This window comes from Chryseobacterium sp. JAH, from assembly GCF_001507335.1.
Taxonomy (GTDB): Bacteria; Bacteroidota; Bacteroidia; order Flavobacteriales; family Weeksellaceae; genus Chryseobacterium.
The window spans coordinates 57672-173014 of the sequence record NZ_LMAH01000007.1; the positions used below are offsets into that span (position 1 = coordinate 57672).

Below are 115343 nucleotides of genomic sequence, written 5' to 3' on the forward strand. Positions count from 1 at the left end.
ATAAATTCTACGATTCAGAAATCCAAAGATTAGCAATTTTTTATAAAAAACATAATCATTTGAACTCAAAACAAATAGAAAAATTTACATCAACCTTGAAAAAGCTGAAAACAAGTAAAAAAGAAGCAGACTTTTTTTGGGTTAAGGATGCTTATTAAATACTACGGCAACTTCGCCACCAAACTTTCCGGTAATATTTTTAAAATAAAATAAATCAGTTTCCACTTAAAATTGGGAACGATTGTAAAAGAATTTCCTGCATCAACAATGTGTTTTGCGACGTAATCAGGTTCCATCAGAAGATTTTTATTCAGTTCTAAATCCACATTGATCTTTGTATTGATGTATCCAATGACCAAAACGTTCACTGTAATATTCCGTTGAGCCAATTCCTGTCTTAAACCTGCCAGGTAGGTCGTAAACGCAGCTTTTGTACTTCCGTAAACAAAATTACTTTTCCTTCCACGAACACCTGAAAGTGAAGACAGTCCGATGATTCTTTCTAAATTTTTATTGGATTGATCCATCGCTACAATATTCAAAATAGAAACACCACCCATGTAATTGACCTGCATCATTTGATGAGTGCCTTTAAAATCTTTTAAGGCATAAACGTTTTCCACAAGAAATCCTGCGGAGTAAACGACGATATGAGGCTTTATGGAAAGTTCATCATAAAATTTCTGATGGGAATCAAAATCTGCAGCATCAAAGTATGAAACAGATACTTTCTCTGACAAACCATTTTTAGCTACAAAATCGTTCAGAGAATCCATACTTCTGGAAGCTGCAAAGATTACAAAACCTTTTGCAACATATTGTAAAATACATTGTTTGGCAACATCGGAATTGGCACCAAGGATCAAAACGGTTTTGGCTGTATTTTGATTCATTGGACAAAGATATTTTTTAAAGATCAGTTTGGCAAATGATTGTGTAGTTTAACCTAAAGTTGACAAATGCTTTGCACGAATGACCAAAAATTTGATTTTCAGAATTTTGGATTCTTCACAGGCTAAAAAAAGGAATCGGCGCGGTGACCTTTGGTCACCGCGCCGATTCGTAATATTATTTAAAACTGAAATTATTTCTTTTCAGTATCGATAACTTCTTTCTTCTCAGCAGTTGCTGTAGCTTTATCACCGAATCTTGCTGCTGTAAACTCTCTTGAAATTGCTGCTTTTTCAAACTTCAATTTTCCAGACAATGTTTCAATCACAATACCGTCTTCCTGAATCTGAGAAATTCTTCCGTGAAGACCAGAAGTAAGCACTACTCTGCTTCCCACTTTCAATTCTTCCTGAAATTTTTTCTCCTGCTTCTGTTTTTTCATCTGAGGTCTGATCATCAGGAAATAAAACCCAACGAACATTACCCCCATCATGATAAGCATCATCGGAGAAGATCCTCCCGCTGGTGCTGCTTGCAAAAATATTGTCAACATATTATTTAGGTTGAATGTTAGCATTGAATGTTAGTTTAATAGGAGCTTTTTCAACATTTGCAAAAACGTCTGCATATTTCTGAACAGCACCATCAAAACTAGATGAGTCAAAGCTCAAAGTAATTTTTCCTTTTTTACCAGGTAAAATTGGTTCTTTTGTAAATTCAGGAGCAGTACATCCACATCCTGGCTTCACTTCAGAAATAACCAAAGGATTTTTACCGGTATTGGTCACTTCATACACGTGATTTACTTTATCCCCTTTTTTGATATTTCCAAAATCGAAATTGCTTTCAGACAAAGCTACTGTTGTTAAAGGTTGATTTGAAGCAACTGGTGCAGCAGCTTCTCCTGTTACAGGAGCTGGAGTCACAGCAGATAAAGAATCTGCAGGAGCTGAAGTACTCAAAGAATCTGGTGCAATTGTTTCTGAATTCTGAAGCTCTTTGTTTTCTTCTTTTTTACAAGAAACTAAACCAAAGCCTATGATAGACAAAGCGATAATTGATAACGACTTTTTCATTTTCTATTTATTTATATTCTGTTTAAATCTTTACAATATTTATCTAAAATCCCGTTGATGAATATATTTGATCGGTCAGTAGCAAATACTTTTGCAATCTCAATATATTCATTAATAATAACTCTTGATGGTGTAAAAGGAAAATTATCTAGCTCCGAAATAGCCGTTGTCAGAATTACCTTATCCATTAATGCTATCCTTTCCAAATCCCAGTTTTCTAAACGCTCAGACAGTTTTTTCTCATTACCTTCCCAATTGTTAAGCGTATCTCTCAACAGTTTACTTGCGAAGCTTTTATCTTCTTCATCTTTAATCATTTTGATTAAAGTTCTGCTGTCTTCGTTCTCTTTGATAAAACCAATTGTCTTTTGAACCATTGAATTCGCAATGTGAATATCATCTGTCCAAGTCAGCTCTCTGTCACCCACATATTCATGAAAATCTTCATTCTCTGCAACATATCTCAAAAATAATTTTCCGATAAATTTTTGATCATCATCAAAAGAATATCCATCTTCTTTCATAAAATCCTGATAACGCTTCCCGGAAGTCATTCTTTGAAATGTCCTTACCAAGAAATCATCATGAAGATCCCACTTCAAGTCAGTATGCTGCCCAGAAAAGAAAAGTCTTTCAGGGTTTTCTTCCAATTTTATTAAAACTTGATTATTAATAAATTTTTGGTTCGGGTTGATTTCAGAATCAGTTTTCAAGTATTTATTCTTACCAATTTCCATTTGGTTTTCTGCTAAATTTTTCAGAGAAACCAAAAAATTGAGTTCTAGGATGTAGAGATTATAGATTTTCTCTATCCCATAAAACATGTTTTTTTCTAAAACATCAAACTTTATTGGATTTTGGTAGTAAGAATACACACTTTCTACTACTTTTTCACGGATTTGTCTTCTTCCTAACATTCAAAGAGCTTTTTATGGGTGCAAAGATACAAAATTTAAAATTTATGAAATTCGTAGTCTTACTCTTTTTCGTAAATTTGCAAAAGTTTATGAAAGCTTTAAAAACTCTGAACCCTTACTTTTGGAAACACAAAATATTATTGTTTTGGGGGTTACTCTTCATCATTGCCAGCAACTTCTTCAACATTTACAAAGTGCAATTTGTAGGAAAATCTGTCGATGAACTTACAAAAAACGGGAGTTTGGGCTTTAACAGACAGGTCTTAATTTATGTAGCAATTATTGTAGGCTGCTCACTTCTGACCGGATTTTTCACTTTTATGATGAGACAGACCATCATTGTCGCTTCACGAAGAATCGAATACGAGCTGAAAAATAAGATTTACAGACATTATCAGGAACTATCTTTAACCGATTATAAAACAACAACAACCGGAGATTTAATGAATCGACTGAGTGAAGACGTTGTTGCGGTAAGAATGTATCTAGGCCCAGGCGTCATGTATGTAGTGAACCTGCTTATTTTATTGACAATCACGTGCATTTACATGTTAAAAACTGATGTATCAATGACAGTGTGGACGTTATTTCCACTGCCTATTCTGTCCTACATCATTTTTAAAGTAAGCTCGATTATCAATAAAAAATCTAAGATTATGCAGAAGAGCCAATCTGCAATATCTACTTTTGTACAGGACAGCTTTTCAGGAATTCGTGTTGTGAAATTTTTCGCCAAAGAAAATTACATTAAGAAAAATTACAGCTCAAAAGTTACCGATTATCAGGATAAAGCTTTAGACTTGGCAAAAACTGAGGCTTATTTTTTTACCATTATTTTATTTGTCATTGGATTATTAAATGTCGCGATTATTTTGATTGGCGGACAAAAATATATTGCCGGCGAATTAACAGTGGGTAAAATTGCAGACTTTTTTATGTATATCAATATTCTTATTTGGCCTTTCTCAATGGTAGGATGGGTTACTTCCGTCAATCAGAGAGCAGAAGCATCAATGCAGAGAATTAACGAATTTTTAGATAAAAAATCAGAAGTTGTCAATACAAATAATGAAAAATATACAATCAAAGGTGATATAGAATTCAGAAATGTATCTTACGTTTACCCAAATACAGGAATTAAAGCTTTAGACAACTTAAGTTTTAAAATAAATGCAGGACAGTCATTAGCTATAATGGGTAAAACCGGAAGCGGGAAATCTACAATTGCTTTGCTTTTGTGCAGACTGATTGATCCTACCGAAGGACAAATATTAATTGATGGCAAAAATCTGAAAGACCACAATCTTAATAACTATAGAGATTTCATCGGTTATATTCCGCAGGAAAGTTATTTATTTTCAGATTCAATCGAACATAATATTGGTTTTTCCATTGACAATCCTACTCATGAAAAAGTCGTTGAATACTCTAAAATTGCAGATGTTCACAAAAATATTATAGAATTTAAAGAAGGTTACAAAACCATGGTTGGAGAGCGCGGGGTCATGCTTTCGGGAGGTCAGAAACAGAGAATTTGTATTGCCAGAGCCTTAATAAAAGATCCAAATATCATTATTTTTGATGATTCACTGTCTGCTCTAGATACCGAAACCGAACAGAATATTCTGGAAAATATTGATACTAAAATTCACAACGCAACTTCTATAATCATCACGCACAGAGAGTCTAGCGCCCAACGGGCAGATAAAATCATTAATCTTACAGAAATTACCAATTCTGTAACTGCATAGCCGTTTCTTTTTGAATTGTTAAATAAATCATAAAAAAAATTTTGTGATTAAAAGAAATATTTTATATTTGTTCTTAACAAGATTAAAAAATATCTAATAATGAGTGAATACAAGGAACGCCATGAGAATGAAATTTTCACGAAGGTGTTAAAAGCAGGAAGAAGAACATATTTCTTTGATGTGCGCGAGACGAAAGCAGGAGATTATTATCTTACAATTACCGAAAGCAAAAAGAATTTCGGAGAGAATGGAGAGGCTACATTTGAAAAGCATAAAATTTACCTTTATAAAGAAGATTTTAAAAGTTTCCAGGAGATGTTTAATGATTCAACAGACTTTATCATTAATGAAAAAGGTGAAGATGTGATATCTGAAAAACATGATAAAGATTTCAAAAGCAGAACATATACAATTGAATCTGACGACGAAGTTTAATACCCCCAACAAACCAAATATATAAAAATACAAGCATCTTTCTTAGATGCTTTTTTTTACATAAAAAAAACACATTTTCTTTCGAAAATGTGTTTTGCGTGGGGTGAATGAGGGGTCTCGAACCCCCGACCTCCGGAACCACAATCCGGCGCTCTAACCAACTGAGCTACAATCACCGTTTTTGGTGGTGCAAATATAGGAAAGATTTTTTAACTACAAAACAATTCCATCAAAATTTTTCATCGCAATAAGCTTCTCTGTCGTAAATCCCTCAGCATAAGTAACTCCCGATAACCTTCCTAAATCCTGCGCACGGTAAGTCAAGCTTTCATAAAAGTCTTTTGAAGTGATTGGAGTTTCCGGCTCTGTAGATTTAGGATCATAGAACTGTGTTTTAAAAGCCATACATGCTTCCAGTTTTTTATCAAGGTGTTCTGATATATCAATGACAAATTCCGCTTTAATATCTTTCCACTGAATATAGTGGAAAATCTGCTTTGGCCTCCAGACTTCCTGACTTTCTCCGTCCACAATTGTTTCTATCTTTCTTAAACCAGCTAAAAAGCACGCATCCGACACTAGTTTTGCCGCTTTTGCATGATCAGGATGTCTATCATCAATTGCATTGGCTAAAACGATTTCCGGACGGTATTTGCGGACCATTTTCACGATTTTCAATTGATATTCTTCAGAGTTCGTAAGAAAACCATCTTTCATACCTAAGTTTTCTCTTGCAACAACTCCTAAGATTTTCGCAGATTCTGCAGCTTCCTGCTTTCTGGTCTCATCAGTTCCACGAGTTCCTAATTCTCCTTTCGTCAGATCAATAATAACACAGCTTTTTCCCTCCGAAATTAATTTAGCAATTGTTCCTCCACAACCTAACTCCACATCGTCTGGATGGGCACCAAAGGCTAGAATATCTGTCTTCATCTGTTCTTTTTATTTTTAATATGTAAACTAGAACGCAAATAATTTTTCATATTTTAGAATTTTAAGTTACAAGCGTTTCATTTTCAAATATAAGACTTAAAATAAAAACTTCCCAATCGCAATGAATGGGAAGTTATAATAATTATAATTTAAAAATTATTTGTTGATTTCTGTATTTAACTTTACAGCATCCTGATAAGTTGGATCTAACTGTAATGATTTTGCCACATAATCTTTTGCTTTTGCAGCATCAGAATCTTTAGATAAGTAAGCAACTGCAAAGTAGGCATAAGCCAATGTTTGCTTGTTAGCCTCAACCTCTGCCGGTTTCACCGTAGCAATATATTTTTCGTAAGCAATCTTTGCCGCATCATTATTGGTAGCCTGCTGATAAGCATATCCTAAACTGTAATATGCAGGAGCCCAATCAGGTAGAATTGCACTCATTTTCTGCCAAGTTAGAATTGCGCCATTCCAGTTTTTAACATCCTGGTAAGCAGTAGCCAATTTGTAAAGCGCATCAGAATCCTGAGCATTTGCTGCAACTTGTTTTTTCAAAGCCTCGATTTGAGGATTTGTCGGACCTGCATCTACAGAAGACTGAGAAGCTCCTCCTCCTAAAATCTTAGCCAATTCCATATCCCACTTCATTGTTTCGTCTTTAGCTGCTTTTGCAATCGCTATTTTTTGCTGAGATTCAGCTGTCAATGCCGCTTTCTTAGCCGCATCCTTTTCAGTTTTAGCTAAACCGGCAGCGATCAACCCCTGCAAACCTTGATCTGCTGGTTGTACTCTTGATTTCTCAGCCTGAGAAACGAAAGTTTCAATATTTTGTTTTGCTTCAGGGTATTGTCCATCTGCATAGTTTACATAAGCTCTCAACTTAAATTTAATTGGATCACTAATTTTATCAAAAATCTTATCTAAAATTACTTTCGAGTTCGCATAATCTTCATTAGTGAAATACAATTTAGCAATCTCTAGCTGAGTATACGGATCTTCATCAGCATATTTTGTATAGTTGATCAAATCCTGAGTTGCTTTTGCATTTTCTTGGTATTTGATGTTGTAAGCAGCTAAAGCCTTATAAGCAGGAGCATAGGTTGCATCTGTAGCAATTGCTTTCTCAATACTAGTTTTAGCTTGTTGCCATTGTTGTGCTGCCATCCAAAGTGTTCCGATTCTTGTATAAACAGAAGCTTTATTTTTCGCTAAAGGCAACGCTTTATCATACGCTGACATTGCGTCTCCAGGAATTCTCTTCAATCTGTAAGCATCACCTAAAGTATAGTAATAGTTTGCAGGAACCTCTTTCTTAGCAGCTCTTTCAATTGCTTTATTTAAGAATTGAATAGCTAAATCCGGAGAGTTGTTTTTTTCAAATAAAGTCAATGCTTCAGCAGCTCTAAAAAGAACTTCAGCATCTTTTTCTCTTGAATCTGTAACTACTTTTTGAATCTCAGCGATAGCGCTTTTATCACCTTTACCCAGTTTAACCGTAGCCAAACCAAGTTTATTTAAATAACTTTTGCCGTCTGCAGCAAGACCTTTGTTAAAACTTTCAGTAGCCTGAGCAAAATCTGGCTCAGCCTGTCTCAAATACGTATTTCCTAAATAGAAATAATTTTCCGCTTTTGGTTCTTTAGCAATCATCTGAGTGAAATTATTTTTCGCCTGAGCAAATTTATCACTATCGATGCTGTTGATACCATCCTGTAATGTTTGTGCAATCGTAAAATTGCTAAAAAATACAACTGCTGCTCCAAAAGCAATCTTCTTTACATTCATAATCATTATATCTTTCATTATATATTTTCTAAATTGAACTATAAATTACACACAATTTTCAGACCAAAATAAATGAATTAAATTGGCAATCAGATTAATTTAATATTATTTAACGCATCTGAACTTCCCGTCTGTAAATATTGTAGGGCTGTAATCCTTCTTTTTGAACGATTATCTGGCCTAACTGTGTACACGAGTATCTTATAAATCCACTTGCAATGTTAAAATTTCCTTCATTAGATAAGAAATATAAAACTCTTGTAAAGGGATACTTCATTTCGCGAAGACCTTCAAAATCTGGAGAGTATAGCTCCCCTTTTGATTCTACTGGTAATATTTTGATAAGATCTCTGAGCTTTTCAGCATTTTTATCATATGGTCTGCTGATCGTATTAAGACCCACCACACCTATTTTATCAGGATATTTATTAAGTTCCTCAATGACATTTGTACTTCCGGGAATAATAGAATATTTCAAATCTTTAGGAAGTTTTTTCAGTGTCTGTGCGACAAAGTTCAGATTACTTGAGTTGGCACCATCATATATAAACCTCTTCTCCTCCGACTGCATTCCTTGTACAATTTCCTCCATTGTAATGCTCATTTTCGGTGAATTTTTAGGAACTACAAAAACGACAGCATCCGCTGCAAATTTCGCAGGTAAAAACTTTAAATCTGCCTGTTTTTCGTATGCCCTAATCTCCTCAACAGAAAGTTCCTTAGACATCACAACAATTCTTGCTTTATCATTCAGAAGATCCAAGAAACCTAAATCCTCTTTTTTTGTAACTACTTTAATTTTAGTTTCCGGATAATTAATCATATATCCATCTGCTAATGCTTCTGTAACACTTTTAAAAGATTCATCGGTTAAAATCGTCATTTCGCCTTTATGATAAGATGGAGATGTATCTTCCTTCTTGGAACAACTTAGTGTAAAAGCAAATAACAAAAATACTAGTAGTTTCAGATTATTCATGATCACCGGTATTTCTAATTTTAGAAACAGCTCTCCAAATCCTGAAGAAACCATAAAGCATCACAACAGCTCCAAGTGGATATGCCACAGCGGGCTCCAAAAGAGTAAAGAAGAATTTGTAAACAATAATTACAATTCCGAGAACTATATAAAACAATCCTGTGACTAAGGATAACCAATTGAACATCATATAACAAAAGTATTAAAAAAAATAAAAAGAGAAGCAATTGCTTCTCTTTTTTAATAGTATTTAAGATAAATATTATCCTTCAAAATTCATCGTTAATGGTAACCTGAATCTGTAACGAACAGATTGACCATTAATTTTTGCAGGAGTCCACTTATTTTTAATTGACTTAATTGTTCTAACAGCTTCAGAATTAAAATCTGCATTTTTACCATTTGCTTTTACGTCTGTAATTGATCCGTCTCTTTCTACAACAAAAGTTACTTCAGCTTTTACAGTACCTTCATCACCATTCATCGCTGAACCGTCGAAGTTACCAGAAACTTTGTTTCTAAACGCGTTGATTCCTCCTGGGAATTCTGCCGTTTGCTCTACCTCACTATATACCTGAGTATCACTTACCTGAGGTTTAACTTCAGCTGTAGAAGCTTTATTACCTGTAGATGGTGGTGGTGGCGGTGGAGTATATGCAGGAGCTTTCACCCCTTCCTGATTTTGAAGACCTGTAGTTGTTTCTAGCTGCTTAGAAATTGGTGGTGGTGGAGTCTCAATTTTAGGAGCTTTCACCGGTTCCGGAACTACGTTTTGGATTACTTCAATCTTTTCTTCCTCTTTTGGAGGTGGTGGTGGAGGTGGTTCTTCTTCTTTAGGCTCTTCTATAATTTTATCTTCCTGTAAAATTTCTACTAAATCTGCTTGCACCTGAACTTCATCAGCAGCATTCATATTTTTAATAGTAAGGTAAATAAAAGGAGATAAAGCAGCGACTAAGAATAATGATGTCCCGATAATAAAAGACTTTGTCAGCAACCTAGGATACTGAGTTCTGATATCATATGCACCATAACTTTTATTTCTATTTTCAAATACAATCTCATCTAGTGAAAGATTTTGACTGTAAGCATTTTCATCTGCCATTGTAATCTAAATTTAATGGTTAAATTACTTTGTTGCAGGAGCAGCACCAGCTGAATTCCCCACCTTTCTATCATAAATAGCCTTTTCCCAAGGTTTCAAGTCAGTAACACCGTACTGCTCACTTTTGGTAATAGCCATTTCATCAAGAATGTCTACAAAGTTCTTATACACTGCATCGTCAGTCGGTTTGATAATCACTGTAAATTTAGTTCTATCAGCTGCACTGTTTTTTGCTTGCTCAATGATCTTTCTTATCCCTTCTCTATCAAAACTAGTTTCATTAAGATTTTGGTCAGTTAAAGATGTATTATCTTGCTGATGCCAAAAGATCTTATTGTCTTTACCTAATAATAAAGAAATTGAGTTCGAAAGCTTAATTTCTGTTGGAGGTGGTTTTGGAGTATCTTTTTTCGGTTTTGCCGGGAGACCCAAATCCATAACATTCGGTTTAGAGAATGTGGTTGTGAACATAAAGAAGGTAATCAATAGAAAACCCAAGTCCACCATCGGAGTCATATCGACTCTGGTATTCTGTTTCTTGGAACGTACCTTGCCGCCCTTGGCGCCTTTTTCCTGTACTTGTACTTCTGCCATTTCTAAATGATATTATTCATTAGGTTTACCTTCTTGTGACGTTATCAACCAAAATTTAAGAAAATCAATATCTCTTAAACCCTCAAATAAACTTTTAACTTTAGGATACCCAGTTGTAACATCACCCTTGATTGCTAATTTGTAATCAGGATTAACGCTTAAACTTTGCTCTACCCAGTCAACTAATTGTTTATTAGTACTATCCATAGGAATCCCAGTAGGACTCTTAAAATTCTTCTGCGCATCTTCTGGCAAATCCAAATAGCTTTTCAGCTGGTTCATAGGAACCCCAATTGCCTGAACTCTTTGAAATGCAACTTTTTGTTTGTTATCAAAAGTAACCCCGTACTTTTGTCCCATTTTATCTAAAAGCTGTACTCTTTCTGAACCGTTATCTACCGGCTGGAAATAAAATTTTCCATCTGGTGTAGCGTTGATAGTCATTAAACTAGCATCAGGAAGTAATTTTTCTGAGATCGAAGATGGCGGCTTAATCTGCTCCACGTCAGGTTTCTTAAACTGAGTGGTCAATATAAAGAACGTAAGTAGTAGGAATGCAACGTCACACATTGCCGTCATATCCGTAACTACCCCATGTCTTTTTGGTTTGACTCTCGCCATTATTTTATTTATTTTTAATTAAACTTCTTTTTACAATGCAAATATCTTGCTACAAAATTCTTAGTTGAATTCTGCGAAAGATTGCTGGATGCTCATAGCGATCTCGTCGATCTTGTAAGTCAATCCGTCAATTTTAGATGTAAAGAAGTTGTAAAGCATAATCGCAATTGCAGAAGTACCAATACCTAAAGCCGTGTTGATCAATGCTTCAGAGATACCTGTAGAAAGTGCAGCAGCATCAGGAGTACCACCTCCAGAACCTAATGCGAAGAACGCCTTGATCATCCCGATTACCGTTCCAAGTAGTGCGATCAAAGTTGCAACTGTACCTAGAGTAGAAAGAATCATCATGTTTTTCTCAAGCATTGGCATTTCAAGAGTAGTAGCTTCTTCGATAGCTTTGTTCAAAGCAACCATTTTCTGCTCCTTGTTTAGTGTAGTGTCATTAGAAAGAGCCTTGTAAGTAGTAAGACCTTCTTTTACTACGTTACCTACAGAACCTTCTTGTCTGTCACACTCTTCTAAAGCTTCATCTACTCTGTTTTGGTTTAGTAAGCTTCTTACTTTTACTACGAAATTATCTAAGTTACCTTTTCCAGCTGCTTTGCTAAGAATAAAGTATCTTTCGAAAGAGAAAACGATTACAGTGATCATGAAAGTAATCAAGATCGGTACAATAACCCCTCCTTTGTAGATAATTCCTAAAAACGACTCTGGGTGAATGTCTTTTCCTTCAACACTTGAAAAAGCAACAGAACCACTTCCTAGTTTGTCTGCATCTTTAAAGTTTCCTGGGCTACCAAGAACAAATAAATAAATACAAATTCCTATAACTAATAGAATAGGAATAATTACAGCTGGATTAAGACCCCCTGCTTTTTTAGCAACTACTTGCTCATCATTTTTTGAAACATTCATTTCCATATTTAACTAAATTATATTGTTTAAAAATTTTAAAGTTGTAAAATAAAGGCAAAATTACTTAAAATGCAATAGTCTTAAATAAACATTTCGCCTTTTTTTAATCAAAAAAAAATGCACCGATTTCGATATTGCAATTATATGTAATTTTTTTAATGATTTTTATCACTTTTTATAATTACATTAAAAAATCAAAAATTTTACGCGTAAAAATTCTTGAAATTACCAATGTTAATTTTCCTTTAAATTACTATGTTAACAATACGATGTGGCACTACAATAATCTTTTTGGGTATTTTTCCTTCCAAAATTTCCATCATTTTGTCATTTTGAAGCACTAAATCTTCCACTTCCTTTGCAGAAAGTTGTGCAGAGAGTGAAATTTTGAACTTCATCTTACCATTTACGCTTACAGGATAATTAATTTCATCTTCAATTAGGTACTCTTCGTTAAGTTCTGGGAACTTTTCAAATTCAATCGACTTGCTGTGACCAAGCAAATACCATACCTCTTCACAAATATGTGGGGCGTAAGGGGAAATTATAACGGCTAAAGGTTCTAAAATATTGCGTTTATTGCATTTTAATTTCTGTAACTCATTGACAGCAATCATAAATGAAGAAACTGATGTATTGAAAGAAAAATTTTCAATATCATAAACCACCTTCTTTATTAAGGTATGAAGTACTTTATATTCATCTTTTGTAGGTTCTTCTTCAGAAACTTCAAAAGTATCTCCGTTGAAATACAAATTCCAGAATTTTTTCAGGAAACCGTAAACTCCACTTAAACCTTGTGTATTCCAAGGCTTGGATTGCTCTAACGGACCTAAGAACATTTCATACAATCTTAAACCGTCTGCTCCGTATTCTTCACAGATATCGTCAGGATTTACCACATTATATTTTGATTTGGACATTTTTTCTACTTCACGACCTGTGATGTATTTTCCGTCTTCCAAAATAAATTCCGCATCAGCATAATCCGGTCTCCAAGATTTAAATACTTCTGTGTCTAATTCGTCAGTTGTTCCTTTCAATAAAGAAACATCAACATGAATTGCTTGAGTTTTATATTCTTTTGCTAAATTTTTAGAAACATATTGATTGGTTCCTTCAATTCTATATACAAAAGCACTCATCCCCAAAATCATCCCCTGATTAATCAACTTTTGGAAAGGCTCATCTTGATTAATATATCCTCTGTCTTTTAAGAACATATTCCAGAAACGCGAATACAATAAGTGTCCGGTTGCATGTTCGCTACCTCCTATATATAAATCGACTTGTCCCCAATAATCCGAGAGTTCTTTTTTAGCAAAAACCTCATCGTTATTCGGATCCATATATCTAAGGAAATACCAAGAGCTTCCCGCCCAACCCGGCATTGTAGATAATTCTAATGGAAATACAGTTTTGTCATCAATTAAATCTGTAGCCACCACTTTCTGATTGGCTTCATCCCATGCAAAAGTTTTAGAATTCCCCAATGGTGGATCACCATCTTCTGTCGGTAAATATTTTTCAACTTCAGGAAGTTCCAGAGGCAAAGCAGAATTTGGCAATGTGTAAGGCATTCCTTCCTTATAATATATAGGAACCGGCTCGCCCCAATAACGCTGTCTTGAAAAAATCGCATCACGCTGTCTGTAGTTTGTTGTTCCGTGACCAATTCCCTTGTTTTCTATTTCAGCAATTATTTTTGATTTTGCATCATTATAAGGTAAGCTGTTTAAAAAATCTGAATTTACACAGACAGAATCTTTAGAATCAAAAGATTGTTCCTGAACGTCTTCTTCAGTTTCTACAACTTTTATAATTTCTAAATTAAATTTCTTTGCAAATCTATGATCACGCTCATCATGTGCAGGAACAGCCATTACAGCTCCAGTTCCGTAGCCCATTAATACATAATCTGAAATATAGATCGGCATCTTTTTTCCACTAAACGGATTCACCGCATAACTTCCCGTGAAAGCGCCACTCACGTTTTTCACGTCAGCCATTCTATCACGTTCGGTTTTCTTAGAAGTTTCTTCTATATATGTATCTACTTCAACTTTTTGTTCTGCAGTTGTAACATTTTCCACTAAAGGATTTTCCGGAGCCAATACCATAAAGGTTGCTCCAAAAATTGTATCAGGTCTTGTTGTGAAGACCTCAACGATTTCGTCATGACCTTCAACATTAAACTTAACCTGAGCTCCCTGAGATTTTCCGATCCAGTATTCCTGAGAATCTTTTAAGGGTTGTGGCCAGTCAAGAGTTTTTAATCCTTGTAGCAATCTTTCAGAGTAAGCAGAAATCCTCATACTCCATTGCATCATTTTCTTTTGAAAAACCGGAAAACCTCCTCTTTCAGATTTTCCGTCTTTTACCTCATCATTAGCTAAAACAGTTCCTAATGCAGGGCACCAGTTTACGGTGGTTTCAGCTCTGTAAGACAAACGGTAATTTAATAAGATATCTTCTTTATCAATTTCAGATGCAGTTTTCCATTCATCTGCTGTGAAATTTAATTCATCGTTTTGGTTGGCATTTAATCCTTCTGTTCCTTTTTCTTCAAAATGTTTAATCAAAGTTTCAATTGATTCTGCCGTGTCTCTATCTTTATTATACCATGAATGGAACAATTCAATAAAAATCCACTGCGTCCATTTATAATAAGAGGGGTCGGAAGTTCTTACTTCTCTGCTCCAATCGAATGAAAAACCTATTTTTCTTAACTGCTCCTCGTATCTCGTAATGTTTTGCTCAGTGGTGATTGCAGGATGCTGCCCAGTCTGAATTGCATACTGCTCAGCAGGAAGTCCGAAACTATCGTAACCGACAGGATGTAGCACATTAAAACCCTGATGTCTTTTATATCTTGCATAAATGTCTGACGCAATATACCCCAGCGGATGCCCCACGTGAAGTCCTGCTCCCGATGGATACGGAAACATATCGAGCACGTAAAATTTTGGTTTATCTGTTGAATCGGAAGTCTTGTAGGTTTGGTTGTCTTCCCAATATTTCTGCCACTTTTTTTCTATCTGCTGATGGTCGTAAAACATTCTTTTAATTATATATTATATGATTTCACAAATTTAGTGTTTTTTATAAAAAAAATCTGGACTAAAATGACAGTGTGTAAGTAAATTTAACTTAAAAAAGAATTGTGAGATTTAATTCAGATTATTTTGCAATTATTACCTTGGAAGAATATATTTTTCCGTCGTGGTTTATATTTAATATATAATTTCCGTCTGCAAGTTTTCCTACAAAAATACTTATCTTTCCATTTGAAAATAATTGAGATTCCGAATGAACTTTCCTGCCGGATACATCGAATAGACTAACCTCAGCATTTTTACTAAAACCCGGAATTTCTATATTGATGTAATCTTTAGCAGGATTTGGATATATCCTCACATCCTTAATAGATGTCGCTTCTCCTGTCCCTAAAGCGGTACAAACCGCAGAAGCCACACTCGTAGTTTTCACCAAATCAACCTTAGTACCTGGAGTAACAAAACTTTGAAGCTCAGCAGAAGCGATCAGTCCGGAATCTGCGCCAAGCCAGTCCTGCATCAAAGAAGCGAAAATCTGCCTGTAATCGTATCTTCTCTGACTCTGATTGTAGTAATAACTTGTGGCATTGGTGAAGAGCGGATGATCTCCCATAATACCTCCGGCAATATTACTTCCAACAATGAAAAACGGAGCCAAATCTCCATGATCCGTTCCTAAACTGGCGTTTTCTCTTACCTGTCTTCCAAATTCACTGAAAGAAACCGTCAATATTTTATTACCTATTCCCAGAGCTTCTATGTCCGTTTGAAAAGCCGCTATCGAATTCGAAATATCACCCAATAGATTGGCGTGATTCCCTAGTTGGGTACTTCCCGACTGAATTTGATTCACATGCGTATCAAAACCTCCTAAATTTACTTGGAAAATTTTAGTTTTACTCCCTCCCTTTATTAATCTCGCTACCACTTTCAGCTGTTTCCCCAAACTTGAATTCGGGTAGGTGACTGTGGAATTATTTCCGGCATTAAAAACCTGCATCACACGGTTGTAATAGCTATCCATACTTGTGGCAACACCTTTGATATAATTTAAAAGATCATTATACTGAGAACTTGTCGGCACAATCAGCGAATTAAAAAGTGTAGTTTGAAAACCTGTAAGATTATATTCTATATTTTTTTCTAACGTATGTTCATAAAAAAGACAAGGATTCAGGTTTCCCAGCTGAATTGCAAGAGGATCGGGACTTTGGGTGGTAGGATTTCCCGCAAGCCCGGGATAAAGTCCACCCAAATACCTTCCAAAAATACCATCCAGAAGATCCTGATTATTCGAACCGTCTTTCCCCGCAAACATGAGATTTTCAGATCTGAAATGTGAGTAATTAGGATTAGGATACCCTACCCCATTCATTAAGGTTAATTTCCCTGAGTCATAAAGTGATTTAAAGCCAGTCATAGAAGGGTGTAGCCCCACTTGCTTGGTAGAAGCAACCGTACTGTCTAAATTTATATACGCCCCTGTCCCTGTATTGGCTATTTTGATATTGGGACGAAGATTTGCATATGTATCATACTGACTAACGGGAATTACCGTATTCAATCCATCATTAGCTCCGGCCATCCGTAAAATCACCAAAACCCTTTCATTCACTGCATCACAACTTACATTGAAATCTAAAAACTGATTTAAAAATCTGGTAGGCATCCCATTGAGCAAAAAAGGCGTTCCTACTCCCGCCAAAGAAGCCATCTGTAAAAACTTTCTTCTGTCCATGATTACATTATTTGAAATTCTGGTGATTTTATAAGTGCTTTTACCAATCGATCAATTGGAATTTTTACGTTAGTGGCCGTGCCTGTATTAACGTAATTATTCCATTCGTTAAGCCAGTTTGTGAGACTTAATCCGTTTAAAAATATTGTCTTAAAATAATTCAGTCTGTCTGTCGGAGGGATATCTACAAATAAAAGTTCACAAAAATTAGAGACTAAAACATCCGCATTTCCCGGATTTTGAAAATAACCACTGTCTTTCACAAAAGTCGGAAGATTCAATTTAAATAAAAAACCGTTTTGCGTGTTTCCATTAATCAAAATATCAATAGAATTATTGTATCTGATTCTGAGAGACGATGTAGTGATCCAGTTTTTATCATAGTTCGGACTGCTTGAATATGCAGCGTAACCGTTCACAGTCTGCGGTCTAAAAACCGGCATCCCAGTATTCTGAGAATAATTTGCAAATATAGACAAGTAACCGTGCAATGCTTTCGGATTTACCGAATAAGCGGGCATTGAAAGATTCAAGAGCGTAAACATATTAAAATAAAGCTCCAAAGGACTTTTCACCAGTGCGCCTATGGTTTGATCGGCATAGATGCTGTCTTCTTCGTCATAAAAGTGTTTACTGGAGAGCAATGTTTGTATAACCGGCAAAATTTGATAATTATTATTCTTCAACTGAGCTGCCAGAGGAACAATAATATTATCTTCGATATCCGCAGTAATCGTCCGTCCTACGAAATATCTATACATTCTTCTGCAATAGGCTTTTGCCGTCTCTGTCTGATTAAAAATCATATTGATAAAATTCTGAAATTCTATCTGAATGTTATCAACAGTTGTCCCTCCATTAATTGTAGCATTGAATGCAGGGCTGAAAGTTTTATTGGTTAAATCATGTGTACTGACATTGATGAAGCCCTGAGGAATTTTTGTCACAGGATCTACGTTATTAATTCTTGCCGTTTTATTTAGCTGAACCGCCGATGTTAGCGTAAAGCCCGTAAGTACTTTAGCCGCCTGCTGTACATCAGCTTCTGTATAATTTGTATAATTTCCTGTTCCGATTTGTGGGCCTTTCAGAATGGTAAACAATTCTAAAAACTCCCGGGCGTAATTCTGGTTCGGACTGTTTTTCTGATTTACATTGTTATTCAGGTAAGTCAGCATTCTTGGATTGAGTGTTATCCGCACTGCTAAATCTTTTAAACTTCCATTAGCATGAAACCTTAAAAGCTCTTTGTAATCAAAATTGGTAAAAAAACTCGCATCATTATCAGTTACAAACAGCAAATGTAGCCAATAGACAATTTTATATTGTGCAGACGGACTTTTCAATGCCTGATACATCCACCAATAATTATCATACATTACTGAATTACTGGTACTTAAAGTATCTGTAATCGTCGGAGCGACAAACGTCGGAACAATGGTTTCCCCATTATCATTGAGAGGACTTGCCGGAACGGGGTTATCAAAAACAAACAATTCCGCAAGAGCCTGAGCGGGAGTTTTTAAAGCATATTCATTAATTCTTGCCTTCGTAATATTATACGTCGTTCTACGCAGGAGATGATAGGCATTCAACGAGCCTAAAACTGTTGTTTTTGGTGTTAAACTAGACATGTGAATTGTATTAATGTTTAGTAAAAATAATAAATAATTAACAACGAATAATACATTATTTTACCACATTATTATTTTATTTGAAAAACATCAAAATACCTAATAACACTTCAGCTTATTGAAAACAGCTATTTAGATGAGTAAAAATAAAATATCATACAAAATATTACTTTAAAAAACAGAATTTACAGTTCTTTGAGGCTTATCCTTCGCACAAAAAAACTCCAGCAAAACTGGAGTTATATTAATAAACAATAAAGATTTTTGTAAACTATTGAGCGACTCTTTTAAAAGTATACGTTGTAGCTTTGTACAAATCCGGGTCTGTATCATCTTCAATTTTAAGATTCATGGTTTCAGCATTTAGATCAACAATCTTTCCTTTCTCTGTAACCACAGTTCCCTGGTATTTTATTTCGAAATTCTTTTCGGTTTTGTTATAAGTATAGTTGAAGTTACGTACAGAAATCGTTGAGCAAGTCAAAGGCGAACCTGCTTCGTCTTTATTTGTTCTTTTTCCAGAATTATTTTCATTAAACACCCATGTTGATTCTTGCTGACAAGAAGTGTATACAATTTCATCAGAAACACCTACACCGTTAAGATCCACTTCAGTTCTTACTTCGGCAACCGGCTTCCATGTTCCTACAATAGGAAACTCTTGTACAGTCTCTTCGTCATCGTTACATGCGGTAGTAGCTACCATTAATGATAAACCTGCAAATAATAATGCTAATTTCTTCATATATCAAATTTTTCAAGGTATAAAATTATGATTTTTTATTAAAATTCCACTATTTTTTTTGAATTTTGGAATCATAATTTGTATTTTATTGAAAATCGTACTTTTAAAGACCATTTTCAAACCCTTATATTTGTAAAAAATACTGAATGCCTGAAGTTTCTATCATCACTCCCTGCTACAATTCTTCAAAATTTCTGGAAGAAACGATTGCATCTGTACAGAGTCAGAATTTTAAGGATTGGGAATGGCTGATTACAGATGATAGATCCTCAGACAATTCGGTAGAGATCATCCGGAAACTAAACGATCCAAGAATAAAACTAACGATTGCAGAAAAAAATGGAGGTGCCGGCCATGCACGAAATATCTCTCTTAAAAACGCAACAGGAAGATTCATTACTTTTCTTGATGCTGATGACTTCTGGGAATCTAATTTTCTGGAAGAAATGATCAATTTTATGAAGCAAGAAAATGCAGAAATCGCCTACTCAAACTATGCAAGATGTGACGAAAATTTAATTCCGAAAATTGAAGATTTCCAGGCAGATAAAGATGTTAATTTTAATAACTTACTGAAGACTTGCCGCCTTTCTCTCCTTTCGTCGATGTACGATTCTAAAAGGGTGGGAATAGAATATTTTCCTGAAGACAGCAAACGCGAAGATCATGTCATGTGGTTGAATTTGCTGAAGAAAATACCTATTGGGAAACCGCTTCCAAAGACTATGGCAAAATATAGAATGCATGCAACAAGCGTTTCTCGAAAAAAACAGACTATCGTGAAAGACCAATATTTAGTCTACAAAGATTTCATGAATTTTTCAACATTAAAATCTTTGTATTACACTGCCAATTGGGCATTCAACGGTTTTTTAAAATACTCAAAAATATTTAATTAATGGAATATTCAAAAGAATTCAAAGCTGCGCTGAGTAATTTTTCATCAATTGAAAAAGACCGTCTGATTTTCCGTTTGTTGAAAAAAGATAAACTTTTATCTAAAAAACTTTATTTTGAACTCATTGACACTGAAACAACCGATCAGAAGAGAGCCCAAATGGAAGAACAGATTGAAGAAAAAACTCTTTTGACTGAAAAGTATATAGGAAATCCTAAATATTTTTTGGTTCTCATCAGAAAGATGAGCGCTGAAATTACTGAGCATGTAAAAATTACAACTGATAAATTTGGAGACATTTATCTGCAGCTTTTTTTGGTCGATAAAATTTTAGAAAGCAACGATAAGCTTAATCATCAAAGGTTTGATAATATTTATAAGCTCTACATTTACCTTATTAATAAACTCCTGAAAGCTATTATTTCAATCAAAAAACTGGATGAAGATTACTGGATGGAACTCAAAGACGTACTAGAAAGTATAGAATCAAAAATTCATGAGAACAGATATTTTGAAAAACTTTGCATTAATAACAGTTTTGATTTTAATTGGCTGACTGTGGAAAAAATTCCTGATCATTTAGACTTAATAGTAAAAGACATTAAAAGTCAGGGATTCCTAAAGTGATACAATTTTCTTGAGAATTAATTCTGATGAATTCGGCTGCTCAGCAACAAATTTTCCGGCATTTGCCGACATCATTTCCAGCTCTTCATTATTATTTAAAAGATAAAGAACAAATTCTGCAGCTTCATTTTCACGCTCAAAGGATTTTCCGCCTTCAGCAGCAATTAAATTATCCGCTTCCGGATTTTTATTGTAATGATTTCCAAAAACTACAGGAACTTCAAATGTTGCCGCTTCCAGAATATTATGCAGGCCAGAATCATGAAAACCACCCCCTACAACTGCAATATCTGCATTAGAATACAGTTTTGAAAGCAAACCAATACTATCGATAATTAGAGTTTGAGAGTCGGAAATTTTGAGAGTCGGGGAGTTTTTCAAACTGCTATAGAGAACTGCGTTGGCAAAAATTTCCTTTAAATACTCTACCCTTTTTAAATCATGGGGAGCGATGATTAATTTTACATTTTGATTTTTTTCGGAAATCATTTTTGCCAATTTCTCTTCAGCCTGCCACGAACTTCCGAAGACAACTGTTTTTTTACCCCCGATAAATTCTTTGATGAAATCAACATGATTGTCACGGGTTTTCAAGTGCTTTACACGGTCAAATCTTGTATCACCAGTCACCGAAGAATTCTGAAGACCTATACTTTTAGCCAAAAGATATGAATGTTTTGTTTGGTGAAAAAACCAATCAACATTTTTGCTCAGCTGCTTTACAAACCATTTCCCATATGAAGTAAAAAATGATTGATTTTCATAGAATAAAGCGGAAATCACAAATGTTTTGACCTGATTATTTTTCAGTTCCTGAAGCAGATTGTACCAGTAGTCATACTTCACCGTAAAAAATAGTTCAATGTTTAGGTGAGAAATAAATTCTTTTACTTTTTTCTTCGTATCGAAAGGTAGGTAACAGATGACATCAGCAATATTTTTCTTTTTTATCACATTTTCATAACCGGAAGGCGAAAAAAAAGTCACCAAGACTTTATGAGCCGGAAACTGACCTTTAAGCTTTTCTAAAACCGGAAGACCCTGCTCGTACTCGCCTAAACTTGCAGCATGCATCCAAATAACTTTATCTGAAGTTGAGATGGAAGATTTCACACGGCCATAAGACTCTTTCCGTCCTTCAACTCCTTTTTTAGTTTTATCATTAAATAACGAAAAAACTTTCATTCCGAAAATGAGAAGTTGGATGAAAAAATTATATATAAATGACATTTGAAAATTATTTAAACTGAGCGCTGACAATAAAGACAGCAATTAGGCTTCCAATGATGGACAACAAGATGGTTGAAAAAGGAACTCTCGCTTTTGCTTCATCATCAAGAGCATATCTGAAGGTAAAGTCTTGACTGTTCAGGAAAATGAGGACAACCAAAACGAACAACCATCTTATAAAGAAATTCATGATAAAAAACTGAACGTCACGATTAGCATCTGTAATCTCAACAGGATAATTGGCAGATTCCGGAGAACGTATTAAAAAGAGGATACCTATATAAAAAACTACACTTAAAATTGGCGTAAAGAAGTACCATTTTTTATTTCCAAAATTGTCGGCTTTGCCTTCAACATCAAAATGAGTGGGAATAACTTGCGGTAAAGATTTATAATTTTTCAGGGTAAACCACCAAAGAAAAATAACCAATCCGAGATTGAGAAAATCAAATAAGATAAATAATGCATCACCCATTGAATAGCTATTTGAATTTATAAAACATTTTTAATCACCCTCAATTTATGCGTGTGCTTATTCATTTCTTTATTAAAAATCCCTGTAGAATCTAGTGTGTCAATCCTCACCTTTCCGGAAGCGTGAATGATCTTTTGATTTTCGAGCATAATTCCCACATGGATAATTTTTCCTTCAGAATTTTCAAAAAAAGCAAGATCTCCCGGCTGACTTTCTTCCACGAAACTTAAAACCTCTCCAACTTCTGCCTGCTGATAAGTATCCCTTGGAAGCTTTACATTATGAATTTTGTAGACCAACTGTACAAAGCCAGAACAGTCTACTGCAAAAAAACTTTTCCCACCCCACAGGTAAGGTACATTTCGAAATTCTTTCGCCGTAAGGGCAATACTCTCACGCAAATCATGACTTCTTCGGGAAGCAACTGCAGGATATTCTACTTCAGAACCCATAGACAGTAGAGTCCGGCCATCATTGGTCATCACCGAAGAAAAGTCTTCCGTAATCAATGTTACTTTTCTGTTTGCTAAATGTTCTTCTGTGACGTGCTTGATCTGTTTGGTATCCATCCAGCCTTCATATCCATCGTAGTGCATTTTTATTTTGGTCCAGTTTTTATTTACTTCCAAAATATCTGCACTTTCTCCAAACAATATTTCTGTAACAATTTCTGCTTTGTCAGAATTTTCTGCACGCACCGGCGCTACCGTCACAACACAAATTCCTTTATCCATTTATTTATATTAAAAGATTGGATGATTTAAAAATTAAAAAACTAGAGATACGAATCTTGTAATTATTTAATATTTAAATCTTTTAATTATTTCTTTCTAAGAAGATTTACTCCGTCACGCAAAGGTAAAATAAGATTTTCAAAATCTTCATCTTTCGCGGCCAAATCATTAAGCTCTTTGATAACCTTTGTTGATTTCTGTTTCGGATTATCTTCTAAAACTTTTCCATACCAAAGCACGTTATCAAAAATGACCACAGAACCTGATTTTGTTTTTGGCTTAATAAGTCTAAAATATTCTGCATAATTTTCTTTATCCGCATCAATAAAAACGAGATCAAAAACCTCATCAGTTTCCTTTAAAAATTCTTTTGCATCCTGAATTTGAAAATTAATCTGATTTGAAAATTCACTTTCTGCAAAATATTTTTTTGGGAGATATGCTAAATCTTCATTTACATCCAAAGTCGTCAACTTCCCCTCTTTTGACAAACCTTCTGCCATACAAAGCGTTGCATAACCGGTGAAAGTTCCAATTTCTAAAATATTTTTCGGACGTAAAATCTTTGAAATAATAGTTAGAAGCCTTCCCTGCTGGTAACCGGAAATCATGTGAGGCTGTGTTGTTTTTTGAAACGTTTCTCTCCTCAACTTCCGGAGAATTTCAGGTTCAGGGGAAGCGTGATTTTCAAGATACCTGTCCATCTCAGCATTTTTTTCTTCAAAAAAGCTCATATTATAATTTTTTAGCGATTCAAATTTACTTAATTATAAACAATTTCAAGGAAGTGTAAAAATCAAATTATTTGAAAATACCGTAAAAATACGGATGTCTTGTAATGGTTTTTAGTGATAGCTTTGTCCCAATTGACATGATGATGAGAAAAAAAACATTCGAAACAGAGGTAAAAACCAAGTTGATGAAAAAAACTGATCCCTCAGGTAACAAAAGAGAACGCAGTTCCCTTTTTCAATTTATCTTCTTAAAACTCAAAAAAGAAGATGTAGTTTAAAAAAAAGAGTCCCGATAATATGTTATCGGGACTCTTTTTTTTCGTTCTATGGATTACTTCTTAGGAGCAATATCCATCAGTTTCATAAATTCATCAAGCTTAGGCATAATGATGATTTCTGTCCTTCTGTTTTCTGCTCTTCCCGAAACACTCATGTTTGTTGCTTTAGGATTGTACTCTGAACGACCACCTGCTGTAATTCTTGCAGGGTCAACACCAAACTGGCTTTGCAATACTTTTGCAATTGAAGTTCCTCTTAGTGCAGAAAGATCCCAGTTATCTCTAGGTAAATTTGCTGAACTTAACGGAGAATTATCGGTATTACCCTCGATCAATACAGAATATTTGTCGTAATCATTGATTACCTTAGCTACTTTCCCAAGAACTTCCTGAGCTGCAGGAAGCACATTGTAATCACCTACTTTATATAACATTTTATCAGAAAGCGAAATCATAACAACTCCCTTCAGGACTTTCACCTGAACATCATCGTCAGTTACGTTATCCAACGATCTTTTCAACTTGTTTGACAAAGCTAAATTTAAGCTGTCATTTTTCGCATTAGATGAAATAAGCTGCTTGATATACATGTTTGAAGAATTGATCTCTCCTACCAATTTATCAATGTTTGCAGAACTTTTTCCTGTATTGGAAAGACATGCATCCAAAGATGATTTCAGCGCATCGTGCTGACTTTTCAACAGGTTATTTTCTGCGGTCAAAGTAGAATTCTGACCTTTCAGATCCTGAATTTCTCTCTGTCTTTCGCCGATATTTTCAATACATTGTTTGTAGTTACCACTCAATGCGTCATACTGCTTTTTACTTACACAAGATGTTGCACCCAACGCCATTGCAGAAACTGCTAAAATTTTTAAAATCTTCATAAATAATCTTTTTTTAGACGATTCAAATTTAGGAAAATTCATTTTAATTATATGGTTTATCTTTGTACAAAAGAAATTCTGAGCCTCATGCTGGATCAATCAACCTTCGAAAAACAACTCGAAAATCTCATTCCATTTCCAAACAAAAGACGCTATCTTTTAGCAGTTAGCGGAGGTGCAGACTCCATGGCTTTAGCATTTATTTTCAACGCTTTAGGTTTGAATTTTCAAATTGCACATGTGAATTATATGCTTCGTGGAGAAGATTCTGATGCTGACCAAAAAGTGGTTGAGAATTTTTGTTTTGCGAACGAGATTAAATTTCATTTATATGAAGTTTCCGAACAAGATAACAAGCCGAAAAATTCTATTCAGCTTTGGGCAAGAGAACTTCGTTATAATTTTTTTAAACAAATTCAGGAAAAAGAAGATTTAGATTTTTTAGTAACTGCACATCATCTGAATGATCAGCTTGAAACGTTCGTTATTAATCTATCTAAAGCTTCCGGAATCAAAGGCCTTACTGGCATTCCTGCAAATTCCCATAAAATTCTTCGTCCGCTTTTACCATTTTCTAAAGAGGAAATTTATGATTTTGCGGAAAAATATCAAGTTAAATATCGGGAAGATCTTTCAAACAAAAAAAGTGATTATTTACGAAATAAAATCAGAAACGAATTAGTTCCGAAACTTTTGGAAACGAATGATCATTTTCTTGAGAACTTTAAAAAATCTTTGTCTTACTTAAATCAAACCAAAGATTTTGTACAACAACAGATCGGGGAAATAGAAAAAAGAAATACTATTTCAAATCATGAAAATAAAATTTTAGATAAAGAAAAGCTCAATCTCGAGAGCGACTATGTAAAATTTGAAATTTTAAAAAAATATGGTTTTGAAAAGCCAGAAGAAGTAAAAAAAATCTTCACATCTGAAACCGGAAGCTCATTTTTCTCAAAAGACTTTCAAGCGATCACCAATCGAAACGAATTGATTTTAACCCAATTAGGTCACAAAAAAGAAATTCTAGAAGACATCGTTTTAACCAATGATTTTGATTTAAATCAAAGTCTTGTTGAGATTAATATTTTAGACACAATTTCTACTATCGAAGAAATCAATACAACTTTCCGATGGGATTTTGACGCAGGAAAACTTGCGCTTCCACTAAAGCTCCGAAGAAAAGAGGAAGGAGACGTTTTTTATCCCATGGGGTTTTCGGGAAAAAAGAAAGTTTCGAAATTTTTTAAAGACGAAAAATTGTCTATTTTAGCCAAGCAAAAAATCTGGCTTCTGACAGACGGAAACAATGCTGTTTTGGGCATTATTCCTTTCAGACAAGACAAAAGATACGCAAAAGATGAGAGAACACAAAGTATTCTCACAATTTTTAATGAAAAGTAAAATGAAATTCAAAAACTGGTTTTTACTCATTCTCCTGTTCTTATTCACAGGAATTAATGCACAAATCAAAAATCCTGTAAAATTTAAATTCACGGTCAACGAGCTTGGCAATAATCAATACGAAGCCGTTCTGAACGCGACTTTGGAAAGTGGCTGGCACATCTATTCACGAGACATTCCTGAAGATACAGGAATTCCTACTGAATATGTTGTATCAGGAAAAAACATAGAACTGATTGGTAAATTTCAGGAAGTCGGAAAGAAACACGAAGAGTTTTCCGAAGCTTTCGGTGGAACGATTATTTATTATTCCAATTCCGCAGGTTTTAAGCAGAAATTTAAATTAAAAGACGGAACCAAACCAGGAGAAGTTGTTGCTGAAATTACCTATCAGACTTGTGATGACAGAGTTTGTCTTGCGCCAAATACTTTAGAATTCACCCAAAAAGTTGCACCAAAAGGAGCTACAGAAGAAGTTGTTGCACCAACTGATGAAGTTAAAGATTCAGTAAAAACTACAGAGACTGTTGTAGCAAATCCCGCTAAAGGAGAAATTACCGTAACCGAGACTTCAAAACTTGATCCTAAACAGTTAAAAATAGCTTCAATAGATTTTAAAAAGCCTTTGACGGACTGCGGAACCGCATCTGTACAGGCATCTGAAAACTACTGGACCTATTTATTATTAGGTTTCATCGGCGGATTGATTGCCTTGCTCACCCCATGCGTTTTCCCAATGATTCCTTTGACGGTTTCATTCTTTACCAAAGGAAGCAAAAACAAAGCAAAAGGAAAAAGAGATGCCCTAATGTATGGTTTTTTCATCTTAATGATCTTTGTATTATTAAGTCTACCTTTCCATTTGATTGACGGAATTGCAGGAAATATTTTCAATGAAATATCTACAAGTGTCTGGCTGAATATCGTATTCTTTATTGTATTTATCTTTTTTGCGGGAAGCTTTTTTGGATATTACGACATTTCGCTACCAAGTTCCATAGCCAACAAATCTTCAAAAGCAGAAGAAGCTGGAGGAATTATTGGAATTTTCTTTATGGCACTGACTTTAGTAATAGTTTCCTTCTCTTGTACAGGTCCTATTTTGGGAAGCTTATTGGGAGGATCATTATCCGGTTCGTCTCACATTCCTACACTTTTAACCCTAGCTTTAACAGGTTTTGGTTTGGCTTGGGCAATTATATTTGGACTTTTAGCATTATTCCCACAGGCCTTACAAAGTCTTCCTAAATCTGGAGGTTGGATGAACACTGTGAAAGTAGTTCTAGGGTTTATCGAACTGGCATTGGCTTTAAAATTCCTATCAAAAGCAGACTTAGTATCGAAAACATTTTTAATCAAAAGAGAACTTTTCATTGTGATCTGGATCGTTATCGGGATTGGTTTAGCTTTATATTTATTTGGATTAATAAGATTTCCTCACGATGATAAAAAACCAAAAATTTCTATCACGAGAAAGATACTGGGAGCTTTAGGAATTGGTTTTGTGATTTACCTGATTCAGGGACTAATTCCTGCAGAAAGACCAAAAATGCAGTTATTAAGCGGAATTTTACCTCCGTTGAATGTAAGTTATTTCCATGATGAAAAAGACGGAATTTTAGGGATGAAACCCGAACATGATTTCTTTAACGCAATTGAATTAGCTAAAAAAGAAAACAAACCAATTTTGATTGACTTCACAGGATATGGGTGTGAGAACTGTAGAAAAATGGAGGAATTCGTCTGGAGCGAACCCGATATTTTGCCGATTCTTCAAAACGATATTGTACTTGCTTCTCTTTATGTAGATGACAAAGAAGAACTTCCAGAAGACCAAAAAACTAAAATTGATTTGGGTGAAGGACAGGTAAAAAGAGTAAAAACAATCGGTGACCGATGGAGCTTGTTCCAGCAGGTGAATTTTAATAATAATTCTCAACCGCACTATGTTTTAATAACTCCGGATGGAAAAGTCATTAATACACCTGTTTCAGGATATATGCCGAAAGAAGATTTTAAAAAATTCTTAGAGTGCGGAGTTGATTATTTCAAGAACAATAAGTAAACAATTTTTAAAATTAAACATAACTCATGTCGAAAGGCATGAGTTTTTTATTGATATTTATGCCTCTTTTTTTATATTTATTAAATTTAATTATATTTGATAATCAATAATATACATTACAATCCTATGAAATATAAATTTATTTTATTACTTCTCTTTGTTCATTATGGAATTTGCTCATACTCCCAATCTTCCATTCCAAATATTGAGTGGCAAAAATCATTTGGTGGGTCAAATACTGAAATACCTAAATCTATTATAGAAACACCCGACGGAGGATATATTACTGTGGGGCATTCAAAATCTTCTGATGGAGATGCTACGATAAATCAGGGAAATAATGATTTCTGGATCGTAAAAATGAACGCTTCAGGAACTCTTCAATGGCAAAAATCTCTTGGCGGATCTGGCGATGATCAGGCAAACTCGATCTGCAACACCGCAGATGGAGGATATGTGATTGCAGGATCATCCACCTCAACCGATGGTCATATTACCTTAAACAAAGGACACGCAGATTACTGGATTGTAAAACTGAATGCACTGGGGAATATAGAATGGCAAAAAACCTATGGCGGCACATTTCAGGATGTTGCATCTTCTGTAAAACAAACTGCTGACGGAGGATATGTAGTAGCAGGACATTCAGCTTCAAACAACGGTGATATTAGCGGAAACCACGGTTCATACTCAAACGATTATTGGGTGTTGAAATTAGATTCTTCAGGAAACCTTCAATGGCAAAAAGCTCTCGGCGGCACCAGCGAAGAAAGAGCGTATGAGGTTCAGCAAACCACTGATGGAGGGTATATCGTAGCTGGAGAAACTAATTCTGCAAACAACGGAAACATCTCCAGCACCGCCTTGGGAGTAAGAGATTTCTGGATTGTAAAATTAGGAAACACAGGTAATATTATCTGGGAAAAACGATTTGGAGGTTCGATAGAAGATCTCGCTTATTCAATAGCCCAAACTTCAGACAATGGTTATATTGTGGCAGGTAGTACCAACTCTACCGACGGAAATATAACATTCAATAACGGACAAGGAGATTTTTGGATTCTTAAGCTGGATGCATTAGGCAATCTACAGTGGCAAAAAACCCTTGGAACCTTGACGTACGACCAAGCTTATTCGGTAAAACAAACACCAGACGGAAACTATATCGCTGCAGGATATGTCTCTTCAAACACCGGAATTCTTGAGTCTGAACCTGTTGCTTCAACACAGTTTTGGATCGTAAAATTAGATACTTCCGGCAATTTACTTTGGCAAAAATCATACGGAGGAAATGGTGCTTAAACGGCAAACAGTATTATTTCAACTACAGATGGCGGATTGGTTGCAGCAGGATATTCACTATCAAATCCAGACAGTGGAGATGTTACCGGAAACCACGGGCAATCTGATTTTTGGATTTTAAAGCTTCGAGGCTCTAAAGAATTAGGAACCACAGAGATCAATACTCCAGAAAAAATAAAAATATATCCCAATCCTGCAAAAGATTTTGTTCATATCAATCATCTTCCAAAAGAGAGTACCGTGACTATTTTTGACGTTGTCGGAAGAAAGATTTTCAGTAGAAAGTATTCTCAGTCAAATATTTCAATTGATACCTCAACATTTGCAAACGGAATATATGTTCTTCAGATTGACAGTACAGAAGACGTTTATTCTGAAAAATTGATCATCAACAAATAAATAAAAAACAATAAAATATCACAAAAGTTTGCGATAATAAAAATGTTACAAGGTATTTCTTATATTAAACCTTACTAAAATAAAAAAATTATAACAAAATCCACAAAACAGGCATAAACTTTGCATCGAATCAAATTAAGTGAATTAGAAACACAGTAATTCTTATAATTTGTTCAACATTAAAAAAACACTATTATGGCTGAAATAATTGTACAAGAAAAAAAGGGAGTAAGACCAAAGAAAAATCCTATCAGAGTTGACATGACTCCAATGGTGGATTTGGGATTTTTATTAATTACCTTCTTTATGTTTACCACCAACTTCACCAAACCTAATGTGATGGATTTGGGATTGCCGGCAAAAGATCCAGTGACTGAGCCAAAAAATGTGATTGGAGATAAAAATCAAATCACTTTCATCATTGGAGAAAACAACCGCATTTTTTACCATCAAAGCAATTCCAACGACCTTACAGAAGCCGGTTTAAAAGAAACTGATTATAGTGGAGTAAATGTTTCAAAGATCATTTCTACCGCTTACGAGAATGCTCCAAAAAAAGAAATTTTCACCATTATTGTAAAACCGACGGATGATTCAAATTATAAAAACTTTGTCGACATGATGGATAACATTTCAATCTCCAAAAAAGAACGATACGGAATAAGCGACATCAAACCCTGGGAAAAGAAAGTTTACGACAACATAACAAAATAAACTGAAGAGCATTTTTATAATGCTCTTTTTTTATTTAATTTTGAGTGTAATATTGCTGATTGATGAAAAAAAATTTAATCTTAGCCATCGCAGGAATGCTAGCGTTCTCTTGTGCTAAAAAAAACAACCCAAAAACAGAGAGCATAAGTACTGTAGATTCTATCAACGCTGAGCGAACAAAAATCAATGACAGCATAAAAGCTTTAAACAGCAAAAACCGCTTCAAAGATTTCAGCGGAAGCCACAAGTTTGTTTATCAGAACGACAGTTCACCAAAATATTCAGGCTCGGTGAACTTCACAAAAATTGAAGGTGAAAGAGATAATTACAATGTGTCGGGAAACATAAAGTCGGGTGAAAATTCTGTTAATTTAAAGGGATTTGTACAGGTTGTTACGGCTAAACACATGAATTTCACAGGAGAAATCACTCAAAGTATTTCTGATAATGATAACGGAAAATCATACACCAGAAAAGGCACCAAAACTTTTATGTCTAAAGACGGGGGAAAAACTTACAGACTCCAGGATATGATCAATGGCTCGGGTTTTGTTGATTATATTGACATTCATTTTTAAATCTAAACTATGCTCAATTTCGAAAAAAAAGGAAACGGAAAAGAAACTTTGGTACTGCTTCATGGTTTCATGGAAAACCTCAGTATTTGGAGTGATATGGAAACTCATCTTTCGAAAGACTTCACATTGTTAAAAATCGATCTTCCAGGTCATGGAAAATCTGATATTTTAGAGGAAGTCCATACTATGGAGCTGATGGCTGAAGAAGTAAAGAAGGTGGTTGATTACGAAAAGTTAGATAAAATTCATCTTCTCGGTCACTCTATGGGCGGCTATACCTCTTTAGCATTCGCTGAAAAATTTCCAGAAAATCTGAAAAGTTTAACCTTATTTTTTTCAACCTATTTCGCAGATGACGAGGAGAAAAAAGAGCAACGTATAAAGAGTTACAGAATCATCAAAGATGCATTTCCGCATTATGCGAGAGCAGGAATTCCTAATTTATTTAATCAAAACGAAAGAGATGTTTTGGAAGGAAAAATAGAAACAGCTTTAGAAACAGCGCTTTCCACCAATAATCTTGGCGCTTTAGCTTGCGTTAAAGGTATGGTTTCACGAACAGACAAAAAGCATATCCTTGAAAACCTGGAAGCTAAAATTTTAGTTATTGCCGGAAAACATGACAATGCAGTAAAAACTGACAGAACCATTAATAATCTTCCTGACAGAACCAATATCAAATCTTACATCGTCGATTGCGGGCATAATGGCCATTGGGAAAAACCGAGCATCTGTGCAGAAATTATCAATACAGAATTGCTTCATCATCTTCCGAAAAAATTTCTTCTGTAAACAAATAATTTATGCGAATTTGGATATTTTTTGTGCTCTTCTGTTCACTAATCGGCTGCAAAAAAGAGCAGATCGTCTCTAATGAAATTAAAAAAAATGCAGACATCATTTCTGAAAAACCAACACAAGATTCCTTACTTACAAAACCAACACGGCCCGAAGTTTTTGAATTTGTAACAGAACTTTGCGATAGTAAAGGTCAATTTGATGCTACGAAATATTCTCGTACAGAGATTGAGGGAACGTACAAACTATGGTTTCAAATGGGAGGAGTTCAATTGGACACGCCCTCGGTTTTTGATTTGGAAGATTTGGAAAAGGTACGAAATAACAAAACCCTGATTTTAAATAAGCTTGATAAAGATTTTGTTGCAAATAAAAAAATTATTGAAAATTTGAAAATTGTGAATGTTCCGTATTGGCAAAACATAAAAAATTTGCAATACAAATCTTTACAACAGGAGTATGAAAAGAAAAAACTTCAAATTGCAGCTTATTCAGATCCTTCAATTTTAATCAATAATAAATTTACAGGGAACTGCAGAAATTTTGAAAAAAGCTTGAATGCTAATGATGACGAAATGATTGCTGAATGGCGAAAACTTCGTGAAGAAATGAGTAAAAGGAATGGCAACCCACAAAGGATTATCAATGAGTTTGAGGATCACCTCAATTCATCCAGCCGGAAAGATTATGCTATTATAGATTTAATCACCTTTGGCTGGGGAAATTGCGTCAATGAATATATTGAAAGACTCAATATGATGAAAAAATGAATAAAGAATTTGATGCTTTGTTTATAAAAATAGATTCTGAGTGTAGCGAACCATAATATTTCTGTAAATTTCAATTAATTTAGTACAGCTTAAAATTCTCAATGGGATTATTCTCTTTCAAAAAAAAGAAACCAATTATCGGCCTCACTTTATCAGGCGGCGGAATGCGTGGGATCGCCCATATTGCCGTCCTCAAAGCCTTGGAAGAATACGACCTGAAACCACAAATTATTTCAGGAACAAGTGCTGGCTCCATCATTGCTGCCTTCTACTCTATCGGAACTTCTCCTGACGAGATGATGGAAATCGTGAAGAAAACAACTTTTTTCTCCCGCTCCTATTTAAAACTATCCAAGAACGGAATTTTCAGTTCTAAATTTATTCTGAAATTATTAATGGACTATTTTCCGGAAGATGATTTCAAAGTTTTGAAAATACCCGTTTATGTCGCCGCAACTGAAATGACACATGGGATTGTTGATTTCTTCTCAGAAGGAGAATTATTCGGTCCCCTTTTGGCATCATCGAGCGTTCCTTTTGTACTACCTCCAGTAAGAATGGGCGAAAAAGTGTATGTAGATGGCGGAGTTTTAGATAATCTTCCGATCGAACCAATTATTGACAAATGTGATTTCCTGATTGGCTCACATGTTAATTCTATTAGCTATGACAGTCTTGCAAACATGAGTTTAATGAAAGAGTTTGACCGTATTTTACACCTGGCTATAGCTAAATCGGTGTATTCTAAAGCCAAATCCTGCGATATATTTTTAGACCCTCCGAAAATGACCAAATTCAGTTTATTTAATAAAAAATTTCTGGACGATATGTTTTCCGAGGTATATGACTATACATGTAAAGAACTTGAAGAAAAAGGATATAGTAAGATCTAAGTTCTAACTTATTAATGATGAGTTCATACTACCTACAAATTCTCATCAATTAACCTCTTTTTAAAAGTCTCAATCGTATCAGGCAAAGACTCCATAGATTTTCCACCGGCAGCATTGATATGGCCGCCACCGCTGAAATATTTTCTTGAGAATTGATTAACGTCTACATCATCTTTACTTCTGAAAGAAATTTTAATAAAATCTTCGTAAAGATCTTCCATGAAGAAAGCAGACATTTTCACACCTACAATACTTAGTCCGTAATTCACAAACCCTTCTGTGTCACCTTTCTGGAAGCCGTATTCCTGCAGTTCTTTTCTGGTTAGTGATAAAACAGCAACTCTACCGTCATTCACGACTTCAATTCTACCTAAAACAAGCGCCAGTAGATGTAAACGAGACACCGTATTGGTATCCCATGTATTTGAAGTAATCACAGAAGGATCAGCTCCTTTTTCGATTAAATTCGCAACAATTCTATGAGTATCTGCACTAGTAGATCGGAAACGGAAGCCACCGGTATCTGTCATAATTCCGGTATAGAGACATTCTGCAATTTCTTTATTGACTAAATTTTCATCATCCATTGCCTCGATAAAATGATAAATCATCTGACAGGTTGCAGGGATAATGGTATCCGAATACACAAAATCGAAATCTTCAGGCTGCTGGTGGTGATCTATTAAGATTTTCTTTGCCTTTGCTCTCATTAGCCAATCTCCCAAAAGTCCGATTCTTGCAGGAGAATTAAAATCTAAACAAAAAATCACATCTGCATCATTAATCAGATCGAAAGCTAATTTTCTTTTGTATTCTCCGATGATGTTTTTCTTTGCATCAGGCATCCATTTCAGAAACTTCGGAAAATCGTTAGGAGTTACCACTTCCGCTTCAATTCCTTTTGCGCTTAAATAATGTTTTAGGCCTAAACTTGAACCAATAGCATCACCATCAGGATTGTAATGGGTAAGAATTACGATTTTATTCGTGGGAATAAGCAGTTGATTGATTTCTAAAAGTTCGGCAGGTGTAAACATCTTCTTTAATTTGAGTTTCCAAAGATAAAGTTTTTAGGCGGATGAATCTTTAAAAAGTATCAATACCTCTCTTAAGATTGCATCTAAGCAACATTATATTTCATTAAAATAATTTAAGATTATATTTGCACTTAATAAAAATATACATATATTTGCAACCTGAAAATTAATAGATAATTACGACTAAAATATATAGTAATGAGTAAAAGAACGTTCCAGCCATCAGAAAGAAAGAAAAGAAACAAACACGGTTTCAGAGAGAGAATGTCTACGCCAAACGGAAGAAGAGTTTTGGCAGCGAGAAGAGCTAAAGGCAGAAAAAGCCTTACAGTTAGTTCTGCAAGAGCTAAGAGATAATTCTTAACTTACAATATACAAATCATGCTTGAAAATAAGTTTTTTTTCAAGCATTTTTTGTTGTTAAATTTTCCTAAATTTTAGGTTTATAAAGCTTCTTTTTTCTATTTTTAAAATCTGAAAAAATAGTTTAGAAAAAGCCTCTAAAAATCGAATTTATGCCACATACAAATATATCCGGAGACAACATCATCAATCTACAGCACGCAAAAATAACTCAAAAAAATTTCACCGTGCTTACTGATGTAAATTTAAACATCAAGAAAGGTAGATTCTGCTATCTTATCGGGAAAACAGGTTCAGGAAAAAGCTCACTTTTGAAAACATTATACGGACACATCCCTTTAGTGGCAGGGCATGGTGAAGTGGTAGGTTTTGATTTGGCAAAACTAAAAGCATCAGAAGTTCCGAATTTGAGAAGAAAACTAGGAATCGTTTTTCAGGATTTCCAGTTGCTTTCAGACAGAACCGTTGAAAAGAACCTAAAATTCGTTTTGGAAGCTACCGGATGGAAAGACAAAGCTAAAATGGATGAGCGCATCAATGAAGTACTTTCAAGCGTGAATATGAAAGGCAAGAAACACAAGATGCCGCATGAGCTTTCAGGAGGCGAACAACAGCGTATTGCGATCGCAAGAGCGTTATTGAATCATCCTGATTTAATCTTAGCTGACGAACCGACAGGAAATTTAGATCCTGAAACTTCTAATGAAATCATGACTTTACTAAAACAGGTTGCCGCTGAAAACGGAGCTGCCGTAGTAATGGCAACACACGATTACCACATGATTCAGAACTTCCCGGGAGAAGCCATCAGATGTGAAGACGGTAAAGTTTCTGTGCTTGACACTGCAGAATTATTCGAATAAACTATCCTTTAAAAACATGAAATTCTTTAGTGAATTCAAGATATTGGTCCGAGTATTTTCTCGGACTTTTTTCTATAACAAAATCACACTCTTCCAGAACATTCTGTTGTAAAGAAAATTCCAAAACCAATCTTTTTATTTTCGAATTTTGAATTCCGTAAATATTGATTTTCCGATTAAGAAACAATTGATTTTGTTGCGCAATTCCAATAAAAACACTTTCCACATCATAAGGTATAATCACGGAGAAAATACCATTTTCTGAAAGTAATTTAGCTGATTTTGAAATCAGCTCCCCAAAATTCAACTCAATAGTTTGCCTTGCGATTATATCTTTAGAAGACGGATTTTCCTCAAAATAAGGAGGATTTGACACAATTAAATCAAATTTTTCAGCAGTTTCAAAAGCTTTAAAATCCTGAAGAATATTTTTTAATCTTACATTGAATGGAGAATTTTCAAAATTCAGCCTAGTAAGATGTACAGCTTCTTCATTGATTTCCACGCCTAAAAAATAAGCTCCAGAATTCCTCTGAGCAAGCATCAACGAAATCAAGCCAGTTCCCGTTCCTACTTCTAAAACATTATTTGCTTGACTAACGTTTGCCAAAACACCCAATAGAACGCCATCAGTTCCCACACGGAAAACAGCGCTGGATTGATGAATTTCAAACTGTTTAAACTTAAAAGGTTTCACTAAAGATTCGTAGGTAATGTTATGATAAATGTAGAGCCTTTCCCTAATTCAGATTTTACGGTAATCTGACCTTTGTAGTCTTCAACCATCTTTCTGACCATTGATAAACCTAAGCCCATACCACTGTTTTTAGAGGTGAAATTAGGTTCAAAAATTCTTTCAAACATATTTTCGGCAATCCCTACCCCATTATCCTGAACTGAAATAATCACTTTTCTTTGGTGTTGCTCAAGATCGACATTCACCAAAAGATTTCTCTCGTCACTTTGCGCCTGCTGTGCATTCGTTACAAGATTGGTAATGATTCTGGAAAGATAAATCCTATCCATATTAATCATAATATTACTCTTATTAGAATGTACAAAAATCAGATCATCGTTGAAAACTCTTAGAATATCTTCAATTTCAGTATTCAGATTGATGATTTCATTATTTTTTTCGGGTAGTTTTGCAAACTCAGAGAAGGCTGAGGCCACGGTTGCAATCAAATCGATCTGATCAACCATTGTTTTACTCAATTGCTTTACTTTTTCGTTAACGTTAGGATCCTGCGGGTCAAATTTTCTTTCAAAATTCTGAATAGTTAGCTTCATCGGTGTAAGAGGGTTTTTCACCTCATGAGCAACCTGCTTTGCCATTTCGCGCCATGCTTCTTCAGACGCTTTAAAACGAAGCCTTTCTTTTTGATCCTGTATTTGAAGAATCATCCTGTTATAGGCTCTTGCCAAAGCATTCAGTTCATCATTTTTATAATATTTTATAGGCCGCATATCATTTTCAAAAAGCGTAATCCTGGTTATCATATCAGAAAATTTGGTGATATTTTTAGCAAGATTATTTGAAGTCACCCAACTCAACCAAATACTGAAAACAATCAGTAAAATATCGACAATCAAAATGTACAATACATACTTATGAAGCACATCAAGATAAGCTGACTCATCGTGATATAAAGGAATATAAATAATCCCAACCGGTTCCAACATATTGTTTTTTAACAACAAATAAGAAGAGGTAAAGACCGAATCTTTCGACTCATCAACTTCCCGAAAATCATATCTTGCTTCTGTAGAAAGTAATTTATTGACAATTTTTATGGGAATCTTTTTCTTATCAACCAATTTCCCATCTCTGTTGGATAGCAGATAATTTCCTTTAAGATCGTAAATAATTATATCATGTTGATTGACATCGGCAATTTCGAAAATCTTATTTTTTAAAACAACAGGAAGATCTTCTGTATGCACTGTCGATTGGCTGACTGCATAATCTAAAAACCTCATTACTGCGTTGGTTTTCTCCTGCATATCAATCCTACTCTGCTGCAGAGAATTGTTTCTCAAAACAAAGTAAGGGACTAATGACGAAGCGGCAATACTCAAAAGACATACGAGTAGGAAACCAAAAAAAACCCGGTTTCTTAAACTATATCCTTTATATTTATTAAACGACATTCTGATTGTTAATTAATTTAGCAATGTATTTACCAACAATATCAAATTCAAGGTTAACTTTATCCCCGTTTTTAACATTTTTCATATTGGTAAATTCCCACGTGTATGGGATGATAGCAACAGAAAATTGAAAATCACCACTTTTGGCAACGGTAAGACTTATTCCATTTACAGTGATTGAACCTTGCGGAACTGTTACAAAACCTCCTTCTGAACTATACTGTACAGTAACAAAATAGCTGCCATCTTTGTTCTCGATGCCAATTATTTCACCGGTCTGGTCTACATGCCCCTGAACAATGTGTCCGTCTAGCCTTCCATTCATCATCATGCAACGCTCAAGATTCACCACACTTCCTACTTCCCACTTTCCTAAATTGGTTTTTTCTAAAGTTTCATTGATCGCAGTAACAACGTATTGACTCTCGGTAATTTCAACCACCGTAAGGCAACAGCCATTATGAGCAAGACTCTGATCTATCTTTAATTCATGAGTAAACGGGCAACTTAAAGTAAAATTAATGTTGCTGCCGATTTCTTCAATTTTTTCAATAACTCCTACTGCTTCAATAATTCCTGTGAACATATTATTTTTTGCTAAATTTGTAAAATTATAATCTTCAAAGATAATCAAAATGAGCCCAAAAAACCATAAAGTACGAGTAGGAATTTCAATTGGTGACTTCAACGGCATCGGCCCTGAAATCATCATGAAATCTCTGAAAGACAAAACCATCACAGACTTTTTCACCCCAATTATTTTCGGCTCGGGAAAATTATTCACTTACCAGAAGAATATTTTTAAGCTCAATTTAAATTTCAATTATATCACAGAAACTTCACAGGCTCAAAACGGAAAGCTGAATATGCTTAATTTGGTGAAAGATAATTCTAATGTAGAATTGGGCAAACCATCAGAAGAATCTACCAAAATGGCAATCGACTCTCTGGAAGCGGCAACCGAAGCTTTAATGAAAGGAGAAATTGATGTTTTGGTTACCGCGCCAATCAATAAGGATGAAATGATGAAGATGGGGTTTAAACATGCTGGGCACACAGGTTACTTTGAAGAAAAATTCAACAAAAAAGGATTGATGTTTTTGGTAACAGACGGTTTAAAAGTGGCCGTTTCTACGCATCACATTCCAATTTCTCAGGTTGCAGAAAACATTTCAAAAGAAAAAATCAAGAAACAGATCAAGGCTTTAAACCAAACTCTGATTGAAGATTTTTCTATATCTAAACCGAAAATTGCGGTTTTAGGTTTAAATCCACACTCCGGAGATGGCGGAGTTATCGGAAATGAAGAGATTGAAATCATCTCACCCGCTATTAAAGAACTTTCAGATCAGGGAATTTTAGCTTTTGGTCCTTTCCCGGCTGACAGTTTCTTCCAGCCAAGCAAATACCAAAGTTTCGATGCCGTTTTAGCGATGTACCACGATCAAGGATTAGCTCCGTTCAAAACTTTAGCTTACGAGGAAGGTGTCAATTATACTGCAGGACTTCCATTTATCAGAACTTCACCGGATCATGGCGTTGCTTATGATATTGCAGGGAAAAACATTGCTGATGAACAGAGCTTTATGGAAGCAATTTTTATGGCGATTAAGATTTTTAAAAACAGAAGTGATTATAAAGAAATGATGGCCAATAGACTTCAACCAAGAAGAATGCCTTCAGACAATGGAATAGACGAAGATCTTCCTGTAGAAAGTGAAATGTAAAACGCTGATTCAATTAAAATTAATTTTGTTACATATTTTATTTGTAATATTAAAATAAATGCATATTTTTGCACACTCATTTTATGGACAAGTTAAGAAACTACGATATAAGCTTTTCCGGACTGAAAATCGGTAAGCACGAGTTCAGGTTTGAGATAGATAAAGAGTTCTTTCAATTATTCGACACTGAACAGGAATTTACAAATCCTAAAATTGCAGTAGAAGTATTTTTAAATAAACACACTACATTTTTAGAATTTGAAGTAAAAGTAGATGGCACAGTAGAGTTGGTTTGTGATATCACAAACGAAGATTTTGACCACGCTATTGAAAACCAAATCGATATTTTAGTAAAATTCGGAGAAGAATATGATGATAGTGAGGAAGATGTGATTACAATTCCGACAAGCGATCATGCCTTCAATGTAGCGCATTTAATTTATGAAAATGTGGCGCTATCAATACCTATGAAGAAAATATCACCGAATATCAGTGATGAAGATTTGGCAATTCTTGAAAAATTCAGTCCGAAAGAAATTGAGGAGAAAGAAGAAGAAGTTGACCCGAGATGGGAAGCTTTGAAGAAATTAAAAGATAAAAATTAAAAATAATAATAATATGATGAGATGATGAAAGATCTCATCGCTCATCAAATTAAAAAAGTTATTACAAAATGGCACATCCAAAGAGAAGACAGTCGTCTACAAGAAGAGATAAGAGAAGAACTCATTACAAAGCAGTAGTTCCTCAATTGGCAAAAGATGCAACTACAGGAGAAATGCATTTATACCACAGAGCACACTGGCATGAAGGGAAATTATACTACAGAGGAAAGGTAGTATTGGAAAAAACAGTAGAAACTACTACAGAAGAAAACTAAGAGCTTTTTACCTTAAAAACCTCTATTTAATACAAAAACCACTCAATTTTAATAAAAATGAGTGGTTTTTTGTTGATTTTTGTCTTTTTTTGGTATCTTTGATGACAAATCAAATATCAATTTTATGGACATTAAAGACATACAAAATCTTATCAAGTTTGTATCTAAAGCTGAGGTTTCAGAAGTAAAATACAAGACTAAAGATTTCGAAATTACTATTAAAACACCACTTGGCGGGAATGAAGTAAGCTATGTTGCTCAGCCAGCAATGTATCAGCAGGCTCCTCAGCAAGCAGCTCCAGGTCATGCTTCTGCTGCTGTTTCTGCATCTCCAGAAAAAACTGAAGCGGCGTCTGACGATAGTAAATATGTAACGATTAAATCTCCAATGATCGGAACTTTCTATAGAAAACCTTCTCCTGATAAAGATGTTTTCATCAACGTAGGTGATGAAGTATCAAACGGAAAAGTAGTTTGTGTAATCGAAGCAATGAAGTTATTCAACCAGATCGAATCTGAAGTAAGCGGTAAAATCGTTAAAATTTTAGTGGACGATGCTACTCCAGTAGAATACGATCAGCCATTATTCTTAGTAGATCCATCTTAAGGAATTTTATATTAAAGATTATAAATTTTAGATGAAAACTTTTCATTTAAAATAATTTAAAATTCAAAATTTATAATTTAAAATTTCGGAAAGATGTTCAAAAAAATATTAATTGCCAATCGTGGCGAAATTGCAATGCGTATTCTACGTACTTGTAAAGAAATGGGAATCAAAACTGTTGCGGTATACTCTACGGCAGACAAAGACAGTCTTCACGTAAGATTTGCTGACGAAGCCGTATGTATCGGCCCGCCAATGAGCAAAGATTCTTATCTGAGAATCCCAAATATTATTGCGGCAGCAGAAATCACCAATGCAGACGCAATTCACCCTGGGTATGGTTTCTTATCTGAAAACGCAAACTTCTCAAGAATCTGCCAGAAAAACGGTATCAAATTTATTGGCGCCAGCCCTGAGCAAATCGAGAGAATGGGAGATAAAGCGAATGCGAAAGCTACCATGAAAGCGGCTAACGTACCTTGTGTACCTGGTTCTGACGGCTTGATTGAATCTTACGAGCATGCTGTAAAAACAGCTGAAGAAACTGGTTATCCTGTTATGATCAAAGCTACTGCCGGAGGTGGTGGTAAAGGAATGAGAGCAGTTTGGAAAGCTGAAGACCTTAAAGAACATTGGGAATCTGCTATTCAGGAAGCTGTTGCAGCCTTCGGAAACGGAGGTATGTACATGGAAAAACTGATTGAAGAGCCAAGACATATCGAGATTCAGGTTGCAGGTGACCAATTTGGTAAAGCTTGTCACCTTTCTGAAAGAGACTGTTCTGTACAAAGAAGAAACCAAAAACTAACTGAAGAAACGCCTTCTCCATTCATGACTGACGAACTTCGTGAGAAAATGGGTGAAGCTGCTGTAAAAGCAGCAGAATTCATAGGTTATGAAGGTGTAGGAACGATTGAATTCCTTGTGGATAAGCATAGAAATTTCTACTTCATGGAAATGAATACGAGAATTCAGGTGGAGCACCCAATTACAGAGCAGGTAATTGATTATGACTTAATCAGAGAGCAGATTCTTTTGGCAGCGGGAACTCCTATTTCAGGAATCAACCACTATCCGAAATTGCATTCAATCGAATGCAGAATCAATGCTGAGGATCCTTATGCTGATTTCAGACCTTCACCAGGGAAAATCACAGGATTAAACATTCCTGGCGGGCACGGAATCAGAGTTGATACTCACGTTTATTCTGGATATACAATCCCTTCTAACTACGATTCAATGATTGCAAAACTGATCACGACGGCACAAACCCGTGAGGAAGCAATTGCAAAAATGAAACGTGCATTAGAGGAATTCTACGTTGAAGGTGTGAAAACGACCATTCCTTTCCACAGACAGTTGATGGAAGATGAAGCTTATCTTTCTGGAAACTACACGACAAAATTCATGGAGAGTTTTGTAATGGATAAAAAATATGATAATCACTAAGATTATTTTAAAATAGATTTGTAAGCCGTTTCATGTTTGAGACGGCTTTTTTATTTGATATGAAAAAATATTTTTCTTGGCTGAATCAGTCACCTAAAATAACCCTTTTGGGGTATTGTAGATTTTTCACCGCATTAATACCTTTGATAAAACTAACAATAGAAAACATGAAAAATTTAATTACACTATGCTTTTTATTATTTGCCTTTATCACTGCAAACGCACAAAAAAACACCCAAGAGCAAGCAACCAAAAGTATTATGAGAAATCTTACCGGGCAAGAATATTACTATCCTGTGGTAGGTGAAATGGGATATCAAAAAATTGATTCTGCAGCGCTCGATGACACCGAATTGTTTGTTTTTAAAAACAAAAGCGGCAAGGAATTATTTTGGTTTAGGATTAAAGATTCAACGATTGACTATGATGATGGAATTTTAACGATCTGGCATGGATACTATATGCATAAGTTGAAAATGAGCAAAAACAAAGCTCAAAAAGTAATCGAAGCATTTAATTCCATCAAGGGATAAGTGATGCTTGTTAAAAACAACTATTAATTCAAACTGTTCCTTTCTAATAAATCTCGATAAGAGTTTCGTATTATTAATATTAAAAAAACTAACCTATGAAAAATTTCCAATTACTATTGTTCTGTCTCTTTGCCAATTTCCTCTTTGGCCAGACAAAATTCGAACGTGATAAACTGATGCTTGTTCAGGATGTCTACTACAATTCTACAAAAAAGAATCTATCCTCATTTATGGAACAGAAAGGCTATAAAGCCGGTGAGATAGAAAAGGCCGAAGGTTCGTATGGTGATGCTTACAGCTTCACTTCACAATTTAACATGGTTCATGTAGAATACACACCAAAAGGTGCGATGTTTGGCGTCACCATGCTTTATGCAGGAGCAATGAATAATGTATTTATTGAAATGGATCTAAAAGATGCCGGCTTTACATCTAAAGAGCATGAGATGGAGATTGAAGGAAAAAAATTCACAAAAAAACAATGGTCAAAGAGCGGACAAAAACTTTCCTTTGTAACTTACGCCGATGAGGAAGATAAAATTGGCTTCCTTGGCTATGGCGAATTTCAAGATTAAAAAAATGAAAATAATATTATTTGTAATTCTACTCTTCGGTTTGCCGGGAGTAGTTTTTTCGCAAAACAAGATGCAAACGCAAACAGTAAAGTCCAAATCTAAGAAAGAAATCGTTAAGATTCTTAATAGATTTTTGACTGATCAATGCAAAAAAGGAACTGAAAATACGTCTGGAGAAATAGTGACGATAGAAAAACCCTACACTATTACTGAAAAGAATATTTTAGACGTTGCAATAAAAACAATTCATCCAGGTGAAAAAAGCTACACGATTGTAAGTAAAAAGGTGAATCTGAGTGATATTATCAATATTGTAAAAGATGTGAATGTGCTATTTATTACACGCGAAAATACTGTAGAATATAATGCTGTAGAATATAATGAAGACGGAAAAAAAATAAAGGAAGAAACATCTATAGATACAAATTTTTTCACAGACATTCATACAGCGGGAAATCTCGGTTTTCGAAGATCTATTTTAGCAGCTTTTAAAAACGCTGGATTTCCAATTGTTTCCGAATATTGGTATGACTGATTTTTTGAAATTGATAAAAATAGAACTTGAATATCAGTCATCAATTATAATGCTTATAGTAACTCAAAGTGAACAAAGATTTTTTAACTACCAACTGTTTTAAATTAAATCCGTTCCCCTTATAAAAGCTTACAAAGTTTTTAAGAATTAATAGAAATGAAAAGATTTAACCGTAGCCAATTGACTGCTCTATAATCCAGAAACCAAATGAGACTCTCTAAAGAAGAAAAAAAATTCTGGCAAAGAAATTATCGGATTGAAAAGGTTAACGAAATTCCTCTGCATTGGGGAATTTTAAAATCCGCCGATTCAGATTATGATGATGATTTTTTTTATTACTTGAGTTTGAGGGTTGAAAGTATCAATGAAATTTACCTTAAAGATTCCCTGATAACCGACAAAGCTGTACAGTACATGGCCGGTTTTAAAGAACTGAAAAATCTATTGCTAAGAAAAAACCGCTACCTCACAAAATCCTGCATTCTATATTTCAATCAAATGCAAGATTTAGAAAAATTAAATCTCACCAATACAGCAATCACTCTGACAGATTTATACGAAAGTCTAAACAATAAAAATCTCAAAGAAGTTTTTGTTTCGTCAGAAGAAACAGAAGACAATCTGGAGGAGAAAGCTTTTATTTTAAAAGAAAAAATGCCCAATTGCAACATTTATTTAGACTGTTCTCATTCTACCGATGTGTTTGGAAATTTAGAAAAACCAATTTTTTAATTGACGTGAAAAAGTTTTTGATGCAAGTGATGATCATCTGATTCAATTTATCTGCTTAGAAATAAATCCTTAAATTTGTAAAAAAGCAAAAAGAATATGTCAACAGCAGAACAAACTAAAAATTCACAATATTTTATCGAACTTGAAGAAAAACATGGCGCGCACAATTATCATCCACTTCCTGTGGTGTTAGACAAAGGTGAAGGCGTGTTTGTGTGGGATGTTGAAGGTAAAAAATACTATGATTTCCTTTCAGCTTACTCAGCTGTAAATCAAGGACATTCGCACCCTAAAATTGTAGAAGCTTTGGTTAATCAGGCTAAAAAATTGGCTTTAACTTCAAGAGCATTTTACAACTCAGGTTTGGGAGAATACGAGAAAAAAATCACTACTCTTTTTGGTTTTGATAAAGTTTTACCGATGAATTCGGGCGCTGAAGCCGTGGAAACTGCAGTGAAATTAGCTAGAAAATGGAGTTATGAAGTTAAAGGGATTTCAGAAAACGCAGCAAAAATTGTTGTTTGTGAAAATAACTTCCACGGTAGAACGACAACCATTGTATCTTTCTCAAACGATCCTGATGCTAATAAAAATTACGGTCCATTTACACCGGGATTTGTAAAAATTCCATACAATGACCTTGCAGCTTTAGAAGAAGTTTTAAAAAATGATGCCCAAAATATTGCAGCATTCTTAGTTGAGCCTATTCAGGGAGAAGCTGGAGTTTATGTTCCGGATGATAACTTCCTTAAAAATGCTTCAGAACTTTGTAAAAAACACAATGTTTTGTTTATTGCAGATGAAGTTCAGACCGGCATTGCAAGAACAGGAAAATTAATTGCATGTCATCACGAGAACGTACAGCCTGATATTTTAATTTTAGGAAAAGCCCTTTCTGGAGGAATGTATCCTGTTTCTGCAGTCTTGGCGAATGATGAAATAATGAATGTGATTAAACCTGGACAGCACGGTTCTACTTTTGGAGGAAACCCTATCGCCTGTGCAGTTGCGATTGCTGCTTTAGACGTTGTTGCTGATGAAAATTTATCAGAAAGAGCTGAAGAATTAGGTCAATTATTCAGAGCTGAAATTGAAAAAGTAATCGAAAAATCTGAGCTCATTACGAAAGTGAGAGGAAAAGGATTATTAAACGCTATTTTAATCAACGACACTCCCGAAAGTTCAACAGCATGGAATCTTTGTTTACAGTTAAAAGAAAACGGTCTTCTAGCAAAACCAACTCACGGAAATATCATCAGATTGGCACCTCCATTGGTAATTACGGAAGAACAATTGTTGGATTGTGTGAAGATTATTGAGAAAACAGTTTTGGAATACAAGAAATAATACAGATAAAATAAAAAATTAATAACACTCTAAATCAGGGTGTTATTTTTTCACCCACAAAATCCAACAAACGACTGTTTAACTTTTAGCTCGGGCATTTATCTAACTACCTTAACAATGAAGGAAGTTATGAAGGAACCGACGATAAGCGCACTGCTGATAGTATTTAATGAGGAAAAAAACATTGAAGACGCTCTACAATCAGTTGAATTTGCTGATGAAATTATTGTGTTAGATTCTTTTAGCACAGACAAAACTCTTGAAATTATTAAAACCAAATTTCCGGCAGTAAAAATTTATCAAAACAAATTTGAGGATTTTACCCAACAGAGAAACAAATGCATCTCGTATGCGAAAAATGAATGGATTTTATTTTTAGATGCAGATGAAAGAGTAACCCCCGAACTGAAAGCTGAAATTCTAAGCGAAATCAAAAAACCAGTCACAAGAAAGGCTTATTTTTTCAAAAGAAAATTCTTTTTTATGGGGCAGCAGGTCAATTTTTCCGGAACTCAGAATGACAAAAACATTCGGCTTTTTAAAAGAGAAGTAGCGCATTATGACGAGAGCAAACGTGTGCATGAAGGCTTAAGCAATGTAGGAAACCCCGGAACACTTCAAAATTACCTTCTACATTTTTCATTTGATTCTTATGATGCATATTACAAAAAAGTGATTCATTATTCAAAGCTGAAAGCCCGCGACCTTTATGAGAGACAGATTCCTTATCAGCTTTTCAAGCAACTGTCAAAGTGCTGCTTTAATTTCTTTAAAATGTACTTTCTTAAACTAGGAATTCTAGATGGGAGAAAAGGTTTCACGCTATCCTATTTAAGCGCTTTAAGCTCATTTAAAACCTATGAGTTTTTGAAGGAAGAATATGCATAGCGATTATTTTTCAAGACCCCTCCATTTCTAAAAATAAACTGTATTTTTGCAGCAGTAAGTCATAATTTATGAAGCTTTCTGTAGCAATTATCACCTTTAATGAGGACAGAATTATCGGAAAAACGTTGAATGCCATTCACGATTTAGCCGATGAAATTATCATTGTCGACAGTTTTTCTAAAGACTGTACCGAAGAGATATGCGCTCAATTTCCTAATGTAAAATTTATTACGCAAAGATTTTTAGGTTTTGGAAAACAGAAAAATTTTGCCATCGAACAATGCCAGTCTGAATGGATTTTATTTCTTGATTCTGATGAAGTTTTAGATGATGAAGCTAAAAAATCGATCAGAAAAATAATCTCTGAAGATCAGCCTGAGTTTAATGTGTACGACATCGAATTTAACAATATATTTCTGGGGGAAACCCTGAAGTATGGTGGTTGGGGAAATATCAAACGAGAGAGACTTTTCAGAAAAGGTTTTGGGAAATATTCTGAAGATATTGTGCACGAAGAATTTATAAGCTCAGAAAAAAAAGGTAAACTAGCCGGGAAAATTAACCACTATACTTACAAAGACATTTATCACCACATCGAAAAATCTAACAAATACACTTCTATGATGGCTGAGAAAATGTACAAAAACGGGAAAAAATCAAGCGTTTTGAAAATTATATTCAAACCTTTGTATCAGTTTATTAAATCTTATTTTTTGAGATTGGGTTTTCTGGATGGTCTCGTAGGATATTATGCGGCGACAACAGCAGCATTTTATACCTTTTTAAAATATAAGAAACTTCACGAAATTCATAAATTCGGTCATAAAGAATGCTAAGCTTTATCAAAAGAATTCTCGGTTTTTCTAACAAAGGCAGGGTCAGAATTCTGATGTACCATCAGGTGTTACCCGAAAAAATCAGTTTTAAAAATGATTTAGTTGTCACTTCTGAAAATTTAGATGAGCAACTTAAGTACATCAAGAATAATTTTCAGACAGTTTTCTTTAAAGATTTAGAAGCCAGCAAATTTTTGGACAATAAAATTATTCTGACCTTCGACGATGGCTATCACAATAACTTCGAATATCTGATGCCGTTGCTTGAAAAACATCAATTAAAAGCGACCATTTTTATTCCTACAGAATTTATTCAGAATCTTACAGATGGAGAAAGTAGAGTTTATATGAATTTTGACGAGATTAAAAGTCTGAATTCTGATTTAGTAGAAATCGCCTTGCACAGTCACTCCCACCGTAACTTTTCTGAGTTATCTCTTAAAGAAGCCGAAGAAGATCTGTTGAAAAACATCCAGATTTTAGAGCAAAACCAAATCAGATTTACAAAAGTGCTTGCCTATCCTTACGGGAAATTTCCAAAAGAAAAACACAAGAAAAAGGAATTTTTCCTGATGCTAGAAAGAATTGGAATTACCTCTGCCATGAGAATTGGAAATAAAATCAATCCTTATCCTTTTAAAAACAAATTTGAAGTCAGCCGGATTGACATCAAATATGGTGACACTTTGAAGGCTTTCAAATGGAAGCTGATCTTTGGTAAAACGAAACTTTAAACCAAAAAACGTTCATATAACTTCTCATAAGACGCAGCCATATTTTTGTAATCAAATTCTTCTGCTCGGCTTTTTAATTTTTTCGAATAATTTTCAGCATCCGAATTGAAATCTTCAATACCTTTTTCATAAACTACACTCATAGACTTCGCAGAAAAATCATCAAAATAAAAAGCCAGATCACCACCAATTTCCGGAAGGCTGGTCAGTTTACTTAAGAAAACAGGTTTCCCAAAATACATGGCCTCAACCGGTGGAATACCAAAGCCTTCTGCAAATGACGGATGACAGTAAGATTCGCAATTTTGCAATAGAAAATATTTCTCATTATTTTCAATATTCTCCAAAATATGTACACGTCTTTCTAGTCCTAAATTTTTAATTTTCGTCATAAATTTTTCTTTGTATTCTGATTTTGCCGATGACGTAATTAAAACCAGTTCGCGGTCATTTTCTGAAATTAGATCCAATAAAACCTCCTGATTCTTCTTTGGAAAAAGAACACCAATATTCAGAATAAATTTACTGTTGATAAACTCATAATTTTGTGTGGAGGTGAATTTTTTGTCTTCAGGAAAAACCAATCCATTGTAAATAACTTCAATGTTTACATCAGATTTTAAACTGAAAAGATGTCTATTCTTTAAAAAATCTCTTTTTACAAATTCTGAGATACAAACAATAGCGTCGGCGTTTCCAATGTTTTTCTGAACGAGTTTTTTACTTTTATTTATTTTACTTTCTGAACTGTTATCATGTAAAAAATTGAGATCATGCAATGTAACTACTTTTTTCTGTCTGCCTTTCGTAATATGGAAATAATCAGAAAGCTGATGCGTCACATGGATCAATGAAAAAGATGAGCTATTAACCTGTATTTTTTTCTGCCAAAATTTCCAATCAATCACTGCAAATTTTGATTTTGTAGCAGGAATATTTTTTTTCGGACCGTACAAGGTATAGTTAAAATGGCATAATTTTTCGTCTAATCCCCTAATTAGAGAGACACATACATTGGCAATCCCTGATCTGGGATATTTTAAGCGTTCTACATCGATGAGGATATTCTTTTTCATTAATCACGGGGCTTTTGCCCAAAATTAGAAATTTAAGTTTAAAATCTTTACTTTTGTTATATGAAAATTTGTTTAATCAGTTTTGATTTTTGGCATTATGATGAGCATATCGTCAGAGAACTGAAAGAAAAAGGTATAGAAGCCTACCATATCAATATTGGAGCTTTCACCCACAAAAATTTTGGAGCGAGGATTAAGAACGCGATGAGCAAAGTTTTTTTAGGGAAAAATTTAAAGCACGAAAAAAGGCAGAATTTCATCATAGAATCACTGAGAAAAATAGGAAAACAAGATCAGATTTTGGTGATTAATCCTGAGTCTATAGAAGAAATAGTACACGAAGAAATCCGAAAATCTACAGACCGGAATATCGCTTATTTATATGACAGCATGGCTAGAAACCCAGCAGAACATATCCTCCACTATTTTGACACCGTTTTCTCTTTTGATCATGAAGACGTGAAAAATTATGGTTTTGAGAAAATCACGAATTACAATTACCTGAACTATTCTCCGTCAGAAAACCAAAATCCTAATTTAGACCTCTTCTACATCACTTCTTACGATAAAAACAGATTGACAAGTCTCAGTATTTTAGTGGAACGCATTCAACTTTTAAAATTAAAATTTGAAGTCATCATCGCCGGAAAGAAAAGCTGGAAAAATCAGCTCACCCAGATTTTTGACAAAAAACACATTAATATATTTAAATTCAGAAGAAAAAACATACCTCAGCAGTCGTTACCCACATTATATAAAAACACAAAAGTGATTTTAGATTTGATGCGTGCTAATCAGACCGGACTTAGCTTCCGTATATTTGAAGCGATGGCACTTGAAAAAAAGATTATTACGGATAACCAAAACATCAGAAACTATGATTTTTTTGACCCGGAAAATATTTTGATTTTAAACAAAGATTTCAGCAATATTGAAAAATCTTTTTTTGAAAAGCCTTATAAAAAACTTTCTGAAGAGATTTATGACAAATACACTTTAGATCATTGGGTAACAACTGTTTTTAAACTGAAATAGTATGAAAATCTCTGTAGCCCTCTGCACGTATAACGGTGAAAAGTTTCTGAAACAACAGCTTGATTCAATCATTGATCAGACTGTAAATGTAGATGAAATCATTGTTTGTGATGATCGCTCTACCGATCAGACACAACGTATTTTATCAGAATATTCTGCTAAATTTCCAGATACTTTTAAAATACACATCAACGAAAAAAATTTGAGAAGTGTAAAAAACTTTGAGAAGGCAATTTCACTATGCACAGGTGAAATTATTTTTCTAAGCGATCAAGATGATGTCTGGGAGAGAAATAAGGTGGAAGTTTACATTCAACACTTTCAGAATAATGAAAAATTACAGGTGATTTGTTCAAATGGCTTTGTGATTGATGATAATCATTTAAAACTTGACCATTACACTGTTTGGGATGCTCCGCAGTTTCTAGAACAACAAAACAAAATCAATCATTTTAAAATATTTACTTTATTAGGAAATTATGCAACTGGGGCTGCAATGGCTGTTAAAAAGTCTTTTGCGCAACAAACCCTACCATTTCCGGACATCGAAAGCTTTCATCATGATGAGTGGATTGCCATTGTTGCGGCCGAAAATGATGAATTTGCTTTTATTAATGAAAAACTTTTTAGTTACCGCTACCATACAAATCAGCAAGTTGGCGGTATCTTTTTCACAAAGGATGAAGCCGGGAAACAGGAAATTATTCGCAAGTATGATTTACAGCGCCCTTTGAAAAATTTCAGAGACGTTAAAATGCGCTTTAGGTCGATAAGGGACAAGATCAATAAATTTGAAAATTACGTTCGAAACAACAGCGACAAAAATGTAGAAAGAGTTTTACAATCTGTGAGAGAAGAAAAAATAAATCTTGAAAAGAAAGTGAAATCTGAGAATATGCTGTTTTTTCTCTTTTTTAAATATCTCTACTGAATATGAAAAGAGTTCTTGTCATCATGCATAACTATGCCGAAATCCCTGATTTGATGAAAAAAAATCTGGATTATTTGGGTTATAATGATGTAAATTTCATTTTTTACTCTGAGGAAAAATTTAGATATAAAAATATCTTACAAAAATTAAATAATTTATTCAGAAAAGTATTTCTAAAAGATAAGAGATTTAAAGAAAATCTACGTATGGAATTTATTGAAAATACACTGATACAGAAAGCTCAAAATCTGTCTCAACATGACGTTATTATCGTGATGAATACAGATTTTTTTTCAGAAAATTTTCTACAAATTATAAAGACTAAAACTAAAAAACTCGTTGGAAATCATTGGGACGGTCTCAGTAGAACTCCTGAAATTTATTCTAAGATAGTCTTTTTTGATCAATTTTATGTTTTTGATAAAGAAGATGTTGATGAAGAAAAGAATATTTTTTTTCTAACCAATTTCTTTTTTGATTTCGACAAAAATGAAGTTCTCGCAGAGCTCAAAAATGACATTTATTATTTAGGAACTTATGTAAAAGAAAGGTTTTCAACTTTAAAAAAAATCGCAGAAACTTTTACGCGAAATCAGCTGACGCAGAAAATACTTTTATTTACCTGGGAGAAAAGGGCTGCCGAAGGTTCTGTAAATTTTATCAATCAGTTTGTTTCTTATGAAACCAACATAAAAAATGTAGTAGAATCTAAAGCGTTGCTGGATCTTAAACTTAGAGAACATAACGGCCTATCCTTCAGGTTTTTCGAAGCACTGAAGTACGAAAAAAAAATCATTACCGACAATTCTGATATAAAAAATTACGATTTTTATAAAAAAGAAAATATCTTTATCATCAATGAGGATCAGGATGATCAGCTTAAAAATTTCATAGAAATTCCTTATCATAAAATTGACCCTTCCATTAAAAATAAATACAGTTTTAAAACCTGGTTTGAAACTCTTATTTCTTAAAATATGAATGAAAAAATCTCAATCATAATTCCTTATTACAAAGGTGAAGACTACATCTTTGAAACTTTGGAAAGCGTTTACTCGCAAAGCTATCAGAATTTCGAAATCATTATCGTCAATGACGGCTCGGACAAAACAGTTTTAAACTCTATTGAGGAAAATACAAGGTTTTACAATTTAAAAATTATACATCAGAGCAATTCCGGTCAATCTTCTGCCCGAAATCACGGTGCAAAATACGCAACCGGAAAATATATTCTTTTCCTGGACTGTGATGATCTTATCGAAAAAACTTTTTTAGAGAAAACCATTCATATCCTTCAGAGCAAAACTGAGGTGAGGGTTTGCTATACCAAAGGAAAGTTTTTCGAAAAAACGAACAAAGAATGGCTGTTGACACCGTTTAATACAGTTGATTTTTTAATTGAAAACTGTATTCCGATTACAGCACTCATCTATAGAGAAGATTTTGAAAAGGTGGGTGGTTTCGATACTCAGTTAAATTATTATGAAGACTGGGATTTTTGGATTTCGCTTATTGCAAAAGGAATTACTGTATATAAAATCGATGAGTTCTTGTTTTTTTACCGAATAAGAAATACAACTGATTCCCTCACCAATACCAGTATTGACAACAGTTCCAGATTGTCTGATAATTTTTTTGAAATCTATAAAAAACACTATAATTTTTATAAACAAAACGGGCTTGATTTTCACACGATCATGAGCCTGATTAGAGAGAATAAAAAATACAAAGCAAAATATTATAATGAATGGTACAGAAAGCTGATCTATCAACTTTTTAAGCCCAAAAAGTATGCTAAAATTTACAAGCGTTCATCATAAAAATAATTAAGCATTTTTTTTATATTTTCCTCCTGAGCTTCTATTGAAAATTTAGACAATGGTAACGTACTGTTTAAATGAAGATTCTTCCAAAGATTTTCATTATGATAAAGCTCAAGAATTTTATGTGCAAAACTTTCAGAATTTTCATCTGAAATCAATGCGGTTTTCTGATCTTCCAATCCCATTCCTTCAGCACCAATTGAAGTGGTAATCACAGGCAGTTTATATTCTAAAGCCTGGCCAATCTTTCCTTTTACCCCTGCACCATAACGAAGGGGAGCAACAAAAACTCTGGAATTTTCAAACCAAAAATCAACGCTTTCCTGAAAACCAAGTATTACAAACCGATCTGAATGATATTTTAATTTTAAATCTTCCGGGAAATCGGGACCTACGATAAATATTTGTATTGATGGATCTTTTTCCCAAACTTTCGGCATTATTTCATTAAACAAAAACTTTACCGCATCGATGTTTGGCAAATGATTGTACCCTCCGATAAAAAGCAACCCTTTCCGGTCTGAAAAACTTACAGTTGCTGATTCCACAGGTTTATGAATATTACTTACCGTAAAGATTTTATTGTATTCTATTCCATTGGCAGAAACAATCTTTTTTTCTTCATCACTGATGGAAATTACCGCATCAGCTCTATGCATCCCGGCGTATTCTTTGTCTTTAAAAAGGGCGATCTCCTTTTCACGGTTTTTAGAAACCTCGATGAAACTATTTTCCCTTTCCATTCTCAGATAATGAAGGTCAACCATATCATAAACAATTTTTTTACCCTCTACTTTATCTCTGATCAGGTCATACCAATAATCAAACCCTAAAGGCCTGAAAATCCAGATGACATGTACTGTTTTGATTGCTTCTATGACCTGATCTGCGACTTTTTTGATTTTGTTCTGAGAACTCACATAATCCACACAGACCTGCACTCCAAATCCCCTGAAAAAATCAACATATATGCGATCTGTACTTTCATCATAATGTTTAACAGCTAAAATCAAGTGATGGTTATTTCTCTGAAGAATTTTCAAGATTTCAAAAAATCGTCTCGATCCTGAATCCTGATCTGGTTTAGGCATATTCTCTTCTAAAAAAAGAAAACTCGGTTTTTTAAAGTTATTGCCAATATAAATTTCTAGATTTTTTGAAATTCCAATATTTTTATAATTGGAAATATATTTCTCAGTCAATCGCACTTGATCTTCACCCGAAAAAATTTCACTATAGTCACTATCTCCCAAACGTACAACTTCAGAAAAGGGCTGATAAAAAACATCTAAATCTCTTTCCAACTTGACTCTCAGGCAAAAATCAGCTTGTGCAGAATGTACATCTGATAGTTTCTCATCAAGCAGATTAATTTCCCCATTTTTATCCAACCTGCTGAATAATAAACTACCTACACAAAAATCAACTTTTCTCAAAAAGTTAAATTCTGGAGTATCGATTGAAAATCTTTTTCCTACAGGAACAAATTGAGAATCTTTCGAAATACGATATCCTGCATGATCAATGTTGCTGTCTTTATCTACTATTTTGGAACCGACAGCACCTACATTTTCTTTAGCTTTAAAAACCTCTAAGAGGCTCGAAAGAAAATTCTTCTGCACCTCAGTTTCCTGATCAAGAAGACAAATATATTTTCCAGCAGCAAGTGTGATCGCTTTATTTACATCTTTAATTAGATCCAAACTAGCATTGATGATTGTCAATCCTTTAGCATTTTTTAAATAAACTGAAAGATCTTCTGATGGATTTTTATTGACAAGAATAATTTCTTTAGAAACCTCCTCATCACCTTGCGCTATTGTATACAGACAGTTGAGCGTATCTTTTACCTTTTGATCAACTATAATAATTATGGAAATTAGCGGATCAGAATCACTGGTGAAGTTAAACGGACGACTTTTAAAAAAATCTAAATCAAAGTGATTTACCGAAAGTTTTCTTTTATTTCGGATAAAATTGTAATCCTTAATTTTATTTTTAAAAAATCTTTTAATTCCCATTTTTCAATTTATTATTTAGCCTCAGCATTAAGAGAACGAAATTAAGCATTTATTGTAAATTAGGATGAACAAAAATGCACAGTAAAACAGATAATTTATTTGATATTGGTATATTTACAGAGATTATTCATTCTATTTTAAGAGCCAATTAATCTAGCTTACCCATTAAAAACAATTTATCATTAATGAAATTCTCAAATAAGAATTTGCTTTTTTTCTTTCCTGAAAACCCATTTGCAAAACGCGCCGGAAATGTTTCTCGTGCATACACAAATCTAAAACAATTGAAATCATTGGGCCTGAATATAGATTTGGCAGGAGTGGAGGATTACTATATTAGCTTCGGAGATTCTGAGGAGACGATTGATAAAAATATTATCGATGAAGTTTTTATTTTAAAAACTAAGCCTCCAAAAAACAAACTCAATTTCATTTACTGGAAGTACAAAGCTTTGAAAAAATTTGCAAAAAAAAATAAAAGCAATACACTCCTTACAAAATATTTGCAGGACCAATTCAATTTAATTTTTCAGAAGAAAAAATATGACTATGTTATCATTAACTATGAATTTTGGACTGATCTGGTTAGAGATACAGAACTAAACGGCGCAAAAATTATTATTGACACACACGATTGGATGACGTTGAATGAATTTTACAACCATAAAAACATTGACCTCTTGGGTTCGAGATTTGGTGAGGAGATTAAAAACCTGTCTTTTTATGATAGAGTGATTACTATTTCAGATGCTGAATATTCTCTTTTCAAAAATTTCCTTGGAGAGAAAGTTATTAATATTCCCCCAAGTTTTCCGGAAAATTTCAAAGATAAAGATTCAGAAAAAAAATATGACCTCTTATTTGTGGGCTCAGACAATCCTTTTAATATCGAAGCTATCAATTGGTTTATCGACAAAGTTCTGCCTTATCTGCCTAGCGAAATTAAAATATGTATTATTGGAAGAGTATGCAGCCATATTCCTGAAAAAGATAATATTGAAAAATATGTTTTTGCTGAAAATTTGGAAAGTTACTATCATCAAAGCAAGATAGCCATCTGTCCGATGTTGAGAGGTACCGGCATAAAAATTAAAGTCGTTGAAGCGCTCTCTTTTGGTCTACCTGTTGTAGGTACAGAGAAAGCAACAGACGGTTTTACACAAAAGACCCAAAATGGTTGTCGGACTTCTGATGATGAAAAGATATTTGCAGATATTATCACAAATCTTTTAAACAATTCATCAGATTACGAGAAACAAAAACAGGAAGCCATGCATTTTTTCAAGAATAATTTTTCAGAAAAAAAATCAATCGAATTATGGGAAAAGACACTTGATTCTTCATTGATTTTAAAAAAAACCAATCACTCATAAACTGCTTCTAAATTACCATGAAAGATTTAGCAATTATAATTTTAAATTACAACTCTTTTGATGATACATCAAGAGAAGTCAACAAATTATTAGAGCAAAACTGCCCTGAAACATCCATTTATATTGTTGATAATGATTCTCGAGATAAAGATAAAATCATGAATTTTGCTATCCAAAAAAAAGTTAATTATATTATTAGCGAAAAAAATGGAGGATATGCATACGGCAATAATTTAGCGATCAAGCAAGCGATTGCGGACAAGAAAAAATATTTCCTACTTCTAAATCCTGATATTGATCTTGATCTTGCTACCATCGAAATTTTATACAAAGACCTGGAACACAAACCTGAAATTGGTGTTATTGGTCCTCGAATATGTTACCGAAACAATAGCAATACAATTTATTCAGATGGCGGGTTACTATATCCAGAGAAAGGATTTATGGGCGGACACACCAATTTCAACACAAGTCATTTTGAGGTACAAATGCCAACTTATAACGATAAAATTGATTACGTAGACGGCAGTGTATTGATGTTTAGAAAAGAACTTTTAGATGAAGTAGGATTAATGAACGAAAAGTTCTTTATGTACTATGAAGAATCGGAGTGGTGTCTAAGAATTAAAAGAAAAACCAATTGGAAATTATCCGTCAACACTTCTGTTTCTGCTTTCAATACATATAGTGACAAGGGTAGTTTCTATGAATATTATATGACAAGGAATCGTTTTTGGCTCTGCAGACTTTATGATGGAAATACCCGGTTTGTTAAAAAAGAACGATGGAGGCTTGCTAAAGAATCTTTTAAAAGAAAAGATTTTTCTTTAGCAAAAGCCTATCTGAAGGGTATCTTAGATGGTTTATATTCAAAGATATAAGGTGCGTTAATTATTAACTTTTATAATATATCAATCAGCTTCTATCATATTCATCATCCAATCTCACGATATCATCTTCTCCAAAGTATGTACCTGTCTGTACTTCAATGAAAACAACAGGCTTTTCAGATAAATTCATGATTCTGTGTTTGGCTCCCAAAGGAATGAAAATACTTTCTCCATAAGAAAGTTTTATTTCTTTGTCATCCAAAACAATAGTGGCATCACCTTCGATAATCGTCCATTGTTCCTGTCTTTTGTGGTGGTATTGGTATGACAGTTTTTGTCCCGGATTTACTTCAATTCTTTTCAGTTTATAATTGGGTTCGTCTGCCAGTACGTAATATTTCCCCCAAGGTCTTTCGCCAATTTCTAACATATTTTTTGGATTCAAAATTTGTACAAATGTAAATATTAAGATTAAAAATCCCAACATAGAAAACATTAAACATCATTAAAACATTTAATTTTAAGTAAATTTGCACCAAAATTTTATTTAAAATGGGGAAAGTAAGAGTCCGTTTTGCACCAAGTCCTACAGGGCCATTGCATTTGGGAGGTGTAAGAACTGCATTGTATGATTATCTTTTTGCTAAAAATCAGGGTGGAGAATTTATACTGAGAATTGAAGATACCGATACCGCAAGATATGTAGAAGGAGCTGAAGAATATATTGAAGAAGCTTTGGAATGGTGTGGAATCATCCCTGATGAAAGTCCAAAAAAAGGAGGAAAATACGCTCCATACAGACAATCTGAAAGAAGAGATATCTACGATAGGTACACCGAAAAAATCTTAAAAACAGATTACGCTTACATCGCATTTGACACCGCTGCTGAATTGGATACCATCCGTGCAGAATACGAAGCTAAAGGTGATGTTTTCTCTTATGATAATAAAACCCGAAACCGTTTAAGAAACAGTCTTTCACTTTCTGAAGAGGAAGTTCAAAAATTGTTGGATGAAAAAACACCGTACGTTGTACGATTTAAAATGCCTGTCGACAGAACTTTGGGATTGGTAGACATCATCCGAGGGAATACCGCAGTGAATACTAACACGCTAGACGACAAAGTGTTGGTAAAAAATGACGGAATGCCTACTTATCATTTCGCCAATATCATCGATGACCATGAAATGCAAATCTCTCACGTTATTCGTGGTGAAGAATGGCTGCCTTCTTTAGGGTTGCATATTTTATTGTATGAAGCAATGGGTTGGGAAGCTCCTGAGTTTGCCCATCTTTCTTTGATTTTAAAACCTGAAGGAAAAGGAAAACTAAGCAAGAGAGACGGTGACAAATTCGGTTTCCCTGTATTTCCTTTAAATTTTACAGATCCTGCAACAGGAAATATTTCTAAAGGATACAGAGAAAGTGGTTATTTGCCGGAAGCTTTCATGAATATGGTTGCTCTTCTAGGCTGGTCTCCTGCAGATGATAAAGAAATTTTACCATTGGAGGAAATGATTAAAGAATTTGATCTTCATAAAGTACATAAAGCCGGCGCAAGATTCAGTAAAGAAAAAGCAGAATGGTTTAACCATCAGTATATACAGCTAAAATCTGACGACGAATTACTTGAAATTCTAAAAAATTCTGACGTAGATTTAAATATCGAAGATGAAAAATTATTGAAAATTATTCATTTGATGAAGGAGAGAGCTACTTTCCCGAAAGATATTTACGAAAACGGAAAATTCTTTTTTGAAGCCCCAACTTCTTATGATGAGAAAGCGTCTAAGAAAGCTTGGAATGACGAAACATCAAATCTTTTAAATGAATTTTCTGAAAGTTTAAATTCAATGAACGATTTCACTTCAGAAAAAATTAAACAAAACCTTCATGACTTTTCAGAAAGCAAAGGTCTTGGAATGGGGAAAGTAATGATGCCATTGCGTTTAGCTTTAGTAGGAGAATTAAAAGGCCCAGATGTTCCTGACATTTTGGAACTCGTTGGAAAAGAAGAAAGTATCGCACGAATAAGCAATGCTATAAATAATTTTAAATAAATTTTCATAATTTTTCATACATTTGAAAGATTTAATTTACTTCAAGAATGGAATATTTAAGTTTCGAACTTCCTATAAAAGAACTGATGGATCAGTACCAAACCTGTTCATTGGTAGGAGAAGAAAGTGGTGTTGATGTAAAATTAGCATGCAGTCAGATCGAGGATAAGATTATAGATAAGAAAAAAGAAATCTATGGAAATCTTACCCCTTGGCAAAGAGTACAGTTATCGCGTCATCCGGATCGCCCTTATACTATTGATTATATCAATGGTATGGTAGATAAAGGAAGCTTCTTAGAACTTCACGGTGACAGAAACTTTGCAGATGACCCTGCGATGATTGGAGGATTAGCGACTTTAGACGGTCAAAAAGTGATGATTATCGGCACCCAGAAAGGGAGAACAACCAAAGAAAGACAACACAGAAGATTCGGAATGCCGAATCCTGAGGGTTACAGAAAGGCCTTGAGGCTTATGAAGCTTGCTGAAAAGTTCAAAATTCCTGTAATCACTTTAGTTGACACACCGGGAGCTTATCCAGGATTGGAAGCCGAAGAGAGAGGTCAGGGTGAAGCCATTGCAAGAAATATTTTTGAAATGACCATGCTTAAAACTCCTATTTTCACGTACATCATTGGTGAAGGAGCGAGTGGCGGAGCTTTAGGAATTGGTGTTGGAAACAAAGTGTATATGCTTGAAAACACTTGGTACACCGTAATCGCACCTGAAAGCTGTTCTTCAATACTATGGAGAAACTGGGATCACAAAGAAGATGCGGCCAACGCATTGAATCTGACTCCGAAAGATGCTTTAAGAGAAAAGTTCATCGACGGAATCATAGAAGAACCCCTTGGTGGAGCTCATTATGATCCGGAAACTACTTACCTAAATTTAAAGGCTTCGATTTTGCAAAACATCAAAGCATTCTCAAAATTCACAGGTAAAGAACTGGAAACCCAAAGACAAGACAAATTTATTGCGATGGGGCAATTTAAAGGATAAAAATAAAAAAAGGTAGCTAAGAAATTCTAAGCTACCTTTTTTTATTTTGATTTAATTTAAATTAATCAGCTACATCAAGCTGTATTTCAATATCTTTTGTAATCTTCTTTAATGAAGAATATTTTGCATCACATACCATCGTTGTTAAAACATAGTCGCCTTTATCAATCAAAACAAAGTTCTGCCCTTTTGCAGGAACATCGAGATTATAGTATTTTTTTCCGCTTATTTTCACAATAAGTCTACAATTTGATTTATTCTTAATATTGATATACGCTTCTTTGTCACTCGGGTCATCGTTAAAAATATGCGTAAGCATTGCTGCTGTTTTCTTATTTTTTTCGCTTGGTTCAGATTTTTTGCTGGCAGTTCCTACACTTGCAAAACTCACATTGCTTTCTGGTGATCTATTGATAGTTACCTCTTTGCCTTTATTAAGCTCGTTATTGCTTACAATTTTTTCAATTTTATCTTTACTAAGAGGCTTAATAGTTGGCTTTGCTTCAGGTGAATTGTCTGCCATAATGATAGTGATCAGTCTTTTCTTAAAAAAATCTGTTCTTGCATGACCGGGATTCTGTTTTAGAAAACCAGCGATAATTCTGGGTTCACTAGAGGTTTCGGCTTCTGTTTCTGTGTAAATAATGACCGTTTCTTTCTCGGCGACTACTTTAGCTTTTCCTTTTTTCTTCTTTTGAGAAAAGCCCAGACAGAATATGGCGAGGAATAAGATTAGAAATAATTTCTTCATGTAATAAAAACTTTAAAATTTCATTAAATAATACTATAACGTGAAAAGTCATTTTTTAGTTTATCATTAAAATCATTATCTTTGCACATCTTTAAAATAAACTATTAAAGTTAATCATAATTTTAAATAAAAAAATAATAAATATTATGTCTTATTCACCAGCTGCTGCAGACGTAGCAAAATTGAGAAACCAAACAGGTGCAGGTATGATGGACTGCAAGAAAGCTTTAGTTGAAGCAGAAGGAGACTTCGAAAAAGCAGTAGATATCCTTAGAAAAAAAGGACAAAAAGTAGCTGCTAACAGAGCTGACAGAGATTCTTCTGAAGGTGCAGTAATCGCAAGAGTAAATGAAGATAACACTTTAGGTACTATCATTTCTTTAAACTGCGAAACTGACTTTGTTGCTAAAAACGAAGCGTTCATCGAGCTAGCTTACGAAATTGCTGAAATGGCTATTTTTGCTGCTACTAAAGAAGAATTATTGGCTACTGATTTCCACGGAATGACTGTTGCTGAAAAATTAATCGAGCAAACTGGAGTAATCGGTGAGAAAATCGAGATCGGTGCATTCGAAAGAATTACAGGTCCTTTCTTGGGAGCTTACATCCACGCTGGAAACAAGATCGCTGCAATCACTTCACTTTCTGCAAAAGTAGACGGTGCTGACGAAGCTGCTAAAGCTGTTTCTATGCAGGCTGCTGCAATGAACCCAATCGCTCTTGACGAGACTAAAGTTTCTCAGGAAACTATCGATAAAGAGTTGGAAATCGAAAGACACAAACTTACTGAAGAAGGTAAGCCTGCAAACATTATCGAGAATATCTTGAAAGGAAAAATGCAGAGATTCTACAAAGACAATACTTTGGTACACCAAGATTTCATCAAAGACAGTTCTATTTCTGTTGCTGATTACGTGAAATCTGTAAATGGAGACTTGAAAGTTACAGGATTTATCAGAGTTAGCTTAGCTTAATAAATCTTCTAATAGATATATAATCCCGCTGAAAAATTCAGCGGGATTTTTTCATTTAGATCAAATTACGAATTGTAAAGAATCACACGGCTTACTTTAAAAGATCTTCATTTTTTTAAATTCTAAAAATATGTTAAAAAAACAATATAATATATTGATTATTAATACTTAAATTTGAAGCCCTTTTAAGTCTAGCATGAAAAAATTTTTACTAAGTATTTGCACATTTCTTTGTTTATTAGTAAATGCTCAATTGGATACTGATCACTGGTTTGCACCTATCTCAGCCCGAGCCGGAACCTCAGCTCTTCAGAGTTTTCTATATCTTTCTACAAACGAGACAACTCCATTTTCTGTACAGATTTACAATAACAACACCCTTTACAATACAATAACAATTAGCAAAGGAAATCCTGGACAGGTAAGCATACCGCAATCTTTTTTATTGGCAACCAACCAAAGCGATCTTCTGACACCCGTTCCGATGGGAATGTTTGTGAAAGGTTCTAAAAAATTCTTTGCCAATTACAGATTTTCTGTGACCAATCATGCTGAAATTATAACATCAAAAGGTTTAGCAGGCTTAGGAACTACTTTCTACGCAGCAATGGCTCCACTCACTGCCGGAGAATATTACATTAATTCCACAATAGGAGTTACCGCAACTGAAGACAATACAACGGTAGTGGTCTCAGGCTATAATCCTGCTGTTGTTTTCGCAGACGGAACGTCATCTCCAACAAAAACTTTTACATTAAATAAAGGACAGTCTTACATCTTGGATGCATTAAGCATTGATGGCAGTGCTAATTTTGATGGTCTAGTAGGAGCTAAACTCGTTGCAACAAAACCCATTTCAGTAACCAACGGTAATTTTAATGCAATATACACCAATCAAAACTTCACCAACAATGACATTCTGATGGATCAGGCAGTACCTGTCGACCGACTAGGTAAAGATTTTGTTGTGGTAAAAGGGAATGGTCCAGCAACTTCCGGTATGGAAACAATTTTAGTGATTGCTACGGAAGACAATACTACCTTTAGTGTAAATGGAGTGCCTTCAGGAATAAACCTAAATGCAGGGCAATATTATATGATCTCTGGAAATTCCTATATTAACCAGGGGAATAATAATTTCAACATGGGAATTTCTTCCACAAAAAACATGTACGTTTACCAACTTCTGGCTGGTGTGGCAACAGGAACTATTTATGCGACAGGAGGCTTTAATTACATACCTCCCCTAAGCTGTTTTTTACCCAATAAGGTAGATGAAATAGGTTTTATCAACAGCATAGGATCTCAGACTTACAATACGAAACTGAACATCATCACCCAAACCGGAGCTACCGTTACACTGAACGGAAGCCCTATTGCAACAGGAAACGGCCCCTATCCTGTTACAGGAAATACGAATTGGGTAACATACTCTGTTCCCAATATGACAGGAAATGTGACGGTAAATTCGACCAAGTCTGTAACTGCAGGTATTACAGGCGGAAGTGGTGCCGTAGGCTATGGTGGATATTTCGCCGGCTTTTCATCGGTTCCCGTAATCTCAAAAACCGGAGATTGCCTCAACGGAATTATTCTTCAGGTTGACAATACTTACGACGCCTACCAATGGTATCTTAATGGAAATCCTATTCCAGGAGCAACCACTTATTCTATAAATCCTGAAACTTACGGTGCTGGAAATTACACCTGTCTTATTACAAAGAACAACTGCGAGTCTAAACTTACCAATATTTACAATTACACATTGTGTCCTCCCATCTCAACAACAACATATAGTATAGGATCTTGTAATACAAAAACTACAACACCACTATTTACAAATTCTACGCAGGCTATTTCAGTCGCCAATACAAACGTAGTTGTACAGCCATCCTCAGGAACTGCAACAGTAAATTCCGCAAATGGCCAGATTACGTACACGCCAAATCCTGGTTTAACTAATGATGCAACAGATACCTTTACCTATTATATCGAAGGAAATGGAACTCCTGCTGATTTCGAATATTTTAAAGTCATTATCAATATTGATGTTCTTCAGGTAAACAATATTTCACTATCAACGTGTACAAACACCGGAACCAACGGAAGTTTTGATTTAACCACAGCTGTAGTAACTCCTGACTCTGGGACAGTTTCTACTTATTTTTCTGATGCTGCTTTAACGGCGCAAATCTCTACTCCGGCGGCTTACATCTCAAATGGAGGAACAGTGTATGTTAAAGTAACTTCATCATTCGGATGTTCAAAAACTGCACAAATCACTTTAACGGTCAATAACGCTCCTAATATCAATACAAACACTTATAATGCTGACCTTTGTGATGATGACAGTGACGGAATAATCAACATCAATTTTGTCGTTGTCACTCCTCAAATCGTTGTTAATTCAGCTAGTTTTACCGTAAAATATTATTTAAATCAAGCTGATGCCACTGCCGGAAACAACAACACACTACCCATGAATTGGAGCTATACGTCAAACACCATGGTATATGTAAGAGTTGAAAGTACAAACGGATGCCCTCCGGCTTTCGGGCAAATTGATTTTAAAATTAAAAATAAAGTTCCTTTAATCACACCAACTCATTTATCAGAAATTTGCGACACAGACAATAATGGTTCTGAAACTGTGAATTTAAATAACTTTACCAATATTTTCACATTAGATCCTGCAGCTACAGTGACTTTTCATGGCACTTTGGCAGATGCACAAACAGGAGCAAATTCGATTTCAGCGACACAGAATATCAATAATGGCACATCAGTTATTTATTATTTAAGATTTACCACCAGCACGCTGTGTTTCAATATAGGAAATCTGACCATAAAAGTCAATGCAGTTCCGAATATCAACACCAATGGTTTTAATGCAAATATTTGCGATGACAATCTTGACGGAACCATCAATGTCAATTTCAGCACGATAACTCCTCTGATTGTAACAAACTCAGCAGGTTTTACTGTCAGATATTATTTAAATCAAACCGACGCCAATGCAGGAAACAACAATACCTTACCTGCAAACTTGACGTATACTGCCAACACCACTGTTTATGTGCGAGTAGATGGAAATAGCAGTTGCCCAACCGCTTTCGGACAGATCAACTTTACCATTGGAAACAAAATTTCTCTAATCACAAATACAGTAAGCACGCAGGTTTGTGATGGTGATCTTAACGGTTCAGAAACTGTAAATCTTAACGATTACAAAAATCAGTTTACAGCAGATCCTACTGTTACCTTAACCTTTCATTCTACTTTAACTAATGCTCAGGCAGGAACCAATGCAATTGCACCACAGCAAGTTATTACCACTACAGGAACTTATTTCATAAGATTTACCAGCAATAATGCTTGTCCCAATACAGGAACTTTAACCGTCACTTTAAAATCCGGAAAAAAATCAGACACATTAAGAGATCAGCTTGTTTGCTCGGGTGAAAAGGCTACCTTAAACGCCGGCGCAGGATTCACCTCTTATTTATGGAGTACAGGAGCAACAACTCCTTCTATTACTGTTGGTGAAGGAATTTATTTTGTTGATTTAGGTTTTAACGGCTGTGTTTACAGACAACAGGTAACTGTTACTACGGCGCAGTCACCTGTGATTACAAGCATTCAGGTCACTGCTTCTAATGCTGTAGTCTATGTAACGGGAGGTACACCTACTTATCAATATTCTCTAAACGGAATTGATTATCAGTCATCAAATACTTTCAGCGGACTTACAAGAGGTCCACATACAGTATATGTTTTGGGAGCAGACGGTTGCCGACCCATAATAAAAGAATTCCTTATTCTCAATCTTGTGAACGCAATTACACCCAATGGAGACGGTCACAATGACGTTTTGAACTATTCTGATCTCAGAGTAAAGCAAAATGTAACAATAGAAGTTGTAGATCGCTATGGAGCAGCTATATACAAATCTTCTGACAAAAATTATATCTGGGACGGAAAAGCAGGTGGAAGAACACTATCAACAGGAACATATTGGTATATTTTGAACTGGACAGAGCCTGACACAAAATTACCAGTTTCGCATTCTGGCTGGCTCTTAATTAAGAATAGAGAATAAATATTAAAATTTCTTTAGCATTTATTAACAATATATTAAATATTATATTAATTTTGTACAAATCCTAATTCCATAATTTATGAAAAGATTTCTACTCGGCTTAGTATTAGTTTTTCTTTCGTTCAACTCTCTATTTGCACAGAGAGACACAGAACATTGGATTGCTCCGTATTATGCAACTATGTCAGGCTATACAACTAAAGTATACTTATCTACCGATTCAACAACCCCATTCACTGTCAACATCTACAGTAATAACGCATTACTTGCTGGCGGTACTATCACGATTAGCAAAAATAATCCGGCAACTTTCGATATTCCGGACACCGCTATCTCATCTAATACCACGGCTGATGTTTTTAATGTTATTACTAAGGGGCTTTATCTGCAGGGCGCTAAACCATTTTACTGTACACTCAGAATGGCACAATTTGCACATGGAGAAATTGTAACGAGTAAAGGAAAAGCAGGCCTTGGAAAAGAATTTTATGTAGCTAATACCCCGTCTTCTTCAACATTTAATAACTTTACTGCAGGAGTTTTAGCAACAGAAAATAATACTGTAGTTACAGCAACATGGAATGGAACAGTTAACTTTTTTGCAGGAAGTCCTGCAGGAAGTACAACCACTTTCACCTTAAATAAAGGACAATCTTTTATTTTTGCAGGTAATACTTCAACAACAGCACCTTTTATGGGGGCCAAAATTGTTTCCGATAAACCTATCACACTTACCAACGGAAACGTTAACGGAAATTTCGCCAATGCGCCATCAGGATCAGATGCAATATTAGATCAATCTGTGCCTGTAGAAAGATTGGGAAGTACATTTGCAATGGTAAGAACCAAATCTTCAACATCAGATCTGGAAGGAGGCATTGTAATAGCAACTGAAAACAATACCCAAATATTCTTAAATGGAGCGACAACACCAGTAGCAACTATTAACCAAGGTCAATGGTACAGAATTTCTGGAGATGCTTATCAGTTGCAAGGAACTAATGCCCATTATAACATGCTCGTTAGTACTTCTAAAAATGTATACTTATATCAGTTGGTTTCAGTAAATAATCAAGAAGCAACTTGTGGTTTTAACTACATCCCGCCATTGAACTGTTTTTTACCAAGAAAAATTGATGAGATTGGTAAGATAAACGAAATGCCAAACATTACCTCTGCCATTACTTTAAAACTAAATATAATAACTGAAGCTGGTGCTGTAGTTACATACAGCAGCAATGGAGGACCTGCTACACCTCCTACACCAGCTCAGGGTCCGTATCCGCTTACCGGTAACTCAGCTTGGGTAACTTACGCTATTGAAGACATTACAGGAAATGTAACAATACTCTCTAATAAAGCAGTAACTGCCGGAATTAATGGTGGATATAGTACTGCCGGATACGGTGGTTATTTCGCTGGATTCTCTTCAATTCCTGTAATTGCTAAGCAAACAGGAGACTGCGTTCCTGGAATTGTTTTGGAAGTGGATGACGGTTATGAAACGTACCAGTGGAATTTGAATGGCAATCCTATCCCCGGAGCTACATCATATACATATACACCAGCAGTTGGAGGCAATTACACCGTTAAAGTAACGATGGGTACTTGCCCTCCAGTGACAACACCAATTTATAAAGTTTTTACTTGTTTACAGCAAACCACACAAACCATTTACATTTGTGGAACCAAAGTAATCACGCCTACATTTACCAATTCTACTCAGGCACCATTAGGAAGTACAGTTACCATTATCACTCAACCTACTCATGGTACTGCAACCATAAATCCTTCGACAGGAGTTATTACGTACATTCCTCAGCCGGGATATCTTGGGCCAGATGTCATCATCTATAAATTCTGTGGTAATACTCCCGAATTCGCAGATTGCGAACAGGTTACTTTAAACTTAAATTTGGTACCGTTTGTACTTACAGACAGAACGATTAAGGCATGCCAGTATGCAGGGAAAGGATTTTTTGATCTTACGACAGCTAACGTAACAGACAATTCTGTACCGACTACTAAAAAATTCTATCCTACATTAGCTGATCTTAATGCTAATACAAATCAAATCAGCAACCCAACAAATTACTTCTCAGGAGCAGGTTTTGTCTATGTAAGAGTAACAACATCAGAAGGCTGCGTTGGAAATGCAAAAATTACCCTTGACTTCTTCCCTACTCCAGTGGTGAACGAGGCAACATTAACCGTATGTTTTATTGAAAATAATGAAACTAAAGGTCAGTTTGATTTAACATCAGCAGTTATAACGAACGAATCTCCGGTAACGAAAAAATATTACCCAACATTTACAGACGCCAGCAATGGAACTAATGAAATTATGAGTCCTATTCCTACGGTTTATATCTCAGGTAACGGCGCTGTTTATGCTAGAGTATTTAACTCAAACCAATGCTACGCAATTGCTAAAATTAATCTGAAGGTAACACCTCCTAAGAGATCAACAGTATTAGCAGATAAATTTATCTGTATTGATGACAGAACGACTCTAGATGCAGGAGCAGGCTTCCAGTCTTACTTATGGAACACCGGAGCAACTACACAGACGATTCAGGGAGTACCTGTTGGCAGCTACTGGGTAATTCTTGAAAATGAAGGATGTTTTATAAAACAGGCAGTAAGCGTTAAAAAAGCAAACGAACCTGTAATTACATCTATAGATATTTCTAATAACACTGCGACTGTAAACGTAGAAGCAGGAACTGCACCTTACAAATATGCGGTTGATGTACCTACAAACTGGCAGGATTCAAACGTATTTACTAATCTATCAAGAGGTCAGCATACGTTTTACGTGAAAGATGCTTTGGATTGTACACCTATTTCTGTTGAATTGACAGTACCAAACTTGGTTAATGCAATTACTCCAAACGGAGATAATGTGAATGATATCTTAGATTACAGTGAATTGGCTTACAAAGGGAACCTAACGTTCGTAATCTATGACAGATACGGTAATAAACTATTTACCGGTGACAAATCAAACAATTACAAGTGGGACGGAAAATTTGCAGGTAAAGGAATTCTTACTGGAACTTACTGGTACCACATTAACTGGACTGAACCTAATGTACAGAAAACTCCTATAAAATATACCGGTTGGATATTGGTAAAACATAGAGAATAATAAATTAATTTTTCTAAAAAAAGAAGCCACAACAAAGAGTTGTGGCTTTTTTGCGTCACATTAATAAAAATATTTTAATAATTTTCTGAAAACATATCATTTTTTACATTATTTTTGTGAAATCCTAATTCCACGCTTATGAAACAATTTCTACTCATTTTACTATTAATGATTACGGGCTTCAATGTTTCTGCTCAAAGAGATACAGAGCACTGGATAGCACCTTTTTATGCATCTACAGCCAATACAGCCCAAGCATTATATCTTTCTACAGATTCAGTGACACCTTTTGCAGTAACGGTATCCAGCAACAACATTGTTCTGGGAACTGTAACAATCAGTAAAGGAAGTCCCCAGACATATGTGGTATCCAATGCAAACATTTCAGCTACAACTGCCGGCGAAGCTTTTACTGTAATCAATAAAGGACTGTACCTGAATGGCCAAAAACCATTTTACTGTACTCTTAGGATGGTCAACAGTACTCAGCATGCCGAAATTCTTACCAGTAAAGGCAAGGCGGGAATTGGTAAGGAATTTTATGTTGCCGCTACTCCTTCACCTTTTACAAGTACCGGAAACAGTTTTACAGCGGGAGTACTGGCGACTGAAAATAACACAACAGTAACTGCAACCTGGAGCAACACTTTGCCGATAGCTTTTATTGGTGCTACTCCTCCTACAAACACCCATACTTTTACCCTTAATAAAGGGCAGTCTTTTGTTTTTGCAGGATCAGGAAGCCCTGCTTCCAATATGCAAAGCTTTATTGGTGCTAGAATTGTCGCCGATAAACCAATTACCTTAACAAATGGAAATGTTACCGGTAATTTTGGTACAGGATCAAGTTCAGGAGCAGATATAATTCTTGACCAGTCTGTTCCTTTGGAAAGATTAGGAAACACCTTCGCCATGGTAAAATCTCGATCTCCCAATGCTTCAGATATTGAGGGCGGAATCGTAGTAGCGACAGAAAATAACACGCAGGTATTTATCAATGGTGCCGCTACTCCAGCAGCAACTTTAGGTGCAGGACAGTGGTACAGAATTTCGGGAAGTGATTACATTTTACAAGGAGGTACTCACAGCAACATGTTTATCAGTACCAGCAAAAATGTATATCTATATCAATTAGTATCTGTCGGGGGAAGCAATGCAACATGTGGGTTCAATTACATACCTCCGTTAAACTGTTTCTTACCCCGAAAGATTGATGAGATCGGAAAAATCAACGAAATGCCTACAGGTACCGCTGGAGCCAGCACAGTACCTACTGGCACAATTATTAAATTAAACATCTTAACTGAAGCCGGAGCTACTGTCACGGTCAGCACTAACGGAGGCCCTGCTACGCCACCAACTGCAGCTCAAGGACCATATCCTGTAACAGGAAATACCAACTGGGTCACTTATGCACTGGAAGGTGTTACGGGTAATTTATCTATACAGTCTAACAAAGCAGTTACAGCAGGTCTTAATGGTGGATACAGCACTTCAGGATACGGTGGATACTTTGCAGGTTTCTCTTCTATTCCTCTTATTGCGAAGCAAACTGGAGACTGTATCCCAGGTCTTGTTTTGGAAGTGGATGATGGATATGATACTTACCAATGGTACAGAAACGGCATAGCCATCACCGGAGCGAACAGTTATTCATACACACCAACACAGTCTGGAAACTATACCGTGAGAATTACGGTAGGATCATGTCCTCCCGCAATTACTCCAGAATACAAAGTATTTACATGCCTTCAGACCACAACTGCAGCAAAAACAGTTTGTGAAGGTTATTTAAATATTGTTCCTGCATTCACTTCGTCTACACAGTCATTTGTTCCCAGCACGGTTCAGATTATAACGCCGCCAACGAATGGTACGGCAATAGTAAATGCTACGACAGGTGTTATCGGGTACGTTCCTAACTTTGGTTTTGCAGGTACGGATACAATTACATACAAATTCTGTGGAAATGATCCTGAATTCGTAGATTGTGAACAAATTACATTAACACTTACAATCTCCGAGAGTCCAATTGTAAATGATGCAACTTTAAGAACCTGTTTCCTTGAAAACAATATTGCAACAGGATTATTTAATCTTACTACTGCCATCGTTACTACTCAGCTTGGTGTTACAAAAAAATATTATCCTTCATTAACAGATGCAAATAACCAGACTAATGAAATCTTAACTCCGGCTAACTATATTGCACCGAACGGTGTAGTCTATGTCAGAGTAAGCAATGCCAACGGTTGTTATAGGGTTGCCGTAATCACATTAGTTGTTTTGCCTCCAGTACAATCTACCGTTTTGATTGATAAAGAAATCTGTATTGAGGATAAAACTACACTTGATGCAGGACCTGGGTTTGATGCATATGCTTGGAGTACAGGCGCAACAACGCAGACCATTACGAATGTAACTGTTGGAACTTACTGGGTAGACCTGAAAACAGGAGACTGTACTACCAGACAGACGGTAAAAGTGTACCCCACTCAACAACCTGTGATTTCGAATATTGAAGTTACGACCAATGATATTACCATATCTGTTGTTGGCGGAACAGCACCTTACAGGTATTCTATAGACAATATTAACTGGCAGGATTCTAATGTCTTTACTGACCTTACGAGAGGTGATGTAACTGTTTATGTAAAAGACAGTTTCGATTGTACACCACTAGAAGTGACCATAACCGTTCCGAATATTGTTAATGTAATCACTCCAAACGGTGACGGCGTAAATGATGTACTTGATTATTCTGCTTTAGCAAACAAACCTAATTTAGTGTTGGGGATTTTTGACCGATACGGTGTGAAAATCTTCGAAGGAAACAAAGACGCTGGTTACAAATGGGACGGAGCCATTAATAAAACCAAAAAAGTTTCTACCGGTAATTATTGGTTTAGCATCAGCTGGAACGAATCAAAAAACAAGACTCCAATCAAATTCTCAGGATGGATTTTAGTGAAAAACAGAGAATAAGAAAAGTATTTCCAGAATAACAAAAAAACCACGACTTTTAATCGTGGTTTTTTTTATTTATTTTTAAATGATTCAACGCATATTATTATTAAATTTGTGATAAAATCTAATACAGAATGAAGAAAATTTTATCTTTTTTTCTTATTTTTTACGTATTCTCTATTTCTTTCGCACAACTGGATAGAGAGCATTGGTTTGCACCAATGATAGACAGAACAGGAAATCCTAATCCTTACCAAAAATTATATCTTTCAACAAACCGTACAACACCGTTTAATGTAACTATTTATAACAATAATGTGGTAATAGGAACTGTAACGATAAGCAAAAACAATCCCCAGAAATTTGATGTTTTAAGAAGTTATATCATTACAACTTTACAAACTGATCTCTTCACTCCGGGTACAAAAGGCCTCTACGTGAAAGCCGATTTTCCTTTTTATGCCAATTTGAGGTTTTCAGTTTTCAATCACGCAGAAATCATTACCTCAAAAGGAATCCCCTCTACCGGAAAAAACTTCTTTGTTGCCAACGCTCCGATAACGGTAAGCAATGGTATTCTTAATTTCATGACCAGTATTCTGGCAACAGAAGACAACACAACGGTCACAGTGTCCGGTTATAAACCAACTGTGCAGTTTTCAAATGGAACTACAGGATTAACGAATCCCACCATGACTTTTATTTTGAATAAAGGACAATCATATATCATTGACGGCATCGGAAATGTTGCGGGGAATTTTGATGGATTTATTGGCACTAAAATTACGGCGGATAAGCCCGTCAACATCACCAATGGAAATTTCAATGGTCAATATTCCGGGAATGCACCAACGAGTTCAGATATTTTGATGGATCAATCTGTTCCTGTTGAGCAATTGGGAACCCAGTTTGCGTTGGTAAAAGGAAACGGAAGCATCGGGAGCAACATGGAAGGTGCTTTGGTTATTGCAACTCAGGATAATACTCAGGTTTACCTAAATAATGAAGGATTACCGATTATCACACTAAACACCGGACAATATTACGTAGTTCCCGATACCAAATATCAATTGCAGGGTACGAGCCACTATAATATGTATATTAGGACCACCAAAAACGCATACGTTTATCAGCTTTTGGCCGGAGATTCTGTAAGTGGAACCGAAATTGCGACTGGTGGATTCAATTTTATCCCGGCTTTGACTTGCTATCTTCCTAAACAGATTAATGAAATTGGATTTATTAACGAAAATTTTGTTCATTCTAATGCAAATCCATCCGGAATACTTAATGTTCCTACAAAATTAAATTTAGTTACAGAACGTGGTGCAACGGTAACCGTCAACGGTGTCACCCCTCCTGCCACTACAGGACCTTTTGATATGACCGGTTTAAATGCATGGGTAACCTACGGAATTCCCAATACTGTCGGAACAATTACTGTTGTTTCTACGAAAGCCATTACTGCTGGGATTACAGCCGGTAGTGATGCAGTAGGATATGGAGGTTTCTTCGCCGGATTTTCAACGCAACCGGTAATTTTAAAATCGGGAGGAGACTGCGTGCCCGGAATCGTTTTAACAGTTGATCCAATTATCTACGAAACTTATCAATGGTACAGAAACGGCGTTCTCATTTCTGGCGCAACCTCTCCCTCCTACACACCCATACAATCAGGAAATTACACCTGTTCTGTAACGATGGGCAGCTGTGCACCACTTGTCACGCTCCCTTACAAAGTTTTAAATTGCCTCAAAGAGACCACTGCAAGTTTTAATATCTGCGATAACAAAATATTGACCCCTACATTTACCACGTCTACGCAGACACCTGTAGCCTCAACGGTCGCGGTTACAACCGCCCCAACGTTAGGAACAGCAGTTATCAACACCACAAACGGCGTGATCACTTACACAGTAACCAACCCTGCAGCAGGTGGAACAGATACCTTCACCTATACCTTCTGTGGTAACGATCCCAACTTTCCGGATTGTGAATCGGTAACCGTTACACTCAACATTCAACCGGTAACGGTTAACAATGCAACTTTGACAGTTTGTAACATAAACGGCACAGGAACATTTAATTTAACCACAGCGAATGTCACTAATAATACACCAGTTACCCAAACATATTACACAAGTTTACTGGCCGCACAGACAGAAAATGCTCTCGGACTCATCAGTGCTCCGACAAATTATCCTGCAGCTTCTGGAACGATCGTGTATGTTGTTGTAAAAAATACGACAGGCTGTAAAAATATCGCGGAGATTACACTAAATTTATTTCCTTTAGCAGTAGTTACACCAGGAACTTTTGGAAATCAATGTGACGAAAATCTTGATGGGACGGTGAACGTTGTTTTATCTGATATTACTCTATTAATTCTAAATAATCCTGCCTATTTTACTAATGTGAGATATTATGCTCTATTAGCTGATGCAAACCTTGGAAACAATAATACACTTCCAAATAACTGGAGTTACACAGTAAACACTACGATTTACATTCGTGTAGAATCTCCAAACGGATGCGCACCCGTCATTCAGCCTATCAACTTTACAGTAGGAACAAGATTACCATTATTAACTACTTCTCTGCTGACCACTTTCTGTGATGACGATTTGGATGGAAGCAAAGTGGTGAATCTTTCGCAATTTATATCACAATTCACAGCAGACCCATTGGTGACTGTAAGTTATCACGGAACTTTGGCTGATGCACAGAATGACACGGCACCAATCAGTGGTACAGTAACACTTACGGGTACACAAACTTATTATATTCGATTTGAAAAAAATGGTTTCTGTCCGAATGTTGGAACGTTAAGAATTACACTGAAAATCCCAAAAAAATCCGACATTTTAGTTGATCAGCTTATTTGTCCGAAGACAAAAACAACGCTAGATGCAGGCTCCGGATTTACAGCATACCTTTGGAATACTGGAGCTACTACTCCATCAATAACAAATGTCGGTGCAGGAAATTATTGGGTAGAACTTACTTTTGACGGTTGTGTTTATAAACAGTTTGTGAATGTCTCTGAATCCGTTTTACCGGTCATAACCTCTATCGACATCAATGGTAGTACCGTAACCATAGGCGTTACAGGCGGAACACCACCTTACGAATATTCATTAGATAACAATACCTGGCAAAGTTCAAATGTTTTTTACAATGTGCAGCAAGGCAATCACAAAATTTATGTGAGAGATTCTCAAAAATGTGATGTAGTAGAAAAAACTTTTGTACTCATTGATCTAATCAATACCATAACACCAAACGGAGATGGCCATAATGACGACATTGATTATTCGGCATTAATGAGCAAAGACAATCTTGAATTCAGAATCTTTGATCGCTACGGAGCTGAATTATTTAGAGGGACACCTTCAAATAACTTTACTTGGGACGGGAAAATGAAAGGAAGACCTGTATCTACAGCTACCTATTGGTATTTCATTTCTTGGACAGAGTTTGGAAATACAACTACGGTAAAATACAGCAGTTGGCTTTTGGTAAAAAACAGAAATGACAGTCTTTGGGATAAATAATTCTGAGTTTGTAAGCTTAGCACTCTGTTTATAACATTCATTAACAGTTTCAATAAAAGTTTAATATAACTTTAACCTGTTTAAAACTCAGTAGTATCAAATAATACTATTTTTCTTCTGTAATTTTGCACATTATATGAAGAATGTTATTACCCTTTTGTTATTGATTTTTTTAAGCAAAATTAATGCACAGATTTTTTCGGGTCAGGTTTTTTTAAGAGACAATTCTGTGTTGTATCTTAATCAGGTCTATGTGACCAATCTTACGACATACAAAACAGTACTTACCAATTACAACGGAGACTTTACGATTCAGGGCAATCCTGGAGACATTATCCGTTTTACATCTATTATTACCGAAAGAAAAGATATAAAGCTCGAGCCTCAAAGTTTCAACAACCGTAATTTAATAGAATTAAAAGTAGCTTACCATGATATCCAGGAAGTCGTTATCAACAGATTCCGGCCGACAGGAAATTTGAGATATGATGTCAATTCTTTACGGAAAGAAGATAAAGCATATGCACTGAAAAAAGTAATCGGTCTCCCTGAGCCAAAAGGTGACGGTACATCTCCCGAACTGCCTGTTGCCGGTTTCAGAGATGGTGGTCTTACATTCAGTCTCGAAAGCATCTTTGATATTTTGTCGGGTGAGAGAAAGAAAAAGCAGCGATATGTAGCCTATGAAAGAATGAACAATTCTGTGACCCAGATTAAAAATTATCTGGGTAAAGACTACTTTACAAGATTTAAAATTCCAGAAAACCTTATAGATAATTTCCTCCAGTTTGTTTACACCTCAGAAAACGTTGAAGTTTATGTACAGACCGGAAATTTTGAAGCTGTGAAACTTCCTATTGAAAAATACCTTCCCATTTATCAGAGAAGGCTTAGAAACTCACACTTGCAAGATATTTTAAAGTAATATTTTCTGAATAGAACCATAATCTATCACTTAAAAATTAACGATCTTTTTTTTTCAATCATTAAAATATGTTTAATTTTATCGCTGATTAAAACTAATCATAGTTCACGATAGAATCTAAAACATATTTGAAGAAAAGAAAGAACTTCAATGCCTTAATTTATTATTAATGAAAAAGTTACTTTTAATCTTTAGTACGCTGATGTTTACCTGTTTATCTGCCCAAAAAAAGGGAAAAGATTACAGCAATATTCTGAGGAGTAAAAACATATACGAAATCAATGCTTTCCTGAGAGATGCTCACGAAGATGATCCGCGCAGATCGGTTTTGAAGCCAAAAGTGATGGATCTTATGAAAGAATACATAAAGAACGCTCCTCCGAACGATTCTAAGGTCAGACAAATGCAAGACTGGCTTGCTATGTTGAAGAGAAAATCATCTACAAAGATTACTTTTGATGAGATGAATGCGATTATCAAACAGAAACAGATTGCAAAATATCAACGAGAATTACAGGTAGGCCAATCTGCTGTTGTTTACACACCGAGTTCACCTAAAAATGTTTATGTAGCATCACCGAATGTAGCAAAAACAACCACCGCAATTGCCGATACAGAAGCATCAGAATTCAATATGCTGATGGCAGACAATCCGATGGAACATAAAAATAAAACCGTTAAAATATTAAACTCTCTATTTGATAATGACCCCAATGCAAAAGAATGCATTATCATGATTGAAAATAAATCAGACTGTAATATTATCGTAAGAATTGAAGGTGTCGGAAATACAAAATACCGACTTCCTGTTCCTGCGGGCGGTGATAATTCCCTTGTCATACAGAAAGGCGACTATCTTTTGACAAGTATTGTTTGCGGCGCTCAGTACGCTTCTCAGAAAACCATACACAAACCTTTGATGGTAGCACTTGGAAGTTCTTCAAAAAAATAGTCTCAGTAACTCTTATTTCCTTTCTATCTTTTAGCGTTAAATATCAACATATCTATGTTATTTTTGCTAATTTTGCCAGATTTCATATTTAGACATGGGCAAAAACAAACTAGCAAGATTCGCAGAGAACAAGATATTACCAAATGTCATTCAACCGACAAGAGATGAAGCCATCAGCAACTTTGAACTTAAAGGGAAATGGAGAAAAGATTTCTTCAAAAACGAGCAACCTATTGTTCTCGAATTAGGTTGTGGTAAAGGAGAATACACGGTAGGACTGGCTAAAACATTTACTTATAAAAATTTCATAGGAATCGACATTAAAGGTGCCAGATTTTGGTTTGGAGCTAAAGAAGCAGTGGAAAATGACATGAAAAATGTGGCATTCATCCGTTCACAAATCGAGTTGGTAGACCATTTTTTTACAGAAAATGAAGTAGATGAAATCTGGATTACATTTCCCGATCCACAGATCAAGTACAGACGAACAAAACACAGGCTTACTCATCCTGATTTTCTTGACAGATACAAAAAATTCTTGAAGCCGGGAGGAATTATTCATCTTAAAACAGATTCAGAGTTTTTGCATGGATATACTTTAGGATATCTTCAGGGAGCCGGTTACGAAATCATTAGCGCTCATCATGACATTTACGGAGCAGCGGAGTACGACCCGGGAACACCCCATTTAAGAGATATTAAAACCTATTACGAGGAACTTTTTTCAGCGAAAGGGAAAACTATAACGTATATAAAATTCAGAATTAACTAAACCCTCAATAGAACTAAACTTTATGACTGTATTTTTACAGTCTTTTTTATGAATAAGTTTATAAAAAATAAAATTTTAATTTACTGCGAGAAAATATTTCCATGAAGAAAATCTTTCCTTTTACTGTTCTGATGACTTTATTGTTAACAAATTGCGGAAGTAACAAGAGTACGAAACAACCTGTAAAAAAGACCACTACGGCTCCTGTAATTTCAAACAAAGGAACAAAAACGAGTGTTGCCGCACAAACTGAAAGAGAATATCAGGCATTAGTAAAAACTTATAAACCTGAAACCACAGATGTTTTAAATGATTTGCTGAACGGCTCTTCGCAAAACGCCAAAACCTCAATCAATGTGGAAAACAGCTCTTCATGCAATATGGTTTTAACGATAAGTGGAAATAATTATTTCAAAAAAATTCCAATTGGCGCTCATAAAATAGGCGCTGTAATGGTTCCTAAAAATCAGAATTATAATTTATCCGGAATGCTTTGTAATGCACTCTATCAGAAGACAAAATTCATTACAAGCTCTTATTCTGTCAAAATTTCAAACTAAAAAAAATACAAAAAAAAATCCGCTAAACTTGTTTAGCGGATTTTCTTTATTTCAAAGATAAATCTTCAATTATTCAGCAGCAGCGTCGAAATCTGCATCTTTATCAGCAGATACTACTTCTCCTTCTTCTTTAGATTTTTCTTTATCAGCTTTTCTCTGAGACTGACCTTCTTTAATAGAATCTGAAACTACGTTTAAGATCATATCGATAGATTTAGAAGCATCATCGTTTCCTGGGATAACGAAGTCTACTTTTCTTGGGTCAGAGTTAGTATCAACAATACCGAAAACTGGGATACCTAATTTCTTAGCTTCAGTTACAGCGATGTGTTCTCTCATGATATCTACAACGAAGATTGCAGAAGGAAGACGCACCATGTCAGAGATAGAACCTAAGTTTTTCTCTAAGTTAGCTCTTTGTCTGTCAACTTGTAATCTTTCTTTTTTAGATAAAGTTTCGAACGTACCGTCTTTTTTCATTTTGTCGATAGAGTTCATTTTCTTTACAGCTTTTCTGATTGTAACGAAATTCGTTAACATACCTCCCGGCCATCTTTCTGTAATATAAGGCATATTAAGTTCAGCAGCGTGCTTAGCAACTACTTCTTTCGCTTGCTTTTTGGTAGCTACGAAAAGAACTTTTTTACCTGCAGAAGTTAATTTTTCTAAAGCGCTGCACGCTTCATCCAATTTAACAGCTGTTTTATGTAAGTCTACAATGTGAATACCATTTTTCTCCATAAAAATGTATGGAGCCATATTTGGATTCCACTTTCTAGTCATGTGACCGAAGTGTACACCAGCCTCTAGAAGGTCTTTTACATTTGCTTTTGCCATGTTTTCTGTTTTTGTTAGTTTACTTTCCGTTTCTTAAACAATCAACAACTTCTTTAGATGGGAGAAGTGTTTGGATGCTAAACGTAACGGGCAAAGTTGCTGTTGGCTGATTGCTTTTGGCAACTGGCTTCCCAGCTTGGGTTAAAAAATAATTTTTTAAAAATTTTTCTAAAGCTATCCGCCATAAGCCAATAGCCATACGCTTTTTTAACGTTTTGAGAACTGGAATCTCTTTCTTGCTTTTTTCTGACCTGGTTTCTTTCTTTCTACCATTCTTGCATCTCTTGTAAGTAAACCTGCAGGCTTCAACAACAATCTGTATTCAGCATTGATTTCGCAAAGCGCTCTAGAAATACCTAATCTGATAGCTTCTGCCTGACCTGTATTACCACCACCGAAAACATTTACGGTAACGTCATACTGACCTGCAGTTTCAGAAAGGATAAACGGCTGATTTAATTTATAAACCATTACGTCTGTAGAGAAATAAGTTGCAGCATCTTTACCGTTTACTGTAATCACACCAGAACCTGGTTTTACATAAACTCTTGCTACAGAAGTCTTTCTTCTTCCGATTTTGTGAACTATAGACATATTAATTATTTAAATTCGTTAATATTAAGTGTTTTAGGCTGTTGAGCTTCATGCTTGTGCTCAGTTCCTTCATATAAATAAAGGTTTTTGAACAAAGCAGATCCTAATTTAGTTTTTGGAAGCATACCTTTTACAGATTTTTCCAATACTTTTAAAGAATCTTTCTTTAGAAGTTCAGTAGCCGTCATAGACTTTTGACCTCCAGGATAACCTGTATGCCAAATATAAGTCTTGTCTTCCCACTTGGTTCCGGAAAGGGTAACTTTCCCAGCATTCAAAACAATAACATTATCACCACAGTCTACGTGAGGTGTAAAGTTTGCTTTGTGCTTACCTCTCAAAATCTTTGCAACCTTAGAAGCTAGTCTTCCTAACGGTTGTCCTTCAGCGTCTACTACAACCCATTCTTTATTTGCAGTAGCTTTGTTCGCTGAAACAGTTTTGTAACTTAATGTATTCACACGTTTTAGTTAAAGATTAAACATAATTTTCCCCATAAGGGTGTGCAAAGGTACAAATTATTTTTAGAATGTGAAAACATATTTAAACTTAATAAATCTACATCTATATATATGATCCGATTTAAATATTTAAAGACCGCTTCCAAAGAAGAATTTTGTTGTAAGATTAATTACGTAAAGACTTATTAGCCCTGAAACTTGCAATTAAATAATACGCCACAAAAACTGTAGAAAATTTAAGAATGGCAGGAATCGCCAATTCTAGATTAAAGATCAACGAACCCACTAAAACCAGAAGCCCCATTGCAGCAAAAGAACTGAGCAATTTCTGAATTAATGTAAATTTCGGAGTATCCAAATAATAAGACAATCCCCAAGCTAAGCCGAAAGCAATTGCATAAAAAATATCAAGAGTAACATTTTCACTGCTGATGAAAAAATAATTGATCACAAAACTGAGAACCGTTCCCAAAGCGAAATACATCAGAGCTTTCTGCATACCATTTTAATAAGATGCAAAAATAACGAATTTTATTTTGAGTAGAAACTGTCATGGTTAAATTACCTAATTAATTTAATGTTGCAATTACAAAAGTCAAAACAGGAAACTTTCATTTCTAAAATTTTATTTAAATATTTAAAAATCAACACCTTGAATAATTAAAATAAGTTTTTATTAAATTGTTATATTTGGAAACTTAGAAATTTTCTACAATCAATATGGAAACCCAAAAATATACTCCAACAAATAAAGTAAGAATTGTGACAGCTGCATCGTTATTCGACGGTCATGATGCTGCGATTAATATCATGCGCCGTGTCATTCAGGGAACAGGATGCGAAGTCATTCACCTTGGTCACGACAAATCTGCTGAAGAGGTTGTAAACACAGCGATTCAGGAAGATGCTAACGCGATTGCATTAACTTCATATCAAGGCGGTCACAATGAATATTTTAAATACATCTATGACCTTTTAAGAGAGAAAAATTCTCCGCAGATCAAAATTTTCGGAGGCGGAGGCGGAGTAATTCTTCCTGAAGAAATCGAAGACATTATGTCTTACGGCATCGACAGAATTTATTCTCCGGATGACGGCCGTGAACTTGGATTGCAGGGAATGATCGACGATTTGGTGAAAAGGTCAGACTTCGCAACAGGAAAAGATGTCGAGGCAAGCGACTTAGACTCAATCAGTTTTGAAAACTCGACCAGCATTGCTAAAATAATTTCTGCCGTTGAGAACTTCTCAGAAGAAAAACCGGATCTGGTAAAAGCCATTGACGAAAAATCAAAAGATTTAAATATTCCAATCATCGGGATTACAGGAACTGGTGGAGCCGGAAAATCTTCTTTGACAGACGAATTGGTAAGACGTTTCTTACGTTCCAATACAGATAAAAAAATTGCCATTATTTCTATTGACCCTTCGAAAAAGAAAACTGGAGGTGCACTACTGGGAGACAGAATTCGTATGAATGCGATCAACGATCCTAGAGTTTATATGCGTTCGATGGCGACGAGAGAAAACAACGTTTCTGTTTCTCCGTTCATTCATTCCGCATTAAATGTGTTGAAACTGGCTCATCCTGATGTAATTATTCTGGAAACTTCGGGTATCGGACAATCCGGTTCGGAAGTTTCAGATTTTGCCGATGTTTCAATGTACGTAATGACGCCTGAATACGGAGCTTCAACACAGTTGGAAAAAATCGATATGTTGGATTACGCAGACTTGGTTGCTTTAAATAAATCTGACAAACGTGGTGCTCTGGATGCACTTCAAGCGGTAAGAAAACAGTTCCAGAGAAACCATTTATTGTGGGAAAGTCCGCTGGATGACATGCCGGTTTATGCGACAAAAGCTTCTCAGTTTAATGATCACGGAACAACAGATTTATACAATAGATTAATAGAAAAAGTTAATGCTAAATATGCTGACTTAAATTTAAAAGGTTTCGTTGAACAGGAAGTTTCAGAAGACATTACGATAATTCCTCCAAAGCGAGTTCGTTATCTTTCTGAAATCGTTGAAAACAACAGACAGTACGACGCCAATGTTGAAAAACAGGCTGAATTAGCAAGAAAAATGTATCACATTGAGGGTGTGAAAAGTTTCCTTTCTAATGAAACTTTGGATGCCGAATATCAAAAAGCCGAAAAAGACCTTCAACAGGAAAATATCGATTTCTTAAATAATTGGGACGATACGAAACAGGCTTTCAAAGCTGAGTTTTATTCTTATTTTGTTCGTGGAAAAGAAATCAAGGTAGAAACCTCAACAGAATCTTTATCTCATTTAAAAATTCCAAAAATATCTTTACCAAAATATACCGATTGGGGAGATTTGATTAAATGGAAAGGTCAGGAAAATCTTCCGGGAGGATTTCCTTACACCGCGGGAATTTATCCTTTCAAAAGAACAGGAGAAGATCCGACAAGAATGTTTGCTGGAGAAGGCGGGCCGGAAAGAACCAACAGAAGATTCCACTACGTTTCTGCGGAAATGGACGCAAAACGTTTGTCAACAGCTTTCGACTCCGTGACTTTGTACGGACAGGATCCAGCTCTACCACCGGATATTTATGGTAAAATCGGAAATGCGGGAGTTTCTATCGCAACATTAGATGATGCGAAAAAACTGTATTCCGGGTTTGATTTGGTGAATGCAATGACTTCTGTCTCGATGACTATCAACGGACCAGCGCCGATGTTGTTGGCTTTCTTCATGAATGCTGCCATCGACCAGAATGTTGAAAAGTATATCGCTGAACATCAATTAGAAGCAAATGTTGAAAAAGCTTTAAAAGCAAAATTCGACGACAAAGGTTTGGAAAGACCAAAATATAACGGCGAATTACCACCTTCAAACAATGGTTTAGGCTTAAAATTATTAGGTTTAACCGGAGACGAAGTAATTCCTGCGGAAGCTTATGCTGAAATTAAAGCGAAAACCATTGCGACCGTTCGTGGAACTGTTCAGGCTGATATTTTAAAAGAAGATCAGGCTCAGAACACCTGTATTTTCTCTACTGAATTTGCCCTAAGATTGATGGGTGACGTTCAGGAATATTTTATCACAGAAAAAGTAAGAAATTTCTACTCGGTTTCTATTTCAGGATATCACATTGCAGAAGCTGGGGCAAATCCGGTTTCTCAGTTGGCATTTACCTTGGCAAATGGTTTCACTTATGTGGAATATTATCTGTCGAGAGGAATGGACATCAATGATTTTGCACCCAACTTATCATTCTTCTTCTCTAACGGAATCGACCCTGAATATTCAGTAATCGGTCGTGTAGCAAGAAGAATCTGGGCTAAAGCAATGAAACTGAAATACGGCGCAGACGAAAGAAGCCAGATGTTGAAATACCACATTCAAACTTCAGGACGTTCACTTCACGCGCAGGAAATTGATTTCAATGATATCAGAACGACTTTACAAGCACTTTACGCAATTTACGATAACTGTAATTCACTTCATACGAATGCTTATGACGAGGCGATTACAACTCCGACTGAACAGTCTGTAAGAAGAGCGATGGCAATTCAGTTGATCATTAATAAAGAATTAGGATTGGCGAAAAACGAAAATCCTCTTCAAGGTTCATTTATTATTGAAGAAATGACAGATTTGGTGGAAGAAGCTGTTTATGCAGAATTCGACAGAATTACAGAAAGAGGCGGTGTTCTCGGTGCAATGGAAACAATGTATCAACGTTCAAAAATCCAGGAAGAATCGATGCATTACGAATGGCTGAAACATACCGGAGAATATCCAATCATCGGAGTTAATACCTTCCTAGGAAAAGATGGTTCGCCAACGGTTCGTCCGGGAGAAGTGATTCGTTCTACCGAGGAAGAAAAGCAGGTACAGATTGAAACGCTTCATAATTTCCAAAAATCTAATGAAGACAAATCTGAAGCTGCCTTGAAAATTCTACAACACGCTGCCATCAACCAGCAAAACTTATTCAATGTGATGATGGATGCCGTGAAATACTGTTCGCTTGGTCAGATTACCAATGCTTTGTTTGAAGTGGGTGGTAAGTACAGAAGGAATATGTAGTTCCGTAGCCGGACGGGCAATTTTGAATACTAAATGTTTTCAACAATATAAATCAAACCTCAAGGAAATTTCTTTGAGGTTTTTTCTTACTTTTACTCTCGTAAAATTTCCAAATGACAAAATACATTTTTCTATTGATAGGAATAATTTCCAGCACGCTTTTGAATGCTCAAGAGGCTGACAATAATCTTCAAGGTTATTTTGTGACCAATTCCAAAGAATCTTTATACTCTTATTTTGCTTTTGACGGTAACGGAAAAGTTGATATTGCAGGATATGGGAAAGGTGATTATTTTGTAAAAGGCGATTCTGTCGTAGTTTTTCCGGATAAGGATATTTTTATATTTAAAATTTCTAAAACCCATTTAAGCGGTAATTCAAGTTGGGTGAAAAATACAAAATGGGACTTGAAAAAAGACAGCATTGCAGAAAACAACAGAAAAGACGATGCTTTAGCTAAAAAAAATGCGCAGCTTCTTTACGAATATTACCGAAAAACCAGAGCTAAGAGCAATGATCTGGAAAAACTATTTGATGAAAGTGCCATGGCAAACTACACCAAAAACATTGACGATTTATGCGGCAGAGGACTTGCAAAAGCCTGTATGGAAAAATTGGGTTTAATGGTAATGGAAGATCTCGGCGGAATAAGTGCTGTTCTAGCCAGCAAAACAAAAAAGCCAAAACAGAATCCTGAAATCATCAAATTGGGGCAGAAAATCATCACCATGGGTGAAGTCGAAGGTCACACCGTTTTAGGAAGCTATTACTACAGTTTGGGTGATAAAGTAAAAGCTGAAAAAGAATGGCAAAAAGGCACGGATAAAGGCAGTACAAAAGCTGCAATGGTGCAGTTTGAGGCAGAAATGTCTGAACCTAAATAAGCGACTTTGAATTTTGAATAATTTTGAAAGCCTTGAAGAAAATCCTTTGAGGTTTTTCTAATTTCACAAACTAATGATTAAATTTATCGTTAGTAATTCATTATATTTAACCTTATGAAAAACAGCTTTACAAAAATCTTATTTTTAGTTGGAGTCTGCGTCACTTCAATTGCTTTTGCTCAGAAGAGAACTGAAGAATTCACCATCACTCTTCCTTCCAAAAAAGGAGATAAAAGCTACTATAAAACCATCAAACTAATTGATGCCAGAATAGACACGACTTCACTGGGAATCGTTCAGCAGGGAGGCTTAAATGCTAAAGCAAGAGTTGTTCCTACCACCAATTTATCCAACCAATTTCAAAGTATTTTAAACAGCATCAGTGATGAAAACGCAGAGGACGGAACTTTGGTTTTATATCTAAAACAGCTCTCCTTTGCAGAAGTTACATCCGCATTCAGCGAGCATGGATATTGCTATTTTCAGGCTTTTCTTTTTGTGAAAAATGATGACGGAACGTATTCTCTGATTGATAAAACAGATACTGTAATTGATCACAAAGCTGCTGACGTCACCAAAGAAACCTTAAGGAAAGGAAGTGAAATGCTTGGCGACTTTATTGTGAAAAATGCAACTAAAAAAGCAGAAGTAACAAATCATTATACTTTCGAAGATCTTAAAAGCTTTGACGATATTGATAAGCAGTCAATCACTTTATTTAATTCGAACGAATTAAAAAATGGCGTTTACAAAGATTACACCTCGTTGAAAAACCAGCAACCTCAACAGGAAATTACTAACGTTAAATTTTACGGAAATCAGCCAAAAATACACAGGATTTTTGAAACGGTTGACGGCAAAGAAAAGGAGATCAAAAAAGATGATGTTTACGCAATTATTTACAAGGGCGAACCTTACATCTATCTTCCTATCGAAAATCTTTTTACCAAAGCAGAAAAGAAAGACAATGACTATTATTTTGTCGGAAAAATAAGATCGACAGGAGTAAATATGGGAAGCGTCACAATCGGTATGTTTTTCGGCGTAATGGGAGCACTGATTTCTTCAAACCCCGCCTACCCTTTTGAGCAGAAAATTGATTATTTAAATGGTGGATTTATTCCAGTAAAAGAAATTCATAGTAAAAGATATTAAAGCAAATAGTTATAATGGTCAGCAATTTATACTACCGATGAAACCCAAAGCAACTTTCAACTGGAGCAGCGGAAAAGACTCTGCATTAGCACTTTACAAAATCATTAAAGAAAATCAATTTGAAATCACTTCTCTGCTGACGAGCATTAATAAAGATTTTCAAAGAATCTCGATGCACGGAGTTCATGTTTCGCTTTTAGAAATGCAGGCTGCAAGTTTAGGTTTCCCTTTAATGAAAATGGAGATTCCGAAAGAACCATCGATGGAAGAATATCAGGAAATCATGAGCAAAACAATGAGTGAAATACAATCTCAAGGCGTTACCCATTCTATTTTTGGAGATATCTTTCTTGAAGATTTACGAAAATATCGTGAAAATCAATTACAATCCATCGGAATGAAAGCTGTTTTCCCACTTTGGAAACAAAATACAGCTGACCTCATCCATGAATTTCTGGATCTTGGCTTTAAAACCATTGTAACCTGCGTGAACGAAACGTATCTTGATAAAAGTTTTGCAGGTAGAATTATTGATAAGGACTTCATCAATGATTTACCCGAAAACGTTGATCCTTGTGGGGAAAATGGAGAATTTCATACTTTTACTTTTGACGGTCCGATTTTTAAAAATCCAATTGCGTTCGTAATTGGAGAAACGGTAATGAAAACATATCCAAACCCAAAATCGTCAGAGAATGATGAAAACGGAGAATATATCTTTTGGTTTTGTGACTTGATTGAGAAATAATTTCTTGCATTTTTCGTTCGTTTAAAAAACTAAAACGATGAAATCTTATATTCGAATCGACAAACCTTGCAGTGAATCACCAGAAAAAATGCAGAACATTCCAGACGGAAAATTTTGCAACCTGTGCTCAAAAAAAGTCACAGATTTTTCAAACATGACGTATCATGAAATCTCAAATATTCTGACAGAGAGTACTGAAGACAAGATTTGCGGACTCTTTATTAAAGAAAATTTGGGCAAGACAATAGACTTCGAAATCTCAGCTCATTTACAAAAATTAAGAAACTCTTCTTTTACAAAAGTAGTAGCAGGCTTTGCTTTAACAGCATCATTCATTCACACCTATCCTTCTCAAAAGATACAAAATGTGAAACCTGATGCATTTCATGCTATCAATTTTAAAAAAACACCAGCAAACAGTGAGAGTAGCACAGATAACGGCAATTTTTTACTTTCAGGGCAGGTGATTTCTTCCGATAAAAAGCAGGCAGTGGTAACTGATAGAAGTTTCATCACAGCAACAAAGGTTTACAAAACAACATCCGATGAGAACGGATTTTATGAACTTGAAATCCCAAAAGACATTCTGAAAGCCGAAAGTCTTTTAGAATTCACCCCTCACAACTACGTCTATGATCGTAAACTTGTGATATTTCCAATTGAAAAATTGGGTAAAAAACAATTGATCAAAGTAGAATACAACAGGCTTGATAGCATGATGGGCGAAGTGTATTTTGGCCCACCAATGGCGACAGAAAAATCTTTTGTTATAATAGATGGAAAAAAATTAGATGGAAAAACGTTTAACAAAAGCTATTCAATGTTTCCTAGTCGCTATGATGTGCACTATATTCCTGGAGAGTTTGTAAATTTTTTCACTACAAAAGAATCAATTACTGACATTTATATTGTTTTTATTAAACCGAAATAAATCCGCTTTACAGTCTTAATTGATCCCGGCCACCTCTTTTGATTAATCTATTTTTTTTAGTATTTTAGAGAAATCATAAGCGAATCATGAAATTTTCTATAACGGTAGCAGCTGCTTTTTCAATTTTACTTTCCTGTCAGAAACCTGAAGCAACTAAACCAGTTGACAAAAAAGTGATTTCCGATTCTGCGGTGGCAGTTTATCAGAAAAAGCTTTACACTCTTCACCTTGATTCTGTATTTTCAAAATATAAGTTTAATGGCAGTGTTGCAGTTTTTAAAGATTCAATGCTAGTTTGCAGAAAAAATAACGGTTTTTCTGATTTTAAAAATAAAAAAGCCATTGACAACCAGACCATTTTTGCCATAGGATCAGTCAGCAAACAGTTTACCGCAGTTTTAATTTTATTAAAAATTGAAGAAGGGAAATTGAAGTTGGAGGATCAGGCTTCAAAATATGTAAAAGAATTTCAACGCAAAGATTACGAGAACATCACCATTCATCAACTTTTGAATCACACTTCGGGATTAAATAATTTTGGAGAAAAACTATTATTTAGAAGTGGCTCAGGGTTTAACTATTCCAATGACGGTTTTAATGCTTTAGGAAAAATCATCGAGAAAGTTTCCGGTAAATCGTATGATCAAAATGTGATGGATCTATTTAAAAAAGTCGGGATGAAAAACTCTTCGACTGGGAATCTGTTCGAAGGAGATAATTTCGCAGGAGCCTACTTAGGAAATGAGAAAAATTTTGAAAAGATTGCCAACATGCCCAAACGATTAGGCAACAAAGAAATAGGAATTCCTGCGGGAGGAATTCTATCAACAATTGATGATTTGCACTTGTGGAACAAATCGCTTTACTTGGGAAAAATAGTACAACCGGAAACTTTAAAGAAATTTTTAACCAAAAGTGCCGAGAGACAACATCCTATTTTCGGAAAAATGGATTACGGCTATGGAATTATGTTGAATGCAGGAAGCCCAGCGTCTTATTTCCATAGCGGCTATGTGAAAGGTTCACCATCACTCAATATCTATTATCCTGAGACCAAAACTTCGGTGATTATTTTATCCAACATTGCCGATGAAAAAAAAGGAAAAAGTCATACATTTAAACCTCATCGTGAAATCAAAAATTTTACGGATATGATGGAGAATATTCTCCTAACAAATTAACTGTCGTCTGAAACTTTGATGAAGTTTTGAATCTTATTTAAAGTCTTTTTATGTTCCAGGAAGTTAATGATTCCAAAAACTACTGAAGTTTGTAACAGAAAAGGAATAATTAACATGATTACAAAGGGAGCAATATCAATATCTCCTTCTTTTAAAAACAAATATGTATCTCCTTTTCTGTTACTTGTAAGACTCTGACTCATAGTTGAAATATTAAAGATTACCAATCCCAAGTTTCGCTGGTACGTTGAGTAAAGTATTTTTCCCCTATATTTAAAATCACCTTTGGTATATTTCCAAATTTTATAATTGCTTATGAGCAAGAAAATGGGCACGACAATAAAAAATGCATTTTGAATTTTAAATAACAGTTTGAAAGTTTCTTCATTTGAAGAAAGACAAATGAAGAATAAATTAATTATGAAAGAAATTAACGCAACAGACAATGCTTTTCTAAGAATATTCACATATTTAGCTTTTGCAATTTTCTTGAAAATCAGAGGAATTTCTTCAGAATAAAAAAGAGCATATTTTGTCATTTTAAACTCAGGTTCCCAGGCTATTTTAGTTTTGAAAAATGACTGTTCAAAATCCAAATTTTCGCGAAGCTGAAGGTCAGAAATCTGTGCAATCATATGATCGCGAACTTCCAGTAAAATATCAAGAGGAAGTTTATTCAAGATCAGATAATCGTCTACTTGCTTTTCTTCTGCTGAAGTGATCATTTTAATTATTTAGATTAAGACATTTACTTTTTTACTTCTGAAAAACAACAATTGGATCTGTACCGCAATTGCGAAAATCAAAAACACTTTATTGATTCCCATTTCCCATAAATTCATACTTTGAGTAAAATAGTTAACTCCAATAAATACCATAGATCCTACAATCATGTTTCTTACAATCAGAGGATGAAAACTCAGCTCACAATATTCTCTGAATTTCATTTTTTTAAAAATAAAATTATACAACAGAAAAGCAAACAGAATGATTACCAAACTCATCTGTAGCAGATAAAAATAATCTGTAAAAAACGATAATACCGCAAACCCAATTAATGTAAAAACTGTTGACGAAATGACAATATTTCTGAATCTCGACTGCAAAACTGTTTTCTCAATTCTCGCGATCTTTTTGAATGAAAAAATGTCTGCCTTTACCATTTCCAGCTCAGGCTGCCATGTTAGTTTTGTTTTGAGAAATGCTTCCTGAAAACTCAGATTACTTTTCATGAATTCTGAGATCTGAACAACAAAATGGTCATAAATTTCATTAGAAATAACTGTACTTAAATTTCTTTTCTGAAGAAAAGCTTTTATTTCGTTTTCTTGATTATTGGTTATCATATATTGAAAATGGTATTGAGATTAAAAAGATACGTTTTCATTTCGGCTTCCTGTGCCGCCTGTTGTTTTTTTCCTTTTTCAGTTAAAAGGTAATATTTCCTGTCTCTTCCGTTTATTTTTTGAATTTCAGAAGTAATCAAACCGTCACCTTCCAATTTGTGCAGCAAAGGATACAGTGCTCCTTCAGTCATTTCCAGCTCGCCCTCTGTAAGCTCTTTTGCACGTTGCGTCATTTGATAACCATACATTTTCACCTCTTTTGAAAGCAATTTCAAAATGATGTTTTGCAGGGTTCCTTTATAGAGACTGTTTTTTTTCAATGGTTAATTTTATACATAACAAATCTATGTATAATTTTCTTATGTATAAAGTTTTATTGAATCATTTTTAAAAACTTATTTTTACGATATGAAAAAAATGTATTTCATAGCCATTTATCCACCTCAGGAAATTATTAATGAGGTGAAGATCTATAAAGAAGATTTAGCTTTAAACTTTAATAATTCTAAAGCATTAAAAAATGATGCACACATTACTTTATTTCCGCCATTCGAAAGAGAATTAGAATTCGAAAGTGATATTTATGAAGCTTTTCAAAAAATAGACACAGCTATTTCACCTTTTGAAATTAAATTAAACGGTTTTGGAAGTTTTCCGAATCCTAAAAACCCAGTCTTGTATGTGAATCCTGAAGAAAATCAACATCTAAAAGATTTACATCTAAGGGTAAAAGAAATATTTAGTTTTAAAAATTATTCGTTCAATCCTCACATCACAGTAGGTTACAGAAATTTGACCTGGGAAAATTATTTGAAAGCATGGGAAGTTTACCATAAAAAAGAATTTAAAACTAAATTTATCGTTGAGAAAATTACACTTCTGCGACACGACCTCAAATGGGTACCAATTGCAGAAAAAGACCTCTCGAGAAAATAAAAAACCGACCTGGAAAAAGTCGGTTTTGATTTAAATAATAGTAAACAGTGCTACTTTTTGATAATTTTCTGAGAAATAATTAAACTTTTACTTTCAGTTGCAACCATTGTATACACCCCCGCAGGAAGATGGCGGATGTCTACGTATACTGTCGCAACATCTTTCATCTCAAATTTCACAGGAATTATTCTTCCTGATGCATCAAATAAATTAATTTGTAAATCTTTAGAAAAATCTGATTTTCCTCTGATAAAAAATTCAGTGTTTGCCGGATTAGGATAAATGCTGAATCTTCTTTCTTCCGCTTTTATTTCGGAGGTACCCAAACTGCTTTTATTCAATGTCCATGACACATTAGTAAAATGTACAGTACCGTGATTGTCTGTTTTTACTAAGGCTGTATTATCTGTCACTGAAAAAAGCAAGGTATTGTTTCCGTTATTAAGCTGAGCAGGAGTAATTGTCAAAGTATTCGTGGTTGCAGTTAGAGCGGTTCCGTTTAAAGTCCATGTATTGACCAGTGTATTAGGAATAGGAAGGATTTCGTTGACAGTAAAAGTCACATTCGTATTTGCATTCACTGCACTTGCATTTGCAGGAGTATAAGAATCTACCGGAGAAACCAGTGAATGAATTTTTTCAATAATTCTTTCTTTACAGACCGAGCAAAACTGCTGATTAAGATACCTCATCTCACAACTTTGATGGGGCCTAAACCAAGTCGGGCTTTCTGTATGAGGAAAGACACCTACCGAATTTAAACCTACCCAATTTTTCCATTTTATCGTGGCGGGATTTGAATTCTGAGTTTTATTAGGAGATTCTCCGGTACCGGAAAACCAATATTCGTCGGCCAAATTTCCAAAAGAATGCCCCAACTCATGTACTACGATTTCATTGGAAGCTGCAGCTACTGATGCAAATGCGTAGGTTCCGCCACATCCACCGTACTCAGTAGAGTTTCCCAGAACGTAAGTGATATCATAATCCGGTACATTTGCTGCCAAAACCTGGGCTACTTTGTTTGTAGTATTGCTATACATGCATCGGTGAACACCAATATCAAAGGTTGAACCTAAATAATTATTAGGATTGGAGACTGGTATTATAGGTTCTGTAACATCGGTGGCAGTTCCTGGATGCTTCACTCCAGATTCTGCAGAAATAACCTTTACCGCATATGCATTAAAATAATTTTTATATTCGGTGTAAGGACTTTTGGTAAAAAGGTAATCGACTGTGCTTTGTGCCGAGGTCACGAAAGCCGGAAGCTGGACAGAGGTAAAACCATCTCCTAATACCGCTATATTAATTCGTTTATCATTTGTCCCACTTTGCAACAATGGTACTGTCTCAAATGTTTGCGAAAAACAAAACGTGCTTCCTGTCAATAGAATGAGTAAATATTTTTTCATGATTACAAGTTTTGGGTGAAAAGTAATTTCTTTTTAGAATTGGTGATTTTTTCTATTTTCACAGATTCTATCTCTGAAGAATAAGGAAATCTAATGCTAAACTCAGTTTCATTAAGTTTCAATCTGTGTCTTGCCATTTCATCACCAAAAACTTCCAATTCGGGATTTAAAGGATCTTCAACATGTTGTTTCATTATTTCTCTTCCTTTCTTATCACATAAGGTGATTAAGAAATCACCGCTTTTCATCTCACTTTCCACAAAAACAGGAATCGATTTCATCTTTCCCTGAACTATTTTCTTTTCCGTCAAAGATATTTTCTCAACTCCTGATTGATCTTTGATAACCTTAAAAAAAAGATACCCAATTTGATTCTCACTTTGTACAGTGGCTTTATCTACCTTCTGCGATTGGCTTTGCAGATGAGAGCAACCAAAGAAAAACAACACACTGACCGTCAATAAATTAAAAAGTTTACCCATATTAGTTTTTTTTACTAATTTATAAAAAGTATGGATATGTCATTGAAATATTTAATTAAAAATGAAGAATGTTCTATCTTTGACCCGATGATTCCAACAGAGAAAATAATTTTAGGCATTGACCCGGGAACTGCAATTATGGGCTTTGGTCTGATTTCGGTTAAGAAGGGAAAAATGGAAATGATTTCTATTCACGAACTTATTTTGAAGAAATATCCTAATCACGAAACGAAACTGAAATATATTTTCGACAAAACGCTCGCACTTATCGACGAATTTCATCCTGATGAAGTGGCGTTGGAAGCTCCATTCTTTGGAAAAAATGTACAATCTATGTTGAAATTGGGGCGTGCTCAAGGTGTTGCGATGGCCGCAAGTCTGCACAGAAATATCCCGATTACTGAATATTCTCCAAAAAAAATAAAAATGGCCATCACAGGAAACGGAAACGCCAGCAAAGAACAGGTTGCAGGAATGTTGAAAAATCTTTTAAACTTAAAAGAATTCCCTACCAAATATCTGGATGCTTCAGATGGTCTTGCTGTGGCCGTGTGCCATCACTTCAATTCCGGAACTATTGCTGACACCAAATCGTATACAGGCTGGGAAAGTTTTCTGAAACAGAATCCTGATCGGTTGAAATAAATTATTTTCTTTGATAAATATCTTCAATTTCGGTTACTTTTCCATCAATAATATCATTATATATAATTGAAAATTTACTATTTGAATAGATTTTATAGTGTTCTATTTTTTTTAAATCATATTCTGTATAGGAAAAAGCACTTTCATTAATCATAACAGAAAAGTCATCAGATTGGCTCATAATTTCACAGTCTTTACCTGTCGCAAACGTTTTGGTCATTAATATTTTTTGATTTTCCTTTTTAAAAATCAGCTCATACTTTTTCATGCATTCACGAAGAGGAAAAGTTTTTATATCATTTCCTTCTTTATATTTTTTCTGTACAAAATTCCAGGATCCCATAAAAAAATTAGGACTCTCTCCTTCTACTTTATTGCCTATAATTTTCTGTGATTGACAGCTTATAATGAGAAGAATAAAAAATAATATACTAAAAAGTTTTTTCATATTGCTACTTTAGATTATAAAAAAAGAAGCCCTTAAAAAAAGGGCTTCTTGAGTTTAATTATTAAGGAATTTTTTTGACTCTTTTTGATCACCATCCGAATAACTGATAATGTATGTGCCTTTAGCTAATGGCTGATTAATTTGGACTTCATTTGTTTTTGAATTTCCTCGCTGTATCAGCTTTCCGCTCATATCATAGATTTGGTAATCACCAAACTTAGCATTGCGATCTCCAAAGAGCTGAAGTTTACTCTCTGTTTTGATATATAGCATCTTAGCTTCTTCTTGATTTTTAATATCCGAAGTTGATAGTGCTCCTAATACTTTCACTGCATAATCTTCAATCTGTCCATATTGCAATTGAGAACATGCTGTAAATTCTGGTAGAACAGCTGAATTTAATGTAGCAGCATCAACACCGATTCTCATTCTAAGATATGTATTTTTCACAGAAGTTGCCGGTGGAGTTACATTAAACGTAAGAGTACTTGCTGCACCTGAAGTCATAATACCCGTTAAAGTATTCGTCACCAATTCTACATCTTCAAAAGATCCGTTATTGTTATAATCAATCCATACTTTTACTCTAAATTTATCTGACTGACTAAAGCCATTCATGAATGTAACCTTTAATGGGGTTGCTGTTGTAGATGGAATTTCGGTAGCATATGCAGGTCTTATACAAGTTGCGTTCGCATAATCTGCATAGTAAATAGGATTGGCTTCATCAGAATCATAACCGTTTGTAAGACTGCTGATACTTCCAAAAACTACTCTGTAAGGTCCAATTGCAAAATTATTATTGGTAGCATTCACGATTCCTGATGGATTACATTGTGCACCCACCACAGAAACTGGTGATGGAATAACAGTAGCAGGATCTTTAGCACCTAATGAATTAAGAAGGTTTTTTCTGTATTCCATCATCATCAATACTGCTCTGTCACGTTGGCCATCAGTAAACTTTTTCTCAGCACTTGTATAATTCATAATGTTATACTGTGTCCCATCATAATTCTGAGTGGTACAAGGATCTATTGCTGTATTATTTGGAACAGCAACGCCATACATACTTCTTGAAGGAGATGTATCACAAACTCTGTCACCATCTGTAGCGCAGTTATTATTTACAGGACAGCTGGTTTGATTGGTATAGGCAACCCCCTGAAAAGTATGATACAAACCAAAAGCATGACCAAGCTCGTGTGTAAGAGTTGTATCATTTGTATTTTTTATTGTCGCTACTTTCATGAAGCTCTCATAGCTGTAATCATAAGTATCCGGGAACATTGCATACCCCATTAAACCATAAGACAATTGCTGTTGTCCATCGAAACCGATCACAATATAAATATTAAAATAGGAGCTTTCTGGCCAGTGCGGAGCAAGCTGACTTTTGATAGCATAATCACTTGCACCATTGTTACCAGACATTTTCACCCCTGCAGTATCGTACTGAGGGATTGTACTTCCGTTATATCTTATAATTCCAGTAGTTGGCATACAGCTTGGTGATCTTTTTGCCAGTACAAGTTTGAAAGGCATTACAGCTCCTCCTGTAGGTCCGGTTCCCTCAGGATAAAAACCGTTCCCAAAAGTTGTAGCGTACATGCTGTTGGCTCTTTCAATCCAGTTTTTAATTTCAAGGTCTGTAAGAGTAAGATTACTGTTTGCTGCAGCTTGAGATTCTATTACGTGTATTACAACTGGAATTTCGTAAATCTGTCCAGTATAAAGTCCGTTCCAAGATGTTGTAGCTCCCGATTTTGTGAGAAGTGACTGCTTATTATCATAAAATTTTTGATCAGCCTCTATTCTTTTACTTTTTAAATCAGGATGTTTTTCGTCATTTCTTTTCATTAAGATATCAAAACCACAGTCTTTATGTATGTCCTGCGAAAATGAATTAATAAAAAACATCAGCACTAAAACGGTACTTATTCTTTTCATTTTTACTATATTTTTAAATATTTGCCTGCAAACCTATCATTTTTTTATTAATTCTCCATTATTAAATTTGAAAAAAATTAATAAAAAATTAATATTTAACAGTAATTAATAACATATGGTTTAAAATTTACCCTTTTGAACAACTTTTTTATTATACTTGGTAAAACATATTACTATTTGTAACATTGGTATAGTTTTTAATACTAATTTTGTATAAATTTTCAATAATGAAAAACATTCAACAAACTATAAATCAGAACAATCATCAGATTAATTGGTTTCAGAAATTTCTGATGATCTGTTCAGGAGGGAATATTCACATCCTGAGAAAGACGCCAAGCGAATGGAATAAATTTTCCGGAATTGGTGGAATTGTTTTATTTACTGCAGTTTTTGCTACACTTTCAGCTGGCTACGCCATGTATACAATATTCGATGATATATGGATTTCGGTGGGATTCGCAATTTTGTGGGGATTGATGATCTTTAATCTTGACCGTTACATCGTTTCATCCATTAAAAAAACGGGAACCTGGGGGAATCAGATTCTAATGTCGATCCCGAGATTGATCTTAGCAACATTTTTAGGAATTATCATTTCTAAACCTTTAGAACTGAAAATTTTCGAAAAGGAAGTAAATAAGCAGCTAAATACAATTATTCAGCGAAACAAAAAACAGCTGCAAGGCGAGATGAACGGAAGAATTCTTCAGCAAAGCGGCCCCTTCGACACAGAGAAAAAACAAATCGCAGATAAAATTGCCCAATATCAAAAATCTTACGATTCTGCAGCTGTAGAATTAGAGAAGGAAATTTTAGGTAAACAATCTGGTTTGACAAGTGGTAAAGAAGGTTTCGGTCCCAATGCAAAGCGTAAGCAGGAACTTAAAGAACAACGCAGAGTTGACCTCGAAAACTACCAGAAACAGGCAGCTCCGAGATTGGAATATTTAGACAAAGAAATTTCTAAAGTCTATACTAATTTGGAAACTGAAAGAAAATCAACTGAAACGATTGAGGATAAATTTAATGGTTTTGCGGCCAGACTGCAGGCTTTGGATGAACTAGGAAAGAATTCAGCAATTATTGCCACGGCAGCTGCATTTATAATGGGTCTTTTTATATGTCTTGAAATTTCTCCGGTTTTGGTGAAGTTGATTTCTCAGGTCGGACCCTACGATTATCTCTTAGAAAAAACTGAAAATGATTTCAGATTATATTCAAAAGAAAAAATCGAAAAAGGAAACTTTCTCACCGATTTCCGGATCGATGATTTTAAAGAAAACTTAAAAAAATAATTTCACTACAGGCTTTTCAGTTTTTACTGAAAGGCTTTTTTATTTCTAAATTCAAACATTACATTTTAAATTCTAGAAAATCTGATTATTATTTACCAGAATCCCCCTGTTTCGCAGATGCCTCCGCTGATGCAGCAAGTGCTATTAGAATAAAATCAAAGAAGATTATTAAGACGGAGTAAACAGAACGCCATCATTATTCAACAACAGTGAAAGTAGGAAGACGACCACGGAACTGAAGAATCTCTTTCTTCTTTACTGTCGACTTAAAAATTTCATTTTTAACGAAATAAAAAAAACCCACAGAAATTCTGTGAGTTTTATATTAATTGCTTCCTATTATATCTTATAAAGAATAATTGGGAGCTTCTGAAGTAATAATAACATCATGTGGATGAGATTCTTTCAATCCACTCCCTGTAATCATGACCATTTTAGTGTCTTTCTGCAAAGCCTCAACATCTTTTGCTCCACAATATCCCATACCTGCTCTAAGCCCTCCTGTCAACTGGAAAATCACATCTTCTAACTTCCCTTTGTGCGGAACCCTACCTTCAATACCTTCCGGTACGAATTTTTTAGCTTCACTTTGGAAATATCTTTCTTTACCACCTCTTTTCATAGCTGATAGACTTCCCATTCCCTGATAAGCTTTGAATTTTCTTCCCTGATAAATGATTTCTTCGCCTGGAGATTCGTCGGTTCCAGCTAAAAGCGACCCTACCATTACGGCTCCTGCACCACTGGCTATTGCTTTCACAATATCACCTGAAAGTTTAACTCCCCCATCTGCAATTACAGTAACATTTTTAGATTTAGCATATTCGTAAACATTATAAATTGCTGACAACTGAGGAACTCCTACCCCTGCAACAACTCTTGTAGTACAGATAGATCCAGGACCAACTCCTACTTTAAGTACGTTTGCTCCAGCTTTGATGAGATCTTTTGCAGCTTCAGCTGTCACAATATTCCCACCTACAAGATCTAAATCTGGATATGCTTTTCTGATTTCTGAAATTTTATCTAAAACACCTTTAGAATGACCATGTGCAGAATCAATGGCAATAATATCTACCCCAGCTTTCACCAAAGCAGCGATTCTGTCCATTGTATCTTCACCAACTCCAACTCCAGCGCCAACGATCAAGCGACCATTTTCGTCTTTATTAGCATTTGGATACTCTAACTGGTTATCAATATCTTTAATGGTAATTAAACCAACAAGCTTATATTCTTTATCTACAATAGGAAGTTTTTCAACTCTATTTTTAAGCAGAATTTCTTTGGCTTTTTCCAGATTTGTGCTTTTGTCAGAAGTAATCAGATGATCTTTTGTCATGATCTCTTCCACTTTCATATCCAGGTTTTCCTGATACTTTACGTCTCTGTTGGTGATAATTCCGATTAAAACATTATCCGGATCTACCACAGGAAGACCAGAAATTTTATATTTAGCCATTGTTTCTTTAGCCTGAGCCAAAGTATGATCTTTTGTAAGAGTCACAGGATCAGAAATCATTCCGTTTTCTGAACGTTTTACACGGTTTACCTGTGCAGCCTGCTCAGCAATCGTCATGTTCTTGTGTATGAAACCTAAACCACCAACTCTCGCCAATGCAATAGCCAGCTCGCCTTCTGTTACAGTATCCATCGCAGCAGAAACTATAGGAACATTAAGCGTGATTTTATCGGTAAGTCTTGATTTTAAAGAAACCTGATTAGGTAAAACTTCTGAATAAGAAGGTACGAGAAGAACGTCATCGAAAGTGATGGCTGTCTCTACAATTTTGTTATGAATAGACATCTTTACTTTCTTGCAAAATTAAGGCTTTTTAGCGAGATATGAAAATCCTTTTTAATAGTTTAAATAAAACTTAATAATCAATTATATATATTAAAAAAGTCGCAATCTTTACGAATGCGACTTCCACAATATAAAAATAAGTTAATATGAAATTATTTATCTGAAGCGTAGCTGATCATTTTTGAAATATCGTCAGTGGTAAAGCTGCCCCTTACATCTACGAATACCATTTCTTTATCTGATTTAACCGTGATAAGCATATTCTTGATGGTTTCTCCAATTTGTTTTACTCTGATGTTGACATTATCACCGTCATGTTTTATGGTTGCCCAATCTTGGTAATTGTGATTTGTCAAATAGCTAGCATGATCTCTCATGAGTGCTGTGTTTCCGTTTTCTACGGTCATTATTTTTATTTTTGACACTTTCTTTACAAGATCATACACCGCTTCACTTTCACCATCCTCTTTTAGTGCTTTCTTTATATAAGGCTTCGCCAAAAATAACGGAACATTAAAACTCACAAATCTTGCTCCCTGATAGTCATAATCTGCATTTGAGAAAAATTCCATATTTGGTTTTTCAGAAACAACACACGATTGCATTAGAACTAAGACTGCGGTAATTGTGAAGATTGTTTTAAAAATTTTCATGGCTTTAATATTTAGTTGATTGATGAGAGACTTCCGCCAGAAACTTTGCTGACATCAGAATCAATTTTTGGGTTTCCTTTATATCTTACCGATCCTCCTGAAGATGCCTTCACTCTCATTTTATCCTGAACATTTACTGAGGCGCTGCTTCCTGATGTAGATTCTACTATACCATTCACGAGGCGTAGATTTTCAGCTTTTATTACTGCACCACTGCTTACATCAATCATTCCTTCATTGGCGTTTCCTTCTACATTAACATTTGAGCCGCTTGAACTTTTTAATGAAATACTTCCAGTGTTGATATCAACTTTTACATTAGATCCTGAACTCGCTTCAATATAACTTATTTTAGTAATATTAAATTTCCCTTTCACCGAAGAGCCCGATGACGCATCTATGTTGATATTTGTCCCATTCAGATTATTGACTGTTGAAAAACTTGCACCGGATGATGTTTTGATATGATCCATTTTTGGCGAAGAAATATTAACGCTTAAATTTTTAAATTTCATCTTTTTTGCACCTTTGTTATCGATGTAAATTTTCAAAATGCCATTTTCAACTTTTGTTATAATATATTGAAGCTTATCTGAATCTGCAAAAACCTTCAGATTTGTTGCATTTTCTTGTTTGAAAACAACATTTACTCCAGTACTCACTTCTACTCCCAAAAAATCACCTACATTTCTGGTTTCCCCATTTAAATAAGAAGAGTTTTCCTCTGAACTAAAACTGTTTCTTGTCGTCACTGTACTTGAAGAATTAGTTGTTGTTTCGCCTGAGTTGATGATTTTATTAACATCATCCATTGAAAGCTTTCCATCAAGCATGACCAGAATATTCTCACCGTTTCCGCTGTCAATTCTCAATAAAATATCTTCTAGAATCCCATTTTTTGCCTCGGAAGAAAGAAATTTCACTTTACTATCTCCATTTTTCACAGACATCATTTCGCTGTAATTCATGTTTTTAAGGTAAGAAGTAATTTCTTTATTAAGTTGATTGAGATTACCCAAAGATTTTCCGTTCTCGGGACTTTCGGTAATCAACACTTTTAATCCGTTGATTTTCGCAAGTAAAGGTTTTATCTGATCCAACTCAGAATCCCCAATATTCAGATTGCTTAACATCCCAAACATAGGTTTTGCAATTTTGATGGAAGTTACTCCTTCCACTTCTTGGTATTTATCAAAAAGCTGATCCAGTTTTTCTTTTTGCCCATACACATTGAAAAAATGTGAAAAAGCGAGTGCAAATATGATATATAATTTTTTCATGACTTTAATTAAAATTTAGTTGACTACAAGACGCCTGATCAGTTGCGTAATCTATATTGATTATTCTATTAGTATTCTACGTTATCCATAACTTTTGGCTGTGTCAAAGCCTGACTCATATTGTTGGCAACCACCTGAAACGAATATTTGGTAACATTGATTGCCTCTTCCATATTTTCGATTCTTTTCCCATTCACGATCACATAAGAATCTTTATATCCTGTGGAATCTTTTACACTTTGAACTCCAGTGTTGCTGACGTATCTAGGTTTTGTTTCCTTTTTGATTCTGCTTTTTTTAGAAAGAATTTTATCTAAAACATCTGCTTCAGCCAAAGAAGCCTCTTGGAATATGGAATCTCTTTTCTCTCCTGAAATCGAATCGCTGTTAAGAACTGCAACCTGAGTTTCATGCTCGCTGTTTTCTTTAATAAAATCAGCTTTTTGCTTTTTAATTTCATTTGCAACCAATTGAGCTTGATTTTGTACATCTTCATTTTGATGATAGTTAAAAAACAATCCGACACTGAAAAGCAACACTATGCTTGCAGCCATCCAAAACCACTTTGGAAATGAAGGATTGGATTTGCTGGCCGGAATAATGTCGGCTCCGTCGTGGGCACTATTATCTGCTTTCTGAAGAAAATCTTCAAAATCCCAGTTCATTTTTTCCTCTTTTAAGCCTTTGAAGACTTCTGTATATTTATCCTGATATTGATCTTTGTTCATAGCTCATCAGTTGTGAGATTTGTTCTTTTACTTTTTGTCTTGCCCGCATAAGATTCACTCTTACTGCATTTTCTTCCATTTCCAGCATCGTGGAAATTTCAGACACATCATACTCTTCTATATCTTTCAAATGGATGACCATTTTCTGTTTCTCAGGAAGCTGATTGATAAAACTAACAATGTGCTCCTTCAGATTATTTACATCCATACTGTAGAGTTCAGATCGATGAAGCTGCAGGTCTGCAAAACCCAACTTCACGTCGTGGTGTTTCAATCGGTTGAGGCATTCATTTTTCACAGATTTCAATGCATAAGATTTGAAATTACCAAACTGCTCTAGCTCATCTTTTTTCTGCCAAAACTTGATCATTAAATCCTGCACCACATCTTCTGCCTCATCACTGCTCATGACAAATCTTTTCGCAAAACGATACATCTCATCTTTGAGAATGAAAACCGTATTCTTGAAAGTCTCTTGGGTCATAAGTTTGTTTCTATAAGTAAGACATCTAAAAACTGAAATCTATTACATATAAAACAAAAAAACTTCAAAAAAATTTGAAGTTTCAGTATTACATGCGTTAATATTCGTCGAAAATATGTTTTAAAATTGCCTTGTCATCGTCTGTTAGTGGCAGTTTTCTTCTTGCCATCACTTTCTCGGCAACTTCGTAGGCTTTATCTAATTTAAATCTTTCATCATCTTTAAATCCGCCCCAAGAAAAGCTTTCAATAAGATTCGGAGGAAAGCCTTCTCTGAAAATATTGGAAGCTACACCAATCACTGTTCCGGTATTTAATTGAGTATTAATGGCGGTTTTAGAATGATCACCCATAATCAAACCTGCAAATTGCAGACCTGTATCTTCAAAATGTTTGGTTCTGTAATTCCATAGCTTTACGCTGGCATAATTATTTTTAAGATTAGAAGAATTGGTATCTGCACCCAGATTGCACCATTCACCAATCACAGAATTCCCTACAAAACCGTCATGACCTTTATTGGAATATCCGAAAATTATAATGTTATTTACTTCACCACCAACTTTAGAATGAGGTCCAACTGTAGTGGCTCCATAAATTTTTGCTCCTAAATTAAATTTAGATTCTTCACACAACGCAATAGGACCGCGAAGATTACAGCCTTCCATAACTTCAGCATTTTTACCGATGTAGATTTTTCCGGTTTTGGTATTGATTGTCGAAAATTCTACCTGAGCTCCTTCTTCGATAAACAAATCTTTTTTATCACCCAGAAATCCATTGGTGGAAGATAATTCCTGGGAAGTTTTTCCGTGTGTTAACAATTCAAAATCGAAATCTATCGCTTTGTCATTATAAGTAAAGAGATCTGTAGGCTTTTTAAAGAAAATCAATTCCTCTTTGATATCGGTCATTTTCTCGATTTGATTCAGAGAAAAGCCTTTCATATTAATTCTTGCAGCAACGAGCTCATCTTCATACACCAACGCTTCGCCCAATTCCAAATCTTTTATTTGCTGAATAATGGTATCTGTAGGTAAAAAGTTAGTTACCAAAAAAAGACTTTCTACATCTTCCGGATTTTTAAATTTTCCCTGAAGGTAGTTTTCAGTAAAAAAAGAAATTTCGGTATTATCTAAAATTTCCTGCCATCTTTCGGAGAAAGTCAAAATTCCGCATCGCATTTCTGCAACGGGACGGGTAAAAGTAAGCGGAAGAAAATCTTCCCAGTATTGTGCATCGGAGAATACGAGTTGCATTTGTTTTGATGTTAGAGGTTAGATGTCAGATGTCAGATGTTTAAAAGCCTGATGTGTTCAAGGCTTTAACATCTAATTTCTACTCAAAGCAAAAATACAAATCCTCACATTAATTCTGGCTATGGAAATTTTAATTGTTAAAAAATTTAGCCACAAAAAAAGTCTTCCAAAATTTGGAAGACTTTAGATATTTTTAAAACAAAAAATTACTTAGAGAATTTTTTGTATTTATTCATAAACTTGTCTACTCTACCTGCAGTATCAACTAATTTAGTCTTTCCTGTGTAGAAAGGGTGAGAGCTAGAAGAGATTTCCATTTTGATCAATGGGTACTCTACACCTTCGTGCTCGATAGTGTCTTTTGTGTCAGCAGTAGATTTTCCTACAAATACCTCGTCGTTACTCATATCTTTGAAAACAACAAGTCTATAATTTTCTGGGTGAATTCCTTTTTTCATAATACAATTTTTAAAAAAAATTAAAGTTTTGCTTTCGAAATAGTAATGGTATTTCTCTGCTAAATTTTAGGTTGCAAAAATACAATATTTTTTATAATATACAAATACTTGAGCAATAATTTTTTAGACATATTAAATTATCTCGTACTAATAAATTAAAACCGTCTTCGTAAATGATGCGCCAGCCGCGCTACCGAAAAACAATAATGAGCAACATATGAAAATTGAAGTATTTTCGTTAAATTTGAAATCTATATTAAACTTACTCTCGATGAAATTCAAATTACTCCTGTTTTGTTCTTTTTGGATGCTTGTTTTTGCAGTTTCCTGCAATAAAGATGAGATTTCTTTCGATGCACCTTCTCAGGAACTGAGTTTTTCGCGAGATACCGTATTTTGTGATACAGTCTATCATCAGGTAAGGTCTGAAACCTATGCTGTGAAAGTATATAATAATGAAGACAAAGATATCATGATTCCAAAGATTAATCTTGAAAAAGGAGCTGCTTCTTTATATAAGATCAATGTAGACGGAAAAACTGGTCATGAATTTACGAATGTTCCTTTGAGAAAGAAAGACAGTCTTTTTATTTTTGTCGAAATAGCACCACAGGCAACCAGTCCAGAAGCCATTGCAGAAGACCGTGTCATTTTCACCAGTCCGGCTGGTCAGCAGCATGTTACTTTATTCTCAGTTGTTCAGGATGCTGAGTTTTTTATTCAGACTCCAACGAACCCGAATGTTTTGACAAGCAATACAACTTGGAGCAATACCAAAGCCAAAATCATCTATGGAGATCTTACAGTTGATCAAAATGTGACCTTAGACATTCAGGCAGGAACCAAAGTATATTTTCACAAAAACAGCGGAATGAAAGTTGCCGCGGGTGCCTCTTTAAATATTAACGGAACTCAAAGTGAACAGGTAATTATGCGTGGGGACAGAAATGACTCCTATTATGACACCATTCCAAAAAACTGGAATTCGATCAGAATGCAAGCCGGTTCTCTTCTCAATATGAATCACACCAGACTTTTTGGAGGAACCAAAGGTTTGGATCTAAAACAGTCCACCGCTACGATAAAAAATTCTTTTATCCACACTTTTCAGGAGTACGGAATTCATGCAGTGGCTTCTACGGTGAACGCAAGTAATCTGGTTATGAATAATTGTGGTGAAGCAGCAATCGGAATTTTCAAAGGTGGAAACCATACCTATACTCATGCTACTATTGCCAATTACTCTGCGACGATGGGTTCCCTTAACCGGTTGGGAATTTTTGCAACGAATGAATGGAAAAACGAGAGCGGACAAACCGAGCAGGGAGCTTTGCAGAATTTAAACATTCTCAACAGCATCGTTTATTCAGACAGAGATGATTCGGTGAATTTTGAGCAGACACCGGGACAGCAGTTTCAGTATCTGATTCAAAATTCTTCAATAAAATATGCAGGAGCTTCAGGCTCAGGATTTACATTTGATAATAACCCTATGAATGTGATTCAAAGCATTAAAAATGAAGACCCAAAATTTATCAATTACTTTGCAGCACAAATGAATCTTCGTGTAAAAGCAGATTCACCGGCAAGAAATAAGGGTTCAGTATCGATAGCAGCAACAGTTCCTACGGATATTGTTGGAGCTACAAGAACTACAAGTCCCACTTTGGGAGCTTATCAGTAATTTAAAATTTTAGAAAATGGATTTTAATATTTTTAAAATAGTCATTTTTGCTTTACTCATCGTAGTATATCTATTTATTCGAAAGTTTTTTAAAAGGATTGCGAATTTTACTGAAAAATTGGGCCAATCAGAGACGCAAGAAAGAGAAAACGAGATAAAAAAGCTGAACACGAAAATAACTACATTGGAACAACAGATTAATCGTAAATCTTAATGGAAATTACAAATCTGCAACAGCAAGTGGATGAATGGATAAAAACCATTGGCGTCCGTTACTTTAATGAATTAACGAATATGGCAATGCTGACGGAAGAAGTTGGCGAAGTTGCTAGAATCATTGCCAGAAGATACGGTGAACAAAGCGAGAAAGAAAGCGACAAAACCAAAGATTTAGGTGAAGAATTAGCGGATGTTTTATTCGTAACTCTATGTTTAGCCAATCAAACAGGAACCAATCTGCAGGAAGCCTTTGACAGAAAAATGAAAGTGAAAACTGATCGAGACAGAGACCGCCATCAGAATAATGAAAAATTGAAGTAGATCTCAGATGCTAGACTTCAGATATTAGACAATTGAAAGTCTGAAATCTGACATCGGAAGTCTCAAAATCTTTAAACAATGAAGTTAGAAAAATCAAAATTAATCGGAAATAAAACCATACAAATCAGCGGTTCGAAAAGTATTTCGAATCGTTTGTTGATTTTGGAAAGTTTATATTCAAATATCAAAATCGGGAATTTATCCAATTCTCAGGATACACAATTATTAAAAAAAGCACTGTCTTCGGAATCTGAAACCGTTGACATTCACCATGCAGGAACGGCGATGCGTTTTCTGACATCCTATTACTCAATTCAGGAAGGGAAAACGACCATTCTTACCGGTTCAGGAAGAATGAAAGAAAGACCGATTAAAAATCTGGTTACTGCTTTAAAGAATTTGGGAGTTGAAATTGAATATTTAGAAAATGAAGGTTTCCCGCCGTTGAAAATTACAGGAAAAAAAATCACTCGATCGAAAGTAGATGTTCCGGCAAATATTTCAAGTCAGTTTATCACTTCTCTTTTATTGATCGCCGGAAAATTAGAAAACGGTCTTGAAATCAATTTAATTGGTGAAATTACTTCACGTTCTTACATTGAAATGACTTTGGATATTCTGACCAAATTCGGAATTCAAAATAGCTTTGAAGGAAACACCATCAAAATTGAAAACTTTAATGTGAATGGTCAATTGCCAATTGTCAATTATGAAGTTGAAAGCGATTGGAGTTCGGCATCCTACTTCTATTCATTTGCTGCAATTGGAAGAAAAACAATTCATTTGAAAAGTTTTTACAAAGAATCCACTCAGGGAGATTCTGCGATTGCTGATATTTATGGAAAGTTTTTTGGGATTAAAACCATTTTCACTGAAAGCGAGCATAAATTGACTCTCCAACCTATTGAAAATTTCCAATTCCCGGAAAAGATTGTTTTGGATATGAATAACTGCCCGGATATTGCACAAACGCTTTGCGTAACCGCGGCAGCTTTGAAAATTCCTTTTGAAATCTCAGGTTTGGGAACATTGAGAGTAAAAGAAACGGATAGGTTATTAGCTTTATACAATGAATTGAAAAAACTGGGAACAGCAACTGAAATAACAGATTTAACGATAAAATCTTTAGGCTTTAAAGATGCGGAAGAAAATATTTCAGTCAAAACTTATCAGGATCACAGAATGGCCATGAGTTTCGCTCCGTTTTGTCTGATTAAAGAATTGAATATGGAGGATGAAAATGTGGTGGAAAAATCGTATCCGATGTTTTGGGAAGATTTAACAAGCATTTTGGCAAATTAGACTCATATGAAAAAGTATCTCTTCATCTTAACGTTTTTAATTCCGGCTACCTTTTGGTCGCAATATCTTCTGCCGAATGAAGAAGTAATTTATTCATTTGAAACCAAAAACGGTAAGAAAATGTCTTTGGTAAAAGATAAAACCAATATATACATTCAATACCGCTTTGGAACTAAAACCAAGGTGGAAATGGAATTTCCTGCTGAGAGAACGAAAGAAAGCTGGAAAAAATTTCATTACAATTCTTATTGGAGAGGTGGCGGAATACAAAATGCAGGAATGGAAGTAGATAATTTATCATTTAAAAATAACGTATATGAATATTTGTTATTTAGAACATATCATTCAGAAGGTGACGTTCACTCAGCAGGAATCATTATTAAAGACAGCAAAGGAAAAGAAACGCGCATCAATGGAAATTATAAAACAGTAAAGGGCTGTATCTGTAATCTGGAAGAAACTGGAATGATTGAAAGAGAAGATATTGGATTGAGTTTTTAATCATTTTTTATGAAAAGAATCTTTCTATTTTTCACAATTTTACTTTTCAAAATTTTCCAATCTCAAGAATTGAAAGATTTTATCACCCCAAATGATTATGAAAAAATTTTGGAAGTCAAAGGAGATTTAGACAAAGATGGAAAGGAAGAAACTGTCATGGTTTTCAATACCGACATCAAAACAAAATCTGAAGGCTTTGAGCGAAAATTCTACATTTTAAAAAATATCGGCAGAAATTTAAAAATCTGGAAAGAAAATTCATCGGTAATAATCGACAGTAAGTACGGATTTTACCCTACAGATAATGAACTTGATGTAAAGATAAAAAACAACTGCATCATTATTTCTCAGCTATTTTTCACGAATTCCAGACATTCCGACACCTCAAAATATACATTTCGGTTTCAAAACGGAGATTTTTATCTGATTGGTGCAGTTCATCAGTTGGATGACACCTGTGATTACAATTTCAAAAATGAAGTCAACTTTTCCACTGGGAAAGCGATTATTGACGAACGATATTCGAGTTGTGATGATGGAAAAACAGAACTGCCAAAAGATTATTATAAAGAGTTTATTCATAAATTTACCACACTTATAAAAATGAACGGTTTTAGGGTTGGCGAAAACAAATTCAAAATTCCTAATTCAAATAAATATTTCTATTACTAAATGCCACAAACAATCATCATCACAGGAACTTCTTCAGGAATCGGTTTCGTGTTAGCAGAATATTTCGGGAAGAATGGTCACAACGTGTACGGTTTGAGCCGAAAATTTACCGAGAGTCCCTATTTTAAATCAATCCCGACAGATATTACAGATAACAACGCCGTTCAGAATGCGATTGCTGAAGTTTTAAAAACAGAAACAAGAATTGATGTTCTGATCAATAACGCCGGAATGGGAATGGTAGGTTCTGTAGAAGATTCTACGAAAGAAGATATTCTGCAATTATTTAATCTAAATTTGGTTGGTGCTGTTCAAATGATGAGTGCCGTTTTACCTAAAATGCGTGAGAATAAATTCGGGAAAATCATCAACGTTTCGAGTATCGGAAGTGAGATGGGACTGCCTTTCCGTGGTTTTTATTCGGCTTCAAAATCTGCTTTGGACAAAGTGACCGAAGCCATGAGATATGAAGTCTACCCCTGGAATGTTGATGTTTGTTCGCTTCATTTAGGCGATATTAAAACCAATATTGCAGAAAACAGAGTCAAGACGAAAGTCTCTGAGCCGTACGCAACTGTGTTTGACAAAGTTTACGCTTTGATGAATTCTCATGTAGGTGACGGAACTGAGCCTTTGGAAGTTGCAGAATATGTTGACCAACTTTTAACTAAAAAGAAGTGGAAAGCTCATTATTATTTCGGTAAATTCGGACAAAAAATCGGTGTTCCTTTGAAATGGATTTTGCCGCAAGGAACTTATGAGAATTTAATGAAGAAATATAATAAACTGGCTTAGATTCAGTTATTAAAACAAGTTTTAAATATTATTTTTTTAAATTAAAACAGCATTTTTGTCATTCCGTAGGAATCTAAACTCTTCTTTTCAAAAACCATTGCTTAAATTCCTATGGAATGAAAAACAAAAATTATATTTTCTAGTAGTTGAAGTTATTTCTAAACATATTTTTTGTCCTGTTTTGCGTTTTTGTACAAGCGCAGAAGAAGCACTATTTTCTGATTGATTCTGAAACTAAAGTCAAGAAAAAGGTAAAAGATTCTGTTTCTGCAGTGAAATTTCTCGATTCGTTGGCGCAAAGCAATTATTTTTTCACTGAATTAAAAGATGTGAAAATTAAAGGCGATAGTACTGAAATCATTTATGACAAAGGAAAAAACTTCAACGAAACATTTGTTACACTTTCTGATTCTATTGTAAAGCGACATAAAATCGAGAAAGATTTTTTCACTAAAAATTTAGATTCTACAAAAAAAGTCATTAATAAAAAATACATTGATGAAGGTTTTGCATTCAGCAGAATTAAATCTAAATATAAGGGTCAAAAAGATGGCTATCCGATTGTAGAACTCGACATCAATAAAAATGATAAACGGACAATTGACGGTTTTGTAGTAAAAGGTTACTCCAGAGTTCCGAAAAGATTTATGAAAAATCTTGAAAAAGAATTCAAAGGGAAGACCTACGATGATAAAAACCTGATTTCAATTAACAAAAACTTTCAAAGTCATGCCTTTGTAAGTCTTGAACGGCCACCGCAAACCCTTTTCACCAAAGATTCTACACAGATTTATCTTTTTATGGAAAAGAAAAAGACGAACAGTTTCGATGGAGTGATAGGATTTGGAAATGATAAAACTGAAAAATTTACTTTGAACGGAACATTGAATGTGAATTTCAGAAACATGTTCAATGGCTTTGAAACCGTGAATCTGTATTGGCAGAGAAACCCGGATAAAGGTCAAAACTTTGATCTTCAGGCAGATATCCCTTATCTTTTTAAATCTAATGTTGGTTTAAATATGAAAGTAAATATCTTCAGACAAGATTCTACATTTGCCAATGTAAAAGCACTTCCAGCTTTATACTATCACATGAATAGCCGAAATAAAATAGGTTTGAGAGGAACTTTTGAAAGCTCCACAATCATTGATTCACTCTACGTTCAGGGAAAAGATTATAACAAAAAAGGAATCGGAATATGGTTTGAGATGGTAGAACCTACAGACATCGATTTATTTCTTTACAAAACAAAAATCACCGCGGGATACGATTATCTGACGACGCTTTATACCAAAGATAATATCACGGCTCCACAAAATCAGTTTTACTTTTTTGGCGAACACAATTATCACATCAACGGAAATCATTTCCTTAACATCAAAGCCGAAGGCGCAATGATGGATTCTAAGGTTGACTTCTCTGCCAATGAACTCTACCGTTTTGGGGGCTGGAATTCACTTCGGGGTTTTAATGAAAGTTCGCTCGCTGCCGATTTTTATTATTACGGAGGTTTAGAATACCGTTATCTCATTGGAAATCAGGCGTTTTTCGATGTCTTCGGACAGTATGGGCAGCTCAATAACAAATCGCTTAACGTAAAGCCCAAATTGTACAGTGTTGGTCTGGGCTTCAATTTCTTTATTCCGATTGGTTTGATGAGTTTCCAGTTGTCGAACGGTAATGAATTCGGGAATCCTTTCAAGTTCAATGACATTAAAATTCATTGGGGAATTTTAAGCCGGTTTTAAGAGAAAAAAAACATAAGAATTCATTTTTCCTTTAAAACTCATTAAAAAAAACGGCAACTTTCTATAAATACCACAAAAATAATAAACATTAAAAATTACGATATAAGCAACGTTTTTTAATTATTGAATTGATATAATAAAATAAAAGTGAATATTTTTATTATTATCACGTCATAATATTGTAAATTTAACTAACTTCACCATAGTAAAAACAATATCATGAAAAGAATTACTTTAACCTTAGCTATGTCTTTGGCAGCTTTTGCATTCTCCGCAAATCTAAAAGCTCAAAGTGACGACACCAATGACGATCACACCATTACAATTACAGTTCCTGAAGTAGCATTGGTAGACATTGAGCCTTCTGCAAGCAAAAATATTTCTTTAGGATTTACAGCTCCTACAGAAGCTGGTCTTCCTATCACACCATCCGGCACAAACAATACTCTTTGGCTGAACTATTCATCCATTAAATCAGTTGCAGATGCTACTCGAACTGTATCAGTAAAAGTTGATGCCATAATTCCAGGTATCGATATCAAAGTAACCGCCGGTGCTGCAACAGGAACAGGTGACGGGACCTTAGGAACTCCTACCGCACAGCTTACACTGACTGCCGTAGATCAAACAATTATATCAGGAATTGGAAGTGCTTACACTGGAGATGGTGCAAATAACGGGCATAATCTAACATATACATTAGACGCAGGAAGTTCATCAGGTACTGCCCTATATGCCGATCTTGAAGCAGTCACAAATGCAGGTACGACGGTTACATATACAATTTCTGACAACTAAATTTACACGAAAAACACTTTCTAATAAGGAGAAATTTACTATTTAAATTTCTCCAAGTTTTTCTTTGTCTTTAAATTTAACCTAAACTTTACATGTATATGCTAAGTCGAACAATCTATCTCATAATTCTGCTGTTTTCAGTTGGTTGCGTGAAGGCAAATATTGTTATCTTAAACGGCCTTTCGCACAGCTACAAGGTAGAAAACGGGCAAGTTTATAAAGGGAGAATATCTATAGAAAACACAAGCTCTCAGCCACAGGACGTAAAATTATTTTTCCAAGATTTTTCTTATCAGGCAAGCGGATTGATACAGTATTCGGTTCCTAAAACGAACCCGAAAAGCAATGCTGACTGGATTAAACTCAATACAAATCTCGTCAGCTTACAAGGAAAACAGAAAACCGAGATTCTCTATGAAATTACAGTTCCACAAGAAATTTCTGATGCAGGAAGTTACTGGAGTGTAATAATAGTAGAACCTGTAGACAACATAAAGCCAAAAAACGAAAATACAGGAGTAAATATCACTTCAATTGTGAGGTATGCAATTCAAATTATTACAGATCTTGATGCTGAAAAAGCCAAACCAGATTTGATATTTGAGGGACTGAAAATTGAAAAAGAAGATAAAATAAAAATTCTGAAGATTGCGATTGCCAACGGAGGAAATTTATATTGCAAAGCCACCGCAACGATAGAAATTTACAAAAAAAATGGTGAAAAAATAGGGACTTTTTTCAGTCAGCCAATGGGGTTACTTCCTCAAACTTCAAAATCTTTTCATATCGACATAAGCAAAATAAATCCTGAAAAATACAACGCCGTCATCATAGCTACCGATGAAGACGAAAACTCCTTCGCTCTCAATGTAGAACTAGAAATAAAAAATGACTAAGAAATGGTTTTCATATATTCTCTTTCTTTTCCCTGTACTTATTTTTTCTCAAAAAAAAGATAGTTTACAACCGGGAACATCATCTTCTATTTCTTTTACTATAGAAAATAAGACTTCAGAAACTTCAACTTTTGATATTTCCATCGAAACCTCCAATGATTTCATAACACCTATTCTGAAAAACGGACAGTTATCAATATTGCCTAATAATAAAGATATTTATATTGTTCCGTTAAAAATCGCAACAGAAACGCCTCAGGGTGCACATAAAATT

General features: G+C 34.9%; 113 protein-coding genes and 1 tRNA gene (2 of these 114 cut by a window edge). 65 read left to right on the forward strand and 49 right to left on the reverse strand.

Features of this window, described 5'->3' with window-relative positions:
* Positions 1-158, forward strand: the end of a protein-coding gene (locus tag AR685_RS14215) for a hypothetical protein (RefSeq protein WP_059124959.1). It extends 802 nt beyond the left edge of the window; only the last 158 of its 960 coding nucleotides appear in the window; its start codon lies beyond the left edge, outside the window; it ends in the stop codon at positions 156-158.
* Positions 159-161: 3 nt separating this feature from the next.
* Here AR685_RS14215 and AR685_RS14220 read toward each other — a convergent pair whose 3' ends face one another.
* The 4 genes from AR685_RS14220 to nusB form a co-directional block, all read right to left on the reverse strand.
* Positions 162-893, reverse strand: a complete 732-nt coding sequence (locus AR685_RS14220) for an SDR family NAD(P)-dependent oxidoreductase (protein ID WP_059124960.1) — start codon at positions 891-893, stop codon at positions 162-164.
* 191 nt (positions 894-1084) lie between these two features.
* Positions 1085-1444: a preprotein translocase subunit YajC gene (gene yajC, locus AR685_RS14225; protein ID WP_047445276.1), complete on the reverse strand. Its 360-nt coding sequence runs from the start codon at positions 1442-1444 to the stop codon at positions 1085-1087.
* A 1-nt stretch (position 1445) separates the two neighbouring features.
* On the reverse strand, positions 1446-1967 hold the full coding sequence (locus AR685_RS14230) for a DUF1573 domain-containing protein (protein WP_059124961.1): 522 nt from the start codon (positions 1965-1967) through the stop codon (positions 1446-1448).
* 11 nt (positions 1968-1978) lie between these two features.
* Positions 1979-2884: a transcription antitermination factor NusB gene (gene nusB / locus AR685_RS14235; RefSeq protein WP_047445021.1), complete on the reverse strand. Its 906-nt coding sequence runs from the start codon at positions 2882-2884 to the stop codon at positions 1979-1981.
* An 89-nt stretch (positions 2885-2973) separates the two neighbouring features.
* Between nusB and AR685_RS14240 the strand changes: the two genes are divergently transcribed.
* Positions 2974-4635: an ABC transporter ATP-binding protein gene (locus AR685_RS14240; protein WP_047445277.1), complete on the forward strand. Its 1662-nt coding sequence runs from the start codon at positions 2974-2976 to the stop codon at positions 4633-4635.
* A gap of 99 nt (positions 4636-4734) precedes the next feature.
* Entirely contained in the window at positions 4735-5070 is a 336-nt protein-coding gene (locus AR685_RS14245; protein ID WP_047445023.1) for a DUF3276 family protein, read from the forward strand.
* Positions 5071-5169: 99 nt separating this feature from the next.
* On the opposite strand, the gene AR685_RS14250 is transcribed toward AR685_RS14245, so the two are convergent.
* The 13 genes from AR685_RS14250 to AR685_RS14310 all read right to left on the reverse strand — a co-directional run bounded on the left by AR685_RS14250 (position 5170) and on the right by AR685_RS14310 (position 19181).
* Positions 5170-5246 (reverse strand) — tRNA-His (locus AR685_RS14250).
* Between the two features lie 37 nt (positions 5247-5283).
* Positions 5284-6003, reverse strand: coding sequence for a bacillithiol biosynthesis deacetylase BshB1 (gene bshB1, locus AR685_RS14255; protein ID WP_059124962.1), 720 nt, complete (start codon positions 6001-6003; stop codon positions 5284-5286).
* Positions 6004-6159: 156 nt separating this feature from the next.
* On the reverse strand, positions 6160-7809 hold the full coding sequence (locus tag AR685_RS14260) for a tetratricopeptide repeat protein (protein WP_059124963.1): 1650 nt from the start codon (positions 7807-7809) through the stop codon (positions 6160-6162).
* 91 nt (positions 7810-7900) lie between these two features.
* Positions 7901-8770 carry a PstS family phosphate ABC transporter substrate-binding protein gene (locus AR685_RS14265; RefSeq protein WP_059124964.1) on the reverse strand — a complete coding sequence of 290 codons (870 nt, stop codon included), beginning with the start codon at positions 8768-8770 and terminating at the stop codon, positions 7901-7903.
* The gene (locus tag AR685_RS14270; protein ID WP_185096005.1) at positions 8763-8960 is read right to left on the reverse strand and encodes a C4-dicarboxylate ABC transporter; all 198 of its coding nucleotides are present in this window, start codon (positions 8958-8960) and stop codon (positions 8763-8765) included. The genes AR685_RS14265 and AR685_RS14270 overlap by 8 nt, the downstream gene beginning before the upstream one ends.
* A 72-nt stretch (positions 8961-9032) precedes the next feature.
* Positions 9033-9875: an energy transducer TonB gene (locus tag AR685_RS14275; protein WP_059124965.1), complete on the reverse strand. Its 843-nt coding sequence runs from the start codon at positions 9873-9875 to the stop codon at positions 9033-9035.
* A 24-nt stretch (positions 9876-9899) separates the two neighbouring features.
* On the reverse strand, positions 9900-10469 hold the full coding sequence (locus AR685_RS14280) for an ExbD/TolR family protein (RefSeq protein ID WP_047445035.1): 570 nt from the start codon (positions 10467-10469) through the stop codon (positions 9900-9902).
* A 12-nt stretch (positions 10470-10481) separates the two neighbouring features.
* Positions 10482-11090, reverse strand: coding sequence for an ExbD/TolR family protein (locus tag AR685_RS14285; protein ID WP_047445037.1), 609 nt, complete (start codon positions 11088-11090; stop codon positions 10482-10484).
* A 60-nt stretch (positions 11091-11150) separates the two neighbouring features.
* Positions 11151-12014: a MotA/TolQ/ExbB proton channel family protein gene (locus tag AR685_RS14290; protein ID WP_047445039.1), complete on the reverse strand. Its 864-nt coding sequence runs from the start codon at positions 12012-12014 to the stop codon at positions 11151-11153.
* A gap of 239 nt (positions 12015-12253) precedes the next feature.
* A complete protein-coding gene (leuS, locus tag AR685_RS14295) occupies positions 12254-15067 on the reverse strand; it encodes a leucine--tRNA ligase (RefSeq protein ID WP_059124966.1) in 2814 nt (937 codons plus the stop codon).
* Positions 15068-15188: 121 nt separating this feature from the next.
* Positions 15189-16802, reverse strand: coding sequence for a DUF1501 domain-containing protein (locus AR685_RS14300; RefSeq protein ID WP_047445044.1), 1614 nt, complete (start codon positions 16800-16802; stop codon positions 15189-15191).
* A 2-nt stretch (positions 16803-16804) separates the two neighbouring features.
* A complete protein-coding gene (locus AR685_RS14305; RefSeq protein WP_052187955.1) occupies positions 16805-18436 on the reverse strand; it encodes a DUF1800 family protein in 1632 nt (543 codons plus the stop codon).
* A gap of 271 nt (positions 18437-18707) precedes the next feature.
* Complete coding sequence (locus AR685_RS14310) at positions 18708-19181, reverse strand: lipocalin family protein (RefSeq protein ID WP_047445046.1); 474 nt, start codon at positions 19179-19181, stop codon at positions 18708-18710.
* 146 nt (positions 19182-19327) lie between these two features.
* Between AR685_RS14310 and AR685_RS14315 the strand changes: the two genes are divergently transcribed.
* A complete protein-coding gene (locus AR685_RS14315; RefSeq protein WP_059124967.1) occupies positions 19328-20080 on the forward strand; it encodes a glycosyltransferase family 2 protein in 753 nt (250 codons plus the stop codon).
* Complete coding sequence (locus tag AR685_RS14320) at positions 20080-20706, forward strand: hypothetical protein (RefSeq protein ID WP_059124968.1); 627 nt, start codon at positions 20080-20082, stop codon at positions 20704-20706. Before AR685_RS14315 ends, AR685_RS14320 begins: the two co-directional genes overlap by 1 nt.
* Here the strand turns inward: AR685_RS14320 and AR685_RS14325 are convergent.
* The 5 genes from AR685_RS14325 to AR685_RS14345 form a co-directional block, all read right to left on the reverse strand.
* Complete coding sequence (locus AR685_RS14325; protein WP_059124969.1) at positions 20698-21936, reverse strand: 3-deoxy-D-manno-octulosonic acid transferase; 1239 nt, start codon at positions 21934-21936, stop codon at positions 20698-20700. The genes AR685_RS14320 and AR685_RS14325 overlap by 9 nt on opposite strands.
* 7 nt (positions 21937-21943) lie before the next feature.
* Positions 21944-22411: a DUF1648 domain-containing protein gene (locus AR685_RS14330; RefSeq protein ID WP_059124970.1), complete on the reverse strand. Its 468-nt coding sequence runs from the start codon at positions 22409-22411 to the stop codon at positions 21944-21946.
* A gap of 17 nt (positions 22412-22428) precedes the next feature.
* The gene (locus tag AR685_RS14335) at positions 22429-23145 is read right to left on the reverse strand and encodes a C40 family peptidase (RefSeq protein ID WP_047445056.1); all 717 of its coding nucleotides are present in this window, start codon (positions 23143-23145) and stop codon (positions 22429-22431) included.
* An 86-nt stretch (positions 23146-23231) separates the two neighbouring features.
* Complete coding sequence (locus tag AR685_RS14340; protein WP_059124971.1) at positions 23232-23879, reverse strand: O-methyltransferase; 648 nt, start codon at positions 23877-23879, stop codon at positions 23232-23234.
* 331 nt (positions 23880-24210) lie between these two features.
* On the reverse strand, positions 24211-25044 hold the full coding sequence (locus tag AR685_RS14345) for an OmpA family protein (protein WP_047445282.1): 834 nt from the start codon (positions 25042-25044) through the stop codon (positions 24211-24213).
* Between the two features lie 87 nt (positions 25045-25131).
* Between AR685_RS14345 and tilS the strand changes: the two genes are divergently transcribed.
* From tilS to AR685_RS14390, 9 genes are all read left to right on the forward strand, one after another.
* A complete protein-coding gene (tilS, locus tag AR685_RS14350) occupies positions 25132-26448 on the forward strand; it encodes a tRNA lysidine(34) synthetase TilS (RefSeq protein ID WP_059124972.1) in 1317 nt (438 codons plus the stop codon).
* A 1-nt stretch (position 26449) separates the two neighbouring features.
* Positions 26450-28513 (forward strand): protein-disulfide reductase DsbD family protein, encoded by a 2064-nt coding sequence (locus AR685_RS14355; protein WP_117584647.1) that lies wholly within the window; start codon positions 26450-26452, stop codon positions 28511-28513.
* Between the two features lie 126 nt (positions 28514-28639).
* Positions 28640-29815, forward strand: a complete 1176-nt coding sequence (locus AR685_RS14360) for a hypothetical protein (protein ID WP_059124974.1) — start codon at positions 28640-28642, stop codon at positions 29813-29815.
* Positions 29816-29851: 36 nt separating this feature from the next.
* Entirely contained in the window at positions 29852-30214 is a 363-nt protein-coding gene (locus AR685_RS14365) for a T9SS type A sorting domain-containing protein (RefSeq protein ID WP_059124975.1), read from the forward strand.
* 195 nt (positions 30215-30409) lie between these two features.
* Entirely contained in the window at positions 30410-30928 is a 519-nt protein-coding gene (locus AR685_RS14370) for an ExbD/TolR family protein (RefSeq protein WP_047445064.1), read from the forward strand.
* Positions 30929-30990: 62 nt separating this feature from the next.
* Positions 30991-31506: a hypothetical protein gene (locus AR685_RS14375; protein WP_047445066.1), complete on the forward strand. Its 516-nt coding sequence runs from the start codon at positions 30991-30993 to the stop codon at positions 31504-31506.
* A gap of 9 nt (positions 31507-31515) precedes the next feature.
* A complete protein-coding gene (locus AR685_RS14380; protein WP_047445069.1) occupies positions 31516-32298 on the forward strand; it encodes an alpha/beta fold hydrolase in 783 nt (260 codons plus the stop codon).
* 11 nt (positions 32299-32309) lie between these two features.
* Positions 32310-33074: a hypothetical protein gene (locus AR685_RS14385; protein ID WP_059124976.1), complete on the forward strand. Its 765-nt coding sequence runs from the start codon at positions 32310-32312 to the stop codon at positions 33072-33074.
* 101 nt (positions 33075-33175) lie between these two features.
* Complete coding sequence (locus tag AR685_RS14390) at positions 33176-33967, forward strand: patatin-like phospholipase family protein (protein WP_047445074.1); 792 nt, start codon at positions 33176-33178, stop codon at positions 33965-33967.
* A gap of 32 nt (positions 33968-33999) precedes the next feature.
* Here the strand turns inward: AR685_RS14390 and AR685_RS14395 are convergent, their stop codons facing one another.
* The gene (locus tag AR685_RS14395) at positions 34000-35004 is read right to left on the reverse strand and encodes a DHH family phosphoesterase (RefSeq protein WP_047445076.1); all 1005 of its coding nucleotides are present in this window, start codon (positions 35002-35004) and stop codon (positions 34000-34002) included.
* 198 nt (positions 35005-35202) lie between these two features.
* Here AR685_RS14395 and rpmH point away from each other — a divergent pair, with 198 nt between their 5' ends.
* Positions 35203-35361 carry a 50S ribosomal protein L34 gene (gene rpmH / locus AR685_RS14400; protein WP_034679005.1) on the forward strand — a complete coding sequence of 53 codons (159 nt, stop codon included), beginning with the start codon at positions 35203-35205 and terminating at the stop codon, positions 35359-35361.
* Positions 35362-35519: 158 nt separating this feature from the next.
* Positions 35520-36230, forward strand: a complete 711-nt coding sequence (locus AR685_RS14405; protein ID WP_047445078.1) for a cell division ATP-binding protein FtsE — start codon at positions 35520-35522, stop codon at positions 36228-36230.
* Between the two features lies 1 nt (position 36231).
* Here AR685_RS14405 and AR685_RS14410 read toward each other — a convergent pair whose 3' ends face one another.
* Genes AR685_RS14410 through AR685_RS14420 form a run of 3 tightly spaced genes read right to left on the reverse strand, consistent with a single transcriptional unit; the run spans position 36232 to position 38967 of the window.
* Complete coding sequence (locus tag AR685_RS14410) at positions 36232-36927, reverse strand: tRNA1(Val) (adenine(37)-N6)-methyltransferase (RefSeq protein ID WP_059124977.1); 696 nt, start codon at positions 36925-36927, stop codon at positions 36232-36234.
* Complete coding sequence (locus AR685_RS14415) at positions 36927-38381, reverse strand: sensor histidine kinase (RefSeq protein ID WP_059124978.1); 1455 nt, start codon at positions 38379-38381, stop codon at positions 36927-36929. The genes AR685_RS14410 and AR685_RS14415 overlap by 1 nt, the downstream gene beginning before the upstream one ends.
* On the reverse strand, positions 38371-38967 hold the full coding sequence (locus tag AR685_RS14420; protein ID WP_059125054.1) for a riboflavin synthase: 597 nt from the start codon (positions 38965-38967) through the stop codon (positions 38371-38373). The genes AR685_RS14415 and AR685_RS14420 overlap by 11 nt, the downstream gene beginning before the upstream one ends.
* 49 nt (positions 38968-39016) lie before the next feature.
* Here AR685_RS14420 and pdxA point away from each other — a divergent pair, with 49 nt between their 5' ends.
* The 13 genes from pdxA to AR685_RS14485 all read left to right on the forward strand — a co-directional run bounded on the left by pdxA (position 39017) and on the right by AR685_RS14485 (position 49224).
* The gene (pdxA, locus tag AR685_RS14425; protein ID WP_047445085.1) at positions 39017-40108 is read left to right on the forward strand and encodes a 4-hydroxythreonine-4-phosphate dehydrogenase PdxA; all 1092 of its coding nucleotides are present in this window, start codon (positions 39017-39019) and stop codon (positions 40106-40108) included.
* 83 nt (positions 40109-40191) lie between these two features.
* A complete protein-coding gene (locus tag AR685_RS14430) occupies positions 40192-40713 on the forward strand; it encodes a YceD family protein (RefSeq protein ID WP_047445087.1) in 522 nt (173 codons plus the stop codon).
* A gap of 68 nt (positions 40714-40781) precedes the next feature.
* On the forward strand, positions 40782-40988 hold the full coding sequence (gene rpmF / locus AR685_RS14435) for a 50S ribosomal protein L32 (protein ID WP_047445089.1): 207 nt from the start codon (positions 40782-40784) through the stop codon (positions 40986-40988).
* Positions 40989-41112: 124 nt separating this feature from the next.
* Complete coding sequence (gene accB, locus AR685_RS14440) at positions 41113-41595, forward strand: acetyl-CoA carboxylase biotin carboxyl carrier protein (RefSeq protein ID WP_059125055.1); 483 nt, start codon at positions 41113-41115, stop codon at positions 41593-41595.
* Between the two features lie 93 nt (positions 41596-41688).
* Positions 41689-43044 carry an acetyl-CoA carboxylase biotin carboxylase subunit gene (gene accC / locus AR685_RS14445; protein ID WP_047445091.1) on the forward strand — a complete coding sequence of 452 codons (1356 nt, stop codon included), beginning with the start codon at positions 41689-41691 and terminating at the stop codon, positions 43042-43044.
* Positions 43045-43211: 167 nt separating this feature from the next.
* Positions 43212-43577, forward strand: a complete 366-nt coding sequence (locus AR685_RS14450; RefSeq protein ID WP_165592822.1) for a hypothetical protein — start codon at positions 43212-43214, stop codon at positions 43575-43577.
* A 95-nt stretch (positions 43578-43672) separates the two neighbouring features.
* On the forward strand, positions 43673-44152 hold the full coding sequence (locus tag AR685_RS14455; RefSeq protein ID WP_047445096.1) for a hypothetical protein: 480 nt from the start codon (positions 43673-43675) through the stop codon (positions 44150-44152).
* Between the two features lie 4 nt (positions 44153-44156).
* Positions 44157-44687: a hypothetical protein gene (locus AR685_RS14460; protein WP_131777636.1), complete on the forward strand. Its 531-nt coding sequence runs from the start codon at positions 44157-44159 to the stop codon at positions 44685-44687.
* A gap of 207 nt (positions 44688-44894) precedes the next feature.
* Positions 44895-45419 (forward strand): hypothetical protein, encoded by a 525-nt coding sequence (locus tag AR685_RS14465; protein WP_052187960.1) that lies wholly within the window; start codon positions 44895-44897, stop codon positions 45417-45419.
* Positions 45420-45515: 96 nt separating this feature from the next.
* Entirely contained in the window at positions 45516-46766 is a 1251-nt protein-coding gene (gene rocD, locus AR685_RS14470; RefSeq protein ID WP_047445100.1) for an ornithine--oxo-acid transaminase, read from the forward strand.
* A gap of 117 nt (positions 46767-46883) precedes the next feature.
* The gene (locus tag AR685_RS14475) at positions 46884-47654 is read left to right on the forward strand and encodes a glycosyltransferase family 2 protein (RefSeq protein WP_228376446.1); all 771 of its coding nucleotides are present in this window, start codon (positions 46884-46886) and stop codon (positions 47652-47654) included.
* A gap of 68 nt (positions 47655-47722) precedes the next feature.
* On the forward strand, positions 47723-48490 hold the full coding sequence (locus AR685_RS14480; RefSeq protein ID WP_047445104.1) for a glycosyltransferase family 2 protein: 768 nt from the start codon (positions 47723-47725) through the stop codon (positions 48488-48490).
* On the forward strand, positions 48484-49224 hold the full coding sequence (locus AR685_RS14485; RefSeq protein ID WP_059124982.1) for a polysaccharide deacetylase family protein: 741 nt from the start codon (positions 48484-48486) through the stop codon (positions 49222-49224). Before AR685_RS14480 ends, AR685_RS14485 begins: the two co-directional genes overlap by 7 nt.
* Here the strand turns inward: AR685_RS14485 and AR685_RS14490 are convergent.
* On the reverse strand, positions 49221-50300 hold the full coding sequence (locus AR685_RS14490) for a glycosyltransferase family 4 protein (RefSeq protein ID WP_059124983.1): 1080 nt from the start codon (positions 50298-50300) through the stop codon (positions 49221-49223). The two genes, AR685_RS14485 and AR685_RS14490, sit on opposite strands and share 4 nt — an antisense overlap.
* A 60-nt stretch (positions 50301-50360) precedes the next feature.
* Here AR685_RS14490 and AR685_RS14495 point away from each other — a divergent pair, with 60 nt between their 5' ends.
* Genes AR685_RS14495 through AR685_RS14510 form a run of 4 tightly spaced genes read left to right on the forward strand, consistent with a single transcriptional unit; the run spans position 50361 to position 54086 of the window.
* On the forward strand, positions 50361-51335 hold the full coding sequence (locus AR685_RS14495; protein WP_059124984.1) for a hypothetical protein: 975 nt from the start codon (positions 50361-50363) through the stop codon (positions 51333-51335).
* Position 51336: 1 nt separating this feature from the next.
* On the forward strand, positions 51337-52266 hold the full coding sequence (locus AR685_RS14500) for a glycosyltransferase family 2 protein (protein ID WP_059124985.1): 930 nt from the start codon (positions 51337-51339) through the stop codon (positions 52264-52266).
* Positions 52267-52268: 2 nt separating this feature from the next.
* Positions 52269-53240, forward strand: a complete 972-nt coding sequence (locus AR685_RS14505; RefSeq protein ID WP_047445110.1) for a hypothetical protein — start codon at positions 52269-52271, stop codon at positions 53238-53240.
* A gap of 3 nt (positions 53241-53243) precedes the next feature.
* On the forward strand, positions 53244-54086 hold the full coding sequence (locus tag AR685_RS14510; protein WP_047445112.1) for a glycosyltransferase: 843 nt from the start codon (positions 53244-53246) through the stop codon (positions 54084-54086).
* On the opposite strand, the gene AR685_RS14515 is transcribed toward AR685_RS14510, so the two are convergent.
* Positions 54068-56110, reverse strand: coding sequence for a glycosyltransferase (locus AR685_RS14515; protein WP_047445113.1), 2043 nt, complete (start codon positions 56108-56110; stop codon positions 54068-54070). The two genes, AR685_RS14510 and AR685_RS14515, sit on opposite strands and share 19 nt — an antisense overlap.
* A 185-nt stretch (positions 56111-56295) precedes the next feature.
* Here AR685_RS14515 and AR685_RS14520 point away from each other — a divergent pair, with 185 nt between their 5' ends.
* Both AR685_RS14520 and AR685_RS14525 read left to right on the forward strand, forming a co-directional pair.
* On the forward strand, positions 56296-57483 hold the full coding sequence (locus AR685_RS14520; RefSeq protein WP_047445115.1) for a glycosyltransferase: 1188 nt from the start codon (positions 56296-56298) through the stop codon (positions 57481-57483).
* A gap of 17 nt (positions 57484-57500) precedes the next feature.
* Positions 57501-58364, forward strand: coding sequence for a glycosyltransferase family 2 protein (locus AR685_RS14525; RefSeq protein ID WP_047445117.1), 864 nt, complete (start codon positions 57501-57503; stop codon positions 58362-58364).
* Positions 58365-58398: 34 nt separating this feature from the next.
* Here the strand turns inward: AR685_RS14525 and AR685_RS14530 are convergent, their stop codons facing one another.
* Complete coding sequence (locus AR685_RS14530) at positions 58399-58743, reverse strand: phosphomannose isomerase type II C-terminal cupin domain (RefSeq protein WP_047445294.1); 345 nt, start codon at positions 58741-58743, stop codon at positions 58399-58401.
* Positions 58744-58865: 122 nt separating this feature from the next.
* Here AR685_RS14530 and gltX point away from each other — a divergent pair, with 122 nt between their 5' ends.
* Both gltX and AR685_RS14540 read left to right on the forward strand, forming a co-directional pair.
* Positions 58866-60374: a glutamate--tRNA ligase gene (gltX, locus tag AR685_RS14535; protein ID WP_059124986.1), complete on the forward strand. Its 1509-nt coding sequence runs from the start codon at positions 58866-58868 to the stop codon at positions 60372-60374.
* Positions 60375-60421: 47 nt separating this feature from the next.
* Positions 60422-61378 (forward strand): acetyl-CoA carboxylase carboxyltransferase subunit alpha, encoded by a 957-nt coding sequence (locus tag AR685_RS14540; protein WP_047445121.1) that lies wholly within the window; start codon positions 60422-60424, stop codon positions 61376-61378.
* A 61-nt stretch (positions 61379-61439) separates the two neighbouring features.
* Here the strand turns inward: AR685_RS14540 and AR685_RS14545 are convergent, their stop codons facing one another.
* Complete coding sequence (locus tag AR685_RS14545) at positions 61440-62129, reverse strand: DUF6759 domain-containing protein (RefSeq protein WP_047445123.1); 690 nt, start codon at positions 62127-62129, stop codon at positions 61440-61442.
* A gap of 146 nt (positions 62130-62275) precedes the next feature.
* Between AR685_RS14545 and tsf the strand changes: the two genes are divergently transcribed.
* From tsf to AR685_RS14590, 9 genes are all read left to right on the forward strand, one after another.
* Positions 62276-63103: a translation elongation factor Ts gene (gene tsf / locus AR685_RS14550; protein ID WP_047445125.1), complete on the forward strand. Its 828-nt coding sequence runs from the start codon at positions 62276-62278 to the stop codon at positions 63101-63103.
* A 253-nt stretch (positions 63104-63356) separates the two neighbouring features.
* Positions 63357-67202, forward strand: coding sequence for a gliding motility-associated C-terminal domain-containing protein (locus AR685_RS14555; RefSeq protein WP_165592823.1), 3846 nt, complete (start codon positions 63357-63359; stop codon positions 67200-67202).
* 79 nt (positions 67203-67281) lie between these two features.
* Positions 67282-70353: a T9SS type B sorting domain-containing protein gene (locus tag AR685_RS14560; protein ID WP_047445127.1), complete on the forward strand. Its 3072-nt coding sequence runs from the start codon at positions 67282-67284 to the stop codon at positions 70351-70353.
* Between the two features lie 138 nt (positions 70354-70491).
* Complete coding sequence (locus AR685_RS14565) at positions 70492-73338, forward strand: gliding motility-associated C-terminal domain-containing protein (RefSeq protein ID WP_082671948.1); 2847 nt, start codon at positions 70492-70494, stop codon at positions 73336-73338.
* A gap of 116 nt (positions 73339-73454) precedes the next feature.
* Positions 73455-76874, forward strand: coding sequence for a T9SS type B sorting domain-containing protein (locus AR685_RS14570; protein ID WP_059124988.1), 3420 nt, complete (start codon positions 73455-73457; stop codon positions 76872-76874).
* Between the two features lie 136 nt (positions 76875-77010).
* On the forward strand, positions 77011-77799 hold the full coding sequence (locus AR685_RS14575) for a hypothetical protein (RefSeq protein ID WP_059124989.1): 789 nt from the start codon (positions 77011-77013) through the stop codon (positions 77797-77799).
* Between the two features lie 169 nt (positions 77800-77968).
* Positions 77969-78751: a DUF6759 domain-containing protein gene (locus tag AR685_RS14580; protein ID WP_047445135.1), complete on the forward strand. Its 783-nt coding sequence runs from the start codon at positions 77969-77971 to the stop codon at positions 78749-78751.
* Positions 78752-78845: 94 nt separating this feature from the next.
* A complete protein-coding gene (gene trmB, locus AR685_RS14585; RefSeq protein ID WP_059124990.1) occupies positions 78846-79523 on the forward strand; it encodes a tRNA (guanosine(46)-N7)-methyltransferase TrmB in 678 nt (225 codons plus the stop codon).
* Between the two features lie 101 nt (positions 79524-79624).
* Positions 79625-80083: a DUF6759 domain-containing protein gene (locus tag AR685_RS14590; protein ID WP_047445139.1), complete on the forward strand. Its 459-nt coding sequence runs from the start codon at positions 79625-79627 to the stop codon at positions 80081-80083.
* Positions 80084-80152: 69 nt separating this feature from the next.
* On the opposite strand, the gene rpsB is transcribed toward AR685_RS14590, so the two are convergent.
* The 5 genes from rpsB to AR685_RS14615 form a co-directional block, all read right to left on the reverse strand.
* Positions 80153-80920 carry a 30S ribosomal protein S2 gene (gene rpsB / locus AR685_RS14595; protein ID WP_047445142.1) on the reverse strand — a complete coding sequence of 256 codons (768 nt, stop codon included), beginning with the start codon at positions 80918-80920 and terminating at the stop codon, positions 80153-80155.
* A gap of 19 nt (positions 80921-80939) precedes the next feature.
* Complete coding sequence (locus AR685_RS14600) at positions 80940-81119, reverse strand: hypothetical protein (RefSeq protein ID WP_047445144.1); 180 nt, start codon at positions 81117-81119, stop codon at positions 80940-80942.
* An 8-nt stretch (positions 81120-81127) separates the two neighbouring features.
* Positions 81128-81514, reverse strand: a complete 387-nt coding sequence (rpsI, locus tag AR685_RS14605) for a 30S ribosomal protein S9 (protein ID WP_047445146.1) — start codon at positions 81512-81514, stop codon at positions 81128-81130.
* A 5-nt stretch (positions 81515-81519) separates the two neighbouring features.
* On the reverse strand, positions 81520-81975 hold the full coding sequence (gene rplM, locus AR685_RS14610) for a 50S ribosomal protein L13 (RefSeq protein WP_047445148.1): 456 nt from the start codon (positions 81973-81975) through the stop codon (positions 81520-81522).
* A 166-nt stretch (positions 81976-82141) separates the two neighbouring features.
* Positions 82142-82474 carry a hypothetical protein gene (locus AR685_RS14615; RefSeq protein WP_047445150.1) on the reverse strand — a complete coding sequence of 111 codons (333 nt, stop codon included), beginning with the start codon at positions 82472-82474 and terminating at the stop codon, positions 82142-82144.
* Between the two features lie 221 nt (positions 82475-82695).
* Here AR685_RS14615 and AR685_RS14620 point away from each other — a divergent pair, with 221 nt between their 5' ends.
* The 6 genes from AR685_RS14620 to AR685_RS14645 all read left to right on the forward strand — a co-directional run bounded on the left by AR685_RS14620 (position 82696) and on the right by AR685_RS14645 (position 90942).
* Positions 82696-86043 (forward strand): methylmalonyl-CoA mutase family protein, encoded by a 3348-nt coding sequence (locus AR685_RS14620; protein ID WP_047445152.1) that lies wholly within the window; start codon positions 82696-82698, stop codon positions 86041-86043.
* Between the two features lie 113 nt (positions 86044-86156).
* A complete protein-coding gene (locus AR685_RS14625) occupies positions 86157-86927 on the forward strand; it encodes a hypothetical protein (protein WP_047445154.1) in 771 nt (256 codons plus the stop codon).
* Positions 86928-87041: 114 nt separating this feature from the next.
* On the forward strand, positions 87042-88082 hold the full coding sequence (locus tag AR685_RS14630) for a hypothetical protein (protein ID WP_047445156.1): 1041 nt from the start codon (positions 87042-87044) through the stop codon (positions 88080-88082).
* Between the two features lie 37 nt (positions 88083-88119).
* Positions 88120-88830 (forward strand): diphthine--ammonia ligase, encoded by a 711-nt coding sequence (locus AR685_RS14635; protein ID WP_047445157.1) that lies wholly within the window; start codon positions 88120-88122, stop codon positions 88828-88830.
* A 37-nt stretch (positions 88831-88867) separates the two neighbouring features.
* On the forward strand, positions 88868-89761 hold the full coding sequence (locus tag AR685_RS14640; protein ID WP_047445159.1) for a hypothetical protein: 894 nt from the start codon (positions 88868-88870) through the stop codon (positions 89759-89761).
* 86 nt (positions 89762-89847) lie between these two features.
* Positions 89848-90942, forward strand: a complete 1095-nt coding sequence (locus AR685_RS14645; RefSeq protein ID WP_047445161.1) for a serine hydrolase domain-containing protein — start codon at positions 89848-89850, stop codon at positions 90940-90942.
* Here AR685_RS14645 and AR685_RS14650 read toward each other — a convergent pair.
* The 3 genes from AR685_RS14650 to AR685_RS14660 are packed head-to-tail and all read right to left on the reverse strand — an operon-like array spanning position 90939 to position 92608.
* Positions 90939-91667, reverse strand: a complete 729-nt coding sequence (locus AR685_RS14650) for a hypothetical protein (RefSeq protein WP_047445163.1) — start codon at positions 91665-91667, stop codon at positions 90939-90941. The two genes, AR685_RS14645 and AR685_RS14650, sit on opposite strands and share 4 nt — an antisense overlap.
* 9 nt (positions 91668-91676) lie before the next feature.
* Positions 91677-92288, reverse strand: coding sequence for a hypothetical protein (locus tag AR685_RS14655; protein WP_059124991.1), 612 nt, complete (start codon positions 92286-92288; stop codon positions 91677-91679).
* The gene (locus tag AR685_RS14660; protein ID WP_047445167.1) at positions 92285-92608 is read right to left on the reverse strand and encodes a PadR family transcriptional regulator; all 324 of its coding nucleotides are present in this window, start codon (positions 92606-92608) and stop codon (positions 92285-92287) included. Before AR685_RS14660 ends, AR685_RS14655 begins: the two co-directional genes overlap by 4 nt.
* An 88-nt stretch (positions 92609-92696) precedes the next feature.
* On the opposite strand from AR685_RS14660, the gene AR685_RS14665 reads away from it, so the two are divergent.
* The gene (locus AR685_RS14665; RefSeq protein WP_047445300.1) at positions 92697-93224 is read left to right on the forward strand and encodes a 2'-5' RNA ligase family protein; all 528 of its coding nucleotides are present in this window, start codon (positions 92697-92699) and stop codon (positions 93222-93224) included.
* A gap of 50 nt (positions 93225-93274) precedes the next feature.
* Here AR685_RS14665 and AR685_RS14670 read toward each other — a convergent pair whose 3' ends face one another.
* Both AR685_RS14670 and AR685_RS14675 read right to left on the reverse strand, forming a co-directional pair.
* Positions 93275-94639 carry a peptidase M64 domain-containing protein gene (locus AR685_RS14670; RefSeq protein ID WP_047445169.1) on the reverse strand — a complete coding sequence of 455 codons (1365 nt, stop codon included), beginning with the start codon at positions 94637-94639 and terminating at the stop codon, positions 93275-93277.
* 2 nt (positions 94640-94641) lie between these two features.
* Positions 94642-95121 (reverse strand): hypothetical protein, encoded by a 480-nt coding sequence (locus AR685_RS14675; RefSeq protein WP_059124992.1) that lies wholly within the window; start codon positions 95119-95121, stop codon positions 94642-94644.
* Between the two features lie 90 nt (positions 95122-95211).
* Between AR685_RS14675 and ruvC the strand changes: the two genes are divergently transcribed.
* Positions 95212-95766, forward strand: coding sequence for a crossover junction endodeoxyribonuclease RuvC (gene ruvC / locus AR685_RS14680; protein WP_047445302.1), 555 nt, complete (start codon positions 95212-95214; stop codon positions 95764-95766).
* Between the two features lies 1 nt (position 95767).
* Here ruvC and AR685_RS14685 read toward each other — a convergent pair whose 3' ends face one another.
* On the reverse strand, positions 95768-96214 hold the full coding sequence (locus tag AR685_RS14685; RefSeq protein WP_059124993.1) for a hypothetical protein: 447 nt from the start codon (positions 96212-96214) through the stop codon (positions 95768-95770).
* Between the two features lie 54 nt (positions 96215-96268).
* Positions 96269-98164 carry a zinc-dependent metalloprotease gene (locus tag AR685_RS14690; protein ID WP_059124994.1) on the reverse strand — a complete coding sequence of 632 codons (1896 nt, stop codon included), beginning with the start codon at positions 98162-98164 and terminating at the stop codon, positions 96269-96271.
* Between the two features lie 227 nt (positions 98165-98391).
* Here AR685_RS14690 and AR685_RS14695 point away from each other — a divergent pair, with 227 nt between their 5' ends.
* Positions 98392-99462: a DUF4407 domain-containing protein gene (locus AR685_RS14695; RefSeq protein ID WP_047445177.1), complete on the forward strand. Its 1071-nt coding sequence runs from the start codon at positions 98392-98394 to the stop codon at positions 99460-99462.
* Positions 99463-99808: 346 nt separating this feature from the next.
* On the opposite strand, the gene guaB is transcribed toward AR685_RS14695, so the two are convergent.
* The 7 genes from guaB to AR685_RS14730 form a co-directional block, all read right to left on the reverse strand.
* Positions 99809-101269 (reverse strand): IMP dehydrogenase, encoded by a 1461-nt coding sequence (gene guaB, locus AR685_RS14700; protein WP_047445179.1) that lies wholly within the window; start codon positions 101267-101269, stop codon positions 99809-99811.
* Between the two features lie 152 nt (positions 101270-101421).
* Complete coding sequence (locus AR685_RS14705; RefSeq protein WP_059124995.1) at positions 101422-101922, reverse strand: DUF4252 domain-containing protein; 501 nt, start codon at positions 101920-101922, stop codon at positions 101422-101424.
* Between the two features lie 11 nt (positions 101923-101933).
* Positions 101934-103202, reverse strand: coding sequence for a DUF4252 domain-containing protein (locus AR685_RS14710; protein ID WP_059124996.1), 1269 nt, complete (start codon positions 103200-103202; stop codon positions 101934-101936).
* Between the two features lie 68 nt (positions 103203-103270).
* Positions 103271-103930: a hypothetical protein gene (locus AR685_RS14715; protein WP_059124997.1), complete on the reverse strand. Its 660-nt coding sequence runs from the start codon at positions 103928-103930 to the stop codon at positions 103271-103273.
* Positions 103905-104414, reverse strand: a complete 510-nt coding sequence (locus tag AR685_RS14720) for an RNA polymerase sigma factor (RefSeq protein WP_047445183.1) — start codon at positions 104412-104414, stop codon at positions 103905-103907. The genes AR685_RS14715 and AR685_RS14720 overlap by 26 nt, the downstream gene beginning before the upstream one ends.
* Before the next feature lie 97 nt (positions 104415-104511).
* Positions 104512-105672 (reverse strand): GlmU family protein, encoded by a 1161-nt coding sequence (locus AR685_RS14725; RefSeq protein ID WP_059124998.1) that lies wholly within the window; start codon positions 105670-105672, stop codon positions 104512-104514.
* A 206-nt stretch (positions 105673-105878) separates the two neighbouring features.
* Positions 105879-106130, reverse strand: coding sequence for a type B 50S ribosomal protein L31 (locus AR685_RS14730; RefSeq protein ID WP_047445187.1), 252 nt, complete (start codon positions 106128-106130; stop codon positions 105879-105881).
* A 271-nt stretch (positions 106131-106401) separates the two neighbouring features.
* Here AR685_RS14730 and AR685_RS14735 point away from each other — a divergent pair, with 271 nt between their 5' ends.
* The 10 genes from AR685_RS14735 to AR685_RS14785 all read left to right on the forward strand — a co-directional run.
* Positions 106402-107814, forward strand: a complete 1413-nt coding sequence (locus AR685_RS14735) for a hypothetical protein (protein ID WP_059124999.1) — start codon at positions 106402-106404, stop codon at positions 107812-107814.
* Between the two features lie 213 nt (positions 107815-108027).
* Entirely contained in the window at positions 108028-108354 is a 327-nt protein-coding gene (locus AR685_RS14745) for a nucleotide pyrophosphohydrolase (protein WP_059125001.1), read from the forward strand.
* Between the two features lie 78 nt (positions 108355-108432).
* Positions 108433-109656, forward strand: coding sequence for a 3-phosphoshikimate 1-carboxyvinyltransferase (locus AR685_RS14750; protein WP_059125002.1), 1224 nt, complete (start codon positions 108433-108435; stop codon positions 109654-109656).
* Positions 109657-109662: 6 nt separating this feature from the next.
* Positions 109663-110157, forward strand: a complete 495-nt coding sequence (locus AR685_RS14755; protein WP_059125003.1) for a hypothetical protein — start codon at positions 109663-109665, stop codon at positions 110155-110157.
* Positions 110158-110166: 9 nt separating this feature from the next.
* Positions 110167-110829 carry a hypothetical protein gene (locus AR685_RS14760; protein WP_059125004.1) on the forward strand — a complete coding sequence of 221 codons (663 nt, stop codon included), beginning with the start codon at positions 110167-110169 and terminating at the stop codon, positions 110827-110829.
* Positions 110830-111624, forward strand: coding sequence for an SDR family oxidoreductase (locus tag AR685_RS14765; RefSeq protein WP_059125005.1), 795 nt, complete (start codon positions 110830-110832; stop codon positions 111622-111624).
* A gap of 146 nt (positions 111625-111770) precedes the next feature.
* A complete protein-coding gene (locus tag AR685_RS14770; protein ID WP_059125006.1) occupies positions 111771-113375 on the forward strand; it encodes a hypothetical protein in 1605 nt (534 codons plus the stop codon).
* Positions 113376-113594: 219 nt separating this feature from the next.
* Positions 113595-114173, forward strand: coding sequence for a hypothetical protein (locus AR685_RS14775; RefSeq protein WP_059125007.1), 579 nt, complete (start codon positions 113595-113597; stop codon positions 114171-114173).
* A gap of 98 nt (positions 114174-114271) precedes the next feature.
* Entirely contained in the window at positions 114272-115069 is a 798-nt protein-coding gene (locus AR685_RS14780; protein ID WP_059125008.1) for a DUF3324 domain-containing protein, read from the forward strand.
* Positions 115062-115343 carry the 5' portion of a hypothetical protein gene (locus AR685_RS14785; RefSeq protein WP_059125009.1) on the forward strand. The gene runs 2439 nt beyond the window's last position, so the window shows 282 of its 2721 coding nt (coding positions 1-282); the start codon lies at positions 115062-115064; the stop codon falls past the right edge of the window. Before AR685_RS14780 ends, AR685_RS14785 begins: the two co-directional genes overlap by 8 nt.

What these genes read in the sequence shown, in the direction of transcription:
- AR685_RS14340 (WP_059124971.1), bottom strand. Translation starts at nt 23,879, where the DNA reads ATGAGCTTTTTTGAAGAAAAAAATGCTGAGATGGACAGGTATCTTGAA.
- AR685_RS14455 (WP_047445096.1), top strand. Translation starts at nt 43,673, where the DNA reads ATGAAAAATTTCCAATTACTATTGTTCTGTCTCTTTGCCAATTTCCTC.
- AR685_RS14725 (WP_059124998.1), bottom strand. Translation starts at nt 105,672, where the DNA reads ATGCAACTCGTATTCTCCGATGCACAATACTGGGAAGATTTTCTTCCG.
- AR685_RS14300 (WP_047445044.1), bottom strand. Translation starts at nt 16,802, where the DNA reads ATGGACAGAAGAAAGTTTTTACAGATGGCTTCTTTGGCGGGAGTAGGA.
- rpsI (WP_047445146.1), bottom strand. Translation starts at nt 81,514, where the DNA reads ATGTCTATAGTTCACAAAATCGGAAGAAGAAAGACTTCTGTAGCAAGA.
- AR685_RS14640 (WP_047445159.1), top strand. Translation starts at nt 88,868, where the DNA reads ATGAAATCTTATATTCGAATCGACAAACCTTGCAGTGAATCACCAGAA.
- AR685_RS14475 (WP_228376446.1), top strand. Translation starts at nt 46,884, where the DNA reads ATGAAGGAAGTTATGAAGGAACCGACGATAAGCGCACTGCTGATAGTA.
- AR685_RS14290 (WP_047445039.1), bottom strand. Translation starts at nt 12,014, where the DNA reads ATGGAAATGAATGTTTCAAAAAATGATGAGCAAGTAGTTGCTAAAAAA.
- AR685_RS14380 (WP_047445069.1), top strand. Translation starts at nt 31,516, where the DNA reads ATGCTCAATTTCGAAAAAAAAGGAAACGGAAAAGAAACTTTGGTACTG.
- AR685_RS14385 (WP_059124976.1), top strand. Translation starts at nt 32,310, where the DNA reads ATGCGAATTTGGATATTTTTTGTGCTCTTCTGTTCACTAATCGGCTGC.
- AR685_RS14375 (WP_047445066.1), top strand. Translation starts at nt 30,991, where the DNA reads ATGAAAAAAAATTTAATCTTAGCCATCGCAGGAATGCTAGCGTTCTCT.
- AR685_RS14570 (WP_059124988.1), top strand. Translation starts at nt 73,455, where the DNA reads ATGAAGAAAATTTTATCTTTTTTTCTTATTTTTTACGTATTCTCTATT.
- rpmH (WP_034679005.1), top strand. Translation starts at nt 35,203, where the DNA reads ATGAGTAAAAGAACGTTCCAGCCATCAGAAAGAAAGAAAAGAAACAAA.
- AR685_RS14765 (WP_059125005.1), top strand. Translation starts at nt 110,830, where the DNA reads ATGCCACAAACAATCATCATCACAGGAACTTCTTCAGGAATCGGTTTC.
- guaB (WP_047445179.1), bottom strand. Translation starts at nt 101,269, where the DNA reads ATGTCTATTCATAACAAAATTGTAGAGACAGCCATCACTTTCGATGAC.
- AR685_RS14685 (WP_059124993.1), bottom strand. Translation starts at nt 96,214, where the DNA reads ATGAAAAAACTTTTTAGTATATTATTTTTTATTCTTCTCATTATAAGC.
- AR685_RS14280 (WP_047445035.1), bottom strand. Translation starts at nt 10,469, where the DNA reads ATGGCAGAAGTACAAGTACAGGAAAAAGGCGCCAAGGGCGGCAAGGTA.
- AR685_RS14565 (WP_082671948.1), top strand. Translation starts at nt 70,492, where the DNA reads ATGAAACAATTTCTACTCATTTTACTATTAATGATTACGGGCTTCAAT.
- AR685_RS14735 (WP_059124999.1), top strand. Translation starts at nt 106,402, where the DNA reads ATGAAATTCAAATTACTCCTGTTTTGTTCTTTTTGGATGCTTGTTTTT.
- AR685_RS14395 (WP_047445076.1), bottom strand. Translation starts at nt 35,004, where the DNA reads ATGTTTACACCTGCCGAACTTTTAGAAATCAATCAACTGCTTATTCCC.
- AR685_RS14625 (WP_047445154.1), top strand. Translation starts at nt 86,157, where the DNA reads ATGACAAAATACATTTTTCTATTGATAGGAATAATTTCCAGCACGCTT.
- AR685_RS14370 (WP_047445064.1), top strand. Translation starts at nt 30,410, where the DNA reads ATGGCTGAAATAATTGTACAAGAAAAAAAGGGAGTAAGACCAAAGAAA.
- AR685_RS14755 (WP_059125003.1), top strand. Translation starts at nt 109,663, where the DNA reads ATGAAAAAGTATCTCTTCATCTTAACGTTTTTAATTCCGGCTACCTTT.
- AR685_RS14630 (WP_047445156.1), top strand. Translation starts at nt 87,042, where the DNA reads ATGAAAAACAGCTTTACAAAAATCTTATTTTTAGTTGGAGTCTGCGTC.
- tsf (WP_047445125.1), top strand. Translation starts at nt 62,276, where the DNA reads ATGTCTTATTCACCAGCTGCTGCAGACGTAGCAAAATTGAGAAACCAA.
- AR685_RS14690 (WP_059124994.1), bottom strand. Translation starts at nt 98,164, where the DNA reads ATGAAAAGAATAAGTACCGTTTTAGTGCTGATGTTTTTTATTAATTCA.
- AR685_RS14705 (WP_059124995.1), bottom strand. Translation starts at nt 101,922, where the DNA reads ATGAAAATTTTTAAAACAATCTTCACAATTACCGCAGTCTTAGTTCTA.
- AR685_RS14540 (WP_047445121.1), top strand. Translation starts at nt 60,422, where the DNA reads ATGGAATATTTAAGTTTCGAACTTCCTATAAAAGAACTGATGGATCAG.
- AR685_RS14655 (WP_059124991.1), bottom strand. Translation starts at nt 92,288, where the DNA reads ATGATAACCAATAATCAAGAAAACGAAATAAAAGCTTTTCTTCAGAAA.
- bshB1 (WP_059124962.1), bottom strand. Translation starts at nt 6,003, where the DNA reads ATGAAGACAGATATTCTAGCCTTTGGTGCCCATCCAGACGATGTGGAG.
- AR685_RS14430 (WP_047445087.1), top strand. Translation starts at nt 40,192, where the DNA reads ATGGACAAGTTAAGAAACTACGATATAAGCTTTTCCGGACTGAAAATC.
- AR685_RS14310 (WP_047445046.1), bottom strand. Translation starts at nt 19,181, where the DNA reads ATGAAGAAATTAGCATTATTATTTGCAGGTTTATCATTAATGGTAGCT.
- AR685_RS14460 (WP_131777636.1), top strand. Translation starts at nt 44,157, where the DNA reads ATGAAAATAATATTATTTGTAATTCTACTCTTCGGTTTGCCGGGAGTA.
- AR685_RS14580 (WP_047445135.1), top strand. Translation starts at nt 77,969, where the DNA reads ATGAAAAAGTTACTTTTAATCTTTAGTACGCTGATGTTTACCTGTTTA.
- AR685_RS14635 (WP_047445157.1), top strand. Translation starts at nt 88,120, where the DNA reads ATGAAACCCAAAGCAACTTTCAACTGGAGCAGCGGAAAAGACTCTGCA.
- AR685_RS14220 (WP_059124960.1), bottom strand. Translation starts at nt 893, where the DNA reads ATGAATCAAAATACAGCCAAAACCGTTTTGATCCTTGGTGCCAATTCC.
- AR685_RS14750 (WP_059125002.1), top strand. Translation starts at nt 108,433, where the DNA reads ATGAAGTTAGAAAAATCAAAATTAATCGGAAATAAAACCATACAAATC.
- AR685_RS14240 (WP_047445277.1), top strand. Translation starts at nt 2,974, where the DNA reads ATGAAAGCTTTAAAAACTCTGAACCCTTACTTTTGGAAACACAAAATA.
- AR685_RS14325 (WP_059124969.1), bottom strand. Translation starts at nt 21,936, where the DNA reads ATGTCATTTATATATAATTTTTTCATCCAACTTCTCATTTTCGGAATG.
- AR685_RS14645 (WP_047445161.1), top strand. Translation starts at nt 89,848, where the DNA reads ATGAAATTTTCTATAACGGTAGCAGCTGCTTTTTCAATTTTACTTTCC.
- AR685_RS14275 (WP_059124965.1), bottom strand. Translation starts at nt 9,875, where the DNA reads ATGGCAGATGAAAATGCTTACAGTCAAAATCTTTCACTAGATGAGATT.
- AR685_RS14505 (WP_047445110.1), top strand. Translation starts at nt 52,269, where the DNA reads ATGAAAAGAGTTCTTGTCATCATGCATAACTATGCCGAAATCCCTGAT.
- AR685_RS14775 (WP_059125007.1), top strand. Translation starts at nt 113,595, where the DNA reads ATGAAAAGAATTACTTTAACCTTAGCTATGTCTTTGGCAGCTTTTGCA.
- AR685_RS14495 (WP_059124984.1), top strand. Translation starts at nt 50,361, where the DNA reads ATGAAAATTTGTTTAATCAGTTTTGATTTTTGGCATTATGATGAGCAT.
- AR685_RS14615 (WP_047445150.1), bottom strand. Translation starts at nt 82,474, where the DNA reads ATGCAGAAAGCTCTGATGTATTTCGCTTTGGGAACGGTTCTCAGTTTT.
- AR685_RS14355 (WP_117584647.1), top strand. Translation starts at nt 26,450, where the DNA reads ATGAAATTCAAAAACTGGTTTTTACTCATTCTCCTGTTCTTATTCACA.
- AR685_RS14330 (WP_059124970.1), bottom strand. Translation starts at nt 22,411, where the DNA reads ATGGGTGATGCATTATTTATCTTATTTGATTTTCTCAATCTCGGATTG.
- AR685_RS14315 (WP_059124967.1), top strand. Translation starts at nt 19,328, where the DNA reads ATGCCTGAAGTTTCTATCATCACTCCCTGCTACAATTCTTCAAAATTT.
- rocD (WP_047445100.1), top strand. Translation starts at nt 45,516, where the DNA reads ATGTCAACAGCAGAACAAACTAAAAATTCACAATATTTTATCGAACTT.
- AR685_RS14230 (WP_059124961.1), bottom strand. Translation starts at nt 1,967, where the DNA reads ATGAAAAAGTCGTTATCAATTATCGCTTTGTCTATCATAGGCTTTGGT.
- AR685_RS14710 (WP_059124996.1), bottom strand. Translation starts at nt 103,202, where the DNA reads ATGAAAAAATTATATATCATATTTGCACTCGCTTTTTCACATTTTTTC.
- AR685_RS14560 (WP_047445127.1), top strand. Translation starts at nt 67,282, where the DNA reads ATGAAAAGATTTCTACTCGGCTTAGTATTAGTTTTTCTTTCGTTCAAC.
- AR685_RS14490 (WP_059124983.1), bottom strand. Translation starts at nt 50,300, where the DNA reads ATGAAAAAGAATATCCTCATCGATGTAGAACGCTTAAAATATCCCAGA.
- AR685_RS14670 (WP_047445169.1), bottom strand. Translation starts at nt 94,639, where the DNA reads ATGAAAAAATATTTACTCATTCTATTGACAGGAAGCACGTTTTGTTTT.
- gltX (WP_059124986.1), top strand. Translation starts at nt 58,866, where the DNA reads ATGGGGAAAGTAAGAGTCCGTTTTGCACCAAGTCCTACAGGGCCATTG.
- AR685_RS14760 (WP_059125004.1), top strand. Translation starts at nt 110,167, where the DNA reads ATGAAAAGAATCTTTCTATTTTTCACAATTTTACTTTTCAAAATTTTC.
- AR685_RS14780 (WP_059125008.1), top strand. Translation starts at nt 114,272, where the DNA reads ATGCTAAGTCGAACAATCTATCTCATAATTCTGCTGTTTTCAGTTGGT.
- AR685_RS14510 (WP_047445112.1), top strand. Translation starts at nt 53,244, where the DNA reads ATGAATGAAAAAATCTCAATCATAATTCCTTATTACAAAGGTGAAGAC.
- AR685_RS14420 (WP_059125054.1), bottom strand. Translation starts at nt 38,967, where the DNA reads ATGTTCACAGGAATTATTGAAGCAGTAGGAGTTATTGAAAAAATTGAA.
- AR685_RS14415 (WP_059124978.1), bottom strand. Translation starts at nt 38,381, where the DNA reads ATGTCGTTTAATAAATATAAAGGATATAGTTTAAGAAACCGGGTTTTT.
- AR685_RS14245 (WP_047445023.1), top strand. Translation starts at nt 4,735, where the DNA reads ATGAGTGAATACAAGGAACGCCATGAGAATGAAATTTTCACGAAGGTG.
- AR685_RS14500 (WP_059124985.1), top strand. Translation starts at nt 51,337, where the DNA reads ATGAAAATCTCTGTAGCCCTCTGCACGTATAACGGTGAAAAGTTTCTG.
- AR685_RS14265 (WP_059124964.1), bottom strand. Translation starts at nt 8,770, where the DNA reads ATGAATAATCTGAAACTACTAGTATTTTTGTTATTTGCTTTTACACTA.
- AR685_RS14590 (WP_047445139.1), top strand. Translation starts at nt 79,625, where the DNA reads ATGAAGAAAATCTTTCCTTTTACTGTTCTGATGACTTTATTGTTAACA.
- yajC (WP_047445276.1), bottom strand. Translation starts at nt 1,444, where the DNA reads ATGTTGACAATATTTTTGCAAGCAGCACCAGCGGGAGGATCTTCTCCG.
- leuS (WP_059124966.1), bottom strand. Translation starts at nt 15,067, where the DNA reads ATGTTTTACGACCATCAGCAGATAGAAAAAAAGTGGCAGAAATATTGG.
- AR685_RS14270 (WP_185096005.1), bottom strand. Translation starts at nt 8,960, where the DNA reads ATGATGTTCAATTGGTTATCCTTAGTCACAGGATTGTTTTATATAGTT.
- AR685_RS14545 (WP_047445123.1), bottom strand. Translation starts at nt 62,129, where the DNA reads ATGAAGAAATTATTTCTAATCTTATTCCTCGCCATATTCTGTCTGGGC.
- accB (WP_059125055.1), top strand. Translation starts at nt 41,113, where the DNA reads ATGGACATTAAAGACATACAAAATCTTATCAAGTTTGTATCTAAAGCT.
- nusB (WP_047445021.1), bottom strand. Translation starts at nt 2,884, where the DNA reads ATGTTAGGAAGAAGACAAATCCGTGAAAAAGTAGTAGAAAGTGTGTAT.
- AR685_RS14485 (WP_059124982.1), top strand. Translation starts at nt 48,484, where the DNA reads ATGCTAAGCTTTATCAAAAGAATTCTCGGTTTTTCTAACAAAGGCAGG.
- AR685_RS14675 (WP_059124992.1), bottom strand. Translation starts at nt 95,121, where the DNA reads ATGGGTAAACTTTTTAATTTATTGACGGTCAGTGTGTTGTTTTTCTTT.
- AR685_RS14345 (WP_047445282.1), bottom strand. Translation starts at nt 25,044, where the DNA reads ATGAAGATTTTAAAAATTTTAGCAGTTTCTGCAATGGCGTTGGGTGCA.
- rpmF (WP_047445089.1), top strand. Translation starts at nt 40,782, where the DNA reads ATGGCACATCCAAAGAGAAGACAGTCGTCTACAAGAAGAGATAAGAGA.
- AR685_RS14320 (WP_059124968.1), top strand. Translation starts at nt 20,080, where the DNA reads ATGGAATATTCAAAAGAATTCAAAGCTGCGCTGAGTAATTTTTCATCA.
- AR685_RS14575 (WP_059124989.1), top strand. Translation starts at nt 77,011, where the DNA reads ATGAAGAATGTTATTACCCTTTTGTTATTGATTTTTTTAAGCAAAATT.
- AR685_RS14465 (WP_052187960.1), top strand. Translation starts at nt 44,895, where the DNA reads ATGAGACTCTCTAAAGAAGAAAAAAAATTCTGGCAAAGAAATTATCGG.
- tilS (WP_059124972.1), top strand. Translation starts at nt 25,132, where the DNA reads ATGCTGGATCAATCAACCTTCGAAAAACAACTCGAAAATCTCATTCCA.
- AR685_RS14730 (WP_047445187.1), bottom strand. Translation starts at nt 106,130, where the DNA reads ATGAAAAAAGGAATTCACCCAGAAAATTATAGACTTGTTGTTTTCAAA.
- accC (WP_047445091.1), top strand. Translation starts at nt 41,689, where the DNA reads ATGTTCAAAAAAATATTAATTGCCAATCGTGGCGAAATTGCAATGCGT.
- AR685_RS14305 (WP_052187955.1), bottom strand. Translation starts at nt 18,436, where the DNA reads ATGTCTAGTTTAACACCAAAAACAACAGTTTTAGGCTCGTTGAATGCC.
- AR685_RS14715 (WP_059124997.1), bottom strand. Translation starts at nt 103,930, where the DNA reads ATGAACAAAGATCAATATCAGGATAAATATACAGAAGTCTTCAAAGGC.
- AR685_RS14745 (WP_059125001.1), top strand. Translation starts at nt 108,028, where the DNA reads ATGGAAATTACAAATCTGCAACAGCAAGTGGATGAATGGATAAAAACC.
- AR685_RS14720 (WP_047445183.1), bottom strand. Translation starts at nt 104,414, where the DNA reads ATGACCCAAGAGACTTTCAAGAATACGGTTTTCATTCTCAAAGATGAG.
- AR685_RS14620 (WP_047445152.1), top strand. Translation starts at nt 82,696, where the DNA reads ATGGAAACCCAAAAATATACTCCAACAAATAAAGTAAGAATTGTGACA.
- AR685_RS14515 (WP_047445113.1), bottom strand. Translation starts at nt 56,110, where the DNA reads ATGGGAATTAAAAGATTTTTTAAAAATAAAATTAAGGATTACAATTTT.
- AR685_RS14360 (WP_059124974.1), top strand. Translation starts at nt 28,640, where the DNA reads ATGAAATATAAATTTATTTTATTACTTCTCTTTGTTCATTATGGAATT.
- AR685_RS14530 (WP_047445294.1), bottom strand. Translation starts at nt 58,743, where the DNA reads ATGTTAGAAATTGGCGAAAGACCTTGGGGGAAATATTACGTACTGGCA.
- AR685_RS14260 (WP_059124963.1), bottom strand. Translation starts at nt 7,809, where the DNA reads ATGAAAGATATAATGATTATGAATGTAAAGAAGATTGCTTTTGGAGCA.
- AR685_RS14405 (WP_047445078.1), top strand. Translation starts at nt 35,520, where the DNA reads ATGCCACATACAAATATATCCGGAGACAACATCATCAATCTACAGCAC.
- AR685_RS14600 (WP_047445144.1), bottom strand. Translation starts at nt 81,119, where the DNA reads ATGGCTATTGGCTTATGGCGGATAGCTTTAGAAAAATTTTTAAAAAAT.
- AR685_RS14335 (WP_047445056.1), bottom strand. Translation starts at nt 23,145, where the DNA reads ATGGATAAAGGAATTTGTGTTGTGACGGTAGCGCCGGTGCGTGCAGAA.
- AR685_RS14480 (WP_047445104.1), top strand. Translation starts at nt 47,723, where the DNA reads ATGAAGCTTTCTGTAGCAATTATCACCTTTAATGAGGACAGAATTATC.
- AR685_RS14285 (WP_047445037.1), bottom strand. Translation starts at nt 11,090, where the DNA reads ATGGCGAGAGTCAAACCAAAAAGACATGGGGTAGTTACGGATATGACG.
- AR685_RS14695 (WP_047445177.1), top strand. Translation starts at nt 98,392, where the DNA reads ATGAAAAACATTCAACAAACTATAAATCAGAACAATCATCAGATTAAT.
- rpsB (WP_047445142.1), bottom strand. Translation starts at nt 80,920, where the DNA reads ATGGCAAAAGCAAATGTAAAAGACCTTCTAGAGGCTGGTGTACACTTC.
- AR685_RS14665 (WP_047445300.1), top strand. Translation starts at nt 92,697, where the DNA reads ATGAAAAAAATGTATTTCATAGCCATTTATCCACCTCAGGAAATTATT.
- AR685_RS14390 (WP_047445074.1), top strand. Translation starts at nt 33,176, where the DNA reads ATGGGATTATTCTCTTTCAAAAAAAAGAAACCAATTATCGGCCTCACT.
- AR685_RS14450 (WP_165592822.1), top strand. Translation starts at nt 43,212, where the DNA reads ATGAAAAATTTAATTACACTATGCTTTTTATTATTTGCCTTTATCACT.
- AR685_RS14520 (WP_047445115.1), top strand. Translation starts at nt 56,296, where the DNA reads ATGAAATTCTCAAATAAGAATTTGCTTTTTTTCTTTCCTGAAAACCCA.
- trmB (WP_059124990.1), top strand. Translation starts at nt 78,846, where the DNA reads ATGGGCAAAAACAAACTAGCAAGATTCGCAGAGAACAAGATATTACCA.
- AR685_RS14525 (WP_047445117.1), top strand. Translation starts at nt 57,501, where the DNA reads ATGAAAGATTTAGCAATTATAATTTTAAATTACAACTCTTTTGATGAT.
- AR685_RS14650 (WP_047445163.1), bottom strand. Translation starts at nt 91,667, where the DNA reads ATGATCACTTCAGCAGAAGAAAAGCAAGTAGACGATTATCTGATCTTG.
- pdxA (WP_047445085.1), top strand. Translation starts at nt 39,017, where the DNA reads ATGAGCCCAAAAAACCATAAAGTACGAGTAGGAATTTCAATTGGTGAC.